Source organism: Pseudomonas sp. HMSC063H08 (genome assembly GCF_001813645.1).
GTDB classification, from domain to species: Bacteria; Pseudomonadota; Gammaproteobacteria; order Pseudomonadales; family Pseudomonadaceae; genus Pseudomonas; species Pseudomonas aeruginosa.
In genome coordinates this window covers 234,099-348,171 of sequence record NZ_KV813429.1, presented here as the reverse complement: position 1 = coordinate 348,171, position 114,073 = coordinate 234,099, and the positions used below count along the sequence as shown (strand labels likewise).

Annotated in this window: 91 protein-coding genes and 1 tRNA gene (1 of these 92 running past the window's edge); 56 read left to right on the top strand and 36 right to left on the bottom strand. The window is 66.7% G+C overall.

The window, feature by feature from the left end; genetic code table 11:
• The 3 genes from HMPREF2924_RS13635 to HMPREF2924_RS13625 all read left to right on the top strand — a co-directional run.
• Positions 1-775 carry the end of an NADPH-dependent 2,4-dienoyl-CoA reductase gene (locus HMPREF2924_RS13635; RefSeq protein ID WP_023094584.1) on the top strand. The gene continues 1,265 nt to the left of window position 1, outside the view, so 775 of the gene's 2,040 nt are visible here — the last part of the coding sequence; its start codon lies off the left edge, out of view; the stop codon is at positions 773-775.
• A 336-nt stretch (positions 776-1,111) separates the two neighbouring features.
• Positions 1,112-2,551, top strand: a complete 1,440-nt coding sequence (locus tag HMPREF2924_RS13630; RefSeq protein ID WP_003130618.1) for a hypothetical protein — start codon at positions 1,112-1,114, stop codon at positions 2,549-2,551.
• A 37-nt stretch (positions 2,552-2,588) separates the two neighbouring features.
• Positions 2,589-3,488 carry a 1-aminocyclopropane-1-carboxylate deaminase/D-cysteine desulfhydrase gene (locus HMPREF2924_RS13625; protein WP_023094586.1) on the top strand — a complete coding sequence of 300 codons (900 nt, stop codon included), beginning with the start codon at positions 2,589-2,591 and terminating at the stop codon, positions 3,486-3,488.
• Here the strand turns inward: HMPREF2924_RS13625 and HMPREF2924_RS13620 are convergent, their stop codons facing one another.
• Positions 3,489-4,454, bottom strand: a complete 966-nt coding sequence (locus HMPREF2924_RS13620; RefSeq protein WP_003130621.1) for a DUF1853 family protein — start codon at positions 4,452-4,454, stop codon at positions 3,489-3,491. It lies immediately after the preceding gene.
• A gap of 124 nt (positions 4,455-4,578) precedes the next feature.
• On the opposite strand from HMPREF2924_RS13620, the gene HMPREF2924_RS13615 reads away from it, so the two are divergent.
• The 10 genes from HMPREF2924_RS13615 to HMPREF2924_RS13570 all read left to right on the top strand — a co-directional run bounded on the left by HMPREF2924_RS13615 (position 4,579) and on the right by HMPREF2924_RS13570 (position 18,666).
• Positions 4,579-5,466, top strand: a complete 888-nt coding sequence (locus HMPREF2924_RS13615; RefSeq protein WP_003104985.1) for an NAD(+) kinase — start codon at positions 4,579-4,581, stop codon at positions 5,464-5,466.
• A complete protein-coding gene (locus tag HMPREF2924_RS13610) occupies positions 5,466-6,446 on the top strand; it encodes a metallophosphoesterase (protein WP_003091336.1) in 981 nt (326 codons plus the stop codon). The genes HMPREF2924_RS13615 and HMPREF2924_RS13610 overlap by 1 nt, the downstream gene beginning before the upstream one ends.
• Positions 6,443-7,303: a rhomboid family intramembrane serine protease gene (locus HMPREF2924_RS13605; protein ID WP_003104987.1), complete on the top strand. Its 861-nt coding sequence runs from the start codon at positions 6,443-6,445 to the stop codon at positions 7,301-7,303. Before HMPREF2924_RS13610 ends, HMPREF2924_RS13605 begins: the two co-directional genes overlap by 4 nt.
• Positions 7,304-7,386: 83 nt before the next feature.
• The gene (locus HMPREF2924_RS13600) at positions 7,387-7,650 is read left to right on the top strand and encodes a YeaC family protein (protein WP_003104989.1); all 264 of its coding nucleotides are present in this window, start codon (positions 7,387-7,389) and stop codon (positions 7,648-7,650) included.
• A complete protein-coding gene (locus HMPREF2924_RS13595) occupies positions 7,650-8,483 on the top strand; it encodes a DUF2797 domain-containing protein (protein ID WP_003091329.1) in 834 nt (277 codons plus the stop codon). Before HMPREF2924_RS13600 ends, HMPREF2924_RS13595 begins: the two co-directional genes overlap by 1 nt.
• A gap of 18 nt (positions 8,484-8,501) precedes the next feature.
• Complete coding sequence (gene pepN, locus HMPREF2924_RS13590; protein ID WP_003130623.1) at positions 8,502-11,159, top strand: aminopeptidase N; 2,658 nt, start codon at positions 8,502-8,504, stop codon at positions 11,157-11,159.
• A 446-nt stretch (positions 11,160-11,605) separates the two neighbouring features.
• Complete coding sequence (locus HMPREF2924_RS13585; protein ID WP_003110074.1) at positions 11,606-13,570, top strand: DUF1302 domain-containing protein; 1,965 nt, start codon at positions 11,606-11,608, stop codon at positions 13,568-13,570.
• Positions 13,571-13,628: 58 nt separating this feature from the next.
• A complete protein-coding gene (locus HMPREF2924_RS13580) occupies positions 13,629-14,996 on the top strand; it encodes a DUF1329 domain-containing protein (protein WP_003091320.1) in 1,368 nt (455 codons plus the stop codon).
• Between the two features lie 179 nt (positions 14,997-15,175).
• A complete protein-coding gene (locus tag HMPREF2924_RS13575; protein WP_003110477.1) occupies positions 15,176-16,273 on the top strand; it encodes a WD40/YVTN/BNR-like repeat-containing protein in 1,098 nt (365 codons plus the stop codon).
• 11 nt (positions 16,274-16,284) lie between these two features.
• A complete protein-coding gene (locus tag HMPREF2924_RS13570; protein ID WP_003110076.1) occupies positions 16,285-18,666 on the top strand; it encodes an efflux RND transporter permease subunit in 2,382 nt (793 codons plus the stop codon).
• A 71-nt stretch (positions 18,667-18,737) separates the two neighbouring features.
• Here HMPREF2924_RS13570 and cprS read toward each other — a convergent pair whose 3' ends face one another.
• Positions 18,738-20,033 (bottom strand): cationic peptide sensor histidine kinase CprS, encoded by a 1,296-nt coding sequence (gene cprS / locus HMPREF2924_RS13565; protein WP_003110077.1) that lies wholly within the window; start codon positions 20,031-20,033, stop codon positions 18,738-18,740.
• The gene (cprR, locus tag HMPREF2924_RS13560; RefSeq protein ID WP_003091311.1) at positions 20,030-20,701 is read right to left on the bottom strand and encodes a cationic peptide response regulator transcription factor CprR; all 672 of its coding nucleotides are present in this window, start codon (positions 20,699-20,701) and stop codon (positions 20,030-20,032) included. Before cprR ends, cprS begins: the two co-directional genes overlap by 4 nt.
• A 377-nt stretch (positions 20,702-21,078) precedes the next feature.
• On the opposite strand from cprR, the gene HMPREF2924_RS13555 reads away from it, so the two are divergent.
• Positions 21,079-23,949: a S8 family serine peptidase gene (locus HMPREF2924_RS13555; protein WP_003091308.1), complete on the top strand. Its 2,871-nt coding sequence runs from the start codon at positions 21,079-21,081 to the stop codon at positions 23,947-23,949.
• Positions 23,950-23,955: 6 nt separating this feature from the next.
• On the opposite strand, the gene HMPREF2924_RS13550 is transcribed toward HMPREF2924_RS13555, so the two are convergent.
• From HMPREF2924_RS13550 to HMPREF2924_RS13520, 7 genes are read right to left on the bottom strand one after another with little or no spacing between them, the layout of a single operon-like run.
• Positions 23,956-25,035 carry an alpha/beta hydrolase fold domain-containing protein gene (locus HMPREF2924_RS13550; protein WP_003112115.1) on the bottom strand — a complete coding sequence of 360 codons (1,080 nt, stop codon included), beginning with the start codon at positions 25,033-25,035 and terminating at the stop codon, positions 23,956-23,958.
• Between the two features lie 53 nt (positions 25,036-25,088).
• Complete coding sequence (locus HMPREF2924_RS13545) at positions 25,089-26,720, bottom strand: BatD family protein (RefSeq protein WP_003091302.1); 1,632 nt, start codon at positions 26,718-26,720, stop codon at positions 25,089-25,091.
• Positions 26,717-28,477: a VWA domain-containing protein gene (locus HMPREF2924_RS13540; RefSeq protein WP_003091298.1), complete on the bottom strand. Its 1,761-nt coding sequence runs from the start codon at positions 28,475-28,477 to the stop codon at positions 26,717-26,719. The genes HMPREF2924_RS13545 and HMPREF2924_RS13540 overlap by 4 nt, the downstream gene beginning before the upstream one ends.
• Complete coding sequence (locus tag HMPREF2924_RS13535; RefSeq protein WP_003091297.1) at positions 28,474-29,496, bottom strand: vWA domain-containing protein; 1,023 nt, start codon at positions 29,494-29,496, stop codon at positions 28,474-28,476. Before HMPREF2924_RS13535 ends, HMPREF2924_RS13540 begins: the two co-directional genes overlap by 4 nt.
• Entirely contained in the window at positions 29,489-29,983 is a 495-nt protein-coding gene (locus HMPREF2924_RS13530) for a DUF4381 domain-containing protein (protein WP_070700527.1), read from the bottom strand. Before HMPREF2924_RS13530 ends, HMPREF2924_RS13535 begins: the two co-directional genes overlap by 8 nt.
• On the bottom strand, positions 29,980-30,918 hold the full coding sequence (locus HMPREF2924_RS13525) for a DUF58 domain-containing protein (protein WP_003091295.1): 939 nt from the start codon (positions 30,916-30,918) through the stop codon (positions 29,980-29,982). Before HMPREF2924_RS13525 ends, HMPREF2924_RS13530 begins: the two co-directional genes overlap by 4 nt.
• Before the next feature lie 10 nt (positions 30,919-30,928).
• A complete protein-coding gene (locus tag HMPREF2924_RS13520; protein ID WP_003091294.1) occupies positions 30,929-31,909 on the bottom strand; it encodes an AAA family ATPase in 981 nt (326 codons plus the stop codon).
• Positions 31,910-32,249: 340 nt separating this feature from the next.
• On the opposite strand from HMPREF2924_RS13520, the gene HMPREF2924_RS13515 reads away from it, so the two are divergent.
• From HMPREF2924_RS13515 to pelG, 9 genes are all read left to right on the top strand, one after another.
• Complete coding sequence (locus HMPREF2924_RS13515) at positions 32,250-33,020, top strand: hypothetical protein (protein ID WP_003091293.1); 771 nt, start codon at positions 32,250-32,252, stop codon at positions 33,018-33,020.
• Between the two features lie 273 nt (positions 33,021-33,293).
• Positions 33,294-38,156 (top strand): NAD-glutamate dehydrogenase GdhB, encoded by a 4,863-nt coding sequence (gene gdhB, locus HMPREF2924_RS13510; protein WP_003109600.1) that lies wholly within the window; start codon positions 33,294-33,296, stop codon positions 38,154-38,156.
• A gap of 561 nt (positions 38,157-38,717) precedes the next feature.
• Positions 38,718-41,564: a bifunctional glycoside hydrolase/polysaccharide deacetylase family protein gene (locus HMPREF2924_RS13505; protein ID WP_003130633.1), complete on the top strand. Its 2,847-nt coding sequence runs from the start codon at positions 38,718-38,720 to the stop codon at positions 41,562-41,564.
• Complete coding sequence (locus tag HMPREF2924_RS13500; RefSeq protein ID WP_003130635.1) at positions 41,542-45,123, top strand: tetratricopeptide repeat protein; 3,582 nt, start codon at positions 41,542-41,544, stop codon at positions 45,121-45,123. Before HMPREF2924_RS13505 ends, HMPREF2924_RS13500 begins: the two co-directional genes overlap by 23 nt.
• A 39-nt stretch (positions 45,124-45,162) precedes the next feature.
• The gene (locus HMPREF2924_RS13495) at positions 45,163-45,681 is read left to right on the top strand and encodes a pellicle/biofilm biosynthesis outer membrane protein PelC (protein WP_003091288.1); all 519 of its coding nucleotides are present in this window, start codon (positions 45,163-45,165) and stop codon (positions 45,679-45,681) included.
• Positions 45,682-45,686: 5 nt separating this feature from the next.
• Positions 45,687-47,054 carry a pellicle/biofilm biosynthesis GGDEF protein PelD gene (locus tag HMPREF2924_RS13490; protein WP_023094587.1) on the top strand — a complete coding sequence of 456 codons (1,368 nt, stop codon included), beginning with the start codon at positions 45,687-45,689 and terminating at the stop codon, positions 47,052-47,054.
• Positions 47,032-48,021, top strand: coding sequence for a tetratricopeptide repeat protein (locus tag HMPREF2924_RS13485; protein ID WP_003091286.1), 990 nt, complete (start codon positions 47,032-47,034; stop codon positions 48,019-48,021). Before HMPREF2924_RS13490 ends, HMPREF2924_RS13485 begins: the two co-directional genes overlap by 23 nt.
• Positions 48,018-49,541, top strand: coding sequence for a GT4 family glycosyltransferase PelF (gene pelF / locus HMPREF2924_RS13480; RefSeq protein WP_003130640.1), 1,524 nt, complete (start codon positions 48,018-48,020; stop codon positions 49,539-49,541). Before HMPREF2924_RS13485 ends, pelF begins: the two co-directional genes overlap by 4 nt.
• Position 49,542: 1 nt before the next feature.
• On the top strand, positions 49,543-50,913 hold the full coding sequence (gene pelG, locus HMPREF2924_RS13475) for an exopolysaccharide Pel transporter PelG (RefSeq protein WP_003091283.1): 1,371 nt from the start codon (positions 49,543-49,545) through the stop codon (positions 50,911-50,913).
• Positions 50,914-50,953: 40 nt separating this feature from the next.
• Here the strand turns inward: pelG and HMPREF2924_RS13470 are convergent, their stop codons facing one another.
• Positions 50,954-51,184, bottom strand: a complete 231-nt coding sequence (locus tag HMPREF2924_RS13470) for a hypothetical protein (RefSeq protein ID WP_003091282.1) — start codon at positions 51,182-51,184, stop codon at positions 50,954-50,956.
• A 125-nt stretch (positions 51,185-51,309) separates the two neighbouring features.
• Between HMPREF2924_RS13470 and HMPREF2924_RS13465 the strand changes: the two genes are divergently transcribed.
• Together HMPREF2924_RS13465 and HMPREF2924_RS13460 are read left to right on the top strand one after the other, a co-directional pair.
• Positions 51,310-51,786, top strand: coding sequence for a helix-turn-helix domain-containing protein (locus HMPREF2924_RS13465; RefSeq protein ID WP_003130641.1), 477 nt, complete (start codon positions 51,310-51,312; stop codon positions 51,784-51,786).
• Positions 51,787-51,823: 37 nt separating this feature from the next.
• Positions 51,824-52,300, top strand: coding sequence for a helix-turn-helix domain-containing protein (locus HMPREF2924_RS13460; RefSeq protein WP_003130642.1), 477 nt, complete (start codon positions 51,824-51,826; stop codon positions 52,298-52,300).
• Positions 52,301-52,416: 116 nt separating this feature from the next.
• Here the strand turns inward: HMPREF2924_RS13460 and HMPREF2924_RS13455 are convergent, their stop codons facing one another.
• From HMPREF2924_RS13455 to HMPREF2924_RS13445, 3 genes are all read right to left on the bottom strand, one after another.
• Complete coding sequence (locus HMPREF2924_RS13455; protein WP_003130643.1) at positions 52,417-54,321, bottom strand: M14 family metallopeptidase; 1,905 nt, start codon at positions 54,319-54,321, stop codon at positions 52,417-52,419.
• A 167-nt stretch (positions 54,322-54,488) separates the two neighbouring features.
• Positions 54,489-55,490 (bottom strand): alpha/beta fold hydrolase, encoded by a 1,002-nt coding sequence (locus HMPREF2924_RS13450; RefSeq protein WP_003091278.1) that lies wholly within the window; start codon positions 55,488-55,490, stop codon positions 54,489-54,491.
• Positions 55,491-55,561: 71 nt separating this feature from the next.
• Positions 55,562-56,443, bottom strand: coding sequence for a DUF6685 family protein (locus HMPREF2924_RS13445; protein ID WP_003109612.1), 882 nt, complete (start codon positions 56,441-56,443; stop codon positions 55,562-55,564).
• A 152-nt stretch (positions 56,444-56,595) separates the two neighbouring features.
• Here HMPREF2924_RS13445 and HMPREF2924_RS13440 point away from each other — a divergent pair, with 152 nt between their 5' ends.
• Both HMPREF2924_RS13440 and HMPREF2924_RS13435 read left to right on the top strand, forming a co-directional pair.
• Positions 56,596-56,817 carry a DUF2835 domain-containing protein gene (locus tag HMPREF2924_RS13440; RefSeq protein WP_003103227.1) on the top strand — a complete coding sequence of 74 codons (222 nt, stop codon included), beginning with the start codon at positions 56,596-56,598 and terminating at the stop codon, positions 56,815-56,817.
• A gap of 56 nt (positions 56,818-56,873) precedes the next feature.
• Complete coding sequence (locus HMPREF2924_RS13435) at positions 56,874-57,902, top strand: quinone-dependent dihydroorotate dehydrogenase (RefSeq protein WP_003091275.1); 1,029 nt, start codon at positions 56,874-56,876, stop codon at positions 57,900-57,902.
• A gap of 87 nt (positions 57,903-57,989) precedes the next feature.
• Here HMPREF2924_RS13435 and rmf read toward each other — a convergent pair whose 3' ends face one another.
• A complete protein-coding gene (gene rmf / locus HMPREF2924_RS13430; RefSeq protein WP_003103238.1) occupies positions 57,990-58,202 on the bottom strand; it encodes a ribosome modulation factor in 213 nt (70 codons plus the stop codon).
• Between the two features lie 460 nt (positions 58,203-58,662).
• On the opposite strand from rmf, the gene rlmKL reads away from it, so the two are divergent.
• Positions 58,663-60,840 (top strand): bifunctional 23S rRNA (guanine(2069)-N(7))-methyltransferase RlmK/23S rRNA (guanine(2445)-N(2))-methyltransferase RlmL, encoded by a 2,178-nt coding sequence (gene rlmKL, locus HMPREF2924_RS13425; RefSeq protein WP_023094588.1) that lies wholly within the window; start codon positions 58,663-58,665, stop codon positions 60,838-60,840.
• 69 nt (positions 60,841-60,909) lie between these two features.
• On the opposite strand, the gene dacB is transcribed toward rlmKL, so the two are convergent.
• Positions 60,910-62,340 carry a D-alanyl-D-alanine carboxypeptidase/D-alanyl-D-alanine endopeptidase gene (gene dacB, locus HMPREF2924_RS13420; protein ID WP_003091272.1) on the bottom strand — a complete coding sequence of 477 codons (1,431 nt, stop codon included), beginning with the start codon at positions 62,338-62,340 and terminating at the stop codon, positions 60,910-60,912.
• A 310-nt stretch (positions 62,341-62,650) separates the two neighbouring features.
• Between dacB and HMPREF2924_RS13415 the strand changes: the two genes are divergently transcribed.
• The 3 genes from HMPREF2924_RS13415 to HMPREF2924_RS13405 all read left to right on the top strand — a co-directional run bounded on the left by HMPREF2924_RS13415 (position 62,651) and on the right by HMPREF2924_RS13405 (position 66,284).
• The gene (locus HMPREF2924_RS13415; RefSeq protein WP_003091271.1) at positions 62,651-62,995 is read left to right on the top strand and encodes a YggL 50S ribosome-binding family protein; all 345 of its coding nucleotides are present in this window, start codon (positions 62,651-62,653) and stop codon (positions 62,993-62,995) included.
• A gap of 426 nt (positions 62,996-63,421) precedes the next feature.
• Positions 63,422-64,045, top strand: a complete 624-nt coding sequence (locus tag HMPREF2924_RS13410) for a response regulator transcription factor (RefSeq protein WP_003091268.1) — start codon at positions 63,422-63,424, stop codon at positions 64,043-64,045.
• A 13-nt stretch (positions 64,046-64,058) separates the two neighbouring features.
• Complete coding sequence (locus HMPREF2924_RS13405) at positions 64,059-66,284, top strand: ATP-binding protein (RefSeq protein WP_003130651.1); 2,226 nt, start codon at positions 64,059-64,061, stop codon at positions 66,282-66,284.
• 10 nt (positions 66,285-66,294) lie between these two features.
• On the opposite strand, the gene HMPREF2924_RS13400 is transcribed toward HMPREF2924_RS13405, so the two are convergent.
• The 4 genes from HMPREF2924_RS13400 to HMPREF2924_RS13385 form a co-directional block, all read right to left on the bottom strand.
• Positions 66,295-67,626, bottom strand: coding sequence for a deoxyguanosinetriphosphate triphosphohydrolase (locus HMPREF2924_RS13400; protein ID WP_003091265.1), 1,332 nt, complete (start codon positions 67,624-67,626; stop codon positions 66,295-66,297).
• A 116-nt stretch (positions 67,627-67,742) separates the two neighbouring features.
• On the bottom strand, positions 67,743-68,066 hold the full coding sequence (locus HMPREF2924_RS13395; protein WP_003130654.1) for a hypothetical protein: 324 nt from the start codon (positions 68,064-68,066) through the stop codon (positions 67,743-67,745).
• Positions 68,067-68,079: 13 nt separating this feature from the next.
• Positions 68,080-68,460, bottom strand: a complete 381-nt coding sequence (locus HMPREF2924_RS13390) for a phage holin family protein (protein ID WP_003091263.1) — start codon at positions 68,458-68,460, stop codon at positions 68,080-68,082.
• Between the two features lie 3 nt (positions 68,461-68,463).
• Positions 68,464-68,793: an ElaB/YgaM/YqjD family protein gene (locus HMPREF2924_RS13385; protein WP_003091262.1), complete on the bottom strand. Its 330-nt coding sequence runs from the start codon at positions 68,791-68,793 to the stop codon at positions 68,464-68,466.
• Positions 68,794-69,262: 469 nt separating this feature from the next.
• Between HMPREF2924_RS13385 and HMPREF2924_RS13380 the strand changes: the two genes are divergently transcribed.
• On the top strand, positions 69,263-70,471 hold the full coding sequence (locus tag HMPREF2924_RS13380) for an ammonium transporter (RefSeq protein ID WP_009313807.1): 1,209 nt from the start codon (positions 69,263-69,265) through the stop codon (positions 70,469-70,471).
• Between the two features lie 184 nt (positions 70,472-70,655).
• Here HMPREF2924_RS13380 and opdQ read toward each other — a convergent pair whose 3' ends face one another.
• The 4 genes from opdQ to HMPREF2924_RS13360 all read right to left on the bottom strand — a co-directional run bounded on the left by opdQ (position 70,656) and on the right by HMPREF2924_RS13360 (position 74,501).
• Positions 70,656-71,921, bottom strand: coding sequence for a porin OpdQ (gene opdQ, locus HMPREF2924_RS13375; RefSeq protein ID WP_003091257.1), 1,266 nt, complete (start codon positions 71,919-71,921; stop codon positions 70,656-70,658).
• A gap of 168 nt (positions 71,922-72,089) precedes the next feature.
• The gene (locus tag HMPREF2924_RS13370; RefSeq protein ID WP_003109616.1) at positions 72,090-72,956 is read right to left on the bottom strand and encodes an MBL fold metallo-hydrolase; all 867 of its coding nucleotides are present in this window, start codon (positions 72,954-72,956) and stop codon (positions 72,090-72,092) included.
• The gene (locus tag HMPREF2924_RS13365; protein WP_003130659.1) at positions 72,956-73,888 is read right to left on the bottom strand and encodes a pyridoxamine 5'-phosphate oxidase family protein; all 933 of its coding nucleotides are present in this window, start codon (positions 73,886-73,888) and stop codon (positions 72,956-72,958) included. The genes HMPREF2924_RS13370 and HMPREF2924_RS13365 overlap by 1 nt, the downstream gene beginning before the upstream one ends.
• A gap of 16 nt (positions 73,889-73,904) precedes the next feature.
• The gene (locus tag HMPREF2924_RS13360; protein ID WP_003091251.1) at positions 73,905-74,501 is read right to left on the bottom strand and encodes a glutathione S-transferase family protein; all 597 of its coding nucleotides are present in this window, start codon (positions 74,499-74,501) and stop codon (positions 73,905-73,907) included.
• Positions 74,502-74,666: 165 nt separating this feature from the next.
• Between HMPREF2924_RS13360 and HMPREF2924_RS13355 the strand changes: the two genes are divergently transcribed.
• The 3 genes from HMPREF2924_RS13355 to HMPREF2924_RS13345 all read left to right on the top strand — a co-directional run bounded on the left by HMPREF2924_RS13355 (position 74,667) and on the right by HMPREF2924_RS13345 (position 77,279).
• Entirely contained in the window at positions 74,667-75,224 is a 558-nt protein-coding gene (locus HMPREF2924_RS13355; protein ID WP_003109619.1) for a TetR/AcrR family transcriptional regulator, read from the top strand.
• A gap of 45 nt (positions 75,225-75,269) precedes the next feature.
• Positions 75,270-75,509 carry a glutaredoxin family protein gene (locus HMPREF2924_RS13350; protein WP_003109620.1) on the top strand — a complete coding sequence of 80 codons (240 nt, stop codon included), beginning with the start codon at positions 75,270-75,272 and terminating at the stop codon, positions 75,507-75,509.
• 366 nt (positions 75,510-75,875) lie between these two features.
• On the top strand, positions 75,876-77,279 hold the full coding sequence (locus HMPREF2924_RS13345) for a cytochrome C Snr1 (RefSeq protein ID WP_003130664.1): 1,404 nt from the start codon (positions 75,876-75,878) through the stop codon (positions 77,277-77,279).
• 57 nt (positions 77,280-77,336) lie between these two features.
• Here the strand turns inward: HMPREF2924_RS13345 and HMPREF2924_RS13340 are convergent.
• From HMPREF2924_RS13340 to mobA, 3 genes are all read right to left on the bottom strand, one after another.
• Positions 77,337-77,413: transfer RNA gene (locus tag HMPREF2924_RS13340), tRNA-Pro, on the bottom strand.
• Between the two features lie 153 nt (positions 77,414-77,566).
• The gene (locus HMPREF2924_RS13335) at positions 77,567-77,788 is read right to left on the bottom strand and encodes a YgdI/YgdR family lipoprotein (protein ID WP_003091247.1); all 222 of its coding nucleotides are present in this window, start codon (positions 77,786-77,788) and stop codon (positions 77,567-77,569) included.
• Between the two features lie 131 nt (positions 77,789-77,919).
• Entirely contained in the window at positions 77,920-78,516 is a 597-nt protein-coding gene (mobA, locus tag HMPREF2924_RS13330) for a molybdenum cofactor guanylyltransferase MobA (RefSeq protein ID WP_003109495.1), read from the bottom strand.
• Between the two features lie 66 nt (positions 78,517-78,582).
• Between mobA and moaB the strand changes: the two genes are divergently transcribed.
• Both moaB and glp read left to right on the top strand, forming a co-directional pair.
• The gene (gene moaB, locus HMPREF2924_RS13325; protein ID WP_003091240.1) at positions 78,583-79,122 is read left to right on the top strand and encodes a molybdenum cofactor biosynthesis protein B; all 540 of its coding nucleotides are present in this window, start codon (positions 78,583-78,585) and stop codon (positions 79,120-79,122) included.
• Entirely contained in the window at positions 79,119-80,336 is a 1,218-nt protein-coding gene (gene glp / locus HMPREF2924_RS13320) for a molybdopterin molybdotransferase MoeA (protein WP_003130665.1), read from the top strand. The genes moaB and glp overlap by 4 nt, the downstream gene beginning before the upstream one ends.
• A gap of 28 nt (positions 80,337-80,364) precedes the next feature.
• Here glp and HMPREF2924_RS13315 read toward each other — a convergent pair whose 3' ends face one another.
• The gene (locus HMPREF2924_RS13315; RefSeq protein WP_003091237.1) at positions 80,365-81,396 is read right to left on the bottom strand and encodes an AraC family transcriptional regulator GliR; all 1,032 of its coding nucleotides are present in this window, start codon (positions 81,394-81,396) and stop codon (positions 80,365-80,367) included.
• 176 nt (positions 81,397-81,572) lie between these two features.
• On the opposite strand from HMPREF2924_RS13315, the gene HMPREF2924_RS13310 reads away from it, so the two are divergent.
• From HMPREF2924_RS13310 to HMPREF2924_RS13290, 5 genes are all read left to right on the top strand, one after another.
• A complete protein-coding gene (locus tag HMPREF2924_RS13310; protein ID WP_003091236.1) occupies positions 81,573-83,168 on the top strand; it encodes an FAD-binding oxidoreductase in 1,596 nt (531 codons plus the stop codon).
• Between the two features lie 5 nt (positions 83,169-83,173).
• Complete coding sequence (locus HMPREF2924_RS13305; RefSeq protein WP_003130668.1) at positions 83,174-84,754, top strand: glycerol-3-phosphate dehydrogenase/oxidase; 1,581 nt, start codon at positions 83,174-83,176, stop codon at positions 84,752-84,754.
• 20 nt (positions 84,755-84,774) lie between these two features.
• The gene (locus HMPREF2924_RS13300; protein WP_003109491.1) at positions 84,775-86,334 is read left to right on the top strand and encodes an FGGY-family carbohydrate kinase; all 1,560 of its coding nucleotides are present in this window, start codon (positions 84,775-84,777) and stop codon (positions 86,332-86,334) included.
• A gap of 74 nt (positions 86,335-86,408) precedes the next feature.
• The gene (gene yegS, locus HMPREF2924_RS13295; protein WP_003091230.1) at positions 86,409-87,317 is read left to right on the top strand and encodes a lipid kinase YegS; all 909 of its coding nucleotides are present in this window, start codon (positions 86,409-86,411) and stop codon (positions 87,315-87,317) included.
• Between the two features lie 102 nt (positions 87,318-87,419).
• Complete coding sequence (locus tag HMPREF2924_RS13290; protein ID WP_023094589.1) at positions 87,420-88,226, top strand: MOSC domain-containing protein; 807 nt, start codon at positions 87,420-87,422, stop codon at positions 88,224-88,226.
• Between the two features lie 43 nt (positions 88,227-88,269).
• Here the strand turns inward: HMPREF2924_RS13290 and HMPREF2924_RS13285 are convergent, their stop codons facing one another.
• A complete protein-coding gene (locus HMPREF2924_RS13285; protein ID WP_003091225.1) occupies positions 88,270-88,656 on the bottom strand; it encodes a lysozyme inhibitor LprI family protein in 387 nt (128 codons plus the stop codon).
• A 56-nt stretch (positions 88,657-88,712) separates the two neighbouring features.
• Positions 88,713-90,641 (bottom strand): lytic transglycosylase Slt, encoded by a 1,929-nt coding sequence (slt, locus tag HMPREF2924_RS13280; protein WP_003130672.1) that lies wholly within the window; start codon positions 90,639-90,641, stop codon positions 88,713-88,715.
• Positions 90,642-90,866: 225 nt separating this feature from the next.
• Between slt and HMPREF2924_RS13275 the strand changes: the two genes are divergently transcribed.
• On the top strand, positions 90,867-92,789 hold the full coding sequence (locus HMPREF2924_RS13275) for an ATP-binding cassette domain-containing protein (RefSeq protein ID WP_003091215.1): 1,923 nt from the start codon (positions 90,867-90,869) through the stop codon (positions 92,787-92,789).
• 149 nt (positions 92,790-92,938) lie between these two features.
• Positions 92,939-93,625: a DUF6901 family protein gene (locus HMPREF2924_RS13270; protein ID WP_003130673.1), complete on the top strand. Its 687-nt coding sequence runs from the start codon at positions 92,939-92,941 to the stop codon at positions 93,623-93,625.
• Positions 93,626-93,654: 29 nt separating this feature from the next.
• Here HMPREF2924_RS13270 and HMPREF2924_RS13265 read toward each other — a convergent pair whose 3' ends face one another.
• Complete coding sequence (locus tag HMPREF2924_RS13265; RefSeq protein WP_003091210.1) at positions 93,655-94,092, bottom strand: universal stress protein; 438 nt, start codon at positions 94,090-94,092, stop codon at positions 93,655-93,657.
• 207 nt (positions 94,093-94,299) lie between these two features.
• Between HMPREF2924_RS13265 and HMPREF2924_RS13260 the strand changes: the two genes are divergently transcribed.
• The gene (locus HMPREF2924_RS13260) at positions 94,300-94,734 is read left to right on the top strand and encodes a hypothetical protein (RefSeq protein ID WP_003109487.1); all 435 of its coding nucleotides are present in this window, start codon (positions 94,300-94,302) and stop codon (positions 94,732-94,734) included.
• Positions 94,735-94,750: 16 nt separating this feature from the next.
• Here HMPREF2924_RS13260 and HMPREF2924_RS13255 read toward each other — a convergent pair whose 3' ends face one another.
• Positions 94,751-95,569 (bottom strand): hypothetical protein, encoded by an 819-nt coding sequence (locus tag HMPREF2924_RS13255; protein ID WP_003130674.1) that lies wholly within the window; start codon positions 95,567-95,569, stop codon positions 94,751-94,753.
• Between the two features lie 427 nt (positions 95,570-95,996).
• On the opposite strand from HMPREF2924_RS13255, the gene fadB reads away from it, so the two are divergent.
• The 6 genes from fadB to HMPREF2924_RS13225 all read left to right on the top strand — a co-directional run bounded on the left by fadB (position 95,997) and on the right by HMPREF2924_RS13225 (position 103,568).
• Positions 95,997-98,144: a fatty acid oxidation complex subunit alpha FadB gene (fadB, locus tag HMPREF2924_RS13250; protein ID WP_003091204.1), complete on the top strand. Its 2,148-nt coding sequence runs from the start codon at positions 95,997-95,999 to the stop codon at positions 98,142-98,144.
• A 30-nt stretch (positions 98,145-98,174) separates the two neighbouring features.
• Positions 98,175-99,350 carry an acetyl-CoA C-acyltransferase FadA gene (fadA, locus tag HMPREF2924_RS13245; RefSeq protein WP_003113978.1) on the top strand — a complete coding sequence of 392 codons (1,176 nt, stop codon included), beginning with the start codon at positions 98,175-98,177 and terminating at the stop codon, positions 99,348-99,350.
• 193 nt (positions 99,351-99,543) lie between these two features.
• Entirely contained in the window at positions 99,544-99,807 is a 264-nt protein-coding gene (locus HMPREF2924_RS13240) for a DUF1653 domain-containing protein (RefSeq protein WP_003109484.1), read from the top strand.
• Positions 99,808-99,897: 90 nt separating this feature from the next.
• On the top strand, positions 99,898-102,504 hold the full coding sequence (gene topA / locus HMPREF2924_RS13235) for a type I DNA topoisomerase (RefSeq protein WP_003091201.1): 2,607 nt from the start codon (positions 99,898-99,900) through the stop codon (positions 102,502-102,504).
• Positions 102,505-102,610: 106 nt separating this feature from the next.
• On the top strand, positions 102,611-103,129 hold the full coding sequence (locus tag HMPREF2924_RS13230) for a DUF6586 family protein (protein ID WP_003091199.1): 519 nt from the start codon (positions 102,611-102,613) through the stop codon (positions 103,127-103,129).
• A 205-nt stretch (positions 103,130-103,334) separates the two neighbouring features.
• Positions 103,335-103,568, top strand: coding sequence for a hypothetical protein (locus tag HMPREF2924_RS13225; protein WP_003109483.1), 234 nt, complete (start codon positions 103,335-103,337; stop codon positions 103,566-103,568).
• A gap of 21 nt (positions 103,569-103,589) precedes the next feature.
• Here the strand turns inward: HMPREF2924_RS13225 and sulA are convergent, their stop codons facing one another.
• Both sulA and lexA read right to left on the bottom strand, forming a co-directional pair.
• On the bottom strand, positions 103,590-104,075 hold the full coding sequence (gene sulA / locus HMPREF2924_RS13220) for an SOS-induced cell division inhibitor SulA (RefSeq protein WP_003091197.1): 486 nt from the start codon (positions 104,073-104,075) through the stop codon (positions 103,590-103,592).
• Positions 104,076-104,086: 11 nt separating this feature from the next.
• Complete coding sequence (lexA, locus tag HMPREF2924_RS13215; RefSeq protein WP_003091196.1) at positions 104,087-104,701, bottom strand: transcriptional repressor LexA; 615 nt, start codon at positions 104,699-104,701, stop codon at positions 104,087-104,089.
• 231 nt (positions 104,702-104,932) lie between these two features.
• On the opposite strand from lexA, the gene psrA reads away from it, so the two are divergent.
• The 3 genes from psrA (at position 104,933) to HMPREF2924_RS13200 (ending at position 107,583) form a co-directional block, all read left to right on the top strand.
• The gene (psrA, locus tag HMPREF2924_RS13210) at positions 104,933-105,634 is read left to right on the top strand and encodes a transcriptional regulator PsrA (RefSeq protein ID WP_003091195.1); all 702 of its coding nucleotides are present in this window, start codon (positions 104,933-104,935) and stop codon (positions 105,632-105,634) included.
• A gap of 201 nt (positions 105,635-105,835) precedes the next feature.
• Positions 105,836-106,834, top strand: a complete 999-nt coding sequence (gene nagZ / locus HMPREF2924_RS13205) for a beta-N-acetylhexosaminidase (protein ID WP_003118092.1) — start codon at positions 105,836-105,838, stop codon at positions 106,832-106,834.
• 11 nt (positions 106,835-106,845) lie between these two features.
• Positions 106,846-107,583, top strand: coding sequence for an S-methyl-5'-thioinosine phosphorylase (locus HMPREF2924_RS13200; RefSeq protein WP_003091193.1), 738 nt, complete (start codon positions 106,846-106,848; stop codon positions 107,581-107,583).
• A gap of 45 nt (positions 107,584-107,628) precedes the next feature.
• Here the strand turns inward: HMPREF2924_RS13200 and HMPREF2924_RS13195 are convergent, their stop codons facing one another.
• Both HMPREF2924_RS13195 and mfd read right to left on the bottom strand, forming a co-directional pair.
• Entirely contained in the window at positions 107,629-108,258 is a 630-nt protein-coding gene (locus tag HMPREF2924_RS13195; RefSeq protein WP_003091190.1) for a CsiV family protein, read from the bottom strand.
• A gap of 10 nt (positions 108,259-108,268) precedes the next feature.
• Positions 108,269-111,715 (bottom strand): transcription-repair coupling factor, encoded by a 3,447-nt coding sequence (gene mfd / locus HMPREF2924_RS13190; RefSeq protein ID WP_003109481.1) that lies wholly within the window; start codon positions 111,713-111,715, stop codon positions 108,269-108,271.
• Between the two features lie 139 nt (positions 111,716-111,854).
• Here mfd and HMPREF2924_RS13185 point away from each other — a divergent pair, with 139 nt between their 5' ends.
• A complete protein-coding gene (locus HMPREF2924_RS13185; RefSeq protein WP_009313820.1) occupies positions 111,855-113,321 on the top strand; it encodes a glyceraldehyde-3-phosphate dehydrogenase in 1,467 nt (488 codons plus the stop codon).
• Between the two features lie 101 nt (positions 113,322-113,422).
• On the top strand, positions 113,423-114,073 hold a 651-nt coding region (locus tag HMPREF2924_RS13180; RefSeq protein WP_141765535.1), incomplete at its 3' end, for an amino acid permease.

Here is a 114,073-nt window from a genome sequence, read left to right as displayed (position 1 = left end):
GGTTCCCGGCAAGGAAGAGTTCCACGAGACCCTGCGCTACTTCCGCAACAAGCTGGAGAGCACCGGCGTCGAGCTGCACCTGAACCGCCGGGTCGGCGTGGACGACCTGGTCGCGGGCGGCTACGACGAGATCGTCCTCGCCACCGGCATCGTCCCGCGTACGCCGGCGATCCCCGGCATCGAGCATCCGAAGGTGATCAGCTACCTGGACGCGATCCTCGAGCGCAAGCCGGTGGGCGGCAAGGTGGCGGTGATCGGCGCCGGCGGCATCGGCTTCGACGTCTCCGAATTCATCACCCATGCCGGTCCGTCCACCAGCCTGGAGCGCGAAGCGTTCTGGAAGCAGTGGGGGATCGATACCCGCCTGGAGGCCCGCGGCGGCGTCGCCGGGGTCAAGGCCGAGGTGCATCCGGCGGCGCGCCAGGTGTTCCTCCTGCAGCGCAAGAAGAGCAAGGTCGGCGACGGCCTCGGCAAGACCACCGGCTGGATCCATCGCGCCGGCCTGAAGAACAAGCAGGTGCAGATGGTGAATGCCGTGGAGTATCTCGGGATCGACGACGCCGGCCTGCATATCCGCGTTGCCGAGGGCGAGCCGCAGGTGCTGCCGGTGGATACCGTGATCGTCTGCGCCGGCCAGGACCCGCTGCGCGAGTTGCAGGACGGCCTGCTGGCGGCCGGCCGGAGCGTGCACCTGATCGGCGGCGCCGATGTCGCCGCCGAGCTGGATGCCAAGCGCGCCATCAACCAGGGTTCGCGCCTGGCCGCCGAACTCTGAGAACCTGTCCGCGATCTGTTGCGTAGCGGAGAAACTGCGTTGAAAACGGCTTTTCTCCAGCTCGCACAGGTTCTGCGTATCGCCCCTGTCCGCGCTCGTCGGCGCGGCGGGGCGCTGCGCACCGGTTTGGTGAACGGTGGCGCTCTGCCACGGTGATCTCCGTCCGCTCAAAACCCGACCGCTTCACAATTTCCCCTACCGCTCGGCGGGCCGTCCGGCATCGCCCGGGTGTCTGCCAACCCAGTCACATTGCCCGCGACATTTTTTCCCCTAGACTTGCCCGAACAACGAGATAGCGCCTGTTTTTCAGGTGACATGCCAGATGGGTACTGCCGGATGCGGGCCGCCTCGCCAGGCGTTCGAGGGTTAGCGATGAGCATGCAGAAAAAGCCACAGATGGCGGAGGCCGTGCTGTTCTTCAACGACAGCGGCGTCTGCAAGGAAATGCTGTATCCCGAATTCGAGGCGCTGCTCGATGGTCTGGTACGCATGCCGGAATACGCCGACCGGCAGATGCACCTGGCCTATGTGTTGATCAATCCGCGCCTGCAGGCGCGGGCAGCGGTGTTCTTCTATCTCGATTTCGACGAGCAGGGCGGCGCCGACACCGGCTGGAACCTGCCTCTGCGCAACCTCGCCGAACGCGCCGGACGCGGCCCCGACATGGGCGGCGGGCCGATCCGCCTGGCCTGTCGCAGCCAGTGTCCGGTGTCCTGGCACCAGATGCACCTGTGGGACCCGGAGAGCAGCGCCGGACGCAACCATTTCGTACTCATCCGCGATGCGCTCAGGCGCAACCAGCTCGGCCTGCTGGTGGACGAGGAGCCTGCCGCGGTGGAGCCGCAGCGGCTGCAGATGGCCGCCGAAGAACAATGGTACGCCGCCGGTCCCGCCGCCCCGAAGGCGCCGCCCGCGGAGCCTCCGCGCAAGCAGGAGGACGAGCAGGCGGCGCGCCTGGCGCAACTGGTCAAGCAGCAGCGGCAACAGCTCGCCACCTTGGCCCGGCAGCAGGAGCAGCGCCTGGCCGGGCTCGCCCGGCAGCACGAAGAGGAACTGGCCAGGCGCGAACAGGACGCCCGCGGGCAACTGGACATCCTGCGCAGCGAAGTGCTCAGCCTGCAACAGGCCCTGGAGCGCCAGGCGCGGGAGAACGCCGAGTTGCAGCAGCGTCTGCTGGAGCAGGGCGAGCAGTTCCAGCGCAACCGCGAGGAACTGACCCGGCAACTGCGTTTCATCGAGAACCAGGGGCGCAACGAGACCGACCTGCTGCGCTCGGAGTTCGCCGACGAACTGGAGGCTCGGGTGGCGGCGGCGGTGGCCGGCTACAAGGAGCAGGTCTCGATCCGCGACGTCGAACTGGCCTACCGCAACGAGCTGGACCAGCAACTGGAGCAGGAACTGGCCGAGCTGCGCGCCGAGCGCGACCGTCTGGCCGCCCAGGGGCCGGAGCAACTGCTGGAGCGTCTATCCGGCCAGGGCGTGGTATTCGTCGCCTACCATCCCGGCGCCGGGCACCTGACCATCCCCTTGCAGGACATCCCGCGTTACCAGGACAATCCGCTGGCCTACGCGGCGGCCAAGTGCTTCGTCTCCGAGAGCCAGTACCGCCAGTGGCTGGACCACTTCCAGCAGCCGCGCTGCGAGGCGCTGCTGCCCGGCGGCGAACGCTGCAACCTGCCGCTCGACCGGGTCGACAACCCGGCGCGCTTCGTCGCCGGCGACACCAACTGCTGCGCCCGGCACAAGACCACGGGGCGCCTGCGCACCGTGAGCTGACTCCTTGCCGTTTCCCCACTGGTCACCGCATACACCCTTGCAGCGTCTCGAACTCGACTGGCTGCAACGGGCTGGGGTCGAACTGGCGCTGCTGCGCCTGGACCAGGCCGATCCGCTGATCTCCGGCAACAAGGGGTTCAAGCTCGCGCCACACCTGGCGCTGGCCCGCGAGCAGGGGCTGGACGGCCTGATCAGCCTCGGCGGCGCCCATTCCAACCACCTGCACGCGCTGGCCGGCGCCGGCGCGCGTTTCGGTTTCCGTTGCGTCGGCCTGTTGCGCGGACACGAAGTCGATACGCCGACGGTGCGCGACCTGCGCAGTCTCGGCATGGAACTGCACTGGCTCGGCTACGGCGGCTATCGCCAGCGGCATGCCGCCGGCTTCTGGCTTCCCTGGCGGGAACGTTACCCAGGCTTGCTGCCGGTCGCCGAGGGCGGTGGCGGGCTGCTGGGCGCGCGCGGTTGCATCGGGCTGGTGGAGCGCATAGCGACCCAGTTGCCGACGCTCGGCTGGGACGATTACGACGCGATCTGGGTGGCCGCCGGTACCGGTACGACACTGGCCGGCCTGGTGCTCGGCGAGGCCGGGCGGCATCCCGTGGTGGGCGCGCTGGCGGTGCCGGAGGACCATGGCGTCGCCGCCCAGGTCGCGGCGACCCTTGCCGAGGCGGGCTGGGCCGATGCCGGCTATCGCCTGCTGGACGCCAGCCGTGGTGGTTTCGCCCGCCTCGATGGGCGATTGGCGCGGTTCATCGTCGAGTTCGAGACGGCCAGCGGCGTCGCCCTCGAACCGCTGTACACCGGCAAGCTGCTGCTCGCCCTGCGCGAGGCCGTGGAGAGCGGCGCGGTGGCTCGCGGCAGCCGGTTGGTAGCGCTGCACAGCGGAGGCCTGCAGGGCCGCCGGGCATTGCAGGAGCGTTTGCTGGCGTTGCTCTGATCAGGCATCCGCGGCCTGGCGCGCGCTACCCCACAGGCTGAGCCCCGGCGGCCAGTCGTCGCTGGCCAGGAACAGGCGCTCGGCCTCTACCCAGTAGCCGTCGCGCGGCACCACCCTTACCAGCATTTGCGGACGTGCCTCGCCGGCGAAGGCGGTGTTCCAGCAAGCGCCGTCGCGCGGTGGGTCGAGCGGGTCCTGCCGCCGCATGGCCGGCGCCAGCCAGTGCTCGCGCGACAGATGCAGCCAATGCTGCCCGGCCTGCGGTCCGGCCAGGCTGGCCAGGTACGCCGGCCAGTCGCGCTGGCGGAGCCAGCGGCCACGCAGATGCCGTGGCTCGATGTCGGCGGGCAGGCTGCCCGGCCCGGGCCAGGGATGGAACAGGTAGCCGCTCAGCCACAATGCGGAAACGGCCGATTCGGCGCCATGGGCGGCCAGCACCTGGCGACCCTCGCGGGTCGCCGCCAGCGGCAACTGGTGTCGGCAGAGGTGTTCCAGCTTGCGTGACAGGCGGTCCTGGCCGCCGGGCCCGAGCCAGTCGCCGGGGCCGGACTGGGGCCCCAGGTAGAGTTTGATCGCCAGTTCCAGGTGGTGGATGCCGTCGTCGTCCCGCAGCAGCAGGTCGAGTTCGCCAAGGGTATGCCCGCCGTCGCGCACCGGCAGGTTGGCGGCGATCAGGCGCACGTCCGGGGCTTGTTCCAGGGCGAATTGCCAGAGATGTTCGTAGTACAGGCCGAGACGCTGCCGTGGCCACTGCGCGAGCCAGGCGGCGAGATGCTGCGGCTGTCGCTCCTGTTCGCGCAACCAGGCGGCCAGGCGCTCCGGCTCCTGGCGCCAGCGGCTGGCGGCGAGCGGATGGCGCTGCGGCTCCGGGGTCCGGCGCAGCAACGGCGGGGCGAGCAGGGTCCAGGCCAGGTCGCGGACGGCCGGGTGGCGCAATTCGTCGAGCAGTTCGGTCAGCAGCGTCATACCCAGAGGTTAGCCGGGTTGCGCCACTCGCGGCGATTTCCCGTACATGCGCGGGTTTGCCGCTGTCCGCGGCTTTCGCCCATAATCCGCTCTATCCCGCCCGCCAGCTTTTCGCAGGAACCGCATGGAACCCTTTCGCAATATCGGCATCATCGGCCGCCTCGGCAGCACCCAGGTGCTGGACACCATCCGCCGGCTGAAGAAATTCCTGATCGATCGCCACCTGCATGTGATCCTCGAGGACACCATCGCCGAAGTCCTGCCCGGACACGGCCTGCAGACCTGCTCGCGGAAGATCATGGGCGAGATCTGCGACCTGGTGGTGGTGGTCGGCGGCGATGGCAGCATGCTCGGCGCGGCCCGCGCGCTGGCCCGGCACAAGGTGCCGGTGCTGGGGATCAACCGCGGTAGCCTGGGCTTCCTCACCGACATCCGTCCGGACGAACTGGAGGTCAAGGTCGGCGAGGTGCTGGACGGCCAGTACATCGTCGAGAGCCGCTTCCTCCTCGATGCCCAGGTGCGTCGCGGTATCGACTCGATGGGGCAGGGCGATGCGCTCAACGACGTGGTCCTGCACCCGGGCAAGTCCACCCGGATGATCGAGTTCGAGCTGTATATCGACGGCCAGTTCGTCTGCAGCCAGAAGGCCGACGGCCTGATCGTCGCCACGCCCACCGGTTCCACCGCCTACGCGCTGTCCGCCGGTGGTCCGATCATGCATCCGAAGCTGGATGCCATCGTCATCGTGCCGATGTACCCGCACATGCTTTCCAGCCGCCCGATCGTGGTGGACGGCAACAGCGAGCTGAAGATCGTCGTGTCGCCGAACATGCAGATCTACCCGCAGGTCTCCTGCGACGGGCAGAACCATTTCACCTGCGCCCCCGGCGATACCGTGACGATCAGCAAGAAGCCGCAGAAGCTGCGCCTGATCCACCCCATCGACCACAACTACTACGAGATCTGCCGGACCAAGCTCGGCTGGGGCAGCCGCCTGGGCGGAGGCGACTGATGCAACTCGACCCCGGACGTGGCTACGACCTGATCGGCGATGTCCACGGCTGCGCGCATACCCTGGACCGCCTCCTCGACCTGCTCGGCTACCGCCTGCAGGGCGGCGTCTGGCGCCATCCGCGGCGCCAGGCGCTGTTCCTCGGCGACATCGTCGACCGCGGCCCGCGCATCCGCGAGGCCCTGCACCGGGTGCACGCGATGGTCGACGCCGGCGAGGCGCTGTGCATCATGGGCAACCACGAATTCAACGCGCTCGGCTGGAGCACCCCGGCGGCGCCCGGCAGCGGCCGCCAGTACGTCCGCGAGCATACGCCGCGGCATGCCCGGCTGATCAAGGAGACCCTCGAGCAGTTCGAGGGCCACGACGCCGACTGGCGCGACTTCCTCGGCTGGTTCCAGCAACTGCCGCTGTTCCTCGATGCCGGGCGCTTCCGCATGGTCCATGCCTGCTGGGACGGCGAACTGATCGCGACCCTGCGCCGGCAGTTCCCCGACGGGCGGATCAGCGAAGCCTTCCTGCAGGAGTCGGCGGAGCCCGGCAGCTTCGCCGACCTGGCCTGCAACCGCCTGCTGCGCGGCACCGACATGCGCCTGCCGCACGGCGCCACCCTGACCAGCAGCGATGGCTATACGCGCGCCTTCTTCCGCACCAAGTTCTGGGTCGAGGACGAGGCGCCGCGCACCTACGGCGATATCGTCTTCCAGCCCGACGCGTTGCCCGAAGCGATCGCCCGCGAGCCGCTCAGCGAGGAGCAGAAGTCCAGCCTGCTGACCTACGGCGCCGACGAACCGCTGTTGTTCGTCGGCCACTACTGGCGACGCGGCACGCCGGCGCCGATCCGGCCGAACCTGGCCTGCCTGGACTACAGCGCGGTGATGTACGGCAAGCTGGCGGCCTACCGCCTGGATGAGGAAACCCGCCTGGACCGGCACAAGTTCGTCTGGGTCGAAGTGAAGCGGCCGGAGGCTGACGAGTGAGCGCGGTGCAGGTCCTGAAGTTTCCCCTGTCGGTCGACCTGGCCGGCTTCGTCGGCCTGCTGCGGCGTCTGAACGTGCCGCACCGGGTCAGCGAGGAATCCGGCCAGCAGGTCCTCTGGGTGCCCGACGAGCGGCTCGCCGAGCAGGTCCGCGAGTTGTACCGGCGTTATCCCGAAGGCGATCCGCAGGCGACCCTGGAAGCCGCGCCGCGACCGGCGGGGCAGGGTTTCGTCCGGCAACTGCGGATGAGCCCGATGACCGCCGCGGTGTTGCTGCTGACCTTCGTCGTCGCCGCTGTCACCTACCTTGGCGACAACTTCGCGACGATGCGCTGGCTGACCTTCCAGGACTTCCGTATCCAGGGCCAGTACGCGCTGTTCACGCCGTTGGCCGAGAGCCTGGCGGCGGGTCAATGGTGGCGGCTGTTCACGCCGATGCTGATCCACTTCGGCTGGCTGCACCTGGCGATGAACGCCATGTGGTTCTGGGAGCTGGGCCGGCGCATCGAATTCCGCCAGGGCCGTCCGATGCTGCTCGGCCTGACCCTGCTGTTCGGCCTGGTGTCCAACGTGGTGCAGTACGCGGTGAGCGGCGCCAGCCTGTTCGGCGGGTTGTCCGGGGTGCTCTATGGCCTGCTCGGGCACTGCTGGATCTTCCAGTACCTGGCGCCGAACCAGGCCTATCGCCTGCCCAGGGGCGTCGTGGCGATGATGCTGATCTGGCTGCTGGTGTGCCTGTCCGGGGTGATCGACCTGCTCGGCTTCGGCTCCATCGCCAACGGCGCGCACGTTGGCGGGCTGCTGGTCGGTTGCCTCAGCGGTTTGCTGGGCGGCCTGCTGGCGCGGCGTCGCCGTTGAGCGAGGGGCTGCGGCAGCTTCGATGTGCGCCGCCGGCCCCGGCCCGGTAGAATGGCCGGTACGCCTTTTCACCGGAGCCGGCCATGTCGTCCTTCAACCAAGCGATCGAGAACATCACTCCAGAGATCTACCAGAACCTCAAGCTGGCCATCGAGATCGGCAAGTGGCCGGACGGCCGCAAGCTGACCCAGGAGCAGAAGGAACTCTGCCTGCAGGCGGTGATCGCCTGGGAGCTGCAGAACCTCCCCGAGGAGGAGCGCACCGGCTACATGGGCCCGCAGCACTGCTCCTCGCATTCCGACGAGCCGATCCCGAACATCCTGTTCAAGTCGGACTCCGTGCACTGATGGAAGAAATCGCCCGCGGCGCGCTGAGCAAGATGACGGCGCGCCTGGAAAGCAATGCTCCCGTGCAATACGCCTTCCGCCTCGACGACCGCGAAGTCGCGGTGAACCCGCTGATCGGCCGGCCGCTGCGCCTGGAGTACCTCGGCAGCATCTTCTGCACCCATTGCGGCCGCAAGACGAAGAAGAGTTTCAGCCAGGGCTATTGCTATCCCTGCTTCACCCGGCTGGCGCAGTGCGACAGTTGCATCGTCAGCCCGGAGAAGTGCCACTACGAGCAGGGCACCTGCCGTGAACCGGAGTGGGGCGAGCGGTTCTGCATGACCGATCACGTGGTGTACCTGGCCAACTCCTCCGGGGTGAAGGTCGGCATCACCCGCGCCAGCCAGATTCCCACCCGCTGGATCGACCAGGGCGCGCGCCAGGCGCTGCCGATCCTGCGCGTGGCCACCCGCCAGCAGTCCGGCCTGGTGGAAGACCTGCTGCGCAGCCAGGTCGCCGACCGCACCAATTGGCGGGCCATGCTCAAGGGCGAAGCCGAGCCGGTCGATCTGGCGGCAGTCCGCGAGCAGTTGTTCGACCAGTGCGCCGACGGCCTGCGCGAATTGCAGCAACGTTTCGGCCTGCAGGCGATCCAACCGGTTATCGACCTCGATCCGCTCGAGATCGCCTACCCGGTCGAGGCCTACCCGAGCAAGGTCGCCAGCCTCGACCTGGAAAAAACGCCTATCGTCGAAGGCACGCTTCGCGGTATCAAGGGCCAGTACCTGATCCTCGACACCGGGGTGATCAACATTCGCAAATACACGGCCTACCAGATCGCCGTGCATCACTGAGCAGAAGGGCCACAAGCCATGCGCACCGAGCAACCGAAAGTCATCCACCTCAAGGACTATCAGGCGCCGGACTACCTGATCGACGAGACCCACCTGAAGTTCGAACTGTTCGAAGACCACAGCCTGGTGCACGCCGAGCTGAAGCTGCGGCGCAACCCCGAGCGCGGCGCCGGCCTGCCGCCGCTGTTGCTGCATGGCCAGCAACTGGAGCTGCTGGCGCTCGAACTGGACGGCCAGGCGCTCGGCGCGGACGACTACCAACTGGACGACGAGCAGCTCGGGGTGCAACCGCGGCAGGCCGAATTCGTCCTCAGGAGCACGGTGCGTATCCATCCGGAGAGCAACACCGCGCTGGAAGGCCTGTACAAGTCCGGCAAGATGTTCTGCACCCAGTGCGAGGCCGAGGGTTTCCGCAAGATCACCTATTACCTCGACCGTCCCGACGTGATGAGTCGCTTCACCACCACCGTCAGCGCCGAACAGCAGCGCTACCCGGTGCTGCTCTCCAACGGCAACCCGGTGGCCAGCGGTTCCGAAGGCAACGGCCGGCACTGGGCGACCTGGGAAGACCCGTTCAAGAAGCCGGCCTACCTGTTCGCCCTGGTCGCCGGCGACCTCTGGTGCGTCGAGGACAGCTTCCGCACCATGAGCCAGCGCGACGTGGCGCTGCGCATCTACGTCGAGCCGGAGAACATCGACAAGGTCCAGCACGCCATGGACAGCCTGAAGAAGTCGATGCGCTGGGACGAGGAGGTCTACGGCCGCGAATACGACCTGGACATCTTCATGATCGTCGCGGTCAACGACTTCAACATGGGCGCGATGGAGAACAAGGGCCTCAACATCTTCAACTCCAGTTGCGTCCTGGCCCGCGCCGAAACCGCCACCGACGCCGCCCACCAGCGGGTCGAGGGCGTGGTGGCGCATGAGTATTTCCACAACTGGTCGGGCAACCGGGTGACCTGCCGCGACTGGTTCCAGCTGTCGCTCAAGGAAGGCTTCACCGTATTCCGCGACTCGGAATTCTCCGCCGACATGAACTCGCGCACGGTCAAGCGCGTCGAGGACGTCGCCTTCCTGCGCACCAACCAGTTCGCCGAGGACGCCGGGCCGATGGCGCATCCGGTGCGCCCCGACTCGTTCATCGAGATTTCCAACTTCTACACCCTGACCGTCTACGAGAAGGGCTCGGAAGTGGTGCGGATGATCCACACCCTGCTCGGCGCCGAAGGCTTCCGCAAGGGCTCGGACCTGTACTTCCAGCGCCACGACGGCCAGGCGGTGACCTGCGACGATTTCGTCAAGGCCATGGAAGACGCCAATGGCGTCGACCTGACCCAGTTCAAGCGCTGGTACAGCCAGTCCGGCACTCCGCGCCTGGCGGTGGAAGGCGAGTACGACGCCGCCGCCCGCCGCTACACCCTGACGGTGCGCCAGAGCTGCCCGCCGACTCCCGGCCAGCCGAGCAAGGAACCCTTCGTCATCCCGCTGGAGCTGGGCCTGCTCGACGGCCAGGGCAACGAACTTCCGCTGCGCCTGGAAGGCGAGGCCGCGGCCCAGGGCGGCAACCGCGTGCTGGCGGTGACCGAGGCCGAGCAGCGCTTCGTCTTCGTCGAGGTGCCGGAGCAGCCGCTGCCATCGCTGCTGCGCGGCTTCTCCGCGCCGGTGAAACTGAGCTTCCCCTACAGCCGCGACCAGTTGCTGTTCCTCATGCAGCACGACAGCGACGGCTTCAACCGCTGGGAGGCCGGCCAACAGCTTTCGGTGCAGGTCCTGCAGGAGCTGATCGGCCAGCACCAGCGCGGCGCGCAACTGGTACTCGACCCGCGCCTGATCGAGGCCTACCGCACCCTCCTGGCGGACGAGGCGCTGGACCAGGCGATGGTCGCCGAGATGCTCTCGCTGCCCAGCGAGGCCTATCTCACCGAGATCAGCGAAGTCGCCGATGTCGACGCGATCCATGCCGCCCGCGAATTCGCCCGCCAGCGTATCGGCGAAGCGCTGTTCGAGCCGCTGTGGCAGCGTTACCAGGCCAACCGCAAGATTTCCCGCGACACCGCCTACCTCGCCGAGGCCTCGCACATCGCCCGGCGCAGCCTGCAGAATATCGCGCTGTCCTACCTGTCGCTGTCGGGCCGGGAGGAAATCCTCGCCGCCTGTCTGGAGCAGTACGAAGGCTGCGACAACATGACCGAGCGCCTGACCGCCCTGGCGGTGCTGGTCAATTCCGGCTTCGAGGCGGAGAAGGGCAAGGCCCTGGCCATGTTCGCCGACTACTTCAAGGACGACCCGCTGGTGATGGACCAGTGGTTCAGCGTGCAGGCCGGCTCGCCGCTGCCGGGCGGGCTGGAGCGGGTCCAGGCGCTGATGCAGCACCCGGCCTTCACCCTGAAGAACCCGAACAAGGTGCGCGCGCTGATCGGCGCGTTCGCCAACCAGAACCTGGTCAACTTCCATCGTCCTGACGGCGCCGGCTATCGCTTCCTCGCCGACCAGGTGATCGTGCTCAACGCACTCAACCCGCAGATCGCCTCGCGCCTGCTGGTGCCGCTGACCCGCTGGCGCAAGTACGACGAGGCGCGGCAGGCGCTGATGCGCGGCGAGCTGGAACGCATCCTGGCCTCCGGCGAGCTGTCCAGCGACGTCTACGAAGTGGTGAGCAAGAGCCTGGCCTGATCCGCCAGCTTCTCCCAGAAGAGGGTGTTACTGGCCACTGGCTGGTAACGCCCTTTGTTACTTCTGGGAATCGCTTCACTGTTTTCCATTGATGGAGCCCGCTTAATCGTGTTTCGCGAACCACCCTGCGCAGGCTCTGCGAAGGGACTTTTCGCGCCACCGGCGACATTCGCCTGGCGCGTTTTGTCGGACACTTCCTGTTTTCTGGTCAGTGAATGAACAGTCATCTGGCAGGAAGTCCTGTTTTTGTCGCAATCCATTGAATTCCCTGGAGGATTCCGTTGAATTGGCATCCCGGTTGCACTGCCTCGTCGCGCGGTTCCCTTTCGTCGACGCGAGGCCGGTGACGCCGCGACCACCCATAACAAGGCCGCAGAGAAACGGCCGAACGGCGAACCGCCCGCAGTGGCGGCGCCCAACGCATGACCACATGGAGTGAGTTCCCGATGTACATCCCCAACCGCCAGCCCCGGCTGCGCTCCGCGCCGGCCCGGGCCGGCTTCGCCTTCGCCGGGCTGCTGCCGCTGCTGGGCGGCCAGGCCCAGGCCGTCGAATTCAGCTTCCTCGACAACGAGGTGTCCGGTTCGCTCGATACCACCCTGTCCTACGGCACCCTGTGGCGGGTGCAGGGGCAGGACAAGAGCAACAACGACATCAACACCAACGACGGCAACCGCAACTTCGATACCGGCCTGGTTTCCGAGGTCTACAAGATCACCTCGGACCTGGAGGCGACCTGGCGCAACTATGGCGTGTTCATCCGCGGCACGGCGTTCTATGACACCCAGATCATGGACAAGCGCAACGACTACTACAGCCACAACGATCCATCGCAGCCGAGCCAGAGCTATCCCCACGACGACCGTTTCACCAGCCAGACCCGCGACATCGCCGGGCACAAGGCGGAAATCCTCGACGCCTACGTCTACGGCAGCTGGGACATCGGCAACATGCCGCTGAGCGCGCGCTTCGGCCGCCAGGTGTTCAACTGGGGCGAGGGCATCTTCTACCGTGGCGGGGTCAACACCACCAACCCGGTGGACGCCGCCAAGTACCGCCTGCCCGGTTCCGAGCTCAAGGAAGTGCTGATGCCGGTGGAAGCGCTGAGCTTCAACATCGGCCTGACCGACAACCTGTCGATGGAAACCTTCTACCAGTGGAACTGGAAGGAAACCCGCCTCGACCCGGTCGGAACCTTCTTCTCCGAGACCGACCTGTTCGCCGACGGCGGCAACACCGGCTACAGCGACTTCACCGGCACCGCGCTGGACACCCCGGTGCCCGGCTTCGGCAACGTCATCGGCCTGTACCAGGCGCTGGGCAACAATCCGCTGCTCAGCGGCGCGCTGAAGAACACCGGCCTCTATGCCAACGGCGTGACCCCGGCCTACGGCAACGTGATGAAGGTGTCGTCCATCGGCAAGGACATCAACGCGCGCAACGACGGCCAGTTCGGCGTGGCCTTCCGCTACATCGCCGAGGAACTGAACAGCACCGAGTTCGGCTTCTACTTCGTCAACTACCACTCCAAGGAGCCGACCCTGTACGCCGACATCGGCGACTATGCCGGGGCCGACCTGGCGGCGCTGGCCAACACCCTGCGGCCGATCGCCGGTAACCTCGCCGAAGCCCTGGCCAACGGCCTGGTGACCGCCGACGTGATGGGCAACATCAATGCCCGGCGCGAGTTCGCCGAAGACATCCGCATGTACGGCTTCAGCTTCAACACCACGGTGGGCGACGCCTCGGTGTTCGGCGAGCTGGCCTACCGGCCGAACCTGCCGATCGGCATCGCCGCCACCAACGACCTGATCGGCGACCTCGCCCACGGTGCGGCGGAAGCCGCCAACGGCGGGCAGATCAACGTCGGCGGGCAGATGGTCGGCCTCGGCGGGCAGATCCACAACTACGAGCGGGTCGAGGCGTTCAACACCTCCCTCGGGACCATCTACAACTTCGGCCCGTCGCTGAGCTTCGACTCGTTGACCGGCGTCGCGGAGCTGGCCTCGGAACACCTGCGTGGCAGCAGCCTGAAGTACACCGCCTACGACGGCAGCACCCGCTACTATGCCGGGCGTGGCAACAGCTCGTACGTTTCCGGCGGCGACCGTGGCGACCAGGTGAACCGCAACGCCTACGGCTACACCCTGCTGCTCAGCGGCACCTGGAACGACGTGTTCGCCGGGGTCAACGTGTCGCCCTACGTGGTCTACAAGGACGACTTCGAAGGCAACTCCTACCAGACCGGCAACTTCATCGAAGGTCGCAAGGCCTACACCCTGGGGGTCAAGGCCACCTACCTGAACAGCCTGGAAGGCGAACTGCAGTACACCGAGTTCTACGGCGGCGGGCAGAACAACAACATCCGCGACCGCGACAACATCGGCCTGACCGTCAAGTACTCCTTCTGACCGAACCGATAACGACACGGGCGCCGCGAGCGCCCGGCACCTCACACGGAGAACCCTCATGTTGAACAAGCACCTGCTGATCGGCGCTTCCCTGGCGCTGGCACTGGGCAGCGGCGGCGCGCTGGCCGGCGTTTCCGCCGGCGAGGCGGCGCAACTGAAGTCGAGCCTCACCCCGCTGGGCGCGGAGAAGGCCGGCAACGCCGCCGGCAGCATTCCCGCCTGGACCGGCGGCATCACCCAGGCGCCGGCCGGCTACAAGCCGGGCCAGCACCACCCGGACCCGTTCGCCGCGGACAAGCCGCTGTTCACCATCGACAAGGCCAACCTGGAGCAGTACAGGGAACACCTGACCCCGGGCCAACTGGCGCTGTTCAAGACCTACCCGGACAGCTTCCGGATGCCGGTCTACCCCAGTCGCCGTTCCGGCTCGGCGCCGCAGTGGCTGTACGACAACACCTTCGCCAATGCCACCAGCGCCAGGCTGCTGGACGGCGGCAACGGGTTCGCCGACGCCTATGGCGGGGTGCCGTTCCCGATTCCGAAGAGCGGCGTGGAGGCGCTGTGGAACCATGTCGCCCGCTACCGCGGTACCTATGTCGTGCGCCGCGCCTCGGAAGTCGCGGTACAGCGCAACGGTAGCTACTCGCTGGTGACCTCGCAGCAGGAAGCGCTGTTCAAGTACTACCTCAAGGGCGGCAGCTTCGCCGACCTGAACAACCTGATGTTCTACTACCTGTCGTTCACCAAGAGCCCGGCGCGCCTGGCCGGTGGCGCGGTGCTGGTGCACGAGACCCTCGACCAGGTCAAGGAGCCGCGCCAGGCCTGGGGCTACAACGCCGGCCAGCGCCGTGTGCGGCGTGCGCCGAACCTTGCCTACGACACGCCGATCGCCGCCGCCGACGGCCTGCGCACCGCCGACGACACCGATATGTTCAACGGCGCGCCGGACCGCTATGACTGGAAGCTGCTGGGCAAGAAGGAAATCTACATTCCCTACAACAACTACAAGGTCAGCAGCCCCGAGGTGAAGTACGAGGAACTGCTCAAGCCGGGCCATCTCGATCCGCAATACACCCGCTACGAACTGCACCGCGTGTGGGTGGTGGAAGGTACCCTGAAGCCGGGCGCGCGGCATATCTACTCCAAGCGCACCCTGTACCTCGACGAGGACAGCTGGAGCGCGGCGGTGGTCGACCAGTACGACGGTCGCGGCGAACTGTGGCGGGTGTCCATGGCCTACCTGAAGAACTTCTACGACCTGCCGTACACCTGGAGCGCGCTGGACGTGTTCCACGACCTGCAGGCGCGTCGCTACCACGTGCAGAACCTGGACAACGAGGAGCCGGGTACCATCGACTTCACCCAGGCGATACCGGACGACTCCTACTTCAAGCCCTCGGCCCTGCGCCGCCGCGGCACCCGCTGATCGCTCCGCTCGCCGGCGCCGACCGCTTCCCTCCGGGGAGGAGGGCGGCGCCGATCCCCCGTTACAGACGGCTTACACGCTTAACAAAAGATAACGTGGCTTCAATTGTCTCCGTCGCCAAACGCTGGCTATATAACGCTCACCACGAACCACTAATAACAACAACGGGGACGGTATCCATGCGTGAGCCCATGACGTGGCGCACTTCGCCCGGCCAATCCGCGGACGCTTCGCGGCATCCGGCCATTCCTTCCAGATCGCCCCTGGCCAGCAGGGCCCTGTCGTTTCTCGGGGCGCTTTCTCTTCTGACCTTCGCCGCCACCCCGGTCCTGGCCGAGTCGACGCCAACCGCCGCGCCGCCGCAATTCGCCGTGGAATCGCCGAAGGCCGCCAGCAGCCTGCTGCTCAGCGTCGCCCATGCCGGCAAGCGGCTGGTCGCGGTCGGCGACCGTGGGCATATCCTGCTCTCCGACGACGACGGCAAGACCTGGACCCAGGCCAAGGTGCCGACCCGCCAGTTGCTCACCTCGGTGTTCTTCGTCAACGAGCGCAAGGGCTGGGCGGTCGGGCACGATGCGCAGATCCTCGTCAGCGACGACGCCGGCAGCACCTGGACCAGGCAGTTCGAGGACCTCGGCCGCGAAGCGCCGTTGCTGGACATCTGGTTCGCCGACGAACAGCACGGCCTGGCCGTCGGTGCCTATGGCGCGCTGCTGGAGACCCGCGACGGCGGCCAGCACTGGGAAGACGTCAGCGAGCGCCTGGACAACGAGGACCAGTTCCACCTCAACGCCATCGCCGCGGTCAAGGACAACGGCCTGCTGGTGGTCGGCGAAGCCGGCAGTCTGTTCCGCTCGAAGGACTGGGGCGCCACCTGGGAAAAACTCGAAGGCCCCTACGAGGGCTCGCTGTTCGGCGCCATCGGTACCGCCGATGCGGGCGGCGTGCTGGTCTACGGCCTGCGCGGCCACCTGTTCCGCTCCGCCGATTTCGGCGACAGCTGGGAAGAGATACCGCTGAAGGCGGCGTCCGGCGACCTGGAATTCGGTCTCTCCGACGGCGCGCTGCTGGCGGACGGGCGTATCGTCGTGGTCGGCCACGGCGGCAGTGTCCTCGAAAGCTCCGACGGCGGGCGCAGCTTCAGCGTGTTCAACCGTCCCGACCGGCTGTCCCTGGCCGGCGTCAGCGCCACCGGCGACGGCCACCTGATCCTGGTCGGCCAGGGCGGCGTGCACCTCGCTGCGGCGAACGGTGCCGCGCTCGAACAACCACAATAAGGCGGGGTCGCATGAGTGCCATGAACCAGCATCAGCAAAACAAGGCGAGCCTGCTCGAACGCCTGATCTTCAACAACCGGCCGGTGGTGATCTTCCTCTGCCTGCTGGTCAGCGTCTTCCTGTTCTACCAGGCCACCCAGGTGCGGCCGTCCACCAGCTTCGAGAAGATGATCCCGCTGGAGCACCCGTTCATCCAGAAAATGCTCGAGCACCGCAACGACCTGGCCAACCTCGGCAACACCGTGCGCATCTCGGTGGAGGCGGTGAACGGCGACATCTTCACCAAGGAGTACATGGAGACGCTCCGGCAGATCCATGACGAGGTGTTCTACATCCCCGGCGTCGACCGTTCCGGCCTGAAGTCGTTGTGGAGCCCCAGCGTGCGCTGGACCGAAGTGACCGAGGAAGGCTTCGCCGGCGGCGAGGTGATCCCGCAGACCTACGACGGTTCGCCGCGGGCGCTGGAGGAACTGCGCAACAACGTGCTCAAGTCCGGGCAGATCGGCCGCCTGGTGGCGAACAACTTCAAGTCGAGCATCGTCGACGTACCGCTGCTGGAGATGTACCCGAACCCGAAGAACCAGAGCGAACTGATCAAGCTCGACTACCGCCAGTTCTCCCATGAGCTGGAAGAGAAGATCCGCGACAAGTACCAGTTGCAGAATCCCAACGTGAAGGTGCACATCGTCGGCTTCGCGAAGAAGGTCGGCGACCTGATCGACGGGCTGGTGATGGTGGTCGGCTTCTTCGGTATCTGCCTGCTGATCACCCTGGTCCTGCTGTACTGGTTCACCAAGTGCATCCGCAGCACCATCGCCGTGCTGATCACTACCCTGGTGGCGGTGCTCTGGCAGCTCGGCCTGCTCAACCTGGTCGGTTTCGGCCTCGATCCCTATTCGATGCTGGTGCCGTTCCTGATCTTCGCCATCGGCATCTCCCACGGCGTGCAGAAGATCAATGGCATCGCCTTGCAGTCCAGCGGCGCCGACAATGCGCTGATGGCGGCGCGGCTGACCTTCCGCCAACTGTTCCTGCCGGGGATGATCGCGATCCTCGCCGACGCCGTCGGCTTCATCACCCTGCTGGTGATCGACATCGGGGTGATCCGCGAGCTGGCCATCGGCGCCTCGATCGGCGTGGCGGTGATCGTCTTCACCAACCTGATCCTGCTGCCCGTGGCGATCTCCTACATCGGCATCAGCAAGAAGGCAGTGCAGCGCAGCAAGGACGACGCGGTGCGCGAGCACCCGTTCTGGCGCCTGCTGTCGAACTTCGCCAGCCCGAAGGTGGCCCCGGTGTCCATCGCCATCGCCTTGCTGATGCTCGGCGGCGGCCTCTGGTATGGCAAGCACCTGAAGATCGGCGACCTCGACCAGGGCGCGCCGGAACTGCGTCCCGACTCGCGCTACAACCTCGACAACGACTTCATCATCCGCAACTACTCGACCAGTTCGGACGTGCTGGTGGTGATGGTCAAGACCTCCCCGGAAGGCTGCTCCACCCACCAGGCCCTGGCGGCCATGGACGAGCTGGCCTGGAAGCTGGAGAACACCGAGGGCGTGCAGTCGGCGATCTCGATGGTCACCGTGTCCAAGCAGGTGATCAAGGGGATGAACGAAGGCAACCTGAAATGGGAGACCCTGTCGCGCAACCAGGACGTGCTGAACAACTCCATAGCCCGTGCCGACGGTCTCTACAACACCGACTGCTCGCTGGCGCCGCTGCTGGTCTTCCTCAACGACCACAAGGCCGAGACCCTCGACCGCGCGGTGGCGGCGGTGCAGGCCTTCGCCGCGGAGAACGACAAGGACGACCTGCAGTTCCAGCTGGCCGCCGGCAACGCCGGGATCGAGGCCGCCACCAACGAGGTGATCAAGCAGTCCGAACTGATCATCCTGGTGCTGGTGTACATCTGCGTGGCGGCCATGTGCATGATCACCTTCCGTTCCTTCGCCGCGACCCTCTGCATCGTCCTACCGCTGATCCTCACCTCGGTGCTGGGCAACGCGCTGATGGCGGCGCTGGGCATCGGCGTGAAGGTCGCGACCCTGCCGGTGATCGCCCTCGGCGTCGGCATCGGGGTGGACTACGGGATCTACATCTACACCCGCCTGGAGTCTTTCCTGCGCATGGGCCTGCCGTTGCAGGAGGCCTACTACGAGACCCTCCGCTCCACCGGCAAGGCGGTGCTGTTCACCGGCCTGTGCCTGGCGATCGGCGTGGCCACCTGGATCTTCTCGGCGATCAAGTTCCAGGCCGACATGGGCCTGATGCTGACCTTCATGCTGCTCTGGAACATGTTCGGCGCCCTCTGGCTGCTGCCGGCCCTGGCGCGTTTCCTGATCAACCCGGCCAAGCTGCAGGCCAGGAAGGCCTCGCTGTTCGCTCACTGAGTCGCACCGAGCCTCGCCAAGACCGCGGCCCCGGCCGCGGTTTTTTTCGCGCGGAGGAAGGCCGCCGCGCTTCAGTCCGGTGTGGCGGGGAACAGCAGCTCGCAGCGGAAGCGCTGCTCGTCGCTGCTGTAATGCAGGCGCCAGCCGCTCTTCTGGCACAGGCGCTGGACCAGGTCGAGGCCCAGGCCATAACCGAACGCCATCGACTCCTCCGTGCCCTGGGCCGCACCGATGGGGTTGCTGATCAGCAGGCTGCGGTCGCGCACGACGATTTCCACCACGCCCTCGTCGCTGTACTGCAGGGCGTTGCGCAGCAGGTTGCCGATGATGATCCGCGCGCGGGTCTGCGGCAGGCTGTGTGGCTCCACGTCGAGGTGGAAGGTCAGGCCGCGGCGCTGGCTCAGCGCCTGCTGTTCCTCGAGCAGCTCCTCCAGCAGGCGACCGACCTCGATGTGTCCGTCGTCGCGCAGTTCGCCGCTCTCGCGGCTGAGCCAGAGCAGGGTTTCGGTCATCTGCTGCATGCCCAGCGCCGAGCGGCGGATGCGTTGCAAGGCATGCGGGGAGGGCGCGCGGCCGGGTTGGTCGAGCAGCTCCAGGTTCATGCCGATCACCGCCAGCGGGGTGCGCAGCTCATGGCTGGCGTAGCGCAGGAAGCGCTCCTCGCGCTGGCTGAAGTCCTTGATCCGGGTCACGCTGTTCCACAGGGTATCCGCCAGCACGTTGAGTTCGCGGTAGTTGAAGCGCGGCCGCTGGCTGTCCGGGGCGAGGTCGTCGAGGGTCATCGACCAGCGCGTCAGCTTGCGCAACGGCGCGACGATGAACCAGACCAGCAGGCCGACGGCGGCCAGCGAAGGCAGGGTGACCGATAGGGTGACGATCCAGGTCTGCCTGACGCGGGCGTCGATGATGGCGTCGGACAGCGGCGTGTCGATGCTGCCGGCGGCGTCGTTGTCGTAGAGGTAGAGCGTCTTGCCGTCGGCCAGTGGCTGGCGGACCACCACGTAGGCATCGTCGCTGGGCGCGTCGTCATCCTCCTCTTCGTCATCGTCGTCCCAGTTGCCGAGCAGTTGCATGGCGCCGATGCTCTTGTAGGGCGGGGTGTCGAGCATCTCCCTGAGTTTCGGCGGCAGCCCCGCGGTGCCGACGCTGCCCTTGAAGTAGTAGCTGTCCGGCGCCGGCGTAGCCGGGTCTTCCTGGTAGCGCTGGGCGAAGTACAGCCCTTCCTCTTCCATCATCATGCTGAGCAGGTAGAGGGCGCCGGTCTCGCCGTAGTCGCCGAGCATGCGCGTGTAGACCAGCAGCACCCCGGCGAGGATCAGGCTGACGCCGCCGCCGACGATGGGGATCAGGCTCAGGCCGCGTTTCATTTTCGCTCCAGCTGGAAGCCGACGCTGTGCAGGGTATGGATCAGAGGGGTGGCGAACCCCTTGTCGACGGTGCTGCGCAGGTGGTGCATGTGCACGTTGAGGGTGTTGCTTTCCGGCGGCTCGTCGCCCCAGACGCTGCGCCCCAGCTGCTCGCGGGTGACCAGCGCGGGGCTGGCGCGCATCAGGCACTCGAGGATCTTCCAGGCGGTGGGGGACAGCGCCAGGGGCGTGCCGCCGCGGCTGGCCTGGCGGCTGTCGAGGTCCATCACCAGGTCGTCGACCTGCAGGCGCTGGGCCTGGCCGCTGCGGCGCCGGCTGAGGGCTTGCAGGCGGACCAGCAGCTCCGGCAGTTCGAAGGGCTTGAGCAGATAGTCGTCGGCGCCGGCGTCGAAGCCGTCGAGCTTGTCCTGCAGGGTATCCAGGGCGGTGAGCATGAGTACCGGGGTCTGCAGGCCGGCTTCGCGCAGCTGGCGACAGACCTGCCGGCCGTTGATGCGCGGCAGCATGATGTCCAGCAGGATCACGTCGTAGCGGTTGGCGCGCGCCAGGTTGAGGCCGGCCTGGCCGTCGCGGGCGTGATCGCAGACCACCCCGGCGGCCTCGAGGTAGTCGATGACGGTGCCGGCGAGATCGAAGTTGTCTTCGACGACGAGTACGTGGATATGCATGGCCTGGGTCGCGTGACGAATGGGCTGGTCGACTGGCGGTGGATGGCCGTCGCGCCATGGGCGGTTCGGGAGAGGCGGGCGGTCGGCGGTTTTCGCGAGTCGGGCAGCGATGTTCGTCGATCGGGGCGCGGGCTGTCCAGTTGCCCACCCGGTTTGCGCCTCCGCTGTGACCCCGTGCCGCTCCCGTCGGCGTGTCCGCGTTAAGCCTTTTTTAACCCCCCGGGAGCTAGCGTGCGCCTGCTCGGAACGCTAGCCGCCAGGCTATTGCCGGGTGCCATCCGCGAAGAGTGCGGGTGCCTTTCGTTTTTGGGGGATTTTTTGCCATGTCGCGGACGACGCGTTGGAAGGATGTTCGAAAGTGCGGGATACGCACACTGGTGCCGCTGGGCGTTTCGCTATCGCTGTCGCCCTGTGCGTTGGCCGAAGCCCGGTCCAGCGGCTGGGAGCAGGACTTCATCGGCGTGCCGGTCGCGCGCGCGTTGGGCCTGACCGGCAAAGGCGTGGATGTCGGGGTGATCGATGGCGGTTTCCTTCCGCAGCATCCGGCGTTCGCCGGCCAGGCGATCACTCCGCTGGCCAACCGAGTGGCCATCGACGGCGAGGAAGCGATCGCCGATCCCTCCCGGCCGCTCTTCGATCGCGATGAGCAAAGCGGAGAAATCCAGGTCGCCAGCCATGGCGCGAATGTCAGCGGAATCATCGCGGCCAGGCCGGAGGTCATTGCCGATTTCACCTATCGTGGTGGCGTGGCGCCGAAGGTCGGGCTTTTCCAGACGCAAATCAGGCCCAGCGACGAAGCCGATGACGAGGATGCCGACATAGAGGAGGAACAAGACGAAGCGGCGAGCCAGGCCAGCCTGCTGCAACCGGGCAGCGAGGAACTCGTCCATGGCGCCCTGAGCACCCTCTACCGGGGCGCGCCGACGGTACGGATCATCAACAACAGCTACAACGACGATCCTATCGGCAATGACGCCGCCGCGGTGGATGCCGCTTATGCGGCGATCGATCCCGCAGCGCCGCATCCCTACCTGAATGCCCTGGCCGACGGCGTGCGCGACGGGCGCCTGCTGGTGTTCGCAGCCGGCAACGAAAGCCGCGCGCAGCCCGGCTTGCTCGCCACCTTGCCGCGCTTCATGCCCGGACTGGAAAGCGGTTTCCTCAGCGTGGTCGCGCTGGGTCCGGACCGCGACCTCACCGACTACTCCAACCAGTGCGGGGTGACGAAAGACTGGTGCCTGGCGGCGCCCGGCGACATGTACGTGGCCGCGGCGAACGGTGCCTCGGCCGAACGCTTGACCTACACCTATGCCGACCAGAGCGGTACCTCCTACGCCACGCCGCTAGTCAGCGCCAGCGCGGCATTGCTGGCCGAGCGTTTTCCCTACATGGACATGGCGCAGGTGCGGATGACCATGTTGAGCACCGCCGTCGATCTTGGCGAGCCTGGGGTCGACGCGCGTTTCGGCTGGGGGTTGCTGGACCTGGCCCGGGCGGTACGTGGACCAGGCCAGCTGTTCGGCGATCAGCGGGTGACGCTGGACGCGGCGCGCGGCGGCTGGAATGCCAGGGATGCCTGGAACAACGACATCCGCGCCGGTGGCATGCTTGGCAAGGCCGGCAGCGGCGCGCTGCGGCTGTCGGGCGATAACCGTTTCGCCGGGGTCGCGGTCGAGGCCGGCGAACTGGCGCTCGCCGGGCGCAACCGGTTCTCTGCCGCCAGCGAGGTTCGCGGCGGGCGCCTGGTGGTGGACGGCACGCTCGAAGGACCGGGGTTGAGGGTAGCCCGGGCCGGCGAGCTGGGCGGCGGCGGCACCATTGCCGCGCCGACCCGGATCGACGGTGTGCTCGCCGCCGACCGCCTCGCGGGCGCGCCGAGTTTCACCCGCTCGCTCGAACTGTCGCCGTCGAGCACGACCCGGGTGGCGCTGGGCGGGCAACCGCCGATCCGCCTCGACGGCGCGGCTGCTTTCGCCCGGTTGGGCGGGCGGCTGCAACTGACGGCGGCCGATGCGGCGGGGGCGGGGCAGAAGTTCCTGACGGTCGCGCGTGGCGCCACCTATCAGGGCGGTTTCGATGCCTTGCAACAGGCGCCGGGCCTGGCCGCGCGGGGCCTGCGCCACGACTTGCGCTTCGCTGCGGATGGCATCGCCCTGGCCCTGGCTCCGCTCGACCTGCCGGGGCAGGTCAACCTACAAGGCAACGCCGGGCGTTCCGCGGCGGCGTTGAACGCGCTCCGTGACCGGCCCATCGCCCTGCGCCCCGGCGCCTACAACGATTGGCTGCAGGCCAGCCTGGCGCGCGGCGATCTCGCTGGCCTGCCACGCAGCGCCGGCGGCCAGGTGTATGCCGACAGCCTGGCCTACCTGAGTCGGCAGCCGTCGCAAGTGGATCGCGCGATGTTCGGCGAGCTTTCCTGGGCGCAGCCCGGGCAGGCGCCGCGGTTGTGGTTCCAGGGGCTCGCTTCCGGCTTGCGCAACGAGGGGCGCTCAGGCGTCAGCGGCAGTCGCGAGCGTAGCGACGGCATTGCCCTGGGCCTGGTCCAGGCGCTCGACGAACGAACCCAGGGCGGCGCGACGCTGGCGCAGACCAAGGGACGGATCAACAGCGCCGGCGGCAAGGTCGAGCTGGACATCACCCAGCTCGCCGTGGGCTTGCTACACGCCTTCGACAGCCTGGAACAGGGCGGTTACGTCAGTGCCATGCTCGGCGCCGGCTACCTCGACGCCGCCAGCAAGCGGCGCCTGCCGGGCTTTGCCACGGCCAAGGGCGACAGCGAGGGCTGGCTCTACCACGCCAGCGTCAAGAGCGGCTACCGCTGGCGCAAGGACGATTGGCGGGTCGAGCCGCGGGTCGGCCTGCTGGCGACCCGCACGGAATGGAAAGGTTTCCGCGAAAAGCACAGCGAGCTGGCGCTGGACGTCGACCGCGCGGCCAGGGATGCGACCTTCGCCACCCTGGAACTGAGCGTCGCGCGCAGCCTGCGGGTGGCCGACTGGTCGCTGGAGCCGGAGCTGAACCTGGGCTACGAGCGTGCCCTGGGAGTGCCGGCGAGCCACACCGAGGCTAGCCTGCAGGGCGTCGACCTGAAGCAGGTTTCGGCCCATCGGGGGCGCGACCTGTTCAGTGCGGGGATGGCGCTGCACGCCCGCCGCGGTCCGTTGCAGGGCAGCCTGGAGCTGCAGGGGACGAAAGGCGAGCGGGTCGGCGGCAGCGCCGTCAACCTGCGCCTGAGCTACGACTTCTAGCGCTGGCTACTTGAGCACCTTGATTGGCTTCACCGGGGTGCCGTCGCTCCATTGGCCCATGCCGGTCTGCTCCGGCGTAGCGCCCAGGGCGTACTGGCGGTTGCGGTTGTAGAACGCCGCGTCGGTGAGGCCATCGAACAGCTTCCAGGTGCCGTACCAGTCGAGGGCGTCGATCACCAGCGGGTCGTGGCCGGTATAGCGGCCTTCGGCCTGCTGCACTTCGAGGCGCTTCTCGACGCGGTCGAGCAACCAGTCGCTGTCTTCTTCCTTCGGATACTGCGGGCCGAATACCGGCGCGGTGGGCGCCGCGTGGTTGGCCAGCAGCGGCGGAGCGCCGTGGCGATCGCTGCGCAGCAGCAGGAGGTTTTTGTCGCTGGGCGGAATGTGCCGGCTCTGGCGGTAGATGCGCTTGGCGTCGGTGCAGGCCACGTGGCTGTCCTCGTCGCCGCAGACCGCCAGCAGCAGGGTGCCCTTGGCCAGCCCCGACAGGCGTTCCTGGGCCACGCCGTCCCAGCGCTTGCCCTGGCTCTTGCCGGGCTCGACCACCATCAGCGCCTTCGCCGCCGGCAGCTTCAGGCGTTCGCTGGCGGCCGCCAGGTTGGCGGCGAGCAGTCCGCCGGCGGAGTGGCCGAGGTAGGCGACCTGGTTCAGCCGCGGGCGCACCCCCAGCTCGCCGGCCTGCAGGCGCCTGAGGGCGTCGCCGAGGGCGCCGGCGGCATTGTCGAGGAAGTCTGCGTTGGGCGTCTTCAGGTCCGGCTGGTAGCGCGGGTAGACCACCACCATGCCGCGGCGGACGATATGGTCGATCCAGGCGCGGTAGAGGTCCGGCTGCATCACGCTCCAGCCGTGCAGGAAGATCACCAGCGGAGCGTTGCCGGGGACCGGTTGCTCGGGGGTGAACACCCAGTATTCGCGAGCGCCTTCGCCGAAGTGCCACTGATGCACGCTGGCATGGCGATAGGCCGCGCCGCCCGGCCCTTCGGCCGGCTGCGTCGGCGGCGTGGGCGCGGTCGGCGGTTCGGCGGCCGTCGCGGCGTGGCCCAGGAGCAGGCCGCACAGGACGAGGTACAGGGTACGGAAGCGCATGCGGGCCCTCTTGCGGAATCGGAATGTCGTGCCAGTCCTAACCATAGCGCCGTTCAGCGCGGATAGAGCGGTGGCAGGCCGCCATTGTCGACCGCTCCCGCCGGCGCTTGTTCCGTGGTGGGCAGGGCGCGGATCGCCCGCCACAGGTCCTCGCCCTGCCAGGAATGGCCGCTCTCGCTGTACAGCGCGCCGTTGAGGCCATCCAGGGCGTCGGACAGCGGTACGAAGCGGGCCGCCATGTCGGCCAGGGTATCGGGTTGCTGACGAGCCCAGGCGTCCAGGGCCTGGCGGGTCGCCTGGGGATCGTTGGCCAGGCAGGCGCGGCGCAGCTCGTCGAGCAGGCTGCGGCTGCTCGGGCCGTTGGCTGCGGCGCGGATCACCGCCGGCAGCTGGCGGGCGCGCCACCAGAGGCCGAAGCCGAGCAGGGTGGTCAGGGCCAGCACGGCGGTAGCCAGTTGCCAGGGCCAGAGCGTCGGCTCCAGGCGTTCGCCGAGCGGCAGCGCCGCCGCCGGCGGCTCCGCCTCGGCCTGCGGCGCGGCGGCCACTTCCAGGGTGCGCGGTGGCAGGCTGGTGCGCTCCAGGCGGTCTTCGCGGGTGTTCCACCAGACCACTTCGAGCGCCGGCAACTCGATGCGCCCGGCCTGCTCGGGCACCAGCGCCTCGCGTTCCTCGCGACTGCCGATGAGGCCCTGGTCGGTGCTCTGGTCGGCCAGCTGCGGTTGGTCCGGGTAGCGCCGCAGGCCTTGCACGTCGGGCAGCGGCAACGGCGGAAGCTGGGTGCCGGAAAGCCCCTCGACCTTCAGCAGCACATTGCGCGTCAGCGATTCGCCGACCTGCGCCTGCTCCGGCTGCGGGCTCCAGCTTTCGCTGATGCTCAGCGCGCGGGCCGGCATCCAGGGCGCGTCGGCCGGATAGTCGGCAGGCTTGGGCCGGACCTGCAGCGGGATGCTCGGCGAAGTCACCCGCATCTGCCGGCCGGGGCGCGGGCCGAAGGGGTTGTAGTCGTCGCTGCCACGGTCGACCAGGGTCGCGCTGAAGGCTTGCGCAGGAATCTCCAGGGTGCCGCTCTTCTGCGGGAAGATCGCGTAGCGCACCTCGATCACGCCGTGGCGGATGCCGTTGATCTCCTTCTCGTAGGTGCGCGCCTCGCCGAGCTGTTCGACCTTCGCGTCGTTCATCGTCAGCGGGGTCAGGCTGCTGTCGTCGTATAGCGATACCGAGTGGTAGATGCGCAGGGTGAGGATCGCCTGGGCCTGCACGTAGACCTTCTCCTGGTCGACGCTGGCATCGATGAAGACCGGCGCCAGCTTGCTGCTCTTGGCGCGGTCGCGCGCCTCCAGTACGTGCAGCCTGATCGGCTGGGTGCTGCTGGCGCCGAGGCTGATCGGCGGGATCGCCACGTAGCCGCTCTGCTTCGGCAGGAGGGTGACGATCCAGCGGGTGGTGGCCTGGGCCCGACCGTTCTGCGTGGCGAGACGGTTGACCTGGCGCGTGCCGAGGACCTCGAAGAGGGCGTCCAGCGGGCTCAGGTCGGGCTTGCCGAAGAGGGTCGGGTCGTCCGATTCCAGCGTCAGTTCGACGCTTTCCCCTTCGGTCAGGCGGGCGCGGTCGACGCTGGCGCTGAAGCTGGCGTGGGCGGAGACGCAGAGGAGCGCGAGAAGCAGGCTGCAGAACAGGCGGATCATGGCGTGGCTTCCTGGCGTTGCTGCTGTTGGTACCAGAACTTGCGCCGCAGCAACTCGGCGGGATCGTCGGGAATCTGTCGCAGCCATTGCTCGAGGGCCTGGCGACGTTCGTCGTCGAGTCCGTCGTCGGCTTCCTCGTCACCCGTCCGCTCGTCCTCGGCGTCGGGCTGCGGCTGCGCTTGGCCGGGTGCTCCGGCGGTCTTCTCGCCTTCGTCTTCCGGCAGGCTGGTCGAGGGCGCCGCGGCCTGGGCCTTCTGCGCATCGACGGTCGCCGCATCGCGCGGCGGCCGCTGGCTGCTTCCGGATGGCGGGCTCTGCTGGCTCGCTTCCTGGCGCTGTTCCTTGTTCTCGCCGGCCTGCTGCTGCGCCGCCTGTTCCTGGCGCTGGCGCAGCAGTTCCTCGACCAGGGCCTTGTTGCGTTGCGCGGCGACCAGTTGCGGCTGGCGCTCCAGGGCTTGTTCGTAGGCGTCGACGGCGGCTTCCAGTTCGCCCTGGCGGGCCAGGGCGTTGCCACGGTTGTAGTGATCGTCGGCCTGGTCGCCCTGGGCGAAGGCCTGGGCCGCGGCGGCGTAGTCGCGGGCCTGGTAGAGCGACAGGCCTTTCCAGCGGAAGTCCTCGAAGCGCTTCGCCGCCTCGTCCGCCTGGCCCCGTTGCAACAGGCGCTGGCCTTGCTGGTCCGGACGCAGCCAGAGGTCTTCGAACTGGAAGGCCATGGCCGGTTGCGGCAGGCTCAGCATCAACAGCGGCAGGCAGAACAGCCAGCCGCGCCGTCCGGCACAGGCGGCCAGCAGGAGCAGCGGCAGGAGCAGCCAGTACCCCTGGTCGGCCCAGCGCTGCAAGCGCAGCAGGGCGTTCTCGCGGTCTTCCTCCAGCGTGCCGCCGCGGGCCAGCAGGCCGAGGCTGTCGAGGTCGCGGTCGTTCGGCCGCAGGCGCTGGTAGCCGGCGCCGATCTCCACGGCGAAGCGGCGCAGCCCGCTTTCGTCGAGCCTGGGCAGGAGGATGCCGCCCTGGTCGTCCTTGAGGAAGCTGCCATCCTCCTGCTGCACCGGAGCGCCCTTCGGCGTGCCGACGCCGAGCACGGCGAGGCGCGCCGCCCGGTGCTCGAGGGCGCTGCGGATGCCCTGGCGCTCGGGTTCGCTCAGCCCGCTGGTCAGCAGCAGCAGGCGGCCGCGGCCCTGGGCGCCCTGTTCCAGCAGGTCGAGGGCCTGGCGCACGGCGAGGTCGGCGCGCTGGCCGGGCTCGGGCATGATCGAAGGTTTCAGGGCGTCGAGCAGGTTGCGCGCGGTGAGCTGGTCGTCCGACAGCGGCACCAGGGTATGCGCGCTGCCGGCGTAGACGACGATCGCGGTCTGCGCGTCGTTGCGCGTGCGAAGCAGGTCGAGCAGCTTGCGCCGGGCCTGTTCCAGGCGGGTTGGCGACAGGTCGCCGGCAAGCATCCCGGGAGTCAGCTGGAGGATCGCCACCAGCGGGTCGCTACGCTTCATCGAGGGCTGTTCCAGTTGCTGCCAACTGGGCCCGAGCAAGGCCAGCAGGGCCAGCAGCCAGGCGATGCCGAGGCAGATCCAGGGCATGCGGTTCTGCCGCCCGGCGCCGCCGACCAGCAGCCAGGGCTGGAAGGCCGTCGGCAGCAGCAGTTGCCAGCGTCCGGCACGACGCTGGCGATGCAGCAGCTTCCACAGCAACCAGCCAAGCAGCGGCGCCAGCAGCAGCCAGTAGGGGCGCAGCCAGTGCGGCCAGGCGTCCAGCAACAGGTTCATGGTTGCCTCCCGGAACGGCGGCGCGGCCAGGTCCGGTTTTCCCGTGGCCAGAGTTCCAGCGCCACCAGCAGCACGCTCAGGCCGAGGGCGGCGGCCAGCGGCCAACTGTACAGCGCCAGGGCCGGGCGCGCCCGGGTAGTCTGCTGGGCGACCGGTTCGAGGCGGTCGAGGGTCGCGGAAATGCTTTCCAGCTCGGCGCTGGATCGCGCGCGGAAGTATTCGCCGCCAGTGATCTCGGCGATACCGCGCAGGGTCGGCTCGTCGAGATCGAGCCCCGGGTTGAAGCCGAACAGGCCGGGCACGCCGCCCTGCTGCGGGTCGGCGCCGACGCCGATGGTGTAGATCTTCACCTGTTGCTCGGCGGCCAGTTGCGCGGCGATCTGCGGGGCTATCTGTCCGCCGGTGTTGGCGCCGTCGGTGATCAGCACCAGCACCCGGCTTTCCGCGGGCCGCTGGCGCAGGCGCTTGACCGCCAGGCCGATGGCGTCGCCGATCGCGGTGTTCTTGCCGGCGATGCCGATCTGCGCCTCGTCCAGCCAGACCCGCACGGTGTGCCGGTCGAAGGTCAGCGGCGCCTGCAGGTAGGCCTGGCTGCCGAACAGGATCAGGCCGACGCGGTCGCCACGACGGTCTTCGATGAAGTCGCCGAAGAGTTTCTTGATCAGTTCCAGGCGGCTGATCTCGTCGTCCTGCCAGCGCATGTCGCGGTAGTCCATGGAGCCGGAGACATCCACCGCGAGCAGCAGGTCACGGCCGCTGGCGGGTAGCGGCAGGGGTTCGCCGACCCACTGCGGGCGGGCCGCGGCGAGCAGCAGGAGGAACCAGAGCAGGGCGAAGCGCACCTGCTGCCGCCAGGCCGGCAGGCGTGCGCGGGCACGGCGTCCGGCGAGGCTTTCGAGTTCGTCGAGGAAGCTCACCTTGAGCGCCGCCTCGCCGCTGTCGGCGGCCGGCAGCACCAGGCGCAGCAGCCAGGGCAACGGGGCGAGGGCGAAGACCCAGGGCCAGGCGAACTCAAACATGCTTGCGAATCCAGGTGGCGACGGCGGCGTCGAGGCCGTCCACGGCCTTGTCGTCGAGGGTGCAGTCGGCACGGTAGCCGCCTTCCACCAGGATCATCCAGCGGGTCAGGCCGGCGGCCGGGCAACGGTTGTCGAGGAACGCCAGCCAGGCGCGGCCGCTGAGGGCGTGGCTGCCGCTATCTGGCCAGCGCGCCCTGCAGACCCGCTTGAGCAGGCCGTTGATGGCTTGCAGCCAGGGCCCGGCGGAAGCCCTGCCGTAGGGCTTGGCAAGCGCGGCCAGTTCGGCCAGGGCCGCTTCGCACAGCGGATCCAGCGGCGCTTCGCCGCGGGTGGCGATGGTGCGCCGCGGCAGGTGCCGGCGCAGTCGCCAGAGCCCCCAACCGAGCAACGGCAGCAGGGCGGCCAGCAGCCACCAGCCGGGCGCCGGCGGCCACCAGCCGATGGGCGGGGGGGCGATAAGCGGTTCCAGCCGGTCGAGCGGGTTCATGCGCGATACCCCGGCTGGTGTTGTTCCAGCAGGTCCCGCAACTGCTCCACCAGGTCTTCCTGGGTCGACAGCGGCAGCAGCGGCACGCCCAGTCGCTGGGCCAGCCGCTGCCAGCGCGCGCGGCGCGCCTCGGCCAGCTCGCGATAGGCCTGGCGCAGCTCGTCGGCGTGGGTGTCCAGCTCGAGGTCGGCGGCGCCTTCGCGGAAGCGCAGCAGTCCGGCGGCGGGGAGGGCATGGTCGAGCGGGTCGGACAGCGGCAGCAGCACCAGGTCGGTATGGCGTGCGATCAGGCTGAGTTGCTGCTCGGCGACGTCATTGAGGGTGCGCTCGTCGCACAGCACCAGGATCAGGCTGCCCGGGCGCAGCACTTCGCGGGCGCGGCGCAGGGCCAGGCCGAACAGTTCGCCAGGTCGCTCGGCCGGCGTCTCGCGCAGCTCGCGATTGGCCCGCAATAGCTGGTTGAACAGTTGCAGCAGGCTGTGCTTGCTGCGTCGCGGCTTGATTTCGTGGCAGTCGCGGTCGCTGAATACCAGGCCGCCGATACGGTCGTTGTGGGCCAGCGCCGACCAGCCGATGAAGGCCGCCGCGCGTGCCGCCAGCACCGCCTTGAAGCACAGGCCGGAGCCGAAGAACAGGCGCTGGCTCTGTTCGACCAGGACGAACACCGGTCGCTCGCGTTCCTCGTGGAACAGCTTGGTGTGCGGCTCGCGGGTGCGCGCGGTGACGCGCCAGTCGATGGTCCGTACGTCGTCGCCGGGCTGGTAGATGCGCACCTGGTCGAAGTCCACGCCGCGTCCGCGCAGGCGCGAGTGATGCAGGCCGACCAGCGGGCTGCGGCGGTTCTGCGAGGAGAACAGGCGCGCTTCGTGGAGCCGGTGGCGCATTTCCAGAAGCTCGTCGAGGCCCAGTTCGACGCCAGGGGCGGCGCTCAGCATGGCGGCGGCCTCAGGCCACGGCGACCACGTCGAGGATGCGCTGCACGACCCGGTCCTGGTCGATGCCGGCGGCTTCCGCCTCGAAGGTCAGGATCAGGCGATGGCGCAGCACGTCGAACAGCACCGCCTGGATGTCCTCGGGGCTGACGAAGTCGCGTCCGCCCAGCCAGGCGTGGGCGCGCGCGCAGCGGTCGAGGGCGATGGAGCCGCGCGGGCTGGCGCCGTAGGAGATCCATTCGGCGAGTTCCGCGTCGTGCTTGGCCGGGGTGCGGGTGGCCATGATCAGTTGCACCAGGTATTCCTCCACCGCGTCGGCCATGTACAGGCCGAGGATTTCCTGGCGCGCGGCGAAGATGGTTTCCTGGGTCACCCTGCGCTCCGGCCGGGCCTCGCCGTTCAGTGCCTCGCCACGCGCCTGCTGGAGGATGCGGCGTTCCACCGAGGCCTCCGGGTAGCCGATCTTGACGTGCATGAGGAAGCGGTCGAGCTGGGCTTCCGGCAACGGGTAGGTACCTTCCTGCTCGATCGGGTTCTGTGTCGCCATCACCAGGAACAGCTGTGGCAGGTCGTAGGTGCTGCGGCCGACCGAAACCTGGCGCTCGGCCATGGCTTCGAGCAGCGCCGATTGCACCTTGGCCGGGGCGCGGTTGATCTCGTCGGCCAGCACCAGGTGATGGAAGATCGGGCCTTGCTGGAACACGAAGGTGCCGGTCTCCGGACGGTAGATCTCGGTGCCGGTGATGTCGGCGGGGAGCAGGTCGGGAGTGAACTGGATACGGTGGAACTCGGCTTCGAGGCCTTCGGCGAGGTCCTTGATGGCCTTGGTCTTGGCCAGTCCCGGCGCGCCTTCCACCAGCAGGTGGCCGTCGGCTAGCAGCGCGATCAGCAGGCGGTCGACGAGTTTTTCCTGGCCGAGGATCTGGCTCGACAGGTAGCCCTTCAGTCCCTGCAGGGCGCTCTTGTGCTGCGTGCTTTCTGGCTCGTTGCTCATTGTCTGGACTACCGGTTCCAAGGCCTGCTGGGGTGTCGCTCGGTGGCGCACGGCGAGGCCGGCGCGCGCGGGCGGGGAGAAGGCTCCGCTCTGCGGCGGATGACGGCCCCCCGATCCCGCACATGTTAGCGCACGGCGACTGCCTAGCGTACTCTCCGACGCTCGTGCCGCGCCTATTCGTGAACCCGCGCGGGTATGCCGGTGAAAAGCCTCCGCCTCTCGCCGTGACCTGCCTCGCGAAGCGTGGCGGATCGACGCGCCCGGGGAACTTCGCCGGCTCAGGCGGGTCGGTTTCCGCGATGCGAACAGCGAATGGACAGAGCGTTTGTCAGGAGCGACATTGCCGGGGCTTGCCCGGCGCAAGGGGGAGGGCCGCGCCCGGCGTGGGTGGCGGCGCTGGGTCGGCGGGCTGCTGTTGCTGCTCGGCGCGCTCGCCAGCGGATGTTCGAACGCGCCGCGCAACGCCGCCGGCGAGGACACCAGCCAGGGTTCGATGCGCGCCGGCGAATTCCTCCAGACCGATGCCGATCGCATGGCCACCCTGGCCATGCGCGACAACCTGCAAAGCCTCTACCAGTTGCTCTGGAAGCTGTACAAGCGCAATCCCGCCGAATGGAAGAAGACCGGCCTGCCGAGCCAGGCCGACGCCGAGCTGGCGATCCGCCGGGCCATCGAGCAGAACCGCGAACTCAGCGACCTGGGCGGCCGCCGCGACATCGCCGCGCTGTCCTACTCCCTCGATCCGGCGTTCAAGGGCGACCGCGTCGGTGCCTTCATCTACTCCCTGGCCAGCATGCTGATCACCGCCCATGGCGGGCGCACCGAGTTCTACGTCTATCAGGGAATCGACGCGCAGTACGTCTACAACGCCGCGCGCAACGTCGAGGTCGCCACCTGGATGCTGGCTACCCGCAAGGACGACAAGGGTGCCCCGTTGCTGCTTTCCAACGCCCTCACCGACGACGCCAGCAACCTCAGCTACGCCCGCGAGTTCGCCAAGATCGTCGCGCGCCTGGACCTGCTCGCCGAGGTGCTCGGCGAACGCTACCGGCGGATCAGCGTGAACTACGCCCAGGGACTGCTGTTCATGCATTTCCTGCCGGTGCAGTGAGCCGATGCTCCCGGGGTGAACGAATATGTCGCAGCACGGTAAGTGTTTTGCCTTGCCGGCTCGTTAAGCTCTGTCGGATATGACCGGCGGGTCGCTCGCCGAAAAAGGGCGGTTCCCGGTCAGCCTTTGCTGTGCGCCTGCCTGCCTGGATTAATGCTCAGCTTCTGCTGAACTTCATGGACGCAGCGAGGGTCGGTCCGAAGGTGCGTTGCTCGCGACCTTTCCCGCGAACCGCTCGCCTCCATGAAATAACAAGCCAAGCGGAGTACAACCATGGCGTTCTTCACCGCGGCCAGCAAAGCCGATTTCCAGCATCAACTGCAGACGGCACTGGCGCAGCACCTCGGCGACAAGGCGTTACCACAAGTCACGCTGTTCGCCGAACAGTTCTTCAGCCTGATCTCCCTCGATGAACTGACCCAGCGTCGGCTTTCCGACCTGGTCGGTTGCACCCTTTCCGCCTGGCGCCTGCTGGAGCGCTTCGACCGCGACCAGCCCGAAGTCCGCGTATACAACCCCGACTACGAGAAGCACGGCTGGCAATCCACCCACACCGCGGTGGAAGTGCTGCACCCGGATCTGCCGTTCCTGGTCGACTCGGTGCGCATGGAACTGAACCGTCGCGGCTACAGCATCCATACCCTGCAGACCAACGTCCTCAGCGTGCGCCGCTCGGCCAAGGGCGAGCTGAAGGAAATCCTGCCCAAGGGTAGCCAGGGCAAGGACGTCAGCCAGGAATCGCTGATGTACCTGGAGATCGACCGTTGCGCCCACGCCGGCGAACTGCGGGCGCTGGAGAAGGCCATCCTGGAAGTGCTCGGTGAAGTACGCGTGACCGTCGCCGACTTCGAACCGATGAAGGCCAAGGCCCGCGAACTGCTGACCTGGCTTGGCAAGGCCAAGCTGAAGGTGCCGGCGGAGGAACTGAAGGAAGTGCGCAGCTATCTCGAATGGCTGCTGGACAACCACTTCACCTTCCTCGGCTACGAGGAATTCAGCGTCGCCGACGAGGCCGACGGCGGGCGCATGGTCTACGACGAGAAATCCTTCCTCGGCCTTACCCGTCTGCTGCGTGCCGGCCTGAGCAAGGATGACCTGCACATCGAGGACTATGCCGTCGCCTACCTGCGCGAACCGGTCCTGCTGTCCTTCGCCAAGGCTGCCCATCCGAGCCGTGTGCACCGCCCAGCCTACCCGGACTACGTGTCGATCCGCGAGCTGGACGGCAAGGGCCGGGTGATCCGCGAGTGCCGCTTCATGGGCCTGTTCACCTCCTCGGTGTACAACGAGAGCGTCAACGACATTCCCTTCATCCGCGGCAAGGTCGCCGAAGTGATGCGGCGCTCCGGTTTCGACACCAAGGCCCACCTCGGCAAGGAACTGGCCCAGGTGCTGGAAGTGCTGCCGCGCGACGACCTGTTCCAGACCCCGGTGGACGAGCTGTTCAGCACCGCCCTGGCGATCGTCCGCATCCAGGAGCGCAACAAGATCCGCGTGTTCCTGCGCAAGGACCCCTACGGCCGCTTCTGCTACTGCCTGGCCTACGTGCCGCGCGACGTGTATTCCACCGAGACGCGCCTGAAGATCCAGCAGGTCCTGATGGAGCGCCTGCAAGCCAGCGACTGCGAGTTCTGGACCTTCTTCTCCGAGTCGGTGCTGGCCCGCGTGCAGTTCATCCTCCGCGTCGACCCGAAGTCGCGCATCGACATCGACCCGGCGCGCCTGGAGGAAGAAGTGATCCAGGCCTGCCGTTCCTGGCAGGACGACTACAGCAGCCTGGTGGTGGAAAACCTCGGCGAGGCCAAGGGCACCAACGTCCTGGCCGACTTCCCGAAAGGCTTCCCGGCCGGCTACCGCGAGCGCTTCGCCCCGCACTTCGCGGTGGTCGACCTGCAGCACCTGCTCAGCCTCTCCGAGCAGCGCCCGCTGGTGATGAGCTTCTACCAGCCGCTGGCGCAGGGCGAGCAGCAACTGCACTGCAAGCTGTACCACGCCGACACCCCGCTGGCCCTGTCCGACGTCCTGCCGATCCTGGAGAACCTCGGCCTGCGCGTGCTCGGCGAATTCCCCTACCGCCTGCGCCACCAGAACGGCCGCGAATACTGGATCCACGACTTCGCCTTCACCTACGCCGAAGGGCTGGACGTGGACATCCAGCAGCTCAACGAGATCCTCCAGGACGCCTTCGTCCACATCGTCAGCGGCGACGCCGAGAACGACGCCTTCAACCGCCTGGTGCTGACCGCCAACCTGCCGTGGCGCGACGTCGCCCTGCTGCGTGCCTACGCGCGTTACCTGAAGCAGATCCGCCTGGGCTTCGACCTCGGCTACATCGCCAGCGCGCTGAATGCTCACACCGACATCGCCCGCGAGCTGGTGCGGCTGTTCAAGACCCGCTTCTACCTGGCGCGCAAACTCACCGCGGAAGACCTGGAAGACAAGCAACAGAAGCTGGAGCAGGCGATCCTCGGCGCCCTCGACGAAGTCCAGGTGCTCAACGAGGACCGCATCCTGCGGCGCTACCTCGACCTGATCAAGGCGACCCTGCGGACCAACTTCTACCAGCCCGACGGCAACGGCCAGAACAAGAGCTACTTCAGCTTCAAGTTCAACCCGAAGGCCATCCCGGAGCTGCCCAGGCCGGTGCCCAAGTACGAGATCTTCGTCTACTCGCCGCGCGTCGAGGGCGTGCACCTGCGCGGCGGCAAGGTGGCTCGCGGCGGCTTGCGCTGGTCGGACCGCGAGGAAGACTTCCGCACCGAGGTGCTCGGCCTGGTCAAGGCCCAGCAGGTGAAGAACGCGGTGATCGTGCCGGTCGGCGCCAAGGGCGGCTTCGTCCCGCGCCGCTTGCCGCTTGGCGGTAGCCGCGACGAGATCCAGGCCGAGGCGATCGCCTGCTACCGGATCTTCATTTCCGGCCTGCTCGATATCACCGACAACCTCAAGGAAGGCGAAGTGGTGCCGCCGGCCAACGTGGTCCGCCACGACGAGGACGATCCCTACCTGGTGGTCGCAGCGGACAAGGGCACGGCGACCTTCTCCGACATCGCCAACGGCATCGCCGCCGAGTACGGCTTCTGGCTCGGCGACGCCTTCGCCTCGGGCGGCTCCGCCGGCTACGACCACAAGGGCATGGGGATTACCGCCAAGGGCGCCTGGGTCAGCGTGCAACGGCACTTCCGCGAGCGCGGCATCGACGTGCAGAAGGACAACATCAGCGTCATCGGCATCGGCGACATGGCCGGCGACGTGTTCGGCAACGGCCTGCTGATGTCGGACAAGCTGCAACTGGTGGCCGCCTTCAACCACATGCATATCTTCATCGACCCGAACCCGGACGCCGCCAGCAGCTTCGTCGAGCGCCAGCGCCTGTTCAACCTGCCGCGTTCGAGCTGGGCCGACTACGACGCCAAGCTGATCTCCGCCGGCGGCGGGATCTTCCTGCGCAGCGCCAAGAGCATCGCCATCACCCCGGAAATGCAGGCGCGCTTCGACATCCAGGCCGACAGGCTGGCGCCCACCGAGCTGATCCATGCGCTGCTCAAGGCGCCGGTCGACCTGCTCTGGAACGGCGGTATCGGCACCTACGTGAAGTCGAGCAAGGAAACCCACGCCGATGTCGGCGACAAGGCCAACGACGGTCTGCGCGTCGACGGCCGCGAGCTGCGCGCGAAGGTGGTGGGCGAGGGCGGCAACCTGGGCATGACCCAACTGGCGCGGGTCGAGTTCGGCCTGCACGGCGGCGCCAACAATACCGACTTCATCGACAACGCCGGCGGCGTGGACTGCTCCGACCATGAGGTCAACATCAAGATCCTGCTCAACGAAGTGGTGCAGGCCGGCGACATGACCGAGAAGCAGCGCAACGCGCTGCTGGTGAAGATGACCGACGCGGTCGGCGCCCTGGTGCTGGGCAACAACTACAAGCAGACCCAGGCGCTGTCCCTGGCGCAACGCCGCGCCCGCGAGCGGATCGCCGAGTACAAGCGGCTGATGGGCGACCTCGAGGCACGTGGCAAGCTCGATCGCGCCCTGGAGTTCCTGCCTTCCGACGAGGAGCTGGCGGAACGCATCAGTGCCGGCCAGGGGCTGACCCGCGCCGAGCTGTCGGTGCTGATCTCCTACAGCAAGATCGACCTCAAGGAATCGCTGCTGAAATCGCTGGTGCCGGACGACGACTACCTGACCCGCGACATGGAGACCGCCTTCCCGGCATTGCTGGCGGAGAAGTTCGGCGACGCCATGCGCCGCCATCGCCTGAAGCGCGAGATCGTCAGCACGCAGATCGCCAACGACCTGGTCAACCACATGGGCATCACCTTCGTGCAGCGCCTGAAGGAGTCCACCGGCATGAGCGCGGCCAACGTCGCCGGGGCCTACGTGATCGTTCGCGACGTGTTCCACCTGCCGCACTGGTTCCGCCAGATCGAGAACCTCGACTACCAGGTGCCCGCTGATATCCAGCTGACCTTGATGGACGAACTGATGCGTCTCGGTCGCCGCGCCACCCGCTGGTTCCTCCGCAGCCGCCGCAACGAGCTGGACGCGGCGCGCGACGTGGCCCACTTCGGCCCGCGCATTGCCGCCCTCGGCCTGAAGCTCAACGAGCTGCTCGAAGGGCCGACCCGCGAGCTGTGGCAGGCGCGCTACCAGACCTACGTCGACGCCGGCGTACCGGAACTGCTGGCACGCATGGTGGCCGGCACCAGCCACCTGTATACGCTGCTGCCGATCATCGAGGCGTCCGACGTGACCGGCCAGGACACCGCGGAAGTGGCCAAGGCCTATTTCGCCGTGGGCAGCGCGCTGGACCTTACCTGGTACCTGCAACAGATCACCAACCTGCCGGTGGAGAACAACTGGCAGGCGCTGGCCCGCGAGGCGTTCCGCGACGACCTCGACTGGCAGCAGCGGGCGATCACCGTCTCGGTGTTGCAGATGCAGGACGGACCGAAGGAGGTCGAGGCTCGCGTCGGCCTGTGGCTGGAACAACACCTGCCGCTGGTCGAGCGCTGGCGGGCGATGCTGGTCGAACTGCGTGCCGCGTCGGGTACCGACTACGCCATGTACGCCGTGGCCAACCGCGAGCTGATGGACCTGGCGCAGAGCAGCCAGCACGGTGTCTGCATCCCCTGATGCGAGCGGCCTGACGGCAAGCAAGAGCCCCGCCTGAGTGCGGGGCTCTTTCATTCTGGCGCGGCGAAAACCTGCGGTGTTTGCGGTGGCTGAGGCGCTGCGCGGCGACAAATGTCCGGCGCCCGGCGTTAGCCCGGAAAGGACAACCTGACTCACAGATTTAATAAATATTTAGTTATTAGAAACTCTATTAATAGGTTCATATGGATCTATGACTTCTCCGCTTCGTATGCCTTGGCCGGGATCCTGTCGATCGCATAAACCCCCGGCAGCCCGTACTTCCTTCCCCGCCCGGTGAGTTTTCCGATGACGTCGCGGCGGTCACGCGGGAGGCAAGAGCAGGCAAAAGGACACCATGGCGTCATGTATGTGCCTAAAAATTGACAGTTTCCGCTTAAAAAATTAGCAATTAGCATATTTAGTCATTAGATTGACGTTAATCGCCTGCGGCTGCTTTGGCCGTGCCCGCACTGTCAGGGATTCGACGTTGCCATCGGAAACCGCATCCATGCTCCCGACCTGCCGCTTCGGTCGGTATCGACCCTGCCGCGTAGGCTGGGCATGCGGTTCAGCAAGAAAGGAATCGCCGTGCTGCGTCTGCCGTCCCGCCGTAACACCCTTCGACCCATCGAACGCCCGCTCGCCTGGCTTGCCGGCCTGGCGCTGGCGCTTTGTGCCGGCGCTGCCGCAGGGGCTGCCGGCGGGCCGTCCAGCGTGGCGTTCTGGTACGCCGAGCGGCCGCCGCTGGCCGAGCTTTCCCAGTTCGACTGGGTGGTGCTCGAAGCGGCGCACCTCAAGCCGGCCGATGTCGGGTATCTGAAAGAGCAGGGCAGCACGCCCTTCGCCTATCTGTCGGTCGGCGAGTTCGACGGCGACGCCGCCGCCATCGCCGACAGCGGCCTGGCCCGGGGCAAGAGCGCGGTCCGCAACCAAGCCTGGAACAGCCAGGTAATGGACCTCGCCGCGCCGAGCTGGCGGGCGTACCTGCTCAAGCGCGCCGCGGAGCTGCGCAAACAGGGCTACGCCGGCCTGTTCCTCGATACCCTGGACAGCTTCCAGCTACAGGCCGAGGAGCGCCGCGAGGGCCAGCGCCGGGCGCTGGCCAGTTTCCTCGCCCAACTGCATCGCCAGGAGCCGGGCCTCAAGCTGTTTTTCAATCGCGGTTTCGAAGTGCTGCCGGAGTTGCCCGGCGTCGCGTCGGCGGTGGCCGTGGAGTCGATCCATGCCGGTTGGGACGCCGCTGCCGGGCAATACCGCGAGGTGCCCCAGGACGATCGCGATTGGCTGAAGGGCCACCTGGATGCCCTGCGCGCCCAGGGCATGCCCATCGTCGCCATCGACTACCTGCCGCCGGAGCGGCGTGACGAGGCGCGCACGCTCGCTGCGCGCCTGCGTAGCGAAGGCTACGTGCCGTTCGTCAGCACCCCGGCGCTGGACTACCTGGGGGTGAGCGACGTCGAGGTGCAACCGCGGCGCATCGCGCTGCTCTACGATCCGCGCGAGGGCGACCTGACCCTGAGCCCCGGCCACGTCTACCTCGGCGGCCTGCTCGAATACCTCGGTTATCGGGTCGACTACCTGCCCACCGACCAGCCGCTGCCCGAACGTTCGCTGAGCGGTCTCTACGCGGGGGTAGTCACCTGGATGACCAGTGGACCGCCGCTGGCCAGCGACGCCTTCGACAACTGGATCGCTGCGCGTCTCGACGAAAAGGTGCCGGTGGCGTTCCTCGCCGGCCTGCCCACAGAGAACGACGGCCTGTTGCAGCGCCTGGGTATTCGCCGGCTGTCGCAGAAGCTCAAGGTCAAGCCGAGCACCGAGACCCACGACCAGGCGCTGCTGGGCGCCTTCGAGGCGCCGCTGGTGATCCGGGTCCGCGACCTGCCGGCGCTCACCGTACTCGACCCGGCGCGGGTGGCCCCGGCGCTCAAGCTCAAGGGCGACGGCAAGGAGTACGTGCCGGTGGCGACCGCCGACTGGGGCGGCTTCGCCCTGGCGCCCTATGTGCTGGAGGAGGGTAGCGAGCACCGGCGCTGGATCCTCGATCCGTTCGCCTTCCTGCGCAAGGCCTTGCGCCTTGCGCCGCTGCCGAGTCCCGACGCGACCACCGAGAATGGCCGGCGCATCGCCACCGTGCACATCGATGGCGACGGCTTCGTCTCCCGTGCCGAGGTGCCCGGCAGTCCCTATGCCGGCCAGCAGGTGCTGGAGGACTTCATCAAGCCCTATCCGTTCCTCACCTCGGTCTCGGTGATCGAAGGCGAGGTCGGGCCGAAGGGCATGTACCCGCACCTGGCCAGGGAGCTGGAGCCGATCGCCCGGCGCATCTTCGCCGACGACAAGGTCGAGGTCGCCAGCCATACCTTCAGCCATCCGTTCTTCTGGCAGCCGCAACTGGCCGAGCAGGGCGAGAACTTCGAGGCCCAGTATGGCTACAAGATGGCCATCCCGGGCTACGACAAGGTCGACTTCGTACGCGAGGTGATCGGGGCCCGCGACTACATCGAGCAGCGCCTGACCACCCCGCGGAAGCCGGTGAAGATGATCTTCTGGTCCGGCGACGCGCTGCCCGACGCCGCCACCATCAAGCTCGCCTACGACGCCGGGCTGATGAACGTCAACGGCGGCAATACCGCGCTGACCCGGGCCTTTCCCTCGCTGACCGGACTCTACCCGCTGATCCGGCCCACCCGCGGCGGCGTGCAGTACTACGCGCCGATCATCAACGAGAACGTCTACACCAATCTCTGGCAGGGGCCGTACTACGGCTTCCGCGGCGTCATCGATACCTTCGCCCTGACCGACAGCCCGCGCCGCCTGCGCGGCCTGCACCTGTACTACCACTTCTATTCGGGGACCAAGCAGGCCTCGATCCGCACCATGCACCAGATCTACGCGGCGATGCAGGCGGAGCATCCGTTGTCGCTGTGGATGAGCGACTACATCCCGCGCCTGGAAGGCCTGCATCGCGCCAGCCTGGCCAAGCGTGCCGATGGCAGCTGGCAGTTGCGCGGCTTCGCCGCCTTGCGCACGGTGCGCCTGGACCCGGCGCTGGGTTGGCCGGACCTCGCTCGCTCCACGGGAGTCGCGGGCGTGCGCGACCTGCCCCAGGGGCGCTATGTACACCTGAGTGCGGCGAATGCGCGCCTGGTCCTGCGCGACAGCCGCGATCCGCGGCCGGCGCTGGAGGAGGCCAACCTGCCGCTGAAGCACTGGCGCTACCGCGACGATGGCCGCGTCGAGTTCGCCTTCGCCGGGCACCTGCCATTGCGCCTGGTGGTGCGCGCGGCGGGCGATTGCCGGCTTAGCGCGGCCGGCAAGGCCTTCCCGGGAAAGGCCGGCAACGGCCTGTGGACGTTCGAGTTGCCGATGGAGCAGGTGCGCGATGGCCAACTCGTCTGCCGCTGACAAGCATCCCAAGGCGCGCCTGCTGAATCCCTGGGCCCTGCTGCCGGTCGCTCTCGGGGTGGCGCTGGTGCTGTGGCTGACCTTCAACAGCGAAGAAGTATTCATGCCCAGCGGCGATGGCGAGCCCGACGCGGTCTCGGTGAACTACGCCGAACTGCTGTTGCAGGCGCACCCGGAGAACGACGCGCTGCGCCTGACCCTGATCGACCTGCTGGTCAAGCTCGGCGACTTCGAGCAGGCGCGTCATCACCTCGCCCGTCTGCGCGGCAAGGACCGCCTGGCAACGCCGTTCTACGAGGTGGAACTGGACATCCTTGGCGCCCTGGCCAGGCCCGAGGGCATGGATGAGGAGCAGACGCGCCGATTGCTGGAGCGCCTGCGCAAGATCGAGCATGTTTCGTTGAACGACGCCATGCTCGAACGACTTGCCCGTCATGCCCTGGCCCTGGACGCGCCGGACCTGGCGGCGCGGACCTTTGCCGAACTGGCCGGCCGCGACCCGCAGGGCCGGCAGCGCTGGCTGGACGAGGCGGCGCGCTGGTACCTGGCTTCCGGCGAGCCGCTGCCGGCGGCGGACATCCAGCGGCAACTGGCCGAAGCGCAAACCGAGCCGGCGAAGCGCCTGGCCTATCTGCGCCAGGCCTTCGCCAGCCTGCTCGCTGGCGAGCGCGGCGAGCATGCGGCGTTGTTACTGGACGAGCGGCTGGACGCCTTGCCGGAGGATGAGTCGACCCTGGCCTGGCTCGCCGAGGGCGTACGCGCCGCCGAAGGCAGCCAGCGCTACGACCTGGCCGAACGCTTCATCCGGCGCTGGCGCGAATTGCGCCCCGAGGACCATGAGGCGCTGGCTGCCGACCTGCGCCTGAACATGGCCGCCGGGCGGATCGAGCGGGCCTGGGAGGTCGGCCGGGAGCTGCTGGCCCTGCGCCCGGAGGACAGGACGCTGCTGGCCGATCTCGCGCGCCTTGGCGAATGGACCGGCAACGGCCCGCAGGCCCTGGGCCTGTGGAAGCAACTGCTGGCCGGCGCCGATGACCCGGCCCTGCGCGAGCATGCCTGGCGCCTGTCGCTGCAGATGTTCGATTTCGACAGCGCCATCGAGCTGCTGGCGCCCATCGGTGCGCAGCGACAGATGACCGACGAGGAACTCGATGCGCTGGTCTACAGCCATGAAACCCGCGGCACGCCGGAAGAGGGCGAGGCATGGCTGCGCGGCTACGTGCAGCGTTATCCGAAACAGCGCCTGGCCTGGCAGCGCTTGCAACAGATCCTCGAACACACCCAGCAGTTGCAGGAAGAGACCGGGGTCTGGGCGCGGATGGCCCGGCATTTCCCGCTGAGTGTCAAGGAACGCATGCAGTGGGCGGAAACCCACTGGAACCTGTTCGATCCGCGCCAGGCCTGGAAGGTCCTCGCCGGCGTGGATACCCGCGCGATCCGCGAGCCGGAGTTCTGGCGCCTGCGCGCGGCGCTGGCCTGGGCCCTGGAGCAGGACGACGATGCCCGCGCCGCCTACGAGCGCATGCTGGCCCTGGACATCCGCCTGAACAGCAGCGACGAGGACCAGTTGATCGCCCTGTACCGGGACAGCAATCCGCAGCAGGCCTTGCAGGTGCTTATCGGCAGTTGGCAGCGCAGCCGCGATCCGCGGCGCCTGGCCAGCGCCCTGCAACTGGCGGAGAACCTCCACGACTGGCCGGCCCTGAAGAGCCTGCTGGCCGAGGCCGAAGGCCTGCCGGAAGCGCAGGGCAGCCCCTATTACTGGGTGGCCAGGGCGCGGTTGGCGGAACAGGAAGGCCATGGCGACGTCGCCGAGCGTCTGTACCGGGAAGCCCTGGTGCGTTTCCCCGGCGAGAACCTGGTGCGCGAACGCCTGCTCTGGTTCTACATCGACCGTGGCCGTCGCGACAGCCTGGTGCCCCTGTTGGCGCAGTGGCATGGCCTGGCGCTGCGGGACAGCACGCTGTGGCTGCCGTTCGCCAGCGCCAGCCTGCTGCTCGAGCGTAACGACCAGGCGCTGGCCTGGTTCCGCCTGTACCTCAAGTCCAATCCCAACGACTGGCTGGTACAGGCCGCCTACGCCGACGCGCTGGATGCCAGCGGCTACCAGGACAAGGCCCTGCGCCTGCGCCGGCAACTGCTCCGGCGGCTCGACCGCGAGGCGGTCAGGGCCACCCCGGACAGCTTCGCCGCCTACCTGCGCCTGCTCGCCGTGGCCCAGGGGCCGCTGCTCGCCCAGGGCGAGGCGCGGCGGGCCTGGAATGGCGAGCCGGCGATGCTGCAGCTGTGGTTCGAGCAGTTCCTCGACCAGCTCGCCGCCACCAACCAGGAGCCGCTGAAGGATGACTGGCTGGCCTGGGCGCGCGGCCGGGGCCTGAAGATCGGGCGCAACGAAGAGATCCAGGCCGCCCTGCGCAGCCAGAATCGCGCCGCCCTGCAACGCCTGCTGGAGCGCGGCGAGCTGGATCCGGCGCAGCGGGTCGAGGCGCTGGTGCGTCTCGGCCATGGCGGCGAAGCGCTGGGCGAGGCCCTGGGCGCACTGGGTGACGGCCACTCGCGCGACAACCGCGAGCAGTTGCGGCGGCAGGCGGCGGAAATCCTCGAACGCACGCCCCAGGGCCTGCAACTGGGTTGGAACAAGCGCGACTTCGGCGGTCTCGACTTCAAGGGACCGACGCTGCGCGCGGCGCGCCACCTCGGCGACGACTGGTACGCCGACCTGGCGCTGGGCAGCGGTCGCTATCGCGGCGACGCACTGGATAGTTCGCTCCTCGGTAGCGAACGCAACGCCAGGCTGACGTTGCGGCGCGAACTGGCCGAGGGCTTCGCCGCGGCGACGCTCGATGGCAGTTGGCGCGACGACGAGGACCGCCACGGCCTGGGCCTGCTGCGCAACTGGCGGCTGAGTGCGCGCGACGAACTGGAAGCGGGCCTCGACTGGCACCGCGAGACCGACGAGACCGGCCTGATGCGCGCCCTCGGCATGCGCGACAGCGTGAAACTCGGCGGCCGCCACACCCTCAGCGGGCGCGACCAGTTGAGCTGGTCGCTGGCGCACAACCGCTTTTCCACCCGCCAGGGCGACGACCTCGGCAACGGCGAGGCGCTGTCCCTGGAGTGGGCCCACACACTGTTCTTCGATGGCCCGGCCTGGCAACTGCGCGGCGGCATCGACTACCAGCGCAATCGCCTGGAGAACCGTCTGCCGGACGACCTGCTGGCGGCCCATGGCGGTGCGCTGGCGCTCGATGGCGCGCGCAGCCAGGACCTGCTGCAGGACCGCTATGGCCAGGTCTACCTCGGCAGCACCTGGCGCCGTGGCTTCCCTGGCGCGCTGAACCGCAGCCGTCCGCAATACACCTGGATCGTCGACACCCTGGCCGGCTGGCAGTGGACAGAGAAGGAGTTCAACTACGGCATCGATCTCGGCATCGGCATGGAGCTGCTGGGCGATGACGAACTGGCGTTCACCTTCGGCTACCAGTCGGCTCCCCAGGGCGGCGGCGGCGATGCCGGCGGCACGCTCGGGGTGACCTACAGCACGCGCTTCGGCCGCTGAGCGCGGCCCGGATACGGAATTCAACAGGAGGAACACAACATGCAATCCATCCGCTGCCTGGCTCTCGCGGCCGTCGCCCTGTTCATGGCGGGCTGCTCCAGCTTCACCAGCGAAAGCGCTACGCCGCTGGCGCGCGGCGCGCAGTGGGGCCTGGTGCCGCTGCTCAATTACTCCCAGGCGCCGCAGGCCGGCGAGCGTGCCGAGCAGATCCTGCTCAGCGTGCTGGCCGAGGAGGGTGTGCGGCCGCGCCTGTACCCGGCGCAGCCGCAAGGCGACCTGCAACTGGTCGACGACCGCGAGCGCCAGCAGCGCGCGCTGGACTGGGCACGCCAGCAGAAGCTGGCCTACGTGGTCACCGGCAGCGTCGAGGAGTGGCAGTACAAGAACGGCCTGGACGGCGAGCCGGCGGTGGGCGTCAGCCTGCAGGTGCTGGAGCCGGCCTCCGGGCGGGTGCTCTGGAGCACCAGCGGGGCGCGCGCCGGCTGGTCCCGGGAAAGCCTGGCGGGCGCCGCGCAGAAAGTCCTGCGCGAGCTGGTCGGCGACCTGCGGCTCGAGTGACGGCGATGTCCGCGCACAAGGATTTCACCCTCGCACCGCGCGCCAGCGGCAGTGTCTCCTGGGTCGAGACGCTGGTCATCAGCGCGCTCGCGCTGGGCCTGGGCTGGTGGTTCAGCCCGGACGACCCGCTGCAGGTCAACGCCACCTTTCCCTGGGTGATCCTCGCGCCCCTGTTGTTGGGCATGCGCTACGGCTTCGTCCGCGGGTTGGCCAGCGCGGCGCTGCTGGTGGCCGCGCTGTTCGCGTTCCGCGCCCAGGGCGTCGAGGCCTATGCCCAGGTACCGGCGGCCTTCATCGTCGGCGTGCTGCTCTGCGCCATGTTGGTGGGCGAGTTCCGCGACATCTGGGAACGCCGCCTGGAGCGCCTGGAGCTGGCGAACGAGTACCGCCAGTTGCGCCTCGACGAATTCACCCGCGCCCATCACATCCTGCGCATCTCCCACGATCGCCTGGAACAGCGGGTCGCCGGCAATGACCAGAGCCTGCGCAGTTCGCTGCTCGGTCTGCGACAACTGCTGCGCGAGCTGCCGGGCGAGGAGGCACCGCTCGATGCGCTGGCGGAAACCGTGCTGGCGCTGCTGGCCCAGTACGGTTCGCTGCGCATCGCCGGACTCTACCGGGTGCGCCACGACCGCACCCCGGAGCCGCAACCCTTGGCGACACTCGGCGAGATGCCGGCGCTGGACGGCGACGACCTGCTGGTGCGCACCTGCCTGGAGCGCGGCGAACTGGTCAGCGTGCGCCAGGAACTGCTGGAGCGCGGCGAGCAGCGTGCGCACAGCGCGCTGCAGGTGTGCGTGCCGCTGGTCGACACCGATGGGCGGATCCTCGCTCTGCTGGCGGTGGAGCAGATGCCGTTCTTCGTCTTCAACGAGCGCACCTTCAGCCTGCTGGCGATCCTTGCCGGGCACGTCGCCGACTTGCTGCAGAGCGACCGTCGCGTGCTGCAACTGGCCGACATCGACGCCCAGCGCTTCTCCCAGTACCTCAAGCGCTCCCTGCTGGACGCCCGCGACCATGGGTTGCCGGCCTGCCTGTATGCCTTCGAGCTGACCGATGCGCGCTACGGCGAAGAGGTCCAGCGCCTGCTGGAAGGCAGCCAGCGTGGCCTCGACGTGCAGTTGCGACTGCGCAACGACGAGGGCCGGCGGGTCCTGCTGGTGTTGTTGCCGCTGACTTCCGCCGAAGGCTCCCAGGGGTATCTGCAGCGCCTGAGGATTCTCTTCGCCGAACGCTTCGGCCAGGCCCGCGAGCTGGAGTCGCTGGGCGTGCGCATCCGCCAGTACGAACTGGACGCCGGCAACGATCGGCAGGCGCTGGGACATTTCCTTTTCAACGAGTGCGGCCTGAATGATCAGCAAGTGGCTGTTTAGCGGCGCCTTCCTGTTCGAGCTGAGCAGTTGGGCGAGCGTCTTCGCCGACCTGCCGATCGGCCAGGCGCTGGCGCTCTACCTGTTCGCCCACGGCCTGGGCAGCGCCCTGCTGTGCGTCGGCGTATGGCTGCTGCTGCCGCGGCGCTACAAGTTCCCGCTGCCGTGGAGCCCGTTGTTCCTCTTCAGCCTGGCCTTCTTCGTGCCGCTGATCGGGGCGGTCGGCGTCGCCGCGGCGGTATTCCCGGCGCTGTACCTGCCACGCCAGCGTGGCGAGCAGGCCTGGCAGGCGATGGGCGTCCCCGAGCTGCCGTTCCGGCCGAAGGAAAAGCGCCTCGACATGATGTTCAGCGACGGCGGTCTGCAGGACGTCCTGCGCCATGCGCCGGACCCGAACCAGCGGCTCACGGCGATCTTCGCCACCCGGCGGATGCCCGGCAAGGAGGCGATCCCGATCCTCAAGCTGGCCCTGCGCGACCCCGCCGACGACGTCCGCCTGCTGGCCTACTCGATGCTCGACCAGAAGGAAAGCCGGATCAACCAGCGCATCGAGGCCGCCCTCGGCCGCCTCGCCGGCGCCACGCCGGCGCGACGCGGCGCGCTGCACGGGACCCTGGCGCGCTGGTACTGGGAACTGGCCTACCTGGGGTTGGCCCAGGGCAGCGTACTGGAGCACATCCTCGAGCAGGCGCGCGAGCATACCGACCAGGCGCTGCGCGGCACACCCTCGGCCGACCTGCATCTGCTGGCCGGACGCATCGCCCTCGAACAAGGCCGCCTGGAGGATGCCGGGCACGCCCTCCAGGCCGCCGAGGAGGCGGGAATCGATAGTGCCCAGCTGGCGCCGTTCCGCGCCGAGGTGGCGTTCTTCCAGCGGCGCTACCGGGACATCCCCCGGCTTCTCGCCGGAATGCCCGACGACATGCTGCAACGGCCGCCCTTCGCGGCCCTGGCGAGATACTGGACATGACCGAACACACCGCTCCGACGGCGCCCGTCGCCGATGTCTGCCTGCTGCTGGAGGGCACCTGGCCCTATGTCCGCGGCGGCGTCTCCAGCTGGGTCAACCAGTTGATCCTCGGTCTCCCCGACCTGACCTTCTCGGTGTTCTTCATCGGCGGCCAGAAGGATGCCTACGGCAAGCGCCACTACCCGATCCCGGACAATGTGCTGCACATCGAGGAACACTTCCTGGAAACCGCCTGGAGTTCGCCGAACCCGCAGACGCGACAGGGCAGTAGCGAGACCGAAAAGGCGTTGCGCGACCTGCACCGTTTCTTCCACTACCCGGAGACGCTGGACGTGGAGGAGGGCGACGCGCTGCTCGACCTGCTCGCCGAGGGCCGCATCGGCCGCGAGGACTTTCTCCACAGCAAGGCCAGTTGGGAAGCGATCACCGCAGGCTACGAGCGCTATTGCACCGATCCGTCCTTCGTCAATTACTTCTGGACCCTGCGCTCGATGCAGGCGCCGGTGTTCATGCTCGCCGAGGCGGCCCGGCGGATGCCGCGGGCGCGCATGCTGCACTCGATCTCCACCGGCTACGCCGGCCTGCTGGGCTGCATCCTGCAACGTCGCTGGGGCTGCCGCTACCTGCTCAGCGAGCACGGCATCTACACCAAGGAGCGCAAGATCGACCTGGCCCAGGCCAACTGGATCGCGGAGAACCCCGACGAGCAGCTGAGTACCGGACTGGATGCCGAGGTCAGCTACATCCGTCGCTTGTGGATCCGCTTCTTCGAGCGTGTCGGCCTGCTCACCTATCGCGCCGCCAATCCGATCGTCGCCCTCTACGAAGGCAACCGCCAGCGCCAGGTACTCGATGGCGCCGAGCCACGGCGTACCCGGGTGATCCCCAACGGCATCGACCTCGATGCCTGGGCCGGCGCCCTCGAACGGCGGCCGCCGGGGATTCCGCCGGTGGTCGGGCTGGTCGGCCGGGTAGTGCCGATCAAGGACGTGAAGACCTTCATCCGCGCCATGCGCGGGGTGGTCAGCGCGATGCCGGAGGCGGAGGGCTGGATCGTCGGTCCGGAGGAGGAAGACCCGGACTATGCCAGCGAATGCCGCAGCCTGGTGGCCAGCCTCGGCCTGCAGGACAAGGTGAAGTTCCTCGGTTTCCGTCGGATCGGCGAGGTCCTGCCGCAACTCGGCCTGATGGTCCTCACCTCGATCAGCGAAGCGCAGCCGCTGGTGATCCTCGAAGCCTGGGCTGCCGGCGCCCCGGTGGTGAGCAGCGACGTCGGCTCCTGCCGCGAACTGATCGAAGGCGCCGACGCCGAAGATCGCGCCCTGGGCCGCGCCGGGGAGGTGGTGGCGATCGCCGACCCGCAGGCCACTTCGCGGGCGATCCTCGCCCTGCTGCGCAATCCGCAGCGCTGGCAGGCGGCCCAGGCGGTCGGCCTGCAACGGGTCGAACGCTACTACACCGAGGCGCTGATGCTCGGACGTTACCGCGGGCTGTACCGCGAAGCCACGGAGATTGCATGACATGGCCGGCATCGGCTTCGAACTGCGGAAGATCCTTTCCCGCGATTCCTATACGGCGACCCTGCGCGCCTATCTCTACGCCGGGCTGATCAGCTCCGGTCCCTGGGTGCTGTCGATCGTCAGCGTGATGCTGATCGGCGTGCTGAGCCTCGGCGTGGTGGTGCCGGACGTGCTGGTCCGGCAGTTCCTGATCACGGTGACCTACCTGATGGCGTTGTCGCTGATCTTCACCGGGGGACTGCAACTGTTCTTCACCCGCTTCATTTCCGATCGCCTGTTCGAGCGCAAGCACGAGGCGATCCTGCCCAACCTGGTGGGCGTGCTGTTGCTGGTGACGTTGGCGGCGGGCCTGCTCTCGGCGATATTGCTGGCGACCCTGTTCGATGAGCCGTTCGCCTACCGCCTGCTGGTGATGGCCAACTTCGTGGTGCTCTGCAACCTGTGGCTGGTGATCATCTTCCTGTCGGGAATGAAGGCCTACAAACGCATCCTGCTGGTGATGTTCATCGGCTACGCGCTGATGGTCGCCTGTGCCTACCTGCTGCGCTTCATGCAGATGGACGGCCTGCTGCTGGCATTGCTGATCGGCCACGCCAGCCTGCTGTTCGTCTTCCTCTACGACATCCTCCGCGAGTACCCGGCCAGGCGCATGGTGGCCTTCGACTTCCTCGACCGCCGGCAGGTCTTCGTCAGCCTGCTGCTGACCGGCCTCTGCTACAACCTGGGGATCTGGATCGACAAGTTCATCTTCTGGTTCAACCCATCCACCTCGGACCTGGTGATCGGCCCGCTGCGCGCCTCGATCCTCTACGACCTGCCGATCTTCCTCGCCTACCTGTCGATCATTCCCGGCATGGCGGTGTTCCTGGTGCGCATCGAGACCGACTTCGCCGAGTGGTACGAGCGGGTCTACGAGGCGATCCGCGGCGGCGAGACCCTGCAGCACATCGGCCTGCTCAAGGAGCAGATGATCCTCGCCATCCGCCAGGGCCTGCTGGAAATCTGCAAGGTGCAGGGGCTGGCGGTGGTCCTGCTGTTCCTGCTGGCGCCGCAACTGCTCGGCTGGCTGGGAATTTCCCGCTACTACCTGCCGCTGTTCTACATCGACCTGATCGGGGTGAGCATCCAGGTAGTGTTCATGGCCTTGCTCAACGTCTTCTTCTACCTGGACAAGCGCCGCATCGTCCTCGAACTCTGCGTGCTGTTCGTGATCGTCAACGGCGCCCTGACCTTCGTCAGCCTGCTGCTCGGGCCGAGCTTCTTCGGCTATGGCTTCACCCTGTCGCTGCTGGTCTGCGTGCTGGTCGGGCTGTACCGCCTGACCACCGCGCTGGACGACCTGGAGTACGAGACCTTCATGCTCAATCGCTGAGGGGTTTCGCCGGCGGCAGGGTCTTTCAGAAAGGGCCGATTCACCCGGTTGAATCGGCCCCTTTTTTTGCTTCCTCGATGCGTTTTTGCAGCTTCTGCATATCCACCAGGCGTTGCGTACCGAAGGTTCGCATCGGCAGGTCGCCGCTCTCTATCCAGGCATAGAGCAGGTCCGGCCGGTCGCTGAGGCCGGTCAGGAAGGCGAAACGCATCAGGGTTATATAGCGGGGGCACTCGGCGAAACCCTCTTGGGGGAGTTCTTCCACTTTCATCAGGCGTCCTGCACCATGGTCCGATGTTGGAGGGGAACCCTCGGTCTAGAGGGCTTGGATTCATATTGATCTACTAACAGTTAGTGAATCAATATGCATAGAGAACCATCAGACGCGGACTACACATGGTAAAGAATCGACGTTTGTTCACTGCTGGCAAGCGCTTGCGCGCCCTGCGCGAGCTGATGGGCTTGAGCCGTCCGCAGTTCGCCGAGTTGGTGGGGATGACGGCCAAGCGCCTGGAGAACATCGAGAACGAACTGCAGCGCATGCACGACGAGGACTTCGAGAAGGTCTGCGGAACCTTCCCGGAGTTCAGCGACTGGATCGCCTATGAAGGCAGCATCGAGCCGCAGTCGATCGCCTGGAAGGTCGCCGACTCGGCGCAGGCGGCCGCGGTCTACCTGGTTGAGCGCAACCCGGTGCTGCTGGAGCGGCACGGCATCGACATGCAGGCCTGGCGCGAACGCCACCGCGAGATACGCGAGGCGCTGCTGGCGGCGGAACAGGCGCCGGAGGCGGAGCCGGCGCCCCTGCAAGAGCCGCCGGAACCCAGGCGCCAGCGGAAGAGGAAAACGCCCGCGAGCGGCAAGGGCGACTGAGGCGCATCGCGCCAGAAACGAAGGGAAGTATCTGTACATGGTCTATGTAGTGAGGAAGCGCTGCCTGTTTCGCGCCGGCGAGCGCCTGTTCGGGTTGCGCGGGCTGACGGGGTTGAACCGACCGCAGTTTTCCGAGGTGGTCGGCATGGATCCCAAACGCCTTGAGAACATCGAGAGTGGCCGGCAGCGCATGCACGACGAGGATTTCGAGAAGGTCTGCGGGACCTTTCCGGAGTTCAGCGACTGGATCGCCTATGAAGGCAGCATCGAACCGCAGTCGATCGCCTGGAAGATCGCCGAGGCCGCCCAGGAAGCGGCGGTCTATCTGGTGGAGCGCAACCCCGAGCTGCTCGAACTCCACGGTCTCGACGTGCCGGCCTGGCGCGAGAAGCATCGGGAAATCCTCAAGAAGCTGCGCAAGCGGGAACTGTCGCCGCCACCTGAAAAACCACTGAAACCCAGGCGCAAGCGCAAGCCGAGAAGCAACCTGCCCACACCCACCGACGGTACCTGAGACCGGCTCCCTCTCCCCAGCCCTCTCCCGCAAGCGGGAGAGGCAATGGGGCTCCCGAAGCCCAGCGGTAGGGCGAACAACGCGCAGCGTTATTCGCCGTCAGCCCCAGGTGGGCCTCAGAACACCACTCCTACCGGATAGACGAAGGCGTTCACGTCGTAGAACGGCGTGCGCTGGTAGAACCATTGCAGGCGCGCCTGCGGATCGGCGGCGAAGGCCTTGTCCTCGCGCAGGCGTTTGTCGAAGGCGGCCTTCAGCGCCGGGTCTTCCGCCAGCATCTTGCGCGCCATCGGCTCCATCACGTATTCCTCCGGCTCCTCGGCGGCCACCAGGGTGGAATTGAAGAAGCCCCAGGACCAGAACGAATCCGGACTCTGCGGTTGCAGCAGGTCGATGGCCAGGACGCCCAGCGGCTGGGCGGTGTCGATCGACAGCGAGCCGGCCGGGAAGGTCTGCAAGCGCTGGAACGGCTTCGGCGTGCCGCTGACCAGCAGGCGACCTTCGTAGCCCGGAATCCGGTTGCCTTGCACGCGATCCGGTTCGAAGCCATCGGCGAGCTTGATGTCGTCCATGCGGTACAGGGTCACGGCGATTTCGGTCGGACGCTCCAGGGTGGTGTAGCGGATGCCGTGGGCCTTGATCCGGGCGATCACTTCGTGCCACTGCGCCGGGACGATGAAACGCTGGGGACGCGGCACCACCAGGTCGGGTACGCCGTTGTCGGTCACCGGTAGTTTCAGCGTCTTCGGCCGGTTGCTCCAGACGATGGTGCGGGCCCCGGTGACCGGCGATTGCTCGTAGCGGTAGTCGCCGACCACGAATGGCGTCTCGGCGGTCTCGCCCGGCTTCCAGGTGAGGATCACCTCCTTCTGCCGCAGCAGGCGCTCGCGGTCGCTGGCGATGGCCTGGCGCAGGCTGGCGGCCTGCTCGCCGATCACCTCGAACATCGCCTTGAGCATCACGTAGTTGCCCAGCACCTGGGTCTTGTACGGATGCAGGGCGTGTTGCTCGATGAGGATCGACGGCACGTTGCGGATATCGCCGTACTGGTTGGAGAAGCGCGCCAGGTCGGTGCGGTAGGGGTAGTAGCCCTGGGTCGGATCCTGATTGTCGTTCAGGCTGATGCATTCATGGACCATGTGCCCGAGGCTTTCCAGCGCCTGGTACACCGGCTTGCGCATGACCTGGTCCATCCAGGCGCTGCTCGCCGGTGACCAGCCATTGCCGTTGTGGCAGTAGGAGCTGTCGTAGGGATACATGGCGCCGTCGGTGGAGTGAGTGTCGGCGAAGAAGCTCAGTTCGTAGTGGTTGAACACCCAGGCGACGTTGCGGATCTCCGCGCTGTCGAGCTTGGTGAAGTCGCGGTTGAGATTGAGATTGCGGCCGTTCACCCGCCAGCCGGTCTCCCGCGGGCCGTTCTGGTTGATCCGCCCGTAGGCGCTGCGGCGCAGGTCGCCGTCGACGTTGACCACCGGGATGAACAGCAGGTTGATCTTCTCCAGCAGCCCGGCGAGCGGGCGGTCGGCAGCGCTCATGTCGCGCAGCAGCATGAACATGGCGTCCTTGCCGTTGGCCTCGCCGGGATGGATCTCGGCTTCCACCAGCAAGGTCGGCTTGGCGGAGCGCTTCAGGCCGGCGGCGGACTTGTCAGCCTCGGTGGAGGCGGTCACCAGCAGCATCGGGTGGCCCTCGGCGCTGCGCTCGGGCAACTCGCGCAGGGCGATGCGGCCGGAGGAGGCGGCTACCAGTTTCTCCAGGTAGGCGCGGGTCTCGCGGTAGTCGCTGGTGCGCTGGAAGTCGCTGCTCTCGGCCTGGGTGATCAAAGGGTCGCCGGGCTTGGCCAGGTAGCGCAGGCTGCCCAGCTTCTGCTCGAACATCGGTGGCAGGATGCGTTGGCGGGCCGCGGCCGGGTAGGCGCTGTCATCGATGTAGGCGGGTGCGTGGGGCAGCTCCGCGTGAGCGGGCAGGGCGCTCGCCAGCAGGACGCCGGCGAGTAGCGAACGGGGTTGGCAAGGGAACACGATGAACCTCCATGTGGATGGGAACGGCCGCGGCGTGGGTGGGCTTGCGCGACGCGAGCCGCGCGTCGTCGCGCAGCCAGTGCAGTGAAACGCCGGCGGCAGGCATCGGTGTTGACGCCGGGCAAGGCGCGGCGAAGCCGATGGCGAGAGCGCCGCCGGTGGATGGTTCAGGGCTGGGTTTGCAGACCCTTCAGCAGTGCCTGGTGGAAGCGTTCCGGAGCCTGTATCTGCGGGGTATGGCCAAGGTCGGGGAATTCCACCAGGGTCGCCTGGGGAATCCGTCGGGCGGCGTCCTTGCCCAGTTGCGCGTAGTTGCCCAGCCTGGCTTTCAGTTCCGCCGGCGCGGCGTCCTTGCCGATGGCGGTGTTGTCTTTCTCGCCGATCAGCAGCAGGGTCGGCATCTGCAACCGGTCCAGTTCGTAGACTACCGGCTGGGTGAAGATCATGTCGTAGGTCAGCGCCGAGTTCCAGGCCACCGACTCGCGCCCCTTGCCGCGATACATGCCGGCCTGCATCTGTACCCAGCGATCGAACTCGGGGCGCCATTCGCCGGCGTAGTAGGTGGCTTGCTGGTATTGGCGAATGCCTTCGGCGCTGGTCTGCAAGTCGCGTCTGTACCAGTCGTCGACACTACGCCAGGGCACGCCCAGGGCCTTCCAGTCCTCCAGGCCGATGGGGTTGACCAGCACCAGTCGTTCGACCTGCCGCGGGTAGAGCAGGGCGTAGCGGGTAGCGAGCATGCCGCCCATGGAATGGCCGATCACGCTGGCCCGGGCGACGCCGAGCCGTTCCAGCAGGGCGTGGGTGTTGGCTGCCAGTTGCTGGAAGCTGTACTGGTAATGGGCCGGCTTGCTCGACTTGCAGAAGCCGACCTGGTCGACGGCGATCACCCGGTAGCCGGCGTCGGCGAGCACGTCGATGGTGCGCTCCCAGGTCCCGGCGCAGAAATTCTTGCCGTGCATGAGCAGGATGGTGCGGCCGTTGGCTTTCTTCGGCGCGACGTCGAGGTAGGCCATGCTCAGCGGCTGGCCCTGGGAGGTGAAGTCCAGATAATGCACCGGATAGGCGTAGTCGAAGCCTTCCAGGCGTTCGCCGTAGACCGGCGCCTGGCTGGCCAGCGCCGGCCCGCAGGCGAGGGCGAGACAGAGACTGAGGCGGGGTAGGGACATGCGATCGCTCCTGTGTGGGTCTGCTGGAGGATGCACGTCGGGGCGCGAGCTGGCCAGTCCTGGCCGGTTGCCTACAGTTGCTTCAGATACTTCACCACGTCTGCCGCGCCAGCCGCCCGCAGACCTTCGCCGAGGGCATCGGCGCGTTCGTCGTTGCGGGGCAGCAACAGGCACTCCGGGGTTTCCGGGGTGAACAGGGCGAGTCGCGCATAGGGCAGGCCGGTATCCAGCAGCAGGCTCATGAAGGTCGGCTCGGACCAGGCCTGGGTCGGAATCCGCAGCATGTGGTAGCGCTGTTCCAGTTCGTCCAGCGCGCCGGGCTCCAGTTCGTAGCGTTCCAGGTGTGCCGGCAGCTTCAGTTCCAGTTCGCGGCGGCGGGCGTAGACGATCGCCGCGGCGAAGGCGCAGGCCTGACGTTCGCCCGCCCAGAACAGGCGCTCGCCGTGCCAGGCGGCCTGGCGCAGGCGGATGCTGTCGCCGTTGGTGAAACGCGGCAGGGCCAGGCTCAGGGCCTTGACGAAATCCTTGTAGCTGATGATCCGTACGCCCCGGCAGACCTCGGCCGTGGCCAGGTCTTCCAGGCGTGGGCAAGGTGTCTGGACGAGGATCTCGCGGCTGCATACGCCTTCGATGGTCTTCAGGTCGACCGACTCCAGGGTGGAGTGACTGACCCGCACCAGGCGCTTGAGGACCGCGTGGGCTTCCGCCTTGTCTTCCTGGACCGGGCCGGACAGCGCGCCGCGCGGCAGATCGACCAGGGTGTGCAGGGGCGGTCCGGCCTGCCACCAGACGCTCGGCTCCGGCCGTCGCAATGGCTGGAACGGCAGCTCGAGGGCGGCCGCCCGTTCGCGCAGCTCCCGGCCATCGCTTCGCGCGGCACCCAGGCGCAGGCGGTTGGCGAGTGCGGAAAGGCGACCGGTGAAGGTGCTGTTGCTACGCGAGTTGGAACTCATGATCGACGGAGGGCTCCTCGGGCTCGGCGACCGACGCGGAAAGGGGCGGGAGGGGACGGCGACGGTCCGTCCATTGAAGCACAGGTTCGGGCGTGACATTCAACCGCGTGGTTTGTGGCAAGCTGTCGTGGTTCATTCAAGCGGGGGGCTCCATGCCCAGTCTCATCATGGATATCGCCCTGTCCGGCGAACGCCTGCAGGCCATCTACGGCGGCAGGGCCAATCGGGTCCTGCTGCGCAGCCGCGACGGTCGCCGGGTGAACCTGCCGGCCCATCACCTGCGTCCGTTCATCGGCCACGATGGCGTGCATGGCACGTTCCGCCTCGATTTCAGCGAGGACGGCCGCCTGCTGGCGCTGCAACGCCTCGCCTGAGCGGGTGCTCGACGGCTATAATCGGCACCCTTCATTCTGCCGACCGATACCCGACCATGTACACCCTGGCCCGCCAGCTGCTGTTCAAACTGTCCCCGGAAACCTCCCACGAACTGTCCATCGACCTGATCGGGGCCGGCGGTCGCCTGGGCCTGAACCGCCTGCTGACGCCCAAGCCGGCCAGCCTGCCGGTCTCTGTGCTGGGCCTGGAATTTCCCAATCCGGTGGGGCTGGCCGCGGGCCTGGACAAGAACGGCGACGCCATCGACGGGTTCGGCCAGCTCGGTTTCGGCTTCATCGAAATCGGCACCGTCACTCCGCGACCGCAGCCGGGCAATCCCAAGCCGCGCCTGTTCCGCCTGCCGCAAGCCAACGCGATCATCAATCGCATGGGCTTCAACAACCACGGCGTCGACCACCTGCTGGCACGGGTGCGCGCGGCGAAGTATCGCGGCGTACTGGGGATCAACATCGGCAAGAACTTCGATACCCCGGTGGAGCGCGCGGTCGACGACTACCTGATCTGCCTGGACAAGGTCTACGCCGACGCCAGCTACGTCACCGTCAACGTCAGCTCGCCGAACACGCCCGGCCTGCGCAGCCTGCAGTTCGGCGATTCGCTCAAGCAACTGCTGGAGGCACTGCGCCAGCGCCAGGAAGCGCTGGCGCTGCGGCATGGCCGGCGGGTACCGCTGGCGATCAAGATCGCCCCGGACATGACCGACGAAGAGACCGCGCTGGTCGCCGCGGCGCTGGTCGAGGCGGGGATGGACGCGGTGATCGCGACCAATACCACTCTCGGCCGCGAAGGCGTGGAAGGCCTGCCGCATGGCGACGAGGCGGGTGGCCTGTCCGGCGCGCCGGTGCGGGAAAAGAGCACGCACACGGTGAAGGTGCTGGCCGGCGAGCTGGGCGGACGGCTGCCGATCATCGCCGCCGGCGGTATCACCGAGGGCGCGCACGCGGCGGAGAAGATCGCCGCCGGGGCGAGCCTGGTGCAGATCTATTCGGGTTTCATCTACAAGGGACCGGCGTTGATCCGCGAAGCGGTGGACGCCATCGCCGCATTGCCGCGGCGGAATTGAAAAGGGCTCCTTGCGGAGCCCTTGGGCTTGCGCCCGCCGCCCGGATGGGGCGTGCCTTGGGGAAATCGGTGCTATCCGTGTTGTCGCTTACACGTGCTGGAGTTGATTGAGACGTTGTAAGCCGGCCGTGCCAGTGAGGCCGTCCCAGTTGTCGCCACGGCCCTCGCGCCAGCCGTTGAGCCAGGACTGCCGCGTCGTAGGATGGGTGAACGGACAAAGATCACGAGATTTACCGGTTATGCCGTTCTGATAACCACGCAAGAAGGCTCTTTCCAACGGATCACGCTTAAGTCTTCTCATAGGGTGTTGCCCTCACTTGTTGACTGTTATGTCCCGTTGGCCCCCAGGGGAGGCCTGGCGAAGCTTTCGCCGAAAGGGGTCGTTGCCGGCGTGACGACCCTCGCCCGACACCGTTGCGGTGGCGGATTAACTGGAGTTCTAACCAAAGCGTTCAGGCGTGTGAATGACCGATTTGTCATAAAGACTTAACGCTTTCGTCGATAGGGCCATATGTTGCAGGCTCATGACGCCTGGTTTCCGGCGCTAACGCCGCAGGGTCGCGGGGTTGCGCCTTATAACGATTTGCACCCCCACCAATTGAGATTTCCTCGCATTCCGACGAAGGGTCGCCCAGACTGCGACTCGGGGTCGCAGCGAGCAACGCCGGGAGCGTTCCGGCAATCGAACCACGGCACCTGGTGCCAAAGAAGTGCCCATGAGGGTGCTTCCACTGACAAGGGCTACGGCCCGGGAAGGCGATATGGCTGATGTTTACGAATTGTTTCTGACCTGCCCGAAAGGCCTGGAAAGCCTGCTCCTCGAAGAGGCGCAGGGGCTCGGCCTGGACGAGGCGCGCGCCCAGGTGTCGGCGGTGCGCGGGCAGGGCAGCCTGGAGGTGGCCTATCGCCTCTGCCTGTGGTCGCGCCTGGCCAACCGGGTCTTGCTGGTGCTGGCGCGATTCCCGGTGGAGAACGCCGAGTCCATGTACATGGCGGTCCACGCGGTGAACTGGGAAGACCACCTGGACGCCGGCGGCACGCTGGCGGTGGAGTTCAGCGGCAAGGGCTCGGGCATCGACAACACCCATTTCGGGGCGCTGAAGGTCAAGGATGCGATCGTCGACAACCTGCGCGAGCGCTCCGGCCGACGCCCGTCGGTGGACAAGGTCAATCCGGACGTGCGCGTCCACCTGCACCTCGACCGCGGCCAGGCGACCCTTTCCCTGGACCTCTCCGGGCATAGCCTGCACCAGCGCGGCTATCGTCTGCAGCAGGGCGCCGCGCCGCTGAAGGAGAACCTGGCGGCGGCGGTGTTGATCCGTGCCGGCTGGCCGAAGATCGCCGCCGAGGGCGGTGCCCTGGCCGACCCGATGTGTGGCGTCGGTACCTTCCTGGTCGAGGCGGCGCTGATGGCTGCCGATATCGCGCCGAACCTCAAGCGCGAGCGCTGGGGCTTCAGCAATTGGCTGGGGCACGTGCCGGCGCTGTGGCGCAAGCTCCACGAGGAAGCCCAGCAGCGCGCGGCGGCCGGCCTGGCCAGGCCGCCGTTGTGGATTCGCGGCTACGAGGCCGACCCGCGCCTGATCCAGCCGGCGCGCAACAATATCGAGCGTGCCGGAGTGGCCGACTGGGTGAAGATCTACCAGGGCGAACTGGCGACTTTCGAGCCGCGCCCGGACAAGGGCCAGACCGGCCTGGTGATCTGCAACCCGCCCTATGGCGAGCGCCTCGGCGACGAAGCCAGCCTGCTGTATCTCTACCAGAACCTCGGCGAGCGCCTGCGCCAGAGCTGCATCGGCTGGAGCGCCGGGGTGTTCACCGGGGCGCCGGAACTGGGCAAGCGCATGGGTATCCGCAGCCATAAGCAATACGCGTTCTGGAACGGCGCGCTGGCCTGCAAGCTGCTGATGATCCAGGTCGAGCCGCGCCAGTTCGTCACCGGCGAGCGTGGCGAACGCAACGACGAAGGCCTGGCGCGGGCGCCGAGCGAGCCGGCACGGCTGAGCGAGGGCGGGCAGATGTTCGCCAATCGCCTGCAGAAGAACCTCCGGCAACTGGGCAAATGGGCGCGCCGCGACAAGATCGAGTGCTATCGCCTGTATGACGCCGACATGCCGGAGTATGCCCTGGCGGTGGATATCTACGGCGATTGGGTTCACGTCCAGGAGTACGCCGCGCCCAAGTCGATCGATCCGGCAAAAGCCCAGGCGCGCCTGTTCGACGCCCTGGCGGCGATTCCGCAGACCCTGGGCGTTGCCCAGGAGCGGGTGGTGGTCAAGCGCCGCGAGCGCCAGGCCGGCAAGAAGCAGTACGAACGGCAGAGCAGCGAGGGCAAGTTCCTCGAGGTGGGTGAGGGCGATGTGCGCCTGCTGGTGAACCTGACCGATTACCTGGATACCGGGCTGTTCCTCGATCACCGGCCGATGCGCCTGCGCATCCAGAAGGAGGCGGCCGGCAAGCGCTTCCTCAACCTGTTCTGCTATACCGCCACGGCCACCGTACATGCGGCCAGGGGCGGCGCGCGCAGCACCACCAGCATCGACCTGTCGAAGACCTACCTGGACTGGGCGCGGCGCAACCTGTCGCTCAACGGCTTTTCCGACAAGCAGCGCCTGGTGCACGGCGACGTGATGGAGTGGTTGCGGGAAGACGATGGCCAGTACGAACTGATCTTCATCGACCCGCCGACCTTCTCCAACTCCAAGCGCATGGAAGGCGTGTTCGACGTGCAGCGCGACCACGTCGAACTGCTCGACCTGGCCATGGCGCGGCTGGCGCCGGGCGGGGTGCTGTATTTCTCCAACAACTTCCGCAAGTTCGAACTGGACGAGAGCGTGCAGGCCCGCTATGCGGTCGAAGAGATCACTGGCGAAACCCTCGATCCGGATTTCGCGCGTAATCCGAAGATCCATCGGGCCTGGAGAATCACCGTTCGCTGAGGCGAGCGGCATTCATGCAAAAGGCCGCCGGCGGGCAACCGCTGGCGGCCTTTTTTTTCGTACTGCGCCTTATTTCCGCGCGTGCAGGCTCAGCAGTACCTGGTCGAGGATCGCCGAAGCGCCCCACGGCCGCGGGCTGTTGAGGATCGCCACCACCACCCAGTTGTGGCCGCTGGCGTCGCGGCTGAAGCCGGCGAGGGCGCGCACGGTGTTGAGGGTGCCGGTCTTCACGTGCGCCTCGCCGACCAGTGCGGTGCGCCGCAGGCGTTTGCGCATGGTGCCGTCGAGGCCGGCCAGCGGCAGCGAGGAGATGTACTCCGCTGCATAGGGGCTGTGCCAGGCGGCTTGCAGCATCGCCGCCATCTCACGGGCGCTGACCCGTTCCTGGCGCGACAGTCCCGAGCCGTTCTCCATCACCAGGCGCGGCGCGGTGATGCCCTTGCGCGCCAGCCACTGCCGCACCACCCGCTGCGCGGCCTGGGCGTCGTCGCCGTCGGCGCTGTTGCGGAACTGCGCGCCGATGGAGAGGAACAACTGCCGGGCCATGGTGTTGTTACTGTATTTGTTGATGTCGCGGATGATCTCGACCAGGTCTGGCGAGAAGGCCTTGGCGATCAGCGTGGCGTTGCGCGGTACGCTGCCCTGGCGGTCCTTGCCGAGGATGCTGCCGCCCAGTTCCTGCCAGATGCCGCGCACCGCGCCGGCGGTGTAGCCGGGGTGGTCGAGAAGCGACATGTAGGTCTGCGCGCTACAGCCCTGGGGAATCTGTCCGGTGGCCAGCAGGGTGGTGCCGTCGAACTGGGTCACCGGGCTGAAGCGCAGCTTCGGCCAGGCCGGGCAGGTGGCCGGCGCGGTCATCTTCACCTGGTTGTCGATGCGTACGTTGGCCAGCGGCGGGTCCATCTGCACGTTGACCTTGTTGCCGTCGGTGCGCACCACCATGCGCACGCTCTTCAGGTTGACCAGCAGCGAGTCCGGACCGACCAGGAACGGCTTGGTGTCGTCGCCGCCGTCGTCGTTGAATACCGGCAACTGCGGGATGTTGAAGTAGCTGCGGTCGAGTACCAGGTCACCGGTGACCTTGGTCACGCCATTGGCGCGCAGGTCGCGCATCAGCAGCCAGAGCTTCTCCATGTTCAGTTTCGGATCGCCGCCGCCCTTGAGGTAGAGGTTGCCGTTGAGCACTCCGTTCTTGAGCTGGCCGTCGGTGTAGAACTCGGTCTTCCACTGGTAGGTCGGGCCGAGCATTTCCAGGGCGGCATAGGTGGTGAACAGCTTCATGGTCGAGGCCGGGTTCACCGATACGTCGGCGTTGTAGTAGGTGGGGTTGCCCGGGCCGTCGAGCGGAATCAGCACCAGCGACAGATCGTTGCCGGTCAGCTTGTTGGTCTGCAGGGCTTTCTGCACGTTGGCCGGCAGGGTGGCGTTGACCTGGGCGAGGGTGGGAAGGGCGAAAGGCAGGAGCGTGGCGAAGGCAAGAGTACGCAGCGACTTGAACATTAATGAAGAACCCTTGAAGACGGAGGGTAGAAAATGAAATGAAGATGAAAAACGAAGCGAACCTGAAAAAAGAGACGGACATCACGCGAAGAGGCCGTCTTGCTCATTATGCCGCAAGGCGGATAACGATGCGCTGGAGTTTCGCGGAGTTCGCCGTCATATCGCCGAATGGTCGGAACTGGTAGAGTGCGCCGGCAATCCGGCCGCGCCGCGCGGAGCTTGCCGGGGTTCGCCCGCGGCTCCAGCGGTGTCGGCTACTGTCTGTAATGCGAGGCTCCGCCAATGGAGCGTCAATCCAGGAGATGCCGCCATGGCTACTAATCGTTCCCGCCGCCTGCGCAAGAAATTGTGCGTCGATGAATTCCAGGAGCTGGGTTTCGAATTGAACTTCCACTACAAGGAAGGCGTGGATGCCGATGCGGTGAACGCTTTCATGTTGCGCTTCATCGATCAGGCGATCGAAGCCAACGAACTGACCTATGGCGGCTGCGACGAATTCGGTTTCGTCTGCCTGGCGCGCCGTGGCTCGGTCAATGAAGAGCAGCGGGCCCTGATCGAGGCCTGGTTGAAGCAGCAACCGGAACTGGCCAGCGTCGAGGTCGGCGCGTTGGTCGACGCCTGGTACCCGGAACAGCCTGTCCTGCCGAAGCTCTAAGCGATAGCGCCGCCATCCCGCCCGAGGATGGCGGTCGCGTTTTCCCTCCCTTTCAATCCTGCTCCGGCGCTATCTGGCCCGGCGCCCGTCGTGCTTCCCTTTGCCCTGCCGAAGGCATGTCGGCGGCTTGTGGCCGTACATGCGGATAGCAATACTCCGAAGTCCCTGACGAACTATTCAACTCGCTCTGGCAGATAACGAGCCGGGAGAGCGCGTATATATGCGGGTGTTTTTCATGCAGATAACCAGGCCAATTGCTTGGCAATATACGAGGTTTTGAATTCGCCGTAAGAAATAAATTAAGTTTCCGTGAGAATATTCCTTAAAGTATATGAGTTGCCATCGAATATCTCGACAATATGGCTCCCGTCTATATCTTGCTCAGGAGAATTTTTTCTGAATTTTTATTGGCAAGGAAATCAGACAATGAGCCGTATCCTGATAGTCGACGATCATCCCGTGATTCGCATGGCCATGAAGATGTTGCTGGAAGCCGAAGGGCACCAGATCGTCGGCGATACCGATAATGGCGTGGATGCCATCAGCCTCGGGCGGGAGCTGAAGCCGGATCTGGTCATCCTCGATATCGGCATTCCCAGGCTGGACGGCCTCGAGGTCATCAGCCGCCTGATGGTGCTGGCGTTGCCCCTGAAGATCCTCGTCCTGACCGGCCAGAGCGCCTCGCTCTTCGCCCTGCGCAGCATGCAGGCGGGCGCCGCCGGGTTCGTCTGCAAGCAGGGCGGACTGGCCGAACTGGTGACGGCGGTGAATGCGGTCGCCTCGGGATACAGTTACTTTCCCAGCTCGGCCATGCGTCCTGTGCAACAGGGCGCCTATTCCGACGATGTGGAATTGCTCGGACGCCTGTCCGATCGCGAAGTATCGGTATTGCAATACCTCAGCCAGGGTTATTCGAACAAGCAGATATCCGAGCAGATGTTTATCAGCAACAAGACCGTCAGCACTTACAAGGCGCGCTTGTTGTTGAAGTTGAACGCCGGCTCGCTGGTGGATCTCATCGAGTTCGCCAAACGCAATACGCTTATCTAAGGGCCGGAACCGAATGAAGTTCCAGAAACGCAGTGCGTGCATGCTCGGCCTGCTTCTCGTATTCGCCTGCATGGCGGGATATGCCGTTCCGGCGAGGGCGACGGCTGGCGAATATGCTTCCATGCTCCGGATTCCCGCTCCGGATCGTCCGGGGGACGCCGATGTGGTCGACGAAGCGCCGCTACGCCAGGCTGCCGACGGGCTGCGCTCGCCATCCCCTTCCAGCCTGGTGCTCGGCCTGCTGGTGGCCTGCCTGGTCTGCGTCGGATGCCTGGGCTGGAATACCGTCCTGCAGCTCAGGCTCAGGCGTTGGCAACGTACCGAAGCCGACCTGAGCGGCCGCCTGGCATTGAAGCAGGCGCTGGTTGACGGGATTCCCTACCCGGTGAGCATCCGCACGCTCGACGGTCGCCTGCTGGCCTGCAACCGCAATTACCTGGAAAGCCTGCGGATGACCCGTGAGCAGGCCCGCGGCACCCTGTTGACCGATTCCGACTGGGTCGAGGGCAGCAAGGCACGGCTCATGCACCAGCAGTGCCTGGCGGTGGCTCGGGGAGGAACGGCGAGCTTCACCGACATGGCGGTGCGCATCGGCGGGCAATTGCTGGAGATCCACCATTGGGTCACGCCCTACAGGGATCGCCAGGGACGGGTGCTCGGCCTGATGAACGGCTGGATCGACATCACCGAACGGGAGCGCCTGGCCCGCCAGTTGCGCGAGGCGATGCGCCAGGCGGACGAGGCGAATCGGGCGAAGAGCGTCTTCCTGGCGACCATGAGCCACGAGATCCGTACGCCGATGAATGCGGTCATCGGCATCCTCGAACTGGTCCTGCAGCGCCTGGCGCCGGAGCAGCGCGAACGCGCCTCGCTGGAGGTCGCCTACGAGGCTGCGGGGTCGCTGCAACTGCTCATCGGCGACATCCTCGACGTCGCCAAGATCGAGTCCGGCCACCTGACCCTCACGCCCGAGCGGGTTCGCCTGCGCCATGTCGTGGAGTCGGTGCGCTGCATGTTCGAAGGCCTGGCCCGGCAGAAGGGCCTGAGGCTCGTTGTGGAGCTGGACGATGCCCCGGGACGGGACGTGCTGATCGATCCCCTGCGCTTCAAGCAGGTGCTCTCCAACCTGGTGAGCAATGCGATCAAGTTCACCGAGCGGGGACAGGTGACGATCCGTCTCCAGGAAAGGAGCCTGGACGAGGGGAGGGCGATCGTCCGGGTGGACGTGGAGGATTCCGGTATCGGTATCGCTCCGGCGGACCAGGCGCGCCTGTTCCAGCCTTTCATCCAGGTGGCCAAGGGACGCACGGTGCAGGGCGGGACCGGCCTTGGGCTGGCGATCTGTCGGAAGTTGGTGGACCTCATGGGCGGCGATGTCGAGATGCACAGCGAGCCGGGCAAAGGCACCCGGGTGTCGCTCGACCTGCTCTTGCGCCAGTGCGGGCCGAAAATGCCTGAATCCAGCCAGGACCCGCTGGCAGCATCCATGGAGCCGTCTCGCCGCCTGCATATCCTCATCGCCGACGACTATCCGCCCAACCGGGTACTGCTGCGCCAGCAACTGGAGTTTCTCGGCCACCGGGTGGCGGAAGCGGAGGATGGCCAGGTGGCGCTGGAACTCTGGGCCGACGAGCGCTTCGAGGTGCTGATCAGCGACTGCAACATGCCGCGCCTGAACGGCTATCAGCTGGCACGCAGGATACGCATCCAGGAACGGTGCGAGCGGCGCGCGCCGATCCTGATCCTCGGCTATACCGCCGACGCCGAGCCGGACGAGGTACAGCGCTGCCGCGACGCGGGCATGGATGATTGCCTGTTCAAGCCGCTCGGCCTGGAGACCCTGCGCAACTACCTCGCGACCTCTTTCGGCCGCGACGCCGCGCAGCCCCGGGGGCTCTATGACGCGGACGCTCTCAGCAGCCTCGGTGGCGGCCGCCCGGAACGGCTGCGCGAACTGCTGGAGACCCTGCTAGGCAGCAACCGTCAGGACCTCCAGCGCCTTGCCATCCTCCTGCGCGAGGGCGACAGGACCCGGCTCGCCGAGCATGCCCACCGCATCAAGGGCGCCGCGCGGATGATCGGGGCGCGTACCCTGCTGGAGGCCTGCGAGGCCCTGGAGGACGCCTGCCGGCGAGGTGGCGACGGGGAGTGCCTGCAGGCGTCTGGCGAAAGACTCCGGCTGGCCCTGGAGGCGTTGCAGGAGGAACTCCAGGAGCAGTTGGCGGCCGCTGCGGTATGAGCCCTTCCGTTCAGGAGGGGCTCGAGCGTCCGGTCATTTCCCGGGCCATTTCCGTGGCGTAGCTGTCGGTCATGCCGGCGATGAAATCGATCACCTGGAGAAAGGCGCGGTACAGCGGCCACTGCGGGTCGGGCGCGTTGCGTCCGAGCAGGTCGAGGATGCGCCGGTTCTTGAACGACGGCGTATGCCCGCCGTATTGCTCCAGCGCGGCGCCACAGAAGGCGTTGAGGAGGATCTCCAGAGTGGTGTAGGCGCCGATCTCGTGGAGGGTCTTGCGCTTGTCCTGGAAGATCTTTTCCCGCGCGATGGCCTTGGCCCGCTGCACGCAGAGCTTGGCCGGGCCGTGCATGTGTTCCACCAGGTCGCCGGCAAGCTGCCCGGCGAGCAGGGCCTGCTGCTGGTCGACGAAGGCACGGGCGGCGGCATTGGTCAGGTGCTCGATGGCTTTGCCGCGGAGGATCGCCAGTTTACGCCGGCGGGAGTCCCTGGGGCCGAGTTGGCGATAGGTGTCGGGCAGGTCGTCGCCGACCAGGCCGAGCAACAGCGCCTCGACCTCGCTGTATTCGAGCAGCTCCATTTCCAGGCCGTCTTCGAGGTCGATCAGGCCGTAGCAGATGTCGTCCGCCGCTTCCATCAGGTAGACCAGCGGATGGCGAGCCCAGCGCTCGTCGTCGAGTTGCGGCATGCCGAGCTTATGGGTGATCTGCTCGAGCAGCGGCAGTTCGCTCTGGTAGCAGCCGAACTTGTGCTTCTTGTAGCCCAGCGCTTCGGCGTGGCGCGAGGTCCAGGGGTACTTCAGGTAGGTGCCCAGGGTTGCGTAGGTCAACCGCGTGCCGCCGTCGAACTGGTGGTATTCCAGTTGGGTGAGGACCCGGAAGCCCTGGGCGTTGCCTTCGAAGTGGAGAAAGTCGGAACGCTCGGCGTCGCTCATTTCGTCCAGCCAGCCACGTCCGGCGGCTTGCTGGAACCAGTTGCGGATCGCGTCTTCGCCGGAGTGCCCGAACGGTGGGTTGCCGATGTCGTGGGCCAGGCAGGCCGACTGGACGATGACCCCGAGGTCGCTGGGGTCGCACCACTCGGGTAGTTCCTCGCGGAGGATCTCGCCGACCCGCATGCCCAGCGAGCGGCCGACGCAGGCGACTTCCAGGGAGTGGGTCAGGCGGGTGTGGATGTGATCGTTGCTGGAGACCGGATGGACCTGGGTCTTGCGTCCGAGGCGGCGAAACGCGCCGGAGAAGATGATCCGGTCATGGTCCTTGTGGAAGGCGCTGCGGCCCAGTTCATCGTTGCTGTGTACCGGCTTTCCGAGCCGTTCGCGGGTGAGCAGGGTCTGCCAGTCCATCGGGAATTCCAGGGATGCGCTGAGGCGATGCGGACACGCTAACGGTTTGCCTCGGCAAGCTCAATCGTCGCGTTGGGGAAACGGAGGGCGCCGACCGTTGCCGGTCGGCGCATCCTTCAACGGCCTTTCCGCGTGCGCAGGCCGAGCAACAGCGGGGCCAGGGCGACGCCCAGGCGCAGCAGACGCTGCCAGCGTCCGCCCTTGCCAAGCAGTACGCCCAGCAGTGCGGCTCCGCCGGCGCCCCAGAGCGCCGCATTGCCACCGCCGAACAGTTGCTGGCTGAGGTTGTGGCCCAGCCCCTGGGCCTGGCGGAAGGGTTGCACCAGCAGTTGGCTTTCGCGGCGCAATTGCTGGCGCTGCATTTCCAGGCGCAGGCGGATCACCGCCTTGCGCAATTCGCGACGCGACAGGCCGGTCGCGTTCACCGGTAGTTGGCTCATGCGCGTTTCCTTGTCATGGCAGCAGTCGCTCGCGGTCGTTGGCCAGTTCTTCCAGGGTGGCGCTGAACGGCGAGCTTTCGTCGTTGATCGACTGGTACAGGCGCCAGCCGCAGAACAGCGAGCCGATCACGTAGAACAGGCACAACCCGAGCGCCGCTGCGAGCCGGTTGGTGTCCCAGAACACGATCAGCACCAGCAGCGACAGGCCGACCAGCAGGAGCAGGGCGAATACCAGGGCCAGCCCGGCGAACAGCAGCAGGCGCAGGGTGTTGGCCTTCTGTTCCTGCAGCTCGATGCCGAACAGCTCGACGTGACCGTGCAACAGGCCGAGGAAGGCGGCGCCGAAGCGCCGCAGGGAGGGGCGGCCGTCCGCCGGGTCCTTTCCTTCGCTCATGGCTCAGCGCCGGCTGACCAACAGGCCAAGCAGGAAGCCGACGCCGGCGGCGATGCCGATGCTCTGCCAGGGGTGTTCGCCGACGTACACCTCGGTGGCGTCCACCGCGGCCTGGCTGCGTTCGCGGACGTTGTCCTTCAGCGAGTCCTTGGTGTCGCGCAAGGTATCGCGAGCGCGCTTGAGGCTGTCGTGGATCTTGCCGCGGATTTCTTCCGCCTGGTCGCCCGCCACGTCGGCGGTGCTTTGCAGGAGTTTCTCGGTATCGGCGACCAGTGCCTGGAATTCAGCCAACAGTTCATCCTTTGCAGCGTTTGCAGTGGTCTTGCGGGGCATGACGAGCTCCTCTGGTCATGGGGTGTGTTTTTTTCGAGCCGAGCGCGGGGCGGAAGGTTCAACCGATGGGTAATTTCCGCGCGTTGCCGGTCGCTCCCGGCGCTCCTTTCATTAAAGACTGCCACAGCGTGCCTGTCGGCGCGGCTGCGGCGAGATGACGCCCATCCGGCTGCCTCGCAACGGGGCGCGAACTGGTATGGCGCTTGCAATTCCCTGGTGCGCACGTCGGCCGGAATGCCCCTTGCGAGGGCGCCAGGCGCTCCCGGAGGGTACTTCGGGATGAACGTCCAACCCAATGAAAATCAAGGAAAGTCCGGGAGCTTTCCATGCTGCCTCAGGCACCTTGCGAAACGTCCGCCGAAGAAAAGCGGCGGTTCGCACGACGACTACTGCTTCGTCATGGTGCGTTGAAGGACGGGCGTGGGCGTTTCTGGTGCTTTCTCTCTACGCGCGAAGGCTGCCTCAATCCATGGATAACCTGAATAGTGCGGTGCAAGTCCTGATCCACGGCTCCAATACCCTGTTCATCCTGCTCGGAGCGGTGATGGTGCTGGCGATGCACGCCGGCTTCGCCTTCCTCGAGGTGGGCACCGTGCGCCTGAAGAACCAGGTCAACGCCTTGTCGAAGATCCTGTCCGACTTCGCCATCTCGGCGCTGGCCTATTTCTTCGTCGGCTACTGGATCGCCTACGGCGTGACCTTCTTCCACCCGGCAGCGGCGCTGACCGTGGACAGTGGCTATGCGCTGGTGAAGTTCTTCTTCCTGCTGACCTTCGCCGCGGCAATCCCGGCGATCATCTCCGGCGGCATCGCCGAGCGTGCCCGGTTCGGCCCGCAGTTGTGCGCCACGGCGCTGATCGTGGCCTTCGTGTACCCGTTCTTCGAAGGCTTGGTGTGGAACGGCAATTTCGGCTTGCAGGAATGGCTGAAGTTGGAGTTCGGCGCACCTTTCCACGATTTCGCCGGCTCCGTGGTGGTGCATGCGCTGGGCGGCTGGCTGGCATTGGCGGCGGTGCTATTGCTGGGCAGCCGCAACGGCCGCTATCGCGACGGCAAGCTGGTGGCGATGGCGCCGTCAAGCATCCCGTTCCTGGCGCTGGGGTCGTGGATCCTGATCATCGGCTGGTTCGGCTTCAACGTGATGAGCGCCCAGACCCTCGCCGGGGTCAGCGGGCTGGTGGCGGTCAACTCCTTGCTGGCGATGGTTGGCGGCACCATGGCGTCGCTGCTGATCGGCCGCAACGACCCGGGCTTCCTGCACAACGGTCCGCTGGCCGGGTTGGTGGCGGTGTGCGCTGGTTCCGACCTGATGCATCCGATCGGCGCCCTGGCCACCGGTCTGGTGGCGGGTGCCCTGTTCGTCTGGGCGTTCACCGCGACCCAGGTGCGCTGGAAGATCGACGACGTCCTCGGTGTCTGGCCGTTGCACGGTCTTTGCGGGGTCTGGGGCGGGATTGCCTGCGGCATCTTTGGCCAGCAGGCATTGGGTGGGCTCGGCGGGGTGAGCCTGGCCAGCCAGGCGCTCGGCAGCCTGCTGGGGGTGACGGTGGCTTTCGCCGGCGGCCTGTCGGTCTATGGGCTGATGAAGGCGCTGCTGGGCATCCGCTTGAGCCAGGAGGAGGAGTACTACGGCGCGGACCTGTCGATCCACAAGATCGGCGCGATCAGCCACGAATGAGGGGGCGGACTTCCTTGGTCCGGCGGGGTATCGGCGAATAACGCCCCAGGCGCTATCCGTCCTGCACGTTGCGAGCGAGGCATCCCGCCATGAAAGAGGCCACCCAAGGGTGGCCTCTTCGTTCCGCCGCGGGGCTCTGGGGAGGGGCGGATGGCCGTAGCGCGGCTATCCGCCGGTCCTGCCGTTACCAGAGCGGCAGCGTGTAGCTGACGATCAGGCGATTTTCGTCGTAGTCGTTGGTGTAGTTGGTGCGCATGGTCGCGTTGCGCCACTTCACCCCGAGGTTCTTCAACGGGCCGCTCTGGAACACGTAGGCGATGTCCATGTCGCGTTCCCATTCCTTGCCTTCGCCCGAGGTGGTCAGCAGGTCGATGTTGTCGCCCTTGACGTAGCGGGTCATGAAGGTCAGGCCGGGAATGCCGACGCCGGCGAAGTTGTAGTCGTAGCGCGCCTGCCAGGATTTCTCGTCCTTGTTGGCGAAGTCGCCGATCTGGATGAAGTTCACCAGGTAGGGGTCGGCGCCGTTGATGTAGGCGAAGCCGGTGTCGCCGCTCATCTTCTGGTAGCCGACGCCGAAGGCGTGGTAGCCGAGGCTGTAGGTGAACATGGCGTTGAGCGCCTTGTTGTCGACGTTGCTGGAGCCGTCGTCGGTGGAGCGCGCCCAGCGGATGTCGGATTTCAGCGACTGCTTGTCGGCGATCGGCAGGGTGTGCACCAGGCCGAGGTAATGCTGCTTGTAGAAGTTGTCGAGCTTGCCGTAGTGGTAGCTGGTGCTGAGGTTGTCGGTCCACTTGTAGCTGCCGCCGGCGAAGTCGAACTTGTCCGAGGTCAGCCCGGAACGGACCACGATGTTGCGCTTGCCGCCACCGGTGATGGTCATGTCCTCGTTGTCCGAGGAGTCGCGCTGGTTGACCTTCTTCAGGCGCCCGGCGTCGAGGGTCAGGCCGTCGATCTCCATGGAGTTCAGCGCGCCGCCCTGGAAGGTCTGTGGCAGCAGGCGGCTGTCGTTGGGCATGATCACCGGCAGCTTGGGGGTCAGGGTGCCGATCTTTAGGGTGCTCTTCGACGCCCGCAGCTTGGCGGTGATCCCTGCCTCGCCATAGTCGTCCTGGGCGCGGCCGGTCTCGCGGTCGCGCTTGAGCAGGCCGGTGCCGCTGCGGTCGGGGCTGGAGTCGAGCTTCACCCCGAGCAGGCCGATGGCGTCGACGCCGAAACCGATGGTGCCCTCGGTGTAGCCGGACTCGTAGCGCAGGAGGAAGCCCTGGGCCCATTCCTCGGCCTTGGACTGGCTGGCGCCTTCCTGGCGGAAATCACGGTTGAAGTAGAAGTTGCGGAGTTCGATGCTGGCCTTGCTGTCCTTGATGAACTCGGCATGGGCCAGGGTTGGGACGGTAATGCTGGAACCCAGCGCGGCAAAAGCCACGGCACGGGCGATCGGGGTCATGCTCATTGTTATTGTCTCCTCGAGCGCTTGGGGCAGGCCGATGGCGGCGGCGTGACGCCACGTCGGCCTGTGACAGCCCGGTTACTTAAGCACTACAGGAAGACGGCCACTGTTAGACATTAGTCGAGGGTGGCCGAGAATTGGCACGAACCCTGTCTAGGACGGGCGTTCCCGCTATTCCAGCCAGTGCGGGAAGTAGCCCAGGGCGGCCTGGACCCGCGCATCGTGCGCCGGAATCACGCTCAGGCGCGGGTCGCTGCGGAGCAGCAGGCGGATCTTCGCCAGTTGCGCGAGGGTGCGCGCGGGATCGCGATCGACCAGGGCGCGGCCGGCGAAGAATTTCTGCCGTGGGCCTTCGACGCCTTCGAGTCGCCAACTGGTGTCGCCGCTGAAGAACAGCCGGCGCCCGCTGTCGAGGGTGACGAACAGACCGACCGAGCCGGGCGTATGGCCGGGCAGGGGGACCAGCACCAGGCGGCCGTCGCCAAACAGGTCGAGGCTTTCGTCGAAGCCCATGAACGGCTGCGGATCGAAGCTGTAAGGTCGCCAGCGCACGCCATGGCGGAATTGGCTGGGGAAGGCGGCCGGCGGGGTGGCGATGCGGCTGAAGGCGATCTCCTCGTAGGGTGCCCAGACCGGTACTTCGGGGAAGTCGACCAGGCCCGAGGCGTGATCCCAGTGTGCGTGGGACAGCAGGATGCGATCGACGCGGATACCGGCTGCGTCCAGTTGGTCGCGCGCCGGGACGACTTTCTGGTAAGCGAACAGCGGCGCTGCCCACCAAGGCATGTCGGCGCGGAACTGGGCGTCGATGTCGCGCCCCAGGCCAGTGTCGAAGAGCAGGGTGGCGGCGTGGTGCTCGATCAGCACCGCGGTATGGCTGAGCGGCACCCGGCGCACCCAGGAGCCGCCGTCGACGGTGAGCGCATCGAGGGTTTCCACTCCCGAGGTGCGCAACAGGGCGACTCGCATTTCCGCCGCCTGCACCGGCAGGACGAGGAGGGCGATCAACAACGAGGCAAGGCGATACAGGAAAGGCATCAAGATTCACCGGCAGGAAGAAAAGGGGATGGCTGGGGCTCGCCGAATGCCAGCGGCAGGCGGCCGCGCCGCCAGCGCCAGCCTGCGGGGCGCAACGCCAGCAGGCGCTCGGCGCCGGCGGGCCAGGGGATGGATGGCTGCGAACCCGGCCAGAACAGCTCGGCCTCGGCGTGCAGGTGCAGCAGGTCGCCGTTGTCGAAATCGATGAACAGGAGGCCGCAGCGAGGCTCCTGGAGCAGGTTGCCGAGGGTATTGAACAGGCGGTTGCCGGCGTAGTCGGGCAACCACAGGCGGCCATCCGCGCCGAGCCGGAGAAAGCCCGGCGGCCCGCCCCGATGGGAGACGTCGACGCCGCCCCTGAGTGGGTCGGCATGCTGGCTGGCGATGAACAGCGTATCGCTGCGCGAGACCAGCGACAGCCAGCGCGGATCGAGTCCTTCGCCCTGCAACGCGGGACTTGCGATCCTGGAGACGGGCTGATGGCTGCGCGCCTGGATGTACTTGGGACAGTTGCCGAAGGACTGCTCGACGCCGACCGTGAAACCCTTTCCGTCCCGCGCCAGGACCCGTCCATTCATGCGGTTGCGGCGGCGGGTCGGCCATTCCAGGCCGAGGATGCCGAGGCGGGTGCCGGCCTCGAGATTGGCCGCCAGCGGATCGTCCGCTTGCGGCAGGCTGTCGATGCGCAGGCGGGTCGGTTCCGGCGAACGGGCGAAGCCGGGGGGGCCCCAGAGCACCGAGGCGCTGGGGTAGCCGTCGGCGTCGAGGCTGCCCACCAGCAACAGCGGTAGCAGGGCGAAGAACTCCCGATGCTGGTCCGGCATGAAGGTGCGGATCGCGCGGCTGCCGAAGCCGGCGACCTGCTCGCGAACGCCGGCGCGTTCCTGGATCGCCAGTTCGCCGGCGTGGAAGGGGCTCTGTTCCTGGCTCATGCTGCCTCCTGTCGAGCTACAGGCCGGGCATCGGGATGTAGCCGGGCAGCGCGCGGATGCGGGCGATCCAGGCGTTCAGCGCCGGGTAGTGGTCCAGCGCCAGGCCGCCCTCGGGGGCCAGGGCCAGGTAGGGGTAGAGGGCCACGTCGGCGATGCTCGGCTGTTCGCCCTGGGCCAGCCAGCGATGCTCGGCCAGGTGCCGCTCGACCAGGCGCAGCACTTCCAGGCCTCGCTGGTGGGTCTGCTCGCGATCCAGCGGCAGGTCGAAGCGGGCGATCAGCCGGGCGCTGGCCGGACCGTTCTGCACCTCGTTGGCCGAATAGCTGAGCCAGTAGGCGATTCGGCCCTGGCTGACGGGGTCGAGCGGATACCACACGGGATCGGCATGGCGTCGCGCCAGATAGACGAGGATGGCATGGGAGTCGCCCAGTTGCAGCTCGCCGTCTTCCAGCACCGGGATCTGCCCGCGGGGATTCATGCGGAGGAAGGCTTGGGTCTTGTGCTCGCGGTTGAGGAAATCGACCGGCCGCAGCGTCGCCTCGCGGCCGATGAGGGAGAGGAACAGGCGGACCTTGTAGGCGTTGCCGGAGAGATCCAGGTCATGGAGTTTCATCTGAGGGTTCCAGGCGGGTATTGGTGTCTGGATATTAGACAGACAGGTCTGTATATTTCAAGGCACGCGTTCGCCTTTTTCCGTCGGTATTCGTCCGGGGAGCGACGCAGAGCGGTTCAAGGGGGCGGCAGGGTCGCGCATAATGGGCCGCTCAGGAGGCTTTCCATGACATCCCGCAAACGCGAGCAACTGCTCAGCACCGCCGTCGACCTGTTCTATCGCGAGGGTTACCACGCCACCGGCATCGACCGCATCCTGGCCGAATCCGGCGTGGCGAAGATGACGCTGTACAAACACTTTCGCTCGAAGGACGAACTGATCATGGCCGCCCTGGAGGTGCGTCGGCAGCGCACCGCCGAACGCATGCTCGAAGCCGAGGCACGGTTGCAGCCGCGCGCGGCGATCCTGGCGGTGTTCGATGGTCTGCAGGAGTTCCTCCAGGACGAGGCGTTCCGTGGCTGTGCCTTCATCCATGCCGCCGCCGAGTTCCATGAGCGCTCGCATCCGATCCATCGCCAGGCGGCCGAGCAAAAGGCCTTCGTCGAAGCCTATTTCCAGCGCCAGCTGGAGCGCCTGGGCGTGCGTTCGGCGGCACTGCTTGCGCGGCAGTTGCAATACCTGATGGAGGGCGCCCTGGTGATGGCGCACATCCACGGGCCGGCGGACCAGGCCCGCGAGGCCCGGCAGGCGGCCGAAAGTCTGTTGCAGGTCGCTGGCATCTGAGCGCGGGTGCTACCATCGCCGCGAAACACTGCACAGGTCCTTTCGATGCCCCCGGAATGCCAACTCTTCGGAACCCTCGGTTGCCACCTCTGCGAAGTCGCGGAGGCGGTGCTGATGCCCTTCGTCGAACATGGCCTGCTGGTCGAACTGGTGGACATCGCCGACGACGAAGCCTGGGTCGAGCGCTATGGCCTGCGGATCCCGGTGCTGCGCCGCTGCGACAATGGCGCCGAGCTGAACTGGCCGTTCGAGGCCGAGCAGGTCGCAGCCTTCCTCAGCCGCTGATGCCTATTCATTCGCGCTAAGCGCGGCACCGCTGGTAACCCCGCGCGCTATGCGCAAACCGGACTGCGTTCCGCTTCCTTCCCCCATGCCGCGCGGTGCCTGGCTTCGGCGATGCTGGCGAAGCGATGCATAGGCGTTTCTCAATGGTTTTCATAGCCTGAGCCTATTGGCTCGGCAGGCTGCGTTCGGCTAGGCCTAAGGGCGATGGATAAACCCTGAGTTCCCTTCAGGACTGACTGGAAACAGCCGGGAACCCGCGTGGCGCAGGACGCGTCGCAGGTCGTTCGGTCCGCTGTCGCGGACCGCCGGGGTGTGGGGTCGGGACGACGAGGCTCGGCGTTTCCTCATAACGAAAGAGGACGCCTGATGAAAACGCCCGCCTGGACGCGCCATGCCCTCTGGGTCATGCCGCTCGCCCTGGGGCTGCAATCCGCCGTGGTCGCGGGGGATGAGCAGCCAAGCAAGACTTCCAGCTATTCGCCGGTGGTGATCAACGAGGACTTCGCCACCATCATGAAGCGCATGACGGCGAACAAGCCGTCGATCGAGCAGGCCCACAAGACGCTTCTCGAGCAGCGTTACGATCTCAGCGACAGGCCGGCCAAGGGTGCCAGCATGACGCGCGGCAAGCCGCTGCAGGAAGGGGTCCGGGTGAAGCTGCCGGCCGGCACCAGCTGGGAGGAGCTGGCCAGGCTGAGCCCCGAGGAAATCCGCAAGCAGGGGCTGTTCCCCGGTGGCTTCCTGCCGCTGCCACACCCCAACCATGCCGAAGGCGGGATGGTCTTTCCCAAGTTCCTCATCGACGAGATCAAGCGCCAGGAAAGCCGCGACCTGACCCGTTTCGACCTCGACTACGACCTGCCGGACCACTTCCTGCCCGAATTCCCGGCACCGATGTTCCTTACCACCCGGCCTGACCTAGGCGATGTGTCCAAGGGCAAGCTGGTGACCATCGACAACTATTTCGAGCTGTTCAACGGGATTCTCAATCCCAAGCAGCTGGAAGGGCTGCGCCTGCTGCTAACGGCCTTTCCGCAGCAGCAGTTCAACCTCACCGACGATCGCCGTAGCGAGCATCCGAGCCGCGGCGTGGCCTGCTTCGACTGCCATGCGAACGGCCACACAAATGCCGCTACCCACCTGGCCGGCGACGTGCGCCCGCAGCCGTTCCGCCACCGCATCGACACGCCGACGCTGCGCGGGGTGAACATCCAGCGGCTGTTCGGCTCGCAGAGGGCGCTGAAGACCGTCGAGGACTTCACCGAGTTCGAGCAGCGTGCCGCCTACTTCGACGGCGACCCGGTAATCGCCACCAAGAAGGGGGTGAACGTGCTCGAGCGTGGCAGTCAGGTGCATTTCATGGGTGAGTTTCAGGCGCTGCTGGACTTCCCCCCGGCACCGAAGCTGGATGTGGAGGGGCGGCTCGATCCGGGCAAGGCCAGCGAGCAGGAATTGCGTGGCGAAAAGCTGTTCTACGGCAAGGCGGCCTGCGCCGGGTGCCATGCGCCGCCTTACTTCACCGACAACCTGATGCACAACCTGAAGGTGGAGCGCTTCTACGATCCGAAACTGGTCAATGGCGTGATGGCGTCCGCCGACGGGCCGATCAAGACCTTCCCGTTGCGCGGGATCAAGGATTCGCCGCCGTACCTGCACGACGACCGCCTGCTGACCCTGGAGGACACGGTGGAGTTCTTCAACCTGGTGCTGGAGCGCAAGCTGTCCGCGGAAGAGAAGGGCGACCTGGTGGCCTACCTGCGTACCCTGTGAGAAAGACCGAATCGCAGGCAATAAAAAACCCGCCGTTGAGGCGGGTTTTTCGGGATATGGTCGGAGCGACTGGATTCGAACCAGCGACCTTCTCGTCCCGAACGAGACGCGCTACCAAGCTGCGCTACGCTCCGTTTTGTTGGGGCGCATTCTACAGAAAAAGTTTTGGTACACAAGGGGTTAGATGAACTTTTTTTCGAGCCCCGGTTTCCCCGGGCGGAAAAGCAAAGACCCCGTCGCTCGTTCGAGTCGACGGGGTCTTCAGGAAAACCTGTTACGCGACGGTATCAGAGTTCCTTGACGGTGCGGACCTGGTCCTTGTTCACGCGGGCGCGCTTGCCGTCGAGCTGTTCGAACTCGTAGAAGCCGGAATCCTCGTCATAGGAAGGGGTGTCTACGGCCTGGATTTCACGTCCGTCGTTGAGGGTGATCACGGTAGGGCTGGAACAACCCGCGAGGGCGCCGAGGCCTACGGCGAGGAGGAGGGCGGGTAGCATCCGCTTGATCATTGCGCAGTTCTCCTGTGCGGTCAGACTTTGAAGTTACGAGTTTCTGACAGACGAGTTCTAGGAAGAGTTCCCCCCTAAAAACGAGTGTTCCCCCCACCTTCGAGAAAATTCGACTCGACGTCCCTTCCGTTTTACTTCAGTTCGCGGTGATTAGCCAACAGCTCGGGGGTGTTCAGGTTGGCCAGCCGCGGATCGCCCGCGGCCAGCTCGATGGCCTCCGCGCCAAGCGGCAACAGGACGTGGCGTGGGCTACGGTCGCCCTGGCGCCAGGCGTGTTCTATCTCTTCGGCCAGGTGCGTCGGGATCAGGCTGAACAGCGGTTCCCACTGGCCGCCGCAGCGCAGCATCCAGGGGCGCGCCGGTGTGCGGCCGGCGGCCTGCAGCAGGGTTTCCAGCAAGGCGCGGTCGATGCGCGGCGCGTCGCAGGGCAGCACCAGCAGCCAGGGATGCCGGGCCACCGCCAGGCCGGCGCGGATGCCGGCGAGCGGGCCGGGGAAGTCTCGGCTGTCGTCGCTCACCAGACGGTCGGCATAGGCCGCATAGCGTTCCTGGTTGCGGTTGCAGGAGACGATCAGGTCATCGGTGAGCGGGCGCACCAGGCGATGCAGGTGGGCGATCAGGGGCAGGCCCTGCCACTCGATCAGGCCCTTGTCGCGACCGCCCATGCGCTGGCCGCGGCCTCCCGCCAGGAGAAGGATGGAGCAGGGGGGCAGGGCGCTATCGGGCATCTGGGGTCTCCGTGTCGGGCCTGTGATATAACACCGCGATCACGTCCACAAGCAAGGGCCAACCCCATGAGCCACAAGGCCGAAACGGCATTCGTGCCGTTGAACATCGCCGTCCTGACCGTCAGCGATACCCGTACCCTGGAAACCGATACCTCAGGCCAGTTGTTCGTCGACCGCCTGACCGAGGCCGGGCACAACCTGGCCGCTCGCGTGTTGCTGAAGGATGACCTGTACCGGATCCGCGCACAGGTCGCGACCTGGATCGCCGAGGACAGCGTGCAGGTCGTGCTGATCACCGGCGGCACCGGTTTCACCGGCCGCGACAGCACCCCGGAAGCGGTGGCCTGCCTGCTGGACAAGCAGGTGGACGGCTTCGGCGAGCTGTTCCGGCAGATTTCGCTGGCCGACATCGGTACCTCCACCATCCAGTCGCGGGCCCTGGCCGGGCTTTCCAACGGTACCCTGGTCTGTTGCCTGCCGGGCTCCACCAATGCCTGCCGCACTGCCTGGGAAGGCATCCTCGTCGAGCAACTGGACGCCCGTCATCGCCCGTGCAACTTCGTCCCGCACCTGAAACAGGCGGCGCCCTGCGAGAGCCGCGGGTGAGCGGCTGCTGCGAACAGCCGGGGCTGATGCCGGTCGAGACGGCGCTGGAACGGCTCCTCGAACTGGCCGCGCAAACGCCTATCGATACGTGTGAGCAGGTGCCCCTGGAGCAGGCTGGCGGCCGCGTGCTGGCGGTCGACCTGCTGGCCGGCCTGGACCTGCCGCCGTGGCCGAACAGCGCCATGGACGGCTACGCCTTGCGCCTCGCCGACTGGAACGGCGAGCCACTGCCGGTCAGCCAGAAGATCTTTGCCGGACAGGCGCCGGAGCCGCTGCAAGCGGGTACCTGTGCGCGGATCTTCACCGGTGCGCCGCTGCCGGAAGGCGCCGATCTGGTAGAGATGCAGGAAAACGCCGAAGCGCTCGACGATGGCCGCGTGCGCTTCACCCAGCCGTTGCGCGCGGGCCAGCATGTGCGCCCGCGTGGCCAGGAAATCCGCCAGGGCGACCTGGTCCTGCCGGCCGGCACGCGCCTGCGCTCCATCGAACTGGGGCTGGCGGCTTCGCTCGGCTGCGCGACCCTGGAGGTGCGACGCAAGCCGCGGGTGGCGCTGCTGTCCACCGGCGACGAGCTGGTCGAGGCGGGCCAGCCGCTGCAGGCCGGGCAGATCTACAACAGCAACCGTCCGTTGCTCAAGGATTGGCTGCAACGCCTGGGCTGCGACGTGCTCGACGCCGGTATCCTTCCCGACGACCTGGCACGTACCCGCGAGCGCCTGGCCGGGTTGGCCGGGGTGGACCTTATCCTTTCCACTGGCGGCGTATCGGTGGGCGAGGCCGACTTCCTCGGCATGGCGCTGCGCGAAGCCGGCGAGCTGACCCTCTGGAAGCTGGCGATAAAACCCGGCAAGCCGCTGACCGTCGGCCAGTTCCAGGGCATCCCGGTGATCGGCCTGCCGGGCAATCCGGCTTCAACCCTGGTCACCTTCGCCCTGCTGGCGCGTCCCTACCTGCTGCGCCGGCTCGGCGTGGCGCAGGTCGCGCCGCTGCGGGTGGAGGTACCGGCCGGCTTCGCCTGGACCAAGGCGGGGCAGCGTCGCGAGTACCTGCGTGGTCGTCTGGAGCAGGGCCGCGCGGTGCTCTATCCGAACCAGAGTTCCGGGGTACTGCGCAGCGCTTCCTGGGCCGAGGGGCTGGTGGAGGTCCGCGAGGGACGTACCCTCGTGGAAGGCGAGGGCGTGGCGTTCATTCCGCTGAGCGAACTGCTCGACTGAGCCGACGGTGGCCGGATGGCCGCCGTTCTCATTGCGCCGCCGGCTCCTTCCGCCGTTGCCGGTACTCGCCGGGCGTCTGCCCGGTCCAGCCCTTGAAACTGCGATGGAACGAGCGGGACTCGGTGAAGCCCAGGTACTGGGCGATGTCCTGGATCGGCAGCTCGCTATGCAGCAGGTAGTGCTCGGCCAGTTCGCGGCGCAGTTCGTCGAGGGTCTGCTGGTAGCTGCTGCCGGCTTGCTGCAGGTGGCGTTGCAGGGTGCGTACGGTCATGCCGAACTTCTCCGCCACCCGTTCCTTGCGCGGCAGGCCGTCCTTGAGTAGCTGGCGCAGGGCGTTCTTCACCCGCAGCGGCAGCGGCTCGTCATCGTCCAGCTCGGCCATCAGCGCCAGGGCATGTTCTTCCAGGGTGCGCAGCAGCGTCGCGTCGGCCTGGCGCAGCGGCAGCGCCAGGTAGTCCAGTGGTACCAGCAGCGCCGAACAGGGTTGGGTGAAGCGCACCGGACAGCCGAAGAAGGTCTCGTAGTCTTCCACGCGGGTTCCGTCCGGCAGGTCGTGTTCCAGCCAGACCTCGTCCGGCGAACCTTCCAGGTCGGCGATCCAGCGCGCGTAGAGGACCCAGGAAGCCAGGACGTGCTCGACCATGTGGCGCCGTACCAGGGGTGTCTGGTGGCGGCAGTTCCAGATCAGCCGGACCTGCCCGCCGGCCGCCTCGATGCGGCTGGTGCCCATGTCGCCGACCAGCTTCTCGTAGGGCGTGATGCGGCTCATGGCCTCGCCCAGGGTGGCGCAGTTCATCGCGATGTAGCCGAGCACGCTCCAGGAGCCGGGCTGGACGAAGCGCGCCGAATGCAGGCCGAACAGGGGATCGCCGGAATGCTCGCAGAAATAGCCGAGCAGGCGCTCGTGGGCTTCGCCCGGCAGGCGCTGGCGATTGTCGTTGAGCTGGTCGGCCTGGAGGCCGGCGGCGGCCAGGGCAGGGGCGATGTCCAGGCCGAGCCGTTCGGCGTGGCGCAGGTACTTCAGCAGGGCCGGAACCGAGGTGGAGCCAAGGGTCTGCATGGTCGTTGTTCTTGTCGTGGCGGGTGGAACAGGCCGTCCGGCGTGCGTGCCGGCTGTCTTGATCGGTCACAGGGAGTGTCTCGATCCGACAGTGACAGGCGAGGGCGGCTGGCTAGTATAGGCAGCCAGAAAGGTTCCGATAAACAGGTTGCCGCGACAAGCGAGGGGAGAGGTTCATGCGTCGTTGGAATGGCTGGGGCGAAGAAAGCACCGTGGTCGAATTGCCGGACAGCGCCCGTGGGTTCCTGGCGGAACTGGTCGGGCAGGGCGCACGCTTGCCGGACGCCAGCCTGGAGGCGGCGCTGGCGAAGGTTCCGGCGTCGCGCCTGGAGGCCGATCCGCGCTACAGCATCGACCCCCGTGAGCGTCTGCTGCATGCCCGCGGGCAGAGCCTGCCGGACTGGCTGGCGATGCGCGAGGGCGACTTCGGCGTCTACCCGGACGCCGTGGCCTATCCGGAAACCGCCGAGCAGATCCGCGAGTTGCTGGCCCTGGCCGACTCCCGCGACCTGCAACTGATTCCCTATGGCGGCGGTACTTCCGTGGCCGGCCATATCAATCCGCAAGCCTCGCGGCGGCCGGTACTGACGGTCTCGCTGGAGCGTATGAACCGCCTGCTCGATCTGGACCGCGAGAGCCTGGTCGCGACCTTCGGCCCCGGCGCCGCCGGCCCGCAGGTGGAGAGCCAGTTGCGTGCGCTGGGCTACACGCTCGGGCATTTCCCGCAGTCCTGGGAGTTGTCGACCCTCGGCGGCTGGGTCGCCAGCCGCTCCAGCGGCCAGCAGTCGCTGCGCTACGGGCGGATCGAACAACTTTTCGCCGGCGGGACCCTGGAGACCTTCGCCGGGCCGCTTGAAATCGCTACCTTCCCGGCATCCGCGGCGGGACCGGACCTGCGCGAACTGGTGCTGGGCTCTGAGGGACGCTTCGGGATCATTTCCTCGGTGAAGGTGCGGGTCTCGCCGCTGGCCGAGGACGAGCGCTTCTACAGCGTCTTCCTGCCGAACTGGCAGCAGGCCCTGCAAGCCACCCGCGAGCTGGCCCAGGCGCGCGTGCCGCTGTCGATGCTGCGCCTGTCCAACGCCGTGGAGACCATGACCCAACTGGCCCTGGCCGGCCATCCCGGACAGATCGCCTGGCTGGAGAAATACCTGGCACTGCGCGGCGCGGGCGAGGGCAAGTGCATGCTGACCTTCGGCGTGACTGGCAACCGTCGGCAGAACGGATTGTCGCTGAGCCAGGCGAAGGCCTTGCTGAAACGCTTCGGCGGGGTCTTCACCGGCACCCTGCTGGGGCGCAAGTGGGCGCAGAACCGCTTCCGCTTCCCCTACCTGCGCGAGGCCCTGTGGCAGGCGGGCTACGCCGTGGACACCCTGGAGACCGCCACCGACTGGAGCAACGTCGACGGCCTGCTGCAGAAGATCGAGGCCAGCCTGCGCGACGGCCTGGCCGCCGAGGGCGAGAGGGTCCATGTGTTCACCCACCTCTCGCATGTCTATGGCGAGGGGTCGAGCATCTATACCACCTACGTGTTCCGTCCGGCCGCGAGCTATGCGGCGACGCTGGAGCGCTGGAAGCGTCTCAAGCATGCGGCCAGCCAGGCGATCGTCGACAATCGCGGCACCATCAGCCACCAGCATGGCGTCGGCAAGGACCACGCACCCTACCTGCCCCGCGAGAAGGGCGAACTGGGCGTCGCCGCGCTGCGTGCCATGGCCGGTCACTTCGATCCGGCCGGGCGGCTCAACCGCGGCACCTTGCTGCAGGACTGAGCGGAATGACTTCAGCCTGGAACGAGGAGTGGCGTCGCCGCCGCCTGCCGGCGCTGGCGGGGCAGGAGTGGGACCTGATCGTGGTCGGCGGCGGCATCAGCGGTGCCGGCATCCTCCGCGAAGCCGCGCGGCGCGGCTGGCGCTGCCTGCTGCTGGAGCAGCGGGACTTCGCCTGGGGCACCTCGAGCCGCTCGTCGAAGATGGTCCATGGCGGCCTGCGCTACATCGCCAAGGGCCAGTGGCGGCTGACCCGCGACTCGGTGCGCGAGCGCCAGCGCCTGCTCGGCGAGGCGCCTGGGCTGGTGGAGCCGTTGAGCTTCGTGATGGCCCACTACCGCGGCGGCTTTCCCGGCCCGCGGCTATTCGGCGGCCTGCTGAGCGTCTACGACGCCCTTGCCGGGCGGCGCAACCACCGTTTCTACGACGCCGCCGCGTTGCGCTACCTGGCGCCGGGCCTGAAGGAACAACGGCTGCTCGGCGGCACGCGATTCTTCGATGCGGTGACCGACGATGCGCGCCTGGTGCTGCGGGTGCTGGCCGAGGCGCGTCACGACGGCGGCGAGGCATTCAACGGCATGCGTGTGCGCGAATTGCTGCGCGAGGGCGGCCAGGTGGTCGGCCTGCGCGCCGAGGACCGCGAGAGCGGCGAGCTTCTCGACTTTCGCTGCCGTGCCCTGGCGGTGGCCACCGGGGCCTGGGCCGATGAGTTGCGCCAGCCCGGCGGAAGCGAGCACATCCGCCCGCTGCGCGGCAGCCATCTATTGCTGCCGGCCTGGCGCCTGCCGGTGGCCCATGCCTTCAGCTTCATGCACGCCACGGACCGGCGACCGGTGTTCGTGTTCCCCTGGGAGGGCGCGACGGTGGTCGGCACCACCGATCTCGACCATCGCGACGGCCTTGGGGAGGACGCGCGGATCAGCCGCGCCGAACTCGACTACCTGCTGGCGGCCTGCGCCCAGCAGTTTCCCGCCGCCGCCATCGAGGCGTGCGACGTGCTGTCGACCTGGGCCGGCGTGCGACCGGTGGTCAGCAGCGGCGACGACAGCGGCAAGCCTTCCGACGAGAAACGCGAGCATGTGCTCTGGCGCGAGCCGGGCTGCGTGACCCTGGCCGGCGGCAAGCTGACCACCTTCCGGCCGCTGGCGGTGGAGGTGCTACAAGCCTGCGCGCCGCTGCTCGGGCGCACGGTCACGGACGATGGCGCGGCGGTGTTCGGCGCCTGCGAAGGCCCGCTCATCGACGGGCTCGGCAGCGGCCAGCGACGCCGCCTGGCCGGTCGCTACGGACGCGACCTGGTCCGCCTCAAGCGGCTGGTGGACACCCTCGGAACGGACTGCGTGGGTGCCAGCGAAACGCTCTGGGCCGAACTGGCGTTCGCCGCCGAGGCGGAAATGGTGCTGCATCTCGACGACCTGCTGTTGCGCCGCACCCGCCTCGGCCTGCTGTTGCCCGGAGGCGGCGCGGCATACCTGCCGCGTATCCGCGCACTCTGCCAAGCGCGCCTGGGCTGGGACGACCCGCGCTGGGAACGTGAGCAACAGGCCTATCTGGACCTCTGGCGCCGGCACTACAGCCTGCCCGTCTGACCAGCCGAGACGAGAACGAGATGAACGACAAGAACTATCTGCTGGCGATCGACAATGGCACCCAGAGCGTGCGCGCCCTGCTGTTCGACTTGCAGGGCAACCTGCTGGGCAAGGGCAAGGTGGAGCTGGAGGCCTACTACTCGAAGCATCCGGGCTGGGCCGAACAGGACCCCGAGTACTACTGGGCGATGCTCGGCGAGGCCTGTCGGCGGCTCTGGGACCAGGTGGACATCGATCGCGGGCTCATCCGCGGGGTGTCGCTGACCACCCAGCGCGGTACGGTGATCCACGTCGATGCCGAGGGCAGGCCGTTGCGTCCGGCGATCCTCTGGCTCGACCAGCGCCGGGCGGAGGTCCGCGAGCGCATCAGGGGGCCGTGGGGCTGGCTGTTCAAGCTGGTCGGCGCCGAGGGCGCGGTGGAGCATTTCCGCGCCCAGGCCGAGGTCAACTGGGTGGCCCAGGAGCAGCCGGAGATCGCCGCGAAGACCGACAAGGTGTTGCTGCTTTCCGGCTTTCTCAGCCACCGCCTGACCGGCCGTTTCGTCGATTCGGTGGGGTGCTGCGTAGCCTACCTGCCGTTCGACTACAAGCGCCTGCGCTGGGCCGCGCCGCGCGACTGGAAATGGCAGGCGCTGGCGGTACGCCGCGAGCAGTTGCCGGAGCTGTTCAAGCCGGGCGAGCGGCTCGGCGAGATCAGCGCCGAGGCCAGCCGGCACACCGGCATTCCGCAAGGCCTGCCGTTGATCGCCGCGGGGGCCGACAAGGCCTGCGAGGTGCTCGGCGCAGGTGCGCTGGAGCCCACCATCGCCTGCCTCTCCTACGGCACCACGGCGACCATCAACACCACTCGCGCCCGCTACCTGGAAACCGTGCCGCTGATTCCACCCTATCCGGCGGCGATTCCCGATCATTTCAATACCGAGGTGATGATCTATCGCGGCTACTGGATGGTCAGCTGGTTCAAGCGCGAGTTCGGCTTGCGCGAGATGCAGCAGGCGCGCGAGCAGGGGGTCGAGCCGGAGCAACTGTTCGACGAACTGGTCAACGGCGTGCCGCCCGGCTCGATGGGCCTGACCCTGCAACCCTACTGGTCGCCGGGAATCCGCGAACCGGGACTGGAGGCCAAGGGGGCGATGATCGGTTTCGGCGACGTGCATACCCGGGCGCACATCTACCGGGCCATCCTCGAGGGCCTGGCCTATGCCCTGCGCCAGGGCAAGGAGCGCATCGAGAAGCGTTCGGGCACGCCGATCGTGCGCCTGCGCGTGGCCGGCGGCGGCTCGCAGAGCGACGCGGCGATGCAGCTCACCGCCGACATCTTCGGCCTGCCGGCCGAGCGCCCGCATGTCTACGAGGCGTCCGGCCTGGGTGCGGCGATCGACTGCGCGGTGGGGCTCGGCCTCTATCCGGACGTCGCCAGCGCGGTGGCCGGGATGACCCGCGTCGGCCGGGTTTTCCTGCCCCAGGCGGAAGCCCGGCAGATCTACCAGCGGCTCTATGGCGAGGTCTACCTGCGCATGTATCGCCAGTTGCGCCCGCTCTACCGCAGCATTCGCGAGATTACCGGCTACCCTGCCTGAACCGGGCGCCGCACTTCCGTCCCGGATACGCGGTCAATAGGCAAAGACAAGGCCACGACGAGGGGTTCGGTTCGATGGACAAGGACAAGGTTCTGCTGGTCCTGCATGGCAAGCAGGCGGGCAACGAAGAGGTTCGTGCCGCGGTCGCGGCGCAGCGCGAGGCCGGACGGGAGCTGGCGGTGCGAGTAACCTGGGAGGACGGCGACGCCCGGCGCATCGTCGAGGAGGCGCTGGCGGCCGGCTATGCGACGCTGGTCGCCGGCGGTGGCGACGGCACGCTGCGCGAGGTGGCCGAAGCGCTGGCGCGCGGGCGAGGCGAGGCGAGCCTGGCGATCCTGCCGCTGGGCACCGCCAACGATTTCGCCCGCGCCGCCGGGATTCCCCTGGAACCGGCCGCGGCGCTGGCGCTGCTCGACCAGACGGCGCGGCCGATCGACCTGGGCGAGGTGAACGGCAAGCTGTTCCTCAACATGGCCACTGGCGGCTTCGGTTCGAAGGTCACGGCGAATACCTCGGAGGACCTGAAGAAGGTTCTCGGCGGTGCCGCCTACCTGTTGACCGGGTTGACCCGTTTTTCCGAAGTGCATGCCGCCCAGGGCCGTTTCAGCGCCCCGGACTTCCAGTGGGAAGGCGAGTTCCTCGCCCTGGGCATCGGTAACGGGCGCCAGGCCGGCGGCGGACACGTACTGTGTCCGCAAGCGCGAGTGGACGACGGCCTGCTGGACGTGAGCATCCTGCCGACGCCGCAGGACATGGTCGGTACCCTGGGCACCCTGCTCGGCGGTGGCAACGGAGTGGAAAGCCTGTTCGTCCGCGCGCGGGTGCCATGGCTGGAAGTGGAGGCGGCGGAAGGTCTCGACGTCAATCTCGACGGCGAGCCGCTGGAGGGACGCAAGCTGCGTTTCTCGGTTTCCCCGGGCGCGCTGCGCGTGCACTTGCCGGCCGGTTCGCCGTTGTTGCGCGAGCCGCCGCGCGAGGACTGAGGGCGGGGCCGACTGATCCGCTGCCTGGAGTGGCGTCTGTGTCTTGTCGGCCTTTCCCGCGACACCGTATAACAGCATCTTTCCACCAAGGATGCTGGTTCCATGTTCCGTCTCTCCGCGCTGTACCGCTATCCGATCAAGTCTTCCGCCGCCGAGTCCCTGGAGTGCGTCGCGCTCGATGCGCTGGGCGTGGTCGGCGACCGACGCTGGATGGCGGTGGACACCGAAACCGGACGTTTCTTCACCCAGCGCCTGCTGCCGCAGCTGGGGCGTATCCAGGCGCGCTGGGCGGCGCCGGAGGTCCTGCGGCTGAATGCGCCGGGGATGTCCGAGCTGAGTCTCGAAGTACCGGCAGCCGACGCCAACCTGCGTGGCGTCACGGTCTGGCGCGATACCTTGCAGGCGCCGGATGCCGGCGACGCCGCAGCGGACTGGATGACGCGCTTCCTCGGCCGCCCGACGCGCCTGGTGCACATTCCCGAGGCGCGCGCGCGGCAGGTCGATACCGGCTACGCCGAGCCGGGGCAGAAGGTGCATTTCGCCGACGGTTTCCCGCTGCTGCTGATCGGCCAGGCTTCGCTCGACGACCTCAGCCAGCGGGTCGGCCGGCCGTTGGAGATGCTGCGCTTCCGTCCCAACCTGGTGGTGGAAGGCAGCGCCGCGTTCGCCGAGGACGGCTGGAAACGCATCCGCATCGGCTCGGTCGAGTTCGTCGTGGCCAAGCCCTGTTCCCGCTGCATCCTCACCACCCTGGATCCGGCGACCGGCGAGCGCAACGAGGACCGCGAGCCGCTGACGACCCTGAAGACCTACCGGGAAAAGGATGGCGCGGTGCTGTTCGGGCAGAACCTGATTGCGCTGGGACAGGGCGGCCTGGAGGTGGGGATGCCGGTGGAAATCCTCGACTGAGGAACGGTCGCCCGCCGTTGCGGCGGGCGGCCATTGCCGGCGATCAGAGCTTGGCGTCGACGCAACCGGTGCTCAGGCACTCGCGCTCGCGTTCGCGGAGGAAGTCGAGGCGCTGGCGGGTCTTCTCGGTGGCGCAGTCGAGATTGACGAAATAACCGTTGTCCTTGCTTTCGCTGCAGGCCGCGTCGCGCTCCTTGATCCAGGCGATCTGGCTCTTCTTCAGCAGGGCTTTCTGGCCGTCGTTCAGGTGCTTGCGCAGGGTGCCGAACTGCTGGTTCAGCTCGCGGTCGGCCTGGGAAAACTCGCCGCTGCGGCAATACACGCTGTCGAAGGCGTTGCGCGGCGTACCGCAGGCGTCGGCGGCCAGGGCGCCGTCGGCGAGCAGCAGGCTGGAGGCGGCGAGCAGAGCGGTGGCGAGGGGCTTGTTCATCTTGAGGTCCTTTTCAAGGTACTGGAAAGGCCCGGGCGTCCGGGCCGGGTTGGGGGTCAGAAATCGTCGAAGTAGCGTTCGTGCCAGTCGACGATGGGCTGCGGCGCATTGAGCTTCTGCCCGTAGATCACCGCATAGGACAGCACGTTCTGCACGTACTGGCGAGTCTCGTCGAACGGAATGGTCTCGATCCACACGTCGAAGGCCAGGTGGCGGGTATCTTTCAGCCACTGGCGGACGCGGCCCGGACCGGCGTTGTAGGCGGCCGAGGCGAGTACCCGGTTGCCGTTGAACTGGCCATGCACCTGGCTCAGGTAGGCGGCGCCGAGGCGGATGTTGACGTCGGGCACGATCAGTTGCTGGGTCGAGGCCAGCGGGATGCCGAACTTGCGCGAGGTCTCCTTGGCGGTGCCGGGCATCAGCTGCATCAGTCCGGTGGCGCCGACTCCGGAACGGGCATCGGACATGAACGCGCTTTCCTGCCGGGTGATGGCGAAGATCCAGCTGGAGTGCAGGCCGCGGTTCTTCGCTTCGCGCACCAGGGTGGCGCGATGCGCCATCGGGAAGCGGATGTCCAGGTCGTCCCAGTACTGCGCCTGGCTGATCGAGCGGATCGCCGGGAAATACCACTGCATGTCGTAGGCCAGCCTGGCCTGGGCGATCAGCTCGTCGCGATCGAACAGGCGCGCGGCGTGGTACCACTCGCGGCGGGCGTTGATCACTTCGCCACGGTTGAAGAACTCCATGGCCCGGCGCGTGCTGGCGGCGTTGCGTACGCGTTGCAGGACGCGCGGGTCGATGTGCGCAGGGCGGTTGCCGAGCTTGTACGGCACGCTCAGGCGGTCGGCGGCGAGGAAACCGTAGAAGTCGCGCTCGCCGGCGAGCTTCTGGTACAGCGCGATCGGCTCCTTGCTGTTCGGCTGTGCCAGTTGCAGGCTGCGTGCCTGCCAATAGCGCCAGCGGCTGGTGGCGGCGAGATCCTGGGGCAGCTTGCGGGTCAGCGCGTAGGCTTCGTCCCAGCGGCCCAGGCGCAGCAGCAGGCGGGTGCGCCATTCGGTGACGGTATTGTCGCGCAGGCCGGGATCGTACTGGGTCATCAGCGGCAGTGCACGCGGATCGAAGCGCTTGGCCAGGCTGAGACCGATCTCGCGGGCGATGGCGACCTTCTCGTCGCTGGAGAAGGGTAGCGCCGAGCTGTAGTAGTCGAGCAGGCTCAGGGCCTTTTCCGGGTCCTGCCGCGCCAGGCGGCGCAGGCCGAGACCGACCACGTCGGCGGTGGCATGGTCGCGCTGGCTGAAGCGGCCGGTCTGGCTCAGCTGGGCGGGGTTCTGCGCCACGCTGACCATCAGCGCGCCCTGGTTGCCGAGGGTCGGCAGGCGCTGCGCGAGGTGCGAGGCGAGGCTGTAGTTGCGCGCTTCGGCGGCCAGCTTGAGGCGTTTCCAGACCTTTTCCTCGGTGAGCTGGCCTTCGCCCTGCCAGAGGCCGAACAGGGTGTCGCAGGCAGCCGGCTGCGACTTGCCGACCAGCCACAGGCGTTCGCTGGTGGCGTAGCCTTCGGCCTTCTGGCCGTGGCCCAGCTGGTACTGGCCATACAGGCAGTCGAGTTCGGTGAAGTTCAGCTTCGGATCGTAGTAGTTGACGAAGGTCTTCCAGTCGCCGCGGTCGGCCAGCAGGCGCAGCCAGCGCAGTTTCAGCCAGCCGATCTGCGGCAGGTCGCCGTGTTCGGTGAGGAAGCGCTCGACCTCCTCGTTGCTGGCGGACTTCAGCCGATGGGTCAGTTCGTCGTAGGCCAGGTAGGGTTCCAGCGGGTAATCGCGCAGGGCGCTGCGCGAGGCCATGTAGGGCGCGCTGTTGCCCTTGGCCAGGGCGGCCTTGGCCTGGTCGTAGAGACGGCGTTGTTCGGTCAGGGAAGCGGCGTGGGCCGCGTCGACGGAGGAAATACTGAGCAAAAGACAGGAAACGAGAGTGAACAGGCGACCGCGCATGACTTATCCGGGCAGGTGATGTCGGGTAACGTCGGCAGGTCCGCAACGGCTGCCTACGGGCGTTTCGACCGCTCGCGGGACTGGCGCGCGACCGCTGTCGCGGGGCGCGCCCGAAGCCGGGCGGATGGCTCGCCTAAGCTTAGCCGTTGCGGCATGGCGGTGAAAGCGCCGTGCCATCCGATGCCTATCCGGCGTAAAATGCGCGCCCTGTTTCCGGAGGCGCCCATGACCCTGCTCAAGTTCACCGATGTATCCCTTGCCTTTGGCACCACTCCCTTGCTGGACAAGGTGTCGTGGCAGATCGGCCGTGGCGAGCGGGTCTGCGTGATCGGGCGCAACGGTACCGGCAAGTCCAGCCTGTTCAAGGTGGTCAAGGGCGAACAGCAGGCCGACGACGGCGAAGTCTGGCGCGCACCGGCGCTGAAGATCGGCGAATTGCCCCAGGAACTGCCGCGTGCCGACGAACGGACAGTGTTCGACGTGGTGGCCGAGGGTCTGGCGGAAGTCGGCAAGCTGCTCGCCGAGTACCACCACCTGAGCCTGAACATCCATACCGACGATGACCTGGCGCGCCTCTCGCGGGTCCAGCAGGAACTCGAGGCGCGCGATGGCTGGCGCCTGCAGCAACTGGTGGACAGCACCCTCAGCCGCCTGCAGTTGCCGGCCGACAAGACCCTCGCCGAACTCTCCGGCGGCTGGCGTCGGCGCGTGCTGCTGGCCCAGGCGCTGGTCGCCGAGCCGGACCTGCTGCTGCTCGACGAACCGACCAACCACCTGGACATCGGCGCCATCGCCTGGCTCGAGGAAGCGCTGCTGGGCTTCAACGGCGCGGTGCTGTTCATTACCCACGACCGCGCCTTCCTGCAATCCCTGGCGACCCGCATCCTCGAGCTGGATCGTGGCCACCTGATCGACTGGAACGGCGATTACGCCAGTTTCCTGGTGCACAAGGAACAGCAACTGGCCGCCGAAGAAGCTGCCAACGCATTGTTCGACAAGCGCCTGGCCCAGGAAGAAGTGTGGATCCGCCAGGGCATCAAGGCCCGCCGCACGCGCAACGAAGGGCGGGTTCGGGCACTGAAGGAAATGCGTCGCGAACGCGCCGAGCGCCGCGAGCGCCAGGGCAAGGCCAGCTTCCAGCTGGAAAGCGCGGACAAGTCCGGCAAGCAGGTGATCGTGGTGGAGCACGTCAGCTTCGCCCATCCCGGCGGCCAGCCGCTGGTACGCGACTTCTCCATGGTCCTGCAGCGCGGCGACCGTATCGGCCTGCTCGGCGCCAACGGTACCGGCAAGACCACCTTGCTCAAGCTGCTGCTTGGCGACCTGCAGCCGACCTCGGGCAAAATCGAGGTGGGCACCAAGCTGGAAGTGGCCTACTTCGACCAGTTGCGCCATCAGCTCGAACCCGAGCAGACGGTGATCGACAATATCTCCGAAGGTCGCGAGTTCATCACCATCGACGGCCAGAACCGGCATGTGCTCAGCTATCTCGGCGACTTCCTGTTCAGTCCGCAGCGCGCCCGCACCCCGGTGAAGGCGTTGTCCGGCGGCGAGCGCGCGCGCCTGTTGCTGGCCAAGCTGTTCAGCAAGCCGGCCAACCTGCTGGTGCTCGACGAACCGACCAACGACCTCGACGTGGAAACCCTGGAACTGCTGGAGGAAGTCCTGCTCGGCTTCCAGGGCACCGTGCTGATGGTCAGCCACGATCGGGCCTTCCTCGACAACGTGGTGACCAGCACCCTGGTCTTCGAGGGCGAGGGCAAGGTTCGCGAATTCGTCGGTGGCTACCAGGACTGGCTGCGCCAAGGGGGCACGCCGCGCCTGCTCGGCGTGAGCGAGTCGAAGAGCGGCAAGGCCGAGCTGAATACCGCGCTGGCGCCCGCCGCCGAACCCGCGCCGGCTGCTGCGGCGCCGAGCGAGGCGCCGGCGAAGAAAAAGCTCAGCTACAAGTTGCAGCGCGAGCTGGAGGCTTTGCCCGGGCAGATCGACGCGGTCGAGGCGGAGCTGGCGGGTGTCCAGGAAACCATCGCGCAGCAGGATTTCTATCTGCGCCCGCAGGACGAGCAGCGCGAAACCCTGGCGCGGCTGGACGCGTTGCAGCAGGAACTCGATGCCTTGCTCGAGCGCTGGGCCGAACTGGAAGACTGATCCATCTCGAAAAAGTGAGCTGCATCAATGTGATAGCGGCTCATCTCGATGATCCTTGCGGGCCTTGCCGGCGGTGGGTGCAGTCCCCCGTCGGTCCCTCTGGCTGGCGTCATTGACGGGCCGGCCGTCTCCCGAGAAAGGATCAGTCCATGGCAATCGAGTACCGCATCACGCTGGACGACCAGCATCAGCTCAACTATCGCATCGAGCTGGAGCGGCACTACGACCCGCAGGCGGCCTCCGCGGCGCCGCGCTGGACGCGCCTGGAGCACAATCGCTGCAGCAACTGCCCGCTCGATCGCGAACGCTACAGCCATTGTCCGGCGGCGGTCGACCTGCATGGGGTGATCGAGGATTTCCGCAACCTGCCGGCGTTCCGCAAGGCCGGCATCTGCGTGCGCACGCCGGAGCGCGAGTACATCAAGCAGGCGGGCCTGGAGGAAGGACTGCGCGCGCTGATCGGCTTGATCATGGCCAGCAGCGCCTGTCCGCTGCTGGCGCCGCTGAGGCCGATGGCCATGCAGCACCTGCCGTTCGCCAGCAACCAGGAGTTCGTGCTGCGGGTGGTGCCGCTGTACCTGATGCGCCAGTACTTCAACTTCCGCGAGGGGCGGCATGCCGATTGGGAACTGAAAGGGCTGGTGCGGCTGTTCCAGCAGTTGCAACTGGTCAACCAGGCGTTCTGGCAGCGAATCCACGACACCTGTGTCAGCGATTCCAACCTGAAGGCGTTCCTGACCTTCTTCTCGCTGTCGTCGAGCATCAGCTATTCGCTGGAAACCCAGTTGCAGAAGATCCGCCCGCTGGTGATGAGCGCCGAGGAAACGCTCGGCTGAGGCGCAGGCCCCGGCCGAGCGGGGAGAGATCAGGCTTTCTTCAGGTGCACCGCGAGCACGTCGCAGGGCGCGCCGTGCAGCACGTCGTTGGCAGTGGAACCGAGCAGCAGCGCCAGGCCGTGGCGACCGTGGCTGCCGACCACGATCAGGTCGCAGGCCTGTTCCGCGGCGAGGCGGTGGATTTCCTGGCGCGGTTGCCCGTAGACCAGGTGGCGCTGCTCGCTGCCGAGGTCCGGATAGCGTACGGCGAAGGCATCCAGGCGTTCACGGGCCTGGTCGAACTGCTGCTGCTGCAACATCGACAGGTCCATCGGCACGTCCCCACCGAAGGCCATGGCCATGGGCTCGACCACATGCACCACCGAGAGCCGGGCCTGGTTGCTGGTGGCCAGGGCCGCCGCACGCTTCATCACCGGGTCGCATTCGTCGGTCAGGTCGACGGCGACCAGAATGTGTTGATAGGGCATGAACGTCTCCTCCCAGAAGGGGATAGTGTTTTCATTATGGACTTTCGCGCCGCGCGTGGAACCTGTTCCGTTGCGCTGGGCAAAAAGCTGCTCCGCCGTGGTCGCATTCGCCTGTAAACTGCGCCTCCCTTGGCGACTGCGATCGATCCTGCCTGCGCGCGTGGATCGAGGCAAATGCCTTAACAGTTTTTCGAGTGTCCGTTCCTTATGACCACTTGGCTGGTGATCCTGCTGCTGGCTGTCATGCTCAGTCCCCTGGCCTGGCTGATGCCGTCCAACAGGCAGCGCGGCAAGATGGCCCTGCGCCTCGAGGCGCGCCGTCTCGGCCTGGCCATGCAGCTCGCGCGCCAGGATTGGCCGCATTGGCTGGAGAGTGCTCCGCCGACGTCCTGCGCGCAGTTCCACTGCCCGCGCCGACGCGGCCGGGAGGCCTGGTGCTATTGGCAGAATACCCCGGGCCAGTGGCTGAACCAGTGGCGCGAGCCGTGCGCGGACGATGAGTTGCTGGACGCCCTGCGCAGCCTCCCCGGGGATGTCTACAAGGTGGAGGCGACCGCCCAGTTCCTTGCCCTGTATTGGGGCGAGCGCGGCGATAGCGCCGACCTCGGGCGCATCGCCGAGTTTCTCCGCCAGCGCGCCTGAGGCGGCGCGCCGAGGTTCATTGGTTGCGCGCGGCATACAGCGCGGCGACCTTCTCCAGGCCATCGATGATCCGGTCTGCATTCTTGTTGACCAGGAACGGCACGCTGTTCTGGTTGTAGTTGCGCAGGGACTTCTCGATGTAGTGCCACTTGATCGCCACGCTGCGCAGCGCCCTGGCGATCTCCTCGTCGTTCTGCGGCGCCTGCTGCAGCTTCAACAGGTTGACCGAAAAGCGGCTGGCCAGGTCGTCCAGTGGACGCTCCTCGCCGCCGCCGAAGAAGCTGGCGCCCACCGACGCGTTGCGCGAGGCATAGTCCAGGGCAATGTCCTGCATCAGCAGGCTCTGTTCGCGGCTCTGCTCGGTGAGCGTCGGCACCGTGGCGGCGTTTTCCCGTTGCAGGCTGCGATACAACTGGCCGCCGAGGTCCATCAGTTGCTGGTTGCGCCGTGCCAGGTCGGCGACCGGTTGCAGGTCGCTGTAGCCCTTGTTGCGCACCGCGCCGGTCAGCTTGTCGAGGTCTTGCGCATAGTCCCGCCATTGCTCGCGAAGCTGGCCCAGCAGGCGCCGGGATTCGCTGCCGTTCACGCCGTCGAGTCGCTGCAGGCGGGCTTCCGTCGTCTGCGTCGAGCTTTCGATCAGGCTGGCGTAGCGTTGATCGCCTTCCTGGCCGACGTACATGAAGAAGGCGTTCAGGGATTTCTGCGTGGCGAGCCGCATCTGGTGCAGGGCGAGCAGGTCATCGGCGGTCCCTGCCGCGAAGACGGGGAGGCTCAGCAGGCCGAGCAGGGCCAGACAAAGAGTGAACGGACGGCAGATCATGGGTTCCATCTCCATGTGGCCCTGGAGGCCTTCTTGTTGTTCTTTTGTAACGGCCCGTGGCCGATCATGCATGGCGATCTGCGGCGACTCTAGCCTGCCTTTCCGCACCGGGACAAGCGCCCACGGCGCCGATCATCGAACATCTGAATGGTCCGACAGAGGCTGGCTGAATGGCCCTGCGCAGAGGGCCTGGAGGAGGGCAGGTGTTTTCCGGATGGCTGATTGACAATTCCCGGCTTTTGCCGGAATGTGTGCGCACCCAAGTCAAACGGGCGTATGAATCGAGCGTTTGCCTCGCGCAGGCCTCGACAATAGAGACCCGGTTATCGCGTCGGCGGGTGTGCCGAAGGGTTTGGGACTATGCTCGGCGGTTGCCGAAAGGGTCCCGACACGGCGTCCGATGTGTAAGTTCAAGCTTCCATAATAGCGTGGAGATCAGTTGATGATTTACCAAGGTAAAGCCATCACGGTTAAGCCTCTTGAGGGCGGCATCGTCGAGTTGAATTTCGATCTCAAGGGCGAGTCCGTCAACAAGTTCAACCGTCTCACCCTCAGTGAGTTGCGTGCGGCAGTCGATGCGATCAAGGCCGATGCATCGGTCAAGGGCGTGATCGTGACCAGCGGCAAGGACGTGTTCATCGTTGGTGCCGACATCACCGAGTTCGTTGACAACTTCCAGCTGCCCGACGAGGAACTGATGGCGGGCAACCTCGAAGCCAACAAGATCTTCAGCGACTTCGAAGACCTGGACGTACCCACCGTTGCCGCGATCAACGGCATCGCCCTCGGCGGCGGCCTGGAGATGTGCCTGGCCGCGGACTTCCGCGTGATGAGCGCGACCGCCAAGGTCGGCCTGCCGGAAGTCAAGCTGGGCATCTACCCGGGCTTCGGCGGCACCGTCCGCCTGCCGCGCCTGATCGGCTGCGATAACGCCGTCGAGTGGATCGCCTCGGGCAAGGAAAACAAGGCCGAGGACGCCCTGAAGGTCGGCGCCGTCGACGCCGTGGTCGCTCCCGAGCAACTGCAGGCCGCTGCCCTCGACCTGGCCAAGCGCGCCGTCGCCGGCGAGCTGGACCACAAGGCACGGCGCCAGCCGAAGCTGGAAAAGCTGAAGCTGAATGCAATCGAGCAGATGATGGCCTTCGAAACCGCCAAGGGCTTCGTCGCCGGCCAGGCCGGTCCGAACTACCCGGCGCCGGTGGAAGCCATCAAGAGCATCCAGAAGGCCGCCAACTTCGGCCGCGACAAGGCGCTGGAAGTCGAAGCCGCCGGCTTCGTCAAGCTGGCCAAGACCTCGGTCGCGCAGAGCCTGATCGGCCTGTTCCTGAATGACCAGGAACTGAAGAAGAAAGCCAAGAAATACGACGAAGTCGCCAAGGACGTGAAACTGGCCGCCGTGCTCGGCGCCGGCATCATGGGCGGCGGCATCGCCTATCAGTCGGCGCTCAAGGGCACCCCGATCCTGATGAAGGATATCCGCGAAGAGGGTATCCAGATGGGCCTGAACGAGGCCGCCAAGCTGCTCGGCAAGCGCGTCGAGAAGGGTCGCCTGACCCCGGCGAAGATGGCCGAGGCGCTCAATGGCATCCGTCCGACCATGTCCTATGGCGACTTCGGCAACGTCGACATCGTCGTCGAAGCCGTCGTCGAGAACCCCAAGGTCAAGCAAGCCGTGCTCGCCGAAGTAGAAGGCGCGGTGAAGGAAGACGCGATCATCGCCTCCAACACCTCGACCATCTCCATCAGCCTGCTGGCCCAGGCGCTGAAGCGTCCGGAAAACTTCTGCGGCATGCATTTCTTCAACCCGGTGCACATGATGCCGCTGGTGGAAGTGATCCGTGGCGAGAAGACCGGTGAAACCGCCATCGCCACCACCGTCGCCTACGCCAAGAAGATGGGCAAGAGCCCGATCGTGGTCAACGATTGCCCCGGCTTCCTGGTCAACCGCGTGCTGTTCCCGTACTTCGGCGGCTTCGCCAAGCTGCTGAGCTTCGGCGTCGACTTCGTGCGCATCGACAAGGTGATGGAGAAGTTCGGCTGGCCCATGGGCCCGGCCTACCTGTCCGACGTGGTCGGCATCGACACCGGCCACCATGGCCGCGACGTCATGGCCGAGGGCTTCCCGGACCGCATGGCGGTCGAGGGCAAGACCGCCGTCGACGTGATGTACGAGGCCAACCGCCTGGGCCAGAAGAACGGCAAGGGCTTCTACGCCTACGAGACCGACAAGCGCGGCAAGCCGAAGAAGGTCACCGATCCGCAGGCCTACGAAGTGCTCAAGCCGATCGTGGTCGAGCAGCGCGAAGTGACCGACGAGGACATCGTCAACTTCATGATGATCCCGCTGTGCCTGGAAACCGTGCGTTGCCTGGAAGACGGCATCGTCGAGACCGCTGCCGAGGCCGATATGGGCCTGATCTACGGCATCGGCTTCCCGCCCTTCCGTGGTGGTGCTCTGCGCTACATCGATTCGATCGGTGTCGCCGAGTTCGTGGCCCTGGCCGACAAGTACGCCGAGCTGGGCGCGCTGTACCACCCGACCGCGAAGCTGCGTGAAATGGCCAAGAACGGTCAGAAATTCTTCGGTTAATCGCGGAACGACTAGAGCGAGAGTGAATTTATGAGCCTGAATCCGAGAGACGTCGTCATTGTCGACTTCGGCCGCACCCCGATGGGTCGTTCCAAGGGTGGCATGCACCGCAACACCCGCGCCGAGACCATGTCGGCGCACCTGATCAGCAAGCTGCTGGAGCGCAACCCGAAGGTCGACCCGGCCGAAGTGGAAGACGTGATCTGGGGCTGTGTCAACCAGACCCTGGAACAGGGCTGGAACATCGCGCGCATGGCGTCGCTGATGACCCAGATCCCGCACACCAGCGCCGCGCAGACCGTCAGCCGCCTGTGCGGTTCGTCGATGAGCGCGCTGCACACCGCCGCCCAGGCGATCCAGACCGGCAATGGCGATGTATTCGTCATCGGCGGCGTGGAGCACATGGGCCACGTCGGCATGATGCATGGCGTCGACCCGAACCCGCACCTGTCCCTGTACGCCGCCAAGGCCTCGGGCATGATGGGCCTGACCGCGGAAATGCTCGGCAAGATGCACGGTATCAGCCGTGAGGCGCAGGACAAGTTCGGCGCGCGTTCGCACCAACTGGCCTGGAAGGCCACCCAGGAAGGCAAGTTCAAGGACGAGATCATCCCGATGGAAGGGTATGACGAGAACGGTTTCCTGAAAGTCTTCGACTTCGACGAGACCATTCGTCCGGAAACCACCGTCGAGACCCTGGCCGAGTTGAAGCCGGCGTTCAATCCGAAAGGCGGCACCGTGACCGCGGGGACCTCCTCGCAGATCACCGACGGTGCCTCCTGCATGATCGTGATGTCGGCCCAGCGCGCCCAGGACCTGGGCATCCAGCCGATGGCGGTGATCCGCTCCATGGCCGTGGCGGGTGTCGACCCGGCGATCATGGGCTACGGCCCGGTGCCGTCGACCAACAAGGCGCTCAAGCGTGCCGGCCTGACCATCGCCGACATCGATTTCGTCGAACTCAACGAAGCCTTCGCCGCCCAGGCCCTGCCTGTGCTGAAGGACCTCAAGCTGCTCGACAAGATGGACGAGAAGGTCAACCTCCATGGCGGCGCCATCGCCCTGGGTCACCCGTTCGGTTGCTCCGGTGCGCGCATTTCCGGCACCCTGTTGAACGTGATGAAGCAGAACGGCGGTACCCTTGGCGTGTCCACCATGTGCGTGGGCCTGGGACAGGGTATCACCACCGTCTTCGAGCGCATCTAAGCGTTCGTCGAAGGGGAAAGCCGGGGCCTCGTGCCCCGGCTTTCGTTTTTCAGTGTCAGTCGTTTCCGGCTGTATCGAGCGAATGACGCCCCGGGAGCGCGGGTTTGCCTATTGTGCGATCCGTGCCTATACCGGGCTGTTGTATGTCGGCATTGTGCCGTTGTTTTCCGATTTTCGAGACAAGGTAAGGAACATGGACCTGCAGGCTGGGCTCTATCGTCATTACAAGGGACAGAACTACCGGGTCCTGGGTGTCGCGCGGCATTCGGAGACGGAAGAGGCGCTGGTGATCTACCAGGCGCTGTACGGCGAATTCGGTCTCTGGGTGCGTCCGCTGGAGATGTTCACCGAGGCCGTGGAGGTCGATGGCGAGTGGGTGCCGCGCTTCGTCCTGGTGAGTCCCGAGGCCGATCCCCTGGGCTTGCAGAAAGCTCCCGGCGGGGAAGACCGCGCTTGACCTTGGCTCGTTCGCCACTATATATAGCGGTGCCGCGCTAGTCGCTCCCTCCTTTATATTCATCTTTTCGACGCAGGAACCTTCCGATCCATGGGTAAATCGCTGGTCATCGTGGAATCCCCGGCCAAGGCCAAGACCATCAACAAGTACCTGGGCAGCCAGTACGTGGTGAAGTCGAGCATCGGCCACATCCGTGACCTGCCCACCAGTGGTTCGTCGAGTTCCAAGGAGCCGGCGGCCAAGGGCCGCAAGAGCGCCTCCGAGGCGCCGGCGCTGTCACCGAAGGAGAAGGCCAGGCGCCAACTGGTCTCGCGCATGGGGGTCGACCCCGAGCATGGCTGGAAGGCCAAGTACGAGATCCTGCCCGGCAAGGAAAAGGTCATCGACGAGCTGCGCCGCCTGGCCAAGGACGCCGACACCGTCTATCTCGCGACCGACTTGGACCGCGAAGGGGAGGCCATCGCCTGGCACCTGCGGGAAGCCATCGGCGGTGACGAAAGCCGCTACAAGCGCGTGGTATTCAACGAAATCACCAAGAAGGCCATTCAGGAGGCCTTCTCCCAGCCCGGCGAGCTCGATATCAACCGGGTGAACGCCCAGCAGGCGCGGCGTTTCCTCGACCGCGTGGTCGGCTACATGGTCTCGCCGCTGCTCTGGCAGAAGATTGCCCGCGGGTTGTCCGCCGGTCGCGTGCAGTCGGTAGCGGTGAAGCTGGTGGTGGAGCGCGAACGCGAGATCCGCGCCTTCGTCCCGGAAGAGTACTGGGAAGTGCATGCCGACCTCGGTACCGCCAAGGGCGCCAACGTGCGCTTCGAGGTTACCCGCGAGAAGGGCGAGGCCTTCAAGCCGCTCAACGAAGCCCAGGCCATGGCGGCCCTGGAAAAGCTCAAGGCGTCGGCCTATAGCGTCGCCAAGCGCGAGGACCGGCCGACCTCCAGCCGACCCTCGGCGCCGTTCATCACTTCCACCCTGCAGCAGGCGGCGAGCAACCGCCTGGGCTTCGGGGTGAAGAAGACCATGATGATGGCCCAGCGTCTCTACGAGGCCGGCTACATCACCTACATGCGTACCGACTCGACCAACCTGTCGGCCGATGCCATTGGCATGGTCCGCGGTTTCATCGAAGACGAGTTCGGCCAGAAGTACCTGCCGGGCAAGGCCAACGTCTACTCGAGCAAGGAGGGCGCCCAGGAAGCGCACGAGGCGATCCGTCCTTCCGACGTCAACCTCAAGCCGACCCAGCTGTCCGGCATGGAGCGCGACGCCGAGCGCCTGTACGACCTGATCTGGCGCCAATTCGTGGCGTGCCAGATGACCCCGGCCGAATACCTCTCGACCAGCGTGAGCGTCACCGCCGGCGATTTCGAACTGCGCGCCAAGGGCCGCATCCTCAAGTTCGACGGTTATACCCGGGTACTGCCGCAGCAGAGCAAGCCGGGCGAGGACGACGTCCTGCCGGAAATGAAGGAAGGCGAGAACCTCAAGCTGATCAAGCTCGATCCGAGCCAGCACTTCACCAAGCCGCCGGCGCGCTACTCCGAAGCGAGCCTGGTCAAGGAACTGGAGAAGCGCGGTATCGGCCGCCCCTCGACCTACGCGGCGATCATCTCCACCATCCAGGAGCGCGGCTACGTAACCACCCACAACCGCCGCTTCTATGCGGAGAAGATGGGCGACATCGTCACCGATCGGCTCAACGAGAGCTTCGCCAACCTGATGGACTACGGTTTCACCGCCGGGATGGAGGAGCATCTCGACGACGTGGCCCAGGGCGAGCGCGACTGGAAGCACCTGCTCGACGAGTTCTACGGCGATTTCAAGAAGAAGCTCGAGGTGGCCGAAGTCAGCGAGAAGGGGATGCGCGCCAACCAGCCGACCCTGACCAACATTCCCTGCCGCGAGTGCGGCCGGCCGATGATGATTCGTACCGCCTCCACCGGCGTGTTCCTCGGCTGCTCGGGCTACAGCCTGCCGCCGAAGGAACGTTGCAAGGCGACCGTCAACCTGATTCCCGGCGACGAGATCGCCGCGGACGACGAGGGCGAGTCCGAGTCGCGGGTGTTGCGTGGCAAGCATCGCTGCCCGATCTGCAGTACCGCGATGGACGCCTACCTGCTGGACGAGAAACACAAGCTGCATATCTGCGGCAACAACCCCGACTGTCCGGGCTACGAGATCGAGGAAGGCCAGTACCGGATCAAGGGCTACGAAGGGCCGAGCCTGGAATGCGACAAGTGTGGCAGCGAGATGCAGTTGAAGACCGGCCGTTTCGGCAAGTTCTTCGGTTGCACCAATCCGACCTGCAAGAACACCCGCAAGCTGCTGAAGAATGGCGAGGCGGCGCCGCCGAAGATGGACGCCATCCGCATGCCTGAATTGAAGTGCGAGAAGGTGGACGATATCTACGTGCTGCGCGACGGCGCTTCGGGCATGTTCCTGGCCGCCAGCCAGTTCCCGAAGAACCGCGAGACCCGCGCGCCGTTGGTGAGCGAGATCATCCCGCACAAGGCCGAGCTGGATCCCAAGTACCATTACCTCTGCGACGCCCCGCAGAAAGACCCGGACGGCCGTCCCGCGGTGATCCGTTTCAGCCGCAAGACCAAGGAGCAATACGTGCAGTCCGAGGTCGATGGCAAGCCCACCGGCTGGCGCGCCTTCTACGATGGCGGCAAGTGGAAGGTCGAAGACAAGCGCTGATGGATGGCGCGCCCGCTTGCATGGGGCGCGCTTATACTGCGCGAAGGCCGGGCGCTGACCTGGCCTGCGCTCCGCATTCCTTCCAGTTTTAACCGGGAGTACCGGCATGGCCCAAGAGCTTTATACCCGCACCAACCAGAAGCTGTATTTCGCCGGGTTGGCTCTGGAGGCCTGGAAGCGAGCCGATGCCGAGCGGGCGATGAATGCCCAGGCGATCATCCAGGGGGAGCGCGAATCGGCGCTGTTCCACCTTTATGGCGCAGTGCTCGGTGTATGCCATGAGATCGCCGGTTACTACCGTCTGCCGCAGGCTGCCGCTCCTCGCGTGGATGCATTGCTGAATGCCGAAGTGCTGGCGGCCGCGCCCAGCCCCGAGCTGGCTGAGCTGGTGGAGTTGGCGTCGCAGCCGGAAACCTGGCTGGGCCAGTTGCTGGGCGCCTACTCCGAGCTGTTCCTGCCGCCGCGACCGACCAAGGCAGCGAAGATCGACCCCAGCACACCGTTGATCGTTGCCGTGAGTATCGACGAAGACGCCCCCTTGCTTTCTCGCGAAACCCTCGAGGAATGGCGGCAGTCGCTGAAGCAATTGGTCCTGCGTTTTCGCGAGAGCCTGACGGAGCTGTAACGCCGTCGTCATTCGCCGATCAGCGGTAGGAAATTTTCCTACCGTTCCACTCGGTTGATTTGCCAGCAAAAAAATTTAGCGGATGCCGTCCGGGCGCTCTGGAACCGCCGTTACAGGCGCGAGAGCGGAACCGGAAGGCGGATGCGGGCTAGGGATGCACTGGATGGGCTGTTACAATGTCGCGTCTTCGTAGAGAGCGTCTGTCATGCCAACATCCTTCCTTGAAATCGTAGAAATGCCCGACGGGCGCATCGTGCTGCGTCGCGCCGATGACGAGGAGGCGTTGGTGACCCTGGAGTTCTCCGGGGACGCGAAGAATTTCCTGCAAGGCCAGCATGTCGAAGTGGCCAAGGCCATGTTCAATGTCGGCGTGCAAATGGCCGGTCGTCTTGCCGAGGGCGAGATGGAACACGACGAAGGCCCCCGCGTCCTGCACTGAACGCTGTCCCCCGCCGTTTTTTCAACCCAGACGAATATTCAGGCTCTGTGCTTGGCCCAGTTGGGCGGCGCGGGACAGTTGCTTGCGCGCCGCCCGGCTCAGCGGTTCCAGCCAACTGACCACGGTGTGGCTGCGGCCCAGGCGCAAGGCCTCGCAACTGAGCGCCAGGGCAGCGGCGTTGTCCTTCGCCTGCAGTAGCAGGATGCGCTCGCGGTTCAGGCCGGCACGGCGCAGCCATTCATGGGTCAGGCTCGCCGGCGGAGCGATCAGGGTCAGCCAGCGGGCATCCTGTTCCTCGCTGAGCTCGCGGAGAATCGGTGCGAGCAGGGTCAGGCAGTGCCCTGGCAGGCCGCTGAGCGAAAGTTCGCTAAAGGCAGCGGGTTCCTCGATGGAGGCGCTGGAAGGGCTGTCGATGACATCGTCGAGCAAGGGAGCGCCGTTGCTGGCCCAGAACGCTTCCTGGAACAGTGGCAACTGGGCGCTGGGCAGCGAGTGGGAGGTCTGCATGGTATCTCCTGTCAGCGTCGGATCACGCCGACGCTCAAGCCTTCGATGATCAGTTCCTGCTCCTTCAGATCGACTTCGATCGGAGCGAACTCAGGGTTTTCCGCCAGCAGCCAGACCTTGCTGCCTTCGCGCTTGAAGCGTTTCACCGTGACCTCCTCGCCGATCCGCGCGACCACCACCTGGCCGTTGCGCGCTTCGCGGGTGACGTGGACGGCCAGCAGGTCGCCGTCGAGAATGCCGATGTCCTTCATGCTCATGCCGCGCACGCGCAACAGGTAGTCGGCGCGAGGATTGAAGAAGGCGGGATTGATCCGGCAGGATTCCTCGATGTTCTGTTCGGCGAGGATCGGTGCGCCGGCGGCGACCCGTCCGATCACCGGCAGGCCCTCATCGTCGTTGGCGGCATGCGGTTCGAAGCCGGGAATGCGGATGCCGCGAGAGGCGCCCGGAGTCATTTCGATGGCGCCCTTGCGTGCCAGCGCCTTGAGGTGCTCCTCGGCGGCGTTCGGCGACTTGAAGCCGAGTTCCTGGGCGATTTCCGCCCGGGTCGGCGGAAAGCCGTGGTCTTCCAGGCAGCGCTTGATGAAGGAGAGGATCTCGGCTTGGCGGGGCGTCAGCTTCTGCATGTCGTCGCTCTGTGTTTTTATCCAGTGACTGGGATTATATACAGTGAGCGAGGCGTGGCAATGATTTTCCGCATGACATTTCGTCCTGCGTCACGATGAAGTTGGCCAGTGTCTTGCTTCCGTTTTTCGGGACTTCTCTGTAATTTTCCTGACTGGTGCGTCATCTGCCGCTTGACAAGGGATGTGGCTGAAACGTATGTTTCAAACAAGTGTTTGTCAGGCGGAGAAACCATGGCCCAGTCGGAAACCGTCGAACGCATTCTCGATGCGGCGGAACAGCTGTTCGCGGAAAAAGGCTTCGCCGAAACCTCGTTGCGTCTGATCACCAGCAAGGCCGGGGTCAACCTGGCGGCGGTGAATTATCACTTCGGTTCGAAGAAGGCGCTGATCCAGGCGGTGTTCTCGCGCTTCCTCGGGCCATTCTGCGCCAGCCTGGAAAAGGAGCTGGATCGTCGCCAGGCCAAGCCCGAGGCCCAGCACGCCACCCTGGAGGACCTCCTGCACCTGCTGGTGTCCCAGGCGATGGCGGTGAAGCCGCGCAGCGGCAACGACCTGTCGATCTTCATGCGCTTGCTCGGCCTGGCCTTCAGCCAGAGCCAGGGGCACCTGCGCAAGTACCTGGAAGAGGTCTACGGCAAGGTCTTCCGGCGCTACATGCTGCTGGTCAACGAGGCGGCGCCGAAGCTGCCGCCCATCGAGCTGTTCTGGCGCGTGCACTTCATGCTCGGCGCGGCCGCCTTCAGCATGTCGGGGATCAAGGCCCTGCGGGCGATGGCGGAAACCGATTTCGGCGTGAACACTTCCACCGAGCAGGTGATGCACCTGATGGTGCCGTTCTTCGCCGCCGGCATGCGCGCCGAGAGCGGCATCGACGATCCGCTGCTGGCCGGGGCGCAACTGCGCCCGCGGAACAAGACGCCCGCCAAGGCCTGATCGCAGACGGCGCCCGAGGGCGCCGTTTTCCTTTCTCCTTTCTCTGTGCTCCGGGCGGAACTCCATGCGCCGGGCCGGCTCCATTGGCAGGCGCGCGGTACTGCCCCGGGGCTTAAGTCTTTCTGCCGGGTGCAGTACAGTGTGCGCTGTCTGAGGCCCGTGACGGCGGGCTTCGCTGATTTCCAGGCCATAGGACTCTTCATGCAAGGCTCTCTGATGCTCGACATCGGCGGCACCTGGCTGACCGCCGAGGACCGCCAAATCCTGCGCCACCCCGAGGTGGGCGGGCTGATCATCTTCGCTCGCAACATCGAGCATCCTGCCCAGGTTCGCGAACTGTGTGCGGCCATTCGCGCCATCCGTCCCGACCTGTTGCTGGCCGTCGACCAGGAAGGAGGGCGCGTGCAGCGCCTGCGCCAGGGCTTCGTGCGCCTGCCGGCGATGCGCGCGATCGCCGACAACCCCAATGCCGAAGAGCTGGCCGAGCACTGTGGCTGGTTGATGGCGACCGAGGTGCAGGCGGTAGGCCTCGACCTGAGTTTCGCGCCGGTGCTGGATCTCGATCACCAGCGCAGCGCCGTGGTCGGTAGCCGCGCCTTCGAGGGCGACCCGGAGCGTGCCGCGCTGCTTGCCGGTGCTTTCATTCGCGGCATGCATGCCGCCGGGATGGCCGCCACCGGCAAGCATTTTCCCGGTCACGGCTGGGCCGAGGCCGACTCCCATGTGGCGATTCCCGAAGACGCGCGCAGCCTCGAGGAAATCCGGCGCAGCGACCTGGTTCCGTTCGCCCGCCTGGCCGGACAGCTCGACGCGCTGATGCCGGCCCATGTCATCTATCCGCAGGTCGACCCGCAGCCCGCCGGCTTTTCCCGGCGCTGGTTGCAGGAGATCCTGCGCGGCGAGCTGAAGTTCGACGGGGTGATCTTCAGCGACGACCTGTCGATGGCCGGCGCCCATGTGGTCGGCGACGCCGCCAGCCGCATCGAGGCCGCCCTGGCCGCGGGCTGCGACATGGGCCTGGTGTGCAACGACCGGGCTTCCGCCGAGCTGGCCCTGGCTGCCCTGCAACGCCTGAAGGTGACCCCGCCGTCGCGTCTGCAACGCATGCGCGGCAAGGGCTACGCGAATACCGACTATCGCCAGCAGCCGCGCTGGCTGGAAGCACTGTCCGCGTTGCGCGCCGCGCAACTGATTGATTGAGGGAGCTGTCGATGAGTGTCTACGCGATTATCGGAGGAACCGGCCTGACCCAGCTGGAAGGGCTGACGCTGAGCGAGTCCCTGCCGATCGAAACGCCGTATGGCGCGCCGTCCGCGCCGCTCCAGCGTGGCCGCTACGCCGGGCGCGAGGTGCTGTTCCTGGCGCGTCACGGTCATCCGCACCGCTTCCCGCCGCACCAGGTGAACTACCGCGCCAATCTCTGGGCGCTGAAGCAGGCGGGTGCCGAGGCGGTGATCGCGGTGAACGCGGTGGGTGGCATCCATGCGGCGATGGGAACGGGGCACCTGTGCGTGCCGCACCAGTTGATCGACTACACCTCGGGACGCGAGCACACCTATTTCGCCGGCGATATCGAGCATGTCACCCATATCGACTTCAGCCACCCCTATGACGAGCCGTTGCGCCAGCGCCTGATCGAGGCATTGCGTGCGTTGGGGCTGGCGCACAGCAGCCATGGGGTCTACGCCTGCACCCAAGGGCCGCGCCTGGAAACGGTGGCGGAAATCGCCCGGTTGGAGCGGGACGGCAACGATATCGTCGGCATGACCGGCATGCCCGAGGCGGCACTGGCCCGCGAGCTGGACCTGCCCTACGCCTGCCTGGCGCTGGTGGTCAATCCCGCGGCGGGCAAGTCGGCGGGGATCATCACCATGGCCGAAATCGAACAGGCGTTGCACGATGGCATCGGCAAGGTGCGCGAGGTGTTGGCGCGGGTCCTGGCCGGCTAGGCGGCCATCGCAACGAAAAAAAGGCCGCTATTGCGGCCTTTTTCGCTATTGCGCAGGAGGTGCGGCGTCGAAACCGCCTTCGACGGGAGGCGCGTCCGCCGGTGCCTGCTGTTCTTCCATTTCCATGGGATTGGGGGCGGCGGGACGGGCGCCGACCGGCACCACCTTGATCAGGATGCCCAGGCTCGGATGGTCGAGATAGGTCAGTTCGCCATTCTTCAGCCGCGTGCCCTGCCTGATGTGCTGGCTGCCGGCGAGGAAACCGTCGTCGCCGAAGCGATTGACCCAGAAATCGGCCTCCATGTCGACGAAGCGCACCTGGCTGAGGGTCAGCGTACCTTCCACCGGGAAATGATGATCCTGTTCCTGGCCTTCGCTGAGGGCGATCTTCACCGGGGTCTCGCCGATGTCCTGGCGCCAGGCCTTGTGCAGCAGCACGGTGTAGCCGTTGTCCTGGCTGAGCTTGGCGAGCTGGTTGTCGAGCGCGGTGGCGCGCAGGGCGTCGCTGGCCAGCGGCTGTGCGCCGGTGGCCCAGTCGTCCGGCGCCGGCTGGCTGGACGGCACGGCATCGCCGGCCTGGCGGAACACCACCAGTTCCACCTGGTAGGGACCGCCGGCGAATGCCGCGGGGGCGGCCAGTGAGAGCAGCAGGGCAAGGCAACGGAACAAGCGCATAGGCTAATCCTTAGGTGGTTTGCGGTGTCAGGCGCTCGAACAGCGCCTCCAGGGTATTGAAGCGTTCTTCCGGTCGTTCCATGGGCACCTGGAAGCGGAACAGGGTTGCGCCTTCGAACTTGTAGCGGTTCGGCTGGCCCTGGATCAGCTTGATCAGTACCAGCGGGTCGACCTGGGTATCGGCGGCGAATTCTATACGACCGCCCTGCGGTCCGGCATCGACCTTGAGGATTCCAAGTTTTTCCGCCTGCAGCTTCAGAAGGGTCAGGCGCATCAGGTTCTTCGCCGGATCGGGCAGGAGCCCGAAGCGGTCGATCATCTCCACCTGCAACTCGCGCAAACCTTCCTCGTCAGGGGCGTTGGCGATGCGCTTGTAGAGGATCAGCCGGGCATGCACGTCGGGCAGGTAATCCTCGGGGATCAGCGCAGGCACCCGCAGGTTGACCTCCGGCCCACCGCCCAGCGGCTGCTCGAGGTTCGGCTGCTCGCCCTTGCGGATGGCCTTCACCGCCCGTTCGAGCATTTCCATGTAGAGGGTGAAGCCGACCGCCTGGATCTGCCCGCTCTGGCCGTCGCCGAGCAACTCGCCGGCGCCGCGGATCTCCAGGTCGTGGGTGGCGAGGACGAAGCCGGCGCCCAGGTCCTGGGCGTTGGCGATGGCTTCCAGGCGCTTCTCGGCGTCCGGGGTCATCTGTCGGCGTGGCGGTGTCAGCAGGTAGGCGTAGGCCTGGTGGTGGCTGCGACCGACGCGGCCGCGCAACTGGTGCAACTGGGCCAGGCCGAACTTGTCGGCGCGCTCGATGAGGATGGTGTTGGCGCTGGGCACGTCGATGCCGGTCTCGATGATGGTCGAGGCCACCAGCACGTTGAAGCGCTTGTGGTAGAAGTCGCTCATCACCTGTTCCAGCTCGCGCTCGTGCATCTGTCCGTGGCCGATGCCGATGCGCGCCTCCGGGACCAGTTCGGCGAGGTCGCGGGCGCACTTCTCGATGGTCTTCACTTCGTTGTGCAGGTAGTACACCTGGCCGCCGCGCAGCAGTTCGCGGAGCAGCGCCTCCTTGATCACCGCGTTCTGCTGCTCCATGACGAAGGTGCGCACCGACAGGCGGCGCGCCGGCGGCGTGGCGATGATGGACAGGTCGCGCATGCCGGAGACGGCCATGTTCAGGGTCCGCGGGATCGGCGTGGCGGTGAGGGTGAGGATATCCACTTCGCTGCGCAGGGCCTTGAGCTGCTCCTTCTGGCGCACCCCGAAGCGGTGTTCCTCGTCGATCACGACCAACCCCAGGTTGGCGAACTTCACGTCTTCCTGGAGCAGCTTGTGGGTCCCGATGAGGATGTCGATCTTGCCTTCGGCCAGTAGCCGCGCGGCGTTCTCGACTTCCTTGGCGCTCTTGAAGCGGCTCATCACCTCGACGCTCACCGGCCAGTCGGCGAAGCGGTCGCGGAAGCTGTTGTAGTGCTGCTGGGCGAGCAGGGTGGTGGGCACCAGCACCGCCACCTGCTTGCCGCTATGCACGGCGACGAACGCCGCGCGCATCGCCACTTCGGTCTTGCCGAAGCCGACGTCGCCGCAGACCAGGCGGTCCATGGGCCTGGGCGCGAGCATGTCGGCGACCACCGCCTCGATGGCGCTTTGCTGGTCCGGCGTCTCCTCGAACGGGAAGCCGGCCGAGAAGCTCGCGTAGTCGGCCTGCGGATCCTTGAACGCGAAGCCTTCGCGGGCGGCGCGGCGGGCGTAGATGTCGAGCAGTTCGGCGGCGACGTCGCGAACCTGTTCGGCGGCCTTGCGCTTGGCCTTCTGCCAGGTTTCCGAGCCGAGTCGGTGCAGCGGCGCCAGGGCGTCGTCGGCGCCGGTGTAGCGGGCGATCAGGTGCAGGTTGGCGACCGGCACGTAGAGCTTGGCGTCCTCGGCGTATTGCAGCATGAGGAATTCCGCCTGCTGGTTGTCCACCTCGAGGGTGATCAGGCCCAGGTAGCGGCCGACGCCATGGTCGATGTGCACCACCGGCGCGCCTTCGCGCAGCTCGGTGAGGTTCTTGATCACCGCGTCGCCGCCGTCGCGGGTCTTTTCCCGGCGCCGGCGCTGCATGACGCGCTGGCCGAACAGCGGGCTTTCGGCGACCAGGGCGAGTGCCGGATGGTCCAGCAGCAGGCCCTCGTCCAGCGGCGCGATGCTGATCGCCAGGCGTGCCTGGCTGGCGAGGAAGGCCGGCCAGCCGTCGACTTCCTCGGGGCGCAGCTTCAGTCGGGCCAGCAGCTCCAGCAGGACTTCCCGGCGTCCGGGCGATTCGGCGCAGAACAGTACGCGGCCGGGGAACTCCTCGATGAACCGGCGCAGCGCGGCCAGCGGCTCGGCGGCCTTGGCTTCGATCGCCAGGTTCGGCAGCGGCAGGGCCGGGAAGCGCTCGCGCCCGACGCCCGGCTCGACGTCCTCCTGGCTGGCGACCACCCGTGGCCAGTTCTTCAGCCGGGCGAAGCAGTCTTCCACCGGAAGGAACACTTCCGCCGGCGGCAGCAATGGCCGTTCCGGATCGACCCGGCGGTCCTCGTAGCGGCTGCGTACGTCATTCCAGAACTGCTCCGCGGCCTGTTCGATGCCGGGCAGGGAGAACACCTGGGTGTCTTGCGGCAGGTAGTCGAAGAGGGTCGCGGTTTCCTCGAAGAACAGCGGCAGGTAGTACTCGATTCCCGAGGGTGTCAAACCGCTGGCGAGGTCCTGGTAGATCGGGCAGCGCCGGTAGTCGACGTCGAAGCGCTCGCGGAAGCGGCCGCGGAAACCGGTGACCGCTTCCTTGTTCAGGGGGAATTCGCGTGCCGGCAGCAGGCGGATCGACTCGACCTTGTCGATGGAGCGCTGGGTCTCCGGGTCGAAGGTGCGCAGGGTCTCGATCTCGTCGTCGAACAGGTCGATACGGAAGGGCAACTCGCTGCCCATCGGGAACAGGTCGATCAGTGCGCCGCGGACGGCGAACTCTCCGTGCTCGTAGACCGTGTCGACGCAGCGGTAGCCGGCGCCTTCCAGGCGCAGGCGCATCCGCTCGACGTCGAGTTTCTGGCCGACGTCGAGGACCAGGCTGCTGCCGAGCAGGAAGCGGGTCGGCGCCAGGCGGTGCAAGGCGGTGGAGATCGGCACCACCAGCACGCCGTGCTTGAGCTGCGGCAACTGGTAGAGGGCGGCGATGCGCTGGGAAATGATGTCCTGGTGCGGCGAAAAGACGTCGTAGGGCAGGGTTTCCCAATCGGGGAAATGCAATACCGGCAGGTCGGGGGCGAAGAACCGCAGTTCCTGTTCCAGGCGTTCGGCATTCTGGCTGTCGGCGGTCAGCAGCAAGGTGAAGCGCTTGGCGGAACTGGCGGCCTCGGCGACAGCCAGGCTCAGCGCGGCACCGGGGAGGTTGCCCCAGTGTTGCTTGCCGGCGCTGGCCGGCAGGCTGGGAAGACGCAGTACGGACACGGGCAAGCTGGGCTCCGGTCGGGAATTTGACCTGCCGGATTGTAACTTTCCCGACTGCTGGATGTCAGTCTTCCGACTGCTGCAGATTGCCGAGCCTGGCCGGCGCGGTCATAATGTAGCCCCTTTTTTCATCCCCTACATGTGGAAGGTATTGCCCGTGACTCAGAAGCCCGACCAGTGTCTCGGTGAATGGATCGATCGTGAAGCCATCGCGGAAGCCATGATCCCGCTGATTGGCCAGCTCTACCGCAATAACAATGTGGTGACCTCGATCCATGGCCGTGGTCTGATCAACCGCTCGGTGATCGCGATCATGAAGGCGCATCGTTTCGCCCGTCATCGCATGGCTGATGACGCCGAGCTGTCGGTTCACGAGACGTTCCCGATCCTCAAGGCGATGAGCGAGCTCAAGCTGGGCGCCGCTTCCGTCGATCTGGGCAAGATGGTCGCCAAGTTCAAGGCAGAAGGTAACGGCCGCAGCATCGAGGACTTCGTCAAGGCCGAGCTGGCCGAAGTGGCCGGCAAGCAGAACGGCGATGCCCGCGAAGGCACCGACGTCGTGCTCTACGGCTTCGGCCGCATCGGTCGCCTGCTGGCGCGTATCCTGATCGAGAAGACCGGCGGCGGCGACGGCCTGCGCCTGCGCGCGATCGTCGTGCGCAAGGGCGCCGAGAACGACCTGGTCAAGCGGGCCAGCCTGCTGCGTCGGGACTCGGTGCATGGTCCGTTCGACGGCACCATCACCATCGACGAAGAAAACAACACGCTGACCGCCAACGGCAACCTGATCCAGGTGATCTACTCCAACGACCCGGCGTCGATCGACTACACCCAGTACGGCATCAAGAACGCCCTGCTGGTCGACAACACCGGCAAGTGGCGCGACGCCGAAGGCCTCGGCCAGCACCTGAAGTGCCCGGGGATCGATCGCGTGGTCCTTACCGCGCCGGGCAAGGGTGCGCTGAAGAACATCGTGCACGGTATCAACCACACCGACATCGGCGCCGACGACAAGATCATCTCGGCCGCCTCCTGCACCACCAACGCCATCGTGCCGGTGCTGAAGGCCGTCAACGACCAGTACGGCATCGTCAACGGTCACGTCGAGACCGTTCACTCGTACACCAACGACCAGAACCTGATCGACAACTTCCACAAGGGCAGTCGTCGTGGCCGCAGCGCGCCGCTGAACATGGTGATCACCGAGACCGGTGCCGCCACCGCCGCGGCCAAGGCCCTGCCGGTGCTGAAAGGCAAGCTGACCGGCAATGCGATCCGCGTGCCGACGCCGAACGTGTCCATGGCGATCCTCAACCTGAACCTGGAAAAGGCCACCACCCGCGAAGAGATCAACGAGTACCTGCGCCAGATGGCCATGCACTCGGACCTGCAGAAGCAGATCGACTTCGTCAGCTCCCAGGAAGTGGTTTCCACCGACTTCGTCGGTTCGCGCCATGCCGGCGTGGTGGACGCCGAGGCGACCATCTGCAACGACAACCGTGTCGTCCTGTACGTGTGGTACGACAACGAGTTCGGCTACAGCTGCCAGGTAGTGCGCGTGATGGAAGACATGGCTGGGGTCAACCCGCCGGCCTTCCCGCGTTGATGCGCGAGGCGTAGAGGAAAACGGGAGCTCTCGGGCTCCCGTTTTTCATTTCTGTGGATAACCAGAACAAGAAACTACTCACTTCGATTTAGGGTTTTTCAATGGATGGTCAACATCTGCACCAGGGCGAGCTGAAGCGTGGCCTGAAGAATCGCCACATCCAGTTGATCGCGCTGGGCGGGGCGATCGGCACCGGGCTGTTCCTCGGCTCGGCGGGCGTCATCAAGACGGCCGGCCCGTCGATGATCCTCGGTTACGCCATTGGCGGCTTCATCGCCTTCCTGATCATGCGCCAGCTCGGCGAGATGATCGTCGAGGAGCCGGTGGCCGGCTCCTTCAGCCACTTCGCACACAAGTACTGGGGCGGCTTCGCCGGTTTCCTCTCCGGCTGGAACTACTGGGTGCTGTACATCCTGGTGGGCATGTCGGAGCTGACCGCGGTGGGCAAGTACATCCAGTACTGGTGGCCTGACGTGCCGACCTGGGCCACGGCGGCGGCGTTTTTCGTGCTGATCAACGCGATCAACCTGGCCAACGTGAAAGCCTTCGGCGAGACCGAGTTCTGGTTCGCGATCATCAAGGTAGCGGCGATCATCGGCATGATCCTGCTCGGTATCTACCTGCTGGTCGGCGGCGGTGGCGGGCCGCAAGCCTCGGTGAGCAACCTGTGGGACCGCGGCGGCTTCTTCCCCAACGGCCTCAGCGGCCTGGTGATGACCCTGGCGATCATCATGTTCTCCTTCGGTGGCCTG

Excerpts from the sequence above, each read along its gene's own strand:
- HMPREF2924_RS13630 (WP_003130618.1), top strand. The coding sequence starts at position 1,112 with ATGCGGGCCGCCTCGCCAGGCGTTCGAGGGTTAGCGATGAGCATGCAG.
- HMPREF2924_RS13620 (WP_003130621.1), bottom strand. The coding sequence starts at position 4,454 with ATGACGCTGCTGACCGAACTGCTCGACGAATTGCGCCACCCGGCCGTC.
- HMPREF2924_RS13615 (WP_003104985.1), top strand. The coding sequence starts at position 4,579 with ATGGAACCCTTTCGCAATATCGGCATCATCGGCCGCCTCGGCAGCACC.
- HMPREF2924_RS13610 (WP_003091336.1), top strand. The coding sequence starts at position 5,466 with ATGCAACTCGACCCCGGACGTGGCTACGACCTGATCGGCGATGTCCAC.
- HMPREF2924_RS13600 (WP_003104989.1), top strand. The coding sequence starts at position 7,387 with ATGTCGTCCTTCAACCAAGCGATCGAGAACATCACTCCAGAGATCTAC.
- HMPREF2924_RS13595 (WP_003091329.1), top strand. The coding sequence starts at position 7,650 with ATGGAAGAAATCGCCCGCGGCGCGCTGAGCAAGATGACGGCGCGCCTG.
- pepN (WP_003130623.1), top strand. The coding sequence starts at position 8,502 with ATGCGCACCGAGCAACCGAAAGTCATCCACCTCAAGGACTATCAGGCG.
- HMPREF2924_RS13585 (WP_003110074.1), top strand. The coding sequence starts at position 11,606 with ATGTACATCCCCAACCGCCAGCCCCGGCTGCGCTCCGCGCCGGCCCGG.
- HMPREF2924_RS13580 (WP_003091320.1), top strand. The coding sequence starts at position 13,629 with ATGTTGAACAAGCACCTGCTGATCGGCGCTTCCCTGGCGCTGGCACTG.
- HMPREF2924_RS13575 (WP_003110477.1), top strand. The coding sequence starts at position 15,176 with ATGCGTGAGCCCATGACGTGGCGCACTTCGCCCGGCCAATCCGCGGAC.
- HMPREF2924_RS13570 (WP_003110076.1), top strand. The coding sequence starts at position 16,285 with ATGAGTGCCATGAACCAGCATCAGCAAAACAAGGCGAGCCTGCTCGAA.
- cprS (WP_003110077.1), bottom strand. The coding sequence starts at position 20,033 with ATGAAACGCGGCCTGAGCCTGATCCCCATCGTCGGCGGCGGCGTCAGC.
- cprR (WP_003091311.1), bottom strand. The coding sequence starts at position 20,701 with ATGCATATCCACGTACTCGTCGTCGAAGACAACTTCGATCTCGCCGGC.
- HMPREF2924_RS13550 (WP_003112115.1), bottom strand. The coding sequence starts at position 25,035 with ATGCGCTTCCGTACCCTGTACCTCGTCCTGTGCGGCCTGCTCCTGGGC.
- HMPREF2924_RS13545 (WP_003091302.1), bottom strand. The coding sequence starts at position 26,720 with ATGATCCGCCTGTTCTGCAGCCTGCTTCTCGCGCTCCTCTGCGTCTCC.
- HMPREF2924_RS13540 (WP_003091298.1), bottom strand. The coding sequence starts at position 28,477 with ATGAACCTGTTGCTGGACGCCTGGCCGCACTGGCTGCGCCCCTACTGG.
- HMPREF2924_RS13535 (WP_003091297.1), bottom strand. The coding sequence starts at position 29,496 with ATGTTTGAGTTCGCCTGGCCCTGGGTCTTCGCCCTCGCCCCGTTGCCC.
- HMPREF2924_RS13530 (WP_070700527.1), bottom strand. The coding sequence starts at position 29,983 with ATGAACCCGCTCGACCGGCTGGAACCGCTTATCGCCCCCCCGCCCATC.
- HMPREF2924_RS13525 (WP_003091295.1), bottom strand. The coding sequence starts at position 30,918 with ATGCTGAGCGCCGCCCCTGGCGTCGAACTGGGCCTCGACGAGCTTCTG.
- HMPREF2924_RS13520 (WP_003091294.1), bottom strand. The coding sequence starts at position 31,909 with ATGAGCAACGAGCCAGAAAGCACGCAGCACAAGAGCGCCCTGCAGGGA.
- gdhB (WP_003109600.1), top strand. The coding sequence starts at position 33,294 with ATGGCGTTCTTCACCGCGGCCAGCAAAGCCGATTTCCAGCATCAACTG.
- HMPREF2924_RS13505 (WP_003130633.1), top strand. The coding sequence starts at position 38,718 with ATGCGGTTCAGCAAGAAAGGAATCGCCGTGCTGCGTCTGCCGTCCCGC.
- HMPREF2924_RS13500 (WP_003130635.1), top strand. The coding sequence starts at position 41,542 with ATGGCCAACTCGTCTGCCGCTGACAAGCATCCCAAGGCGCGCCTGCTG.
- HMPREF2924_RS13495 (WP_003091288.1), top strand. The coding sequence starts at position 45,163 with ATGCAATCCATCCGCTGCCTGGCTCTCGCGGCCGTCGCCCTGTTCATG.
- HMPREF2924_RS13490 (WP_023094587.1), top strand. The coding sequence starts at position 45,687 with ATGTCCGCGCACAAGGATTTCACCCTCGCACCGCGCGCCAGCGGCAGT.
- HMPREF2924_RS13485 (WP_003091286.1), top strand. The coding sequence starts at position 47,032 with ATGATCAGCAAGTGGCTGTTTAGCGGCGCCTTCCTGTTCGAGCTGAGC.
- pelF (WP_003130640.1), top strand. The coding sequence starts at position 48,018 with ATGACCGAACACACCGCTCCGACGGCGCCCGTCGCCGATGTCTGCCTG.
- pelG (WP_003091283.1), top strand. The coding sequence starts at position 49,543 with ATGGCCGGCATCGGCTTCGAACTGCGGAAGATCCTTTCCCGCGATTCC.
- HMPREF2924_RS13470 (WP_003091282.1), bottom strand. The coding sequence starts at position 51,184 with ATGAAAGTGGAAGAACTCCCCCAAGAGGGTTTCGCCGAGTGCCCCCGC.
- HMPREF2924_RS13465 (WP_003130641.1), top strand. The coding sequence starts at position 51,310 with ATGGTAAAGAATCGACGTTTGTTCACTGCTGGCAAGCGCTTGCGCGCC.
- HMPREF2924_RS13460 (WP_003130642.1), top strand. The coding sequence starts at position 51,824 with ATGGTCTATGTAGTGAGGAAGCGCTGCCTGTTTCGCGCCGGCGAGCGC.
- HMPREF2924_RS13450 (WP_003091278.1), bottom strand. The coding sequence starts at position 55,490 with ATGTCCCTACCCCGCCTCAGTCTCTGTCTCGCCCTCGCCTGCGGGCCG.
- HMPREF2924_RS13445 (WP_003109612.1), bottom strand. The coding sequence starts at position 56,443 with ATGAGTTCCAACTCGCGTAGCAACAGCACCTTCACCGGTCGCCTTTCC.
- HMPREF2924_RS13440 (WP_003103227.1), top strand. The coding sequence starts at position 56,596 with ATGCCCAGTCTCATCATGGATATCGCCCTGTCCGGCGAACGCCTGCAG.
- HMPREF2924_RS13435 (WP_003091275.1), top strand. The coding sequence starts at position 56,874 with ATGTACACCCTGGCCCGCCAGCTGCTGTTCAAACTGTCCCCGGAAACC.
- rmf (WP_003103238.1), bottom strand. The coding sequence starts at position 58,202 with ATGAGAAGACTTAAGCGTGATCCGTTGGAAAGAGCCTTCTTGCGTGGT.
- rlmKL (WP_023094588.1), top strand. The coding sequence starts at position 58,663 with ATGGCTGATGTTTACGAATTGTTTCTGACCTGCCCGAAAGGCCTGGAA.
- dacB (WP_003091272.1), bottom strand. The coding sequence starts at position 62,340 with ATGTTCAAGTCGCTGCGTACTCTTGCCTTCGCCACGCTCCTGCCTTTC.
- HMPREF2924_RS13415 (WP_003091271.1), top strand. The coding sequence starts at position 62,651 with ATGGCTACTAATCGTTCCCGCCGCCTGCGCAAGAAATTGTGCGTCGAT.
- HMPREF2924_RS13410 (WP_003091268.1), top strand. The coding sequence starts at position 63,422 with ATGAGCCGTATCCTGATAGTCGACGATCATCCCGTGATTCGCATGGCC.
- HMPREF2924_RS13405 (WP_003130651.1), top strand. The coding sequence starts at position 64,059 with ATGAAGTTCCAGAAACGCAGTGCGTGCATGCTCGGCCTGCTTCTCGTA.
- HMPREF2924_RS13400 (WP_003091265.1), bottom strand. The coding sequence starts at position 67,626 with ATGGACTGGCAGACCCTGCTCACCCGCGAACGGCTCGGAAAGCCGGTA.
- HMPREF2924_RS13395 (WP_003130654.1), bottom strand. The coding sequence starts at position 68,066 with ATGAGCCAACTACCGGTGAACGCGACCGGCCTGTCGCGTCGCGAATTG.
- HMPREF2924_RS13390 (WP_003091263.1), bottom strand. The coding sequence starts at position 68,460 with ATGAGCGAAGGAAAGGACCCGGCGGACGGCCGCCCCTCCCTGCGGCGC.
- HMPREF2924_RS13385 (WP_003091262.1), bottom strand. The coding sequence starts at position 68,793 with ATGCCCCGCAAGACCACTGCAAACGCTGCAAAGGATGAACTGTTGGCT.
- HMPREF2924_RS13380 (WP_009313807.1), top strand. The coding sequence starts at position 69,263 with ATGGATAACCTGAATAGTGCGGTGCAAGTCCTGATCCACGGCTCCAAT.
- opdQ (WP_003091257.1), bottom strand. The coding sequence starts at position 71,921 with ATGAGCATGACCCCGATCGCCCGTGCCGTGGCTTTTGCCGCGCTGGGT.
- HMPREF2924_RS13370 (WP_003109616.1), bottom strand. The coding sequence starts at position 72,956 with ATGCCTTTCCTGTATCGCCTTGCCTCGTTGTTGATCGCCCTCCTCGTC.
- HMPREF2924_RS13365 (WP_003130659.1), bottom strand. The coding sequence starts at position 73,888 with ATGAGCCAGGAACAGAGCCCCTTCCACGCCGGCGAACTGGCGATCCAG.
- HMPREF2924_RS13360 (WP_003091251.1), bottom strand. The coding sequence starts at position 74,501 with ATGAAACTCCATGACCTGGATCTCTCCGGCAACGCCTACAAGGTCCGC.
- HMPREF2924_RS13355 (WP_003109619.1), top strand. The coding sequence starts at position 74,667 with ATGACATCCCGCAAACGCGAGCAACTGCTCAGCACCGCCGTCGACCTG.
- HMPREF2924_RS13350 (WP_003109620.1), top strand. The coding sequence starts at position 75,270 with ATGCCCCCGGAATGCCAACTCTTCGGAACCCTCGGTTGCCACCTCTGC.
- HMPREF2924_RS13345 (WP_003130664.1), top strand. The coding sequence starts at position 75,876 with ATGAAAACGCCCGCCTGGACGCGCCATGCCCTCTGGGTCATGCCGCTC.
- HMPREF2924_RS13335 (WP_003091247.1), bottom strand. The coding sequence starts at position 77,788 with ATGATCAAGCGGATGCTACCCGCCCTCCTCCTCGCCGTAGGCCTCGGC.
- mobA (WP_003109495.1), bottom strand. The coding sequence starts at position 78,516 with ATGCCCGATAGCGCCCTGCCCCCCTGCTCCATCCTTCTCCTGGCGGGA.
- moaB (WP_003091240.1), top strand. The coding sequence starts at position 78,583 with ATGAGCCACAAGGCCGAAACGGCATTCGTGCCGTTGAACATCGCCGTC.
- HMPREF2924_RS13315 (WP_003091237.1), bottom strand. The coding sequence starts at position 81,396 with ATGCAGACCCTTGGCTCCACCTCGGTTCCGGCCCTGCTGAAGTACCTG.
- HMPREF2924_RS13310 (WP_003091236.1), top strand. The coding sequence starts at position 81,573 with ATGCGTCGTTGGAATGGCTGGGGCGAAGAAAGCACCGTGGTCGAATTG.
- HMPREF2924_RS13305 (WP_003130668.1), top strand. The coding sequence starts at position 83,174 with ATGACTTCAGCCTGGAACGAGGAGTGGCGTCGCCGCCGCCTGCCGGCG.
- HMPREF2924_RS13300 (WP_003109491.1), top strand. The coding sequence starts at position 84,775 with ATGAACGACAAGAACTATCTGCTGGCGATCGACAATGGCACCCAGAGC.
- yegS (WP_003091230.1), top strand. The coding sequence starts at position 86,409 with ATGGACAAGGACAAGGTTCTGCTGGTCCTGCATGGCAAGCAGGCGGGC.
- HMPREF2924_RS13290 (WP_023094589.1), top strand. The coding sequence starts at position 87,420 with ATGTTCCGTCTCTCCGCGCTGTACCGCTATCCGATCAAGTCTTCCGCC.
- HMPREF2924_RS13285 (WP_003091225.1), bottom strand. The coding sequence starts at position 88,656 with ATGAACAAGCCCCTCGCCACCGCTCTGCTCGCCGCCTCCAGCCTGCTG.
- slt (WP_003130672.1), bottom strand. The coding sequence starts at position 90,641 with ATGCGCGGTCGCCTGTTCACTCTCGTTTCCTGTCTTTTGCTCAGTATT.
- HMPREF2924_RS13275 (WP_003091215.1), top strand. The coding sequence starts at position 90,867 with ATGACCCTGCTCAAGTTCACCGATGTATCCCTTGCCTTTGGCACCACT.
- HMPREF2924_RS13270 (WP_003130673.1), top strand. The coding sequence starts at position 92,939 with ATGGCAATCGAGTACCGCATCACGCTGGACGACCAGCATCAGCTCAAC.
- HMPREF2924_RS13265 (WP_003091210.1), bottom strand. The coding sequence starts at position 94,092 with ATGCCCTATCAACACATTCTGGTCGCCGTCGACCTGACCGACGAATGC.
- HMPREF2924_RS13260 (WP_003109487.1), top strand. The coding sequence starts at position 94,300 with ATGACCACTTGGCTGGTGATCCTGCTGCTGGCTGTCATGCTCAGTCCC.
- HMPREF2924_RS13255 (WP_003130674.1), bottom strand. The coding sequence starts at position 95,569 with ATGGAGATGGAACCCATGATCTGCCGTCCGTTCACTCTTTGTCTGGCC.
- fadB (WP_003091204.1), top strand. The coding sequence starts at position 95,997 with ATGATTTACCAAGGTAAAGCCATCACGGTTAAGCCTCTTGAGGGCGGC.
- fadA (WP_003113978.1), top strand. The coding sequence starts at position 98,175 with ATGAGCCTGAATCCGAGAGACGTCGTCATTGTCGACTTCGGCCGCACC.
- HMPREF2924_RS13240 (WP_003109484.1), top strand. The coding sequence starts at position 99,544 with ATGGACCTGCAGGCTGGGCTCTATCGTCATTACAAGGGACAGAACTAC.
- topA (WP_003091201.1), top strand. The coding sequence starts at position 99,898 with ATGGGTAAATCGCTGGTCATCGTGGAATCCCCGGCCAAGGCCAAGACC.
- HMPREF2924_RS13230 (WP_003091199.1), top strand. The coding sequence starts at position 102,611 with ATGGCCCAAGAGCTTTATACCCGCACCAACCAGAAGCTGTATTTCGCC.
- HMPREF2924_RS13225 (WP_003109483.1), top strand. The coding sequence starts at position 103,335 with ATGCCAACATCCTTCCTTGAAATCGTAGAAATGCCCGACGGGCGCATC.
- sulA (WP_003091197.1), bottom strand. The coding sequence starts at position 104,075 with ATGCAGACCTCCCACTCGCTGCCCAGCGCCCAGTTGCCACTGTTCCAG.
- lexA (WP_003091196.1), bottom strand. The coding sequence starts at position 104,701 with ATGCAGAAGCTGACGCCCCGCCAAGCCGAGATCCTCTCCTTCATCAAG.
- psrA (WP_003091195.1), top strand. The coding sequence starts at position 104,933 with ATGGCCCAGTCGGAAACCGTCGAACGCATTCTCGATGCGGCGGAACAG.
- nagZ (WP_003118092.1), top strand. The coding sequence starts at position 105,836 with ATGCAAGGCTCTCTGATGCTCGACATCGGCGGCACCTGGCTGACCGCC.
- HMPREF2924_RS13200 (WP_003091193.1), top strand. The coding sequence starts at position 106,846 with ATGAGTGTCTACGCGATTATCGGAGGAACCGGCCTGACCCAGCTGGAA.
- HMPREF2924_RS13195 (WP_003091190.1), bottom strand. The coding sequence starts at position 108,258 with ATGCGCTTGTTCCGTTGCCTTGCCCTGCTGCTCTCACTGGCCGCCCCC.
- HMPREF2924_RS13185 (WP_009313820.1), top strand. The coding sequence starts at position 111,855 with ATGTGGAAGGTATTGCCCGTGACTCAGAAGCCCGACCAGTGTCTCGGT.